General features: G+C 39.0%; 114 protein-coding genes, 2 pseudogenes and 4 riboswitches (1 of these 120 cut by a window edge). Of the genes and pseudogenes, 83 read left to right on the top strand and 33 right to left on the bottom strand.

Features of this window, described 5'->3' with window-relative positions:
* From hisF to rlmN, 7 genes are all read left to right on the top strand, one after another.
* A protein-coding gene (gene hisF, locus MKZ26_RS07705; protein WP_340765528.1) for an imidazole glycerol phosphate synthase subunit HisF crosses the window boundary here: on the top strand, window positions 1-546 show its 3' portion. It extends 216 nt beyond the left edge of the window; 546 of the gene's 762 nt are visible here — the last part of the coding sequence; its start codon lies off the left edge, out of view; it ends in the stop codon at window positions 544-546.
* Window positions 547-548: 2 nt separating this feature from the next.
* Window positions 549-1,190, top strand: a complete 642-nt coding sequence (gene hisIE, locus MKZ26_RS07700) for a bifunctional phosphoribosyl-AMP cyclohydrolase/phosphoribosyl-ATP diphosphatase HisIE (RefSeq protein WP_067207090.1) — start codon at window positions 549-551, stop codon at window positions 1,188-1,190.
* Window positions 1,183-2,244: a histidinol-phosphate transaminase gene (gene hisC / locus MKZ26_RS07695; protein WP_340765527.1), complete on the top strand. Its 1,062-nt coding sequence runs from the start codon at window positions 1,183-1,185 to the stop codon at window positions 2,242-2,244. The genes hisIE and hisC overlap by 8 nt, the downstream gene beginning before the upstream one ends.
* A gap of 85 nt (window positions 2,245-2,329) precedes the next feature.
* On the top strand, window positions 2,330-2,509 hold the full coding sequence (locus MKZ26_RS07690; RefSeq protein ID WP_067207096.1) for a hypothetical protein: 180 nt from the start codon (window positions 2,330-2,332) through the stop codon (window positions 2,507-2,509).
* A gap of 634 nt (window positions 2,510-3,143) precedes the next feature.
* Complete coding sequence (locus MKZ26_RS07685) at window positions 3,144-4,316, top strand: ATP-grasp domain-containing protein (protein WP_340765525.1); 1,173 nt, start codon at window positions 3,144-3,146, stop codon at window positions 4,314-4,316.
* Between the two features lie 18 nt (window positions 4,317-4,334).
* Entirely contained in the window at window positions 4,335-6,017 is a 1,683-nt protein-coding gene (locus MKZ26_RS07680; protein ID WP_340765523.1) for a methyl-accepting chemotaxis protein, read from the top strand.
* A gap of 168 nt (window positions 6,018-6,185) precedes the next feature.
* Window positions 6,186-7,250: a 23S rRNA (adenine(2503)-C(2))-methyltransferase RlmN gene (gene rlmN, locus MKZ26_RS07675; RefSeq protein WP_067207103.1), complete on the top strand. Its 1,065-nt coding sequence runs from the start codon at window positions 6,186-6,188 to the stop codon at window positions 7,248-7,250.
* Between the two features lie 83 nt (window positions 7,251-7,333).
* Here the strand turns inward: rlmN and MKZ26_RS07670 are convergent, their stop codons facing one another.
* The 3 genes from MKZ26_RS07670 to MKZ26_RS07660 all read right to left on the bottom strand — a co-directional run bounded on the left by MKZ26_RS07670 (window position 7,334) and on the right by MKZ26_RS07660 (window position 9,146).
* Window positions 7,334-7,702 (bottom strand): hypothetical protein, encoded by a 369-nt coding sequence (locus MKZ26_RS07670; RefSeq protein WP_340765521.1) that lies wholly within the window; start codon window positions 7,700-7,702, stop codon window positions 7,334-7,336.
* Between the two features lie 746 nt (window positions 7,703-8,448).
* Complete coding sequence (locus tag MKZ26_RS07665) at window positions 8,449-8,769, bottom strand: general stress protein (RefSeq protein WP_340765519.1); 321 nt, start codon at window positions 8,767-8,769, stop codon at window positions 8,449-8,451.
* An 80-nt stretch (window positions 8,770-8,849) separates the two neighbouring features.
* On the bottom strand, window positions 8,850-9,146 hold the full coding sequence (locus MKZ26_RS07660; protein WP_156475981.1) for a hypothetical protein: 297 nt from the start codon (window positions 9,144-9,146) through the stop codon (window positions 8,850-8,852).
* Window positions 9,147-9,284: 138 nt separating this feature from the next.
* Here MKZ26_RS07660 and MKZ26_RS07655 point away from each other — a divergent pair, with 138 nt between their 5' ends.
* From MKZ26_RS07655 to MKZ26_RS07630, 6 genes are all read left to right on the top strand, one after another.
* Window positions 9,285-9,830, top strand: coding sequence for a YusW family protein (locus tag MKZ26_RS07655; RefSeq protein ID WP_340765516.1), 546 nt, complete (start codon window positions 9,285-9,287; stop codon window positions 9,828-9,830).
* A gap of 214 nt (window positions 9,831-10,044) precedes the next feature.
* Window positions 10,045-10,458 carry a BlaI/MecI/CopY family transcriptional regulator gene (locus MKZ26_RS07650; protein ID WP_187047157.1) on the top strand — a complete coding sequence of 138 codons (414 nt, stop codon included), beginning with the start codon at window positions 10,045-10,047 and terminating at the stop codon, window positions 10,456-10,458.
* A gap of 3 nt (window positions 10,459-10,461) precedes the next feature.
* Entirely contained in the window at window positions 10,462-11,310 is an 849-nt protein-coding gene (locus tag MKZ26_RS07645) for a M56 family metallopeptidase (protein ID WP_340765515.1), read from the top strand.
* Window positions 11,311-11,352: 42 nt separating this feature from the next.
* The gene (locus MKZ26_RS07640) at window positions 11,353-12,012 is read left to right on the top strand and encodes a DsbA family protein (RefSeq protein WP_445683407.1); all 660 of its coding nucleotides are present in this window, start codon (window positions 11,353-11,355) and stop codon (window positions 12,010-12,012) included.
* Window positions 12,002-12,406, top strand: coding sequence for a disulfide oxidoreductase (locus tag MKZ26_RS07635; RefSeq protein WP_257722504.1), 405 nt, complete (start codon window positions 12,002-12,004; stop codon window positions 12,404-12,406). The genes MKZ26_RS07640 and MKZ26_RS07635 overlap by 11 nt, the downstream gene beginning before the upstream one ends.
* Before the next feature lie 400 nt (window positions 12,407-12,806).
* On the top strand, window positions 12,807-13,448 hold the full coding sequence (locus tag MKZ26_RS07630) for a DedA family protein (protein ID WP_067207129.1): 642 nt from the start codon (window positions 12,807-12,809) through the stop codon (window positions 13,446-13,448).
* Window positions 13,449-13,580: 132 nt separating this feature from the next.
* Here the strand turns inward: MKZ26_RS07630 and MKZ26_RS07625 are convergent, their stop codons facing one another.
* From MKZ26_RS07625 to MKZ26_RS07615, 3 genes are read right to left on the bottom strand one after another with little or no spacing between them, the layout of a single operon-like run.
* Complete coding sequence (locus MKZ26_RS07625; RefSeq protein WP_255428619.1) at window positions 13,581-14,150, bottom strand: SCO family protein; 570 nt, start codon at window positions 14,148-14,150, stop codon at window positions 13,581-13,583.
* A 1-nt stretch (window position 14,151) separates the two neighbouring features.
* Window positions 14,152-15,567 carry a sensor histidine kinase gene (locus MKZ26_RS07620; RefSeq protein ID WP_340765507.1) on the bottom strand — a complete coding sequence of 472 codons (1,416 nt, stop codon included), beginning with the start codon at window positions 15,565-15,567 and terminating at the stop codon, window positions 14,152-14,154.
* Window positions 15,568-15,570: 3 nt separating this feature from the next.
* Entirely contained in the window at window positions 15,571-16,245 is a 675-nt protein-coding gene (locus MKZ26_RS07615) for a response regulator transcription factor (protein WP_340765505.1), read from the bottom strand.
* 165 nt (window positions 16,246-16,410) lie between these two features.
* On the opposite strand from MKZ26_RS07615, the gene MKZ26_RS07610 reads away from it, so the two are divergent.
* Window positions 16,411-17,163 (top strand): FixH family protein, encoded by a 753-nt coding sequence (locus tag MKZ26_RS07610; RefSeq protein WP_340765504.1) that lies wholly within the window; start codon window positions 16,411-16,413, stop codon window positions 17,161-17,163.
* Window positions 17,164-17,221: 58 nt separating this feature from the next.
* On the opposite strand, the gene rpoN is transcribed toward MKZ26_RS07610, so the two are convergent.
* Entirely contained in the window at window positions 17,222-18,526 is a 1,305-nt protein-coding gene (gene rpoN, locus MKZ26_RS07605) for an RNA polymerase factor sigma-54 (protein ID WP_340765502.1), read from the bottom strand.
* A 229-nt stretch (window positions 18,527-18,755) separates the two neighbouring features.
* Complete coding sequence (locus MKZ26_RS07600) at window positions 18,756-19,340, bottom strand: manganese efflux pump MntP (protein ID WP_340765500.1); 585 nt, start codon at window positions 19,338-19,340, stop codon at window positions 18,756-18,758.
* A gap of 230 nt (window positions 19,341-19,570) precedes the next feature.
* On the opposite strand from MKZ26_RS07600, the gene MKZ26_RS07595 reads away from it, so the two are divergent.
* The 7 genes from MKZ26_RS07595 to MKZ26_RS07565 all read left to right on the top strand — a co-directional run bounded on the left by MKZ26_RS07595 (window position 19,571) and on the right by MKZ26_RS07565 (window position 26,410).
* Complete coding sequence (locus MKZ26_RS07595) at window positions 19,571-20,209, top strand: class I SAM-dependent methyltransferase (protein WP_340765498.1); 639 nt, start codon at window positions 19,571-19,573, stop codon at window positions 20,207-20,209.
* A gap of 12 nt (window positions 20,210-20,221) precedes the next feature.
* Window positions 20,222-20,692 (top strand): S-ribosylhomocysteine lyase, encoded by a 471-nt coding sequence (locus tag MKZ26_RS07590; RefSeq protein ID WP_340765496.1) that lies wholly within the window; start codon window positions 20,222-20,224, stop codon window positions 20,690-20,692.
* Window positions 20,692-21,624, top strand: a complete 933-nt coding sequence (locus MKZ26_RS07585; RefSeq protein WP_340765492.1) for a PLP-dependent cysteine synthase family protein — start codon at window positions 20,692-20,694, stop codon at window positions 21,622-21,624. Before MKZ26_RS07590 ends, MKZ26_RS07585 begins: the two co-directional genes overlap by 1 nt.
* Window positions 21,625-21,627: 3 nt before the next feature.
* Window positions 21,628-22,761 carry a bifunctional cystathionine gamma-lyase/homocysteine desulfhydrase gene (locus MKZ26_RS07580; protein WP_340765490.1) on the top strand — a complete coding sequence of 378 codons (1,134 nt, stop codon included), beginning with the start codon at window positions 21,628-21,630 and terminating at the stop codon, window positions 22,759-22,761.
* Between the two features lie 158 nt (window positions 22,762-22,919).
* Entirely contained in the window at window positions 22,920-24,659 is a 1,740-nt protein-coding gene (locus tag MKZ26_RS07575) for a methyl-accepting chemotaxis protein (RefSeq protein WP_340765488.1), read from the top strand.
* Window positions 24,660-24,727: 68 nt separating this feature from the next.
* Window positions 24,728-25,171, top strand: a complete 444-nt coding sequence (locus tag MKZ26_RS07570; RefSeq protein WP_187047171.1) for an OsmC family protein — start codon at window positions 24,728-24,730, stop codon at window positions 25,169-25,171.
* A 138-nt stretch (window positions 25,172-25,309) separates the two neighbouring features.
* Window positions 25,310-26,410, top strand: coding sequence for a DUF2087 domain-containing protein (locus MKZ26_RS07565; protein WP_340765486.1), 1,101 nt, complete (start codon window positions 25,310-25,312; stop codon window positions 26,408-26,410).
* A 548-nt stretch (window positions 26,411-26,958) separates the two neighbouring features.
* Here MKZ26_RS07565 and MKZ26_RS07560 read toward each other — a convergent pair.
* Window positions 26,959-27,516 carry a GbsR/MarR family transcriptional regulator gene (locus tag MKZ26_RS07560; RefSeq protein WP_340765484.1) on the bottom strand — a complete coding sequence of 186 codons (558 nt, stop codon included), beginning with the start codon at window positions 27,514-27,516 and terminating at the stop codon, window positions 26,959-26,961.
* Between the two features lie 218 nt (window positions 27,517-27,734).
* On the opposite strand from MKZ26_RS07560, the gene MKZ26_RS07555 reads away from it, so the two are divergent.
* The 14 genes and pseudogenes from MKZ26_RS07555 (at window position 27,735) to lepB (ending at window position 39,609) form a co-directional block, all read left to right on the top strand.
* Window positions 27,735-28,997 carry a quaternary amine ABC transporter ATP-binding protein gene (locus MKZ26_RS07555; RefSeq protein ID WP_340765483.1) on the top strand — a complete coding sequence of 421 codons (1,263 nt, stop codon included), beginning with the start codon at window positions 27,735-27,737 and terminating at the stop codon, window positions 28,995-28,997.
* Window positions 28,990-29,841, top strand: coding sequence for an ABC transporter permease (locus MKZ26_RS07550; protein WP_067207181.1), 852 nt, complete (start codon window positions 28,990-28,992; stop codon window positions 29,839-29,841). Before MKZ26_RS07555 ends, MKZ26_RS07550 begins: the two co-directional genes overlap by 8 nt.
* A complete protein-coding gene (locus tag MKZ26_RS07545) occupies window positions 29,838-30,737 on the top strand; it encodes a glycine betaine ABC transporter substrate-binding protein (protein ID WP_067207184.1) in 900 nt (299 codons plus the stop codon). The genes MKZ26_RS07550 and MKZ26_RS07545 overlap by 4 nt, the downstream gene beginning before the upstream one ends.
* 216 nt (window positions 30,738-30,953) lie before the next feature.
* Window positions 30,954-31,101, top strand: a riboswitch (FMN riboswitch).
* Window positions 31,086-32,242 (top strand): annotated as a pseudogene (gene ribD / locus MKZ26_RS22335) (bifunctional diaminohydroxyphosphoribosylaminopyrimidine deaminase/5-amino-6-(5-phosphoribosylamino)uracil reductase RibD). (Overlaps the previous riboswitch by 16 nt.)
* 6 nt (window positions 32,243-32,248) lie before the next feature.
* Window positions 32,249-32,899 (top strand): riboflavin synthase, encoded by a 651-nt coding sequence (gene ribE, locus MKZ26_RS07530; RefSeq protein ID WP_340765477.1) that lies wholly within the window; start codon window positions 32,249-32,251, stop codon window positions 32,897-32,899.
* 13 nt (window positions 32,900-32,912) lie between these two features.
* Window positions 32,913-34,106 (top strand): bifunctional 3,4-dihydroxy-2-butanone-4-phosphate synthase/GTP cyclohydrolase II, encoded by a 1,194-nt coding sequence (locus MKZ26_RS07525; protein ID WP_340765475.1) that lies wholly within the window; start codon window positions 32,913-32,915, stop codon window positions 34,104-34,106.
* A gap of 12 nt (window positions 34,107-34,118) precedes the next feature.
* Window positions 34,119-34,583 (top strand): 6,7-dimethyl-8-ribityllumazine synthase, encoded by a 465-nt coding sequence (gene ribH, locus MKZ26_RS07520; protein ID WP_340765473.1) that lies wholly within the window; start codon window positions 34,119-34,121, stop codon window positions 34,581-34,583.
* Between the two features lie 248 nt (window positions 34,584-34,831).
* Entirely contained in the window at window positions 34,832-35,671 is an 840-nt protein-coding gene (locus MKZ26_RS07515; protein ID WP_067207197.1) for an amino acid ABC transporter substrate-binding protein, read from the top strand.
* Entirely contained in the window at window positions 35,658-36,359 is a 702-nt protein-coding gene (locus MKZ26_RS07510; RefSeq protein WP_067207199.1) for an amino acid ABC transporter permease, read from the top strand. The genes MKZ26_RS07515 and MKZ26_RS07510 overlap by 14 nt, the downstream gene beginning before the upstream one ends.
* Before the next feature lie 35 nt (window positions 36,360-36,394).
* Entirely contained in the window at window positions 36,395-37,129 is a 735-nt protein-coding gene (locus tag MKZ26_RS07505; RefSeq protein WP_340765468.1) for an amino acid ABC transporter ATP-binding protein, read from the top strand.
* 127 nt (window positions 37,130-37,256) lie between these two features.
* Complete coding sequence (locus MKZ26_RS07500) at window positions 37,257-37,604, top strand: ASCH domain-containing protein (protein ID WP_187047177.1); 348 nt, start codon at window positions 37,257-37,259, stop codon at window positions 37,602-37,604.
* Between the two features lie 8 nt (window positions 37,605-37,612).
* Window positions 37,613-38,056 (top strand): hypothetical protein, encoded by a 444-nt coding sequence (locus tag MKZ26_RS07495; RefSeq protein WP_067207205.1) that lies wholly within the window; start codon window positions 37,613-37,615, stop codon window positions 38,054-38,056.
* A 258-nt stretch (window positions 38,057-38,314) separates the two neighbouring features.
* Window positions 38,315-38,824 (top strand): RNA polymerase sigma factor, encoded by a 510-nt coding sequence (locus MKZ26_RS07490; protein ID WP_340765465.1) that lies wholly within the window; start codon window positions 38,315-38,317, stop codon window positions 38,822-38,824.
* Window positions 38,821-39,609 carry a signal peptidase I gene (gene lepB, locus MKZ26_RS07485; protein WP_340765463.1) on the top strand — a complete coding sequence of 263 codons (789 nt, stop codon included), beginning with the start codon at window positions 38,821-38,823 and terminating at the stop codon, window positions 39,607-39,609. The genes MKZ26_RS07490 and lepB overlap by 4 nt, the downstream gene beginning before the upstream one ends.
* A 120-nt stretch (window positions 39,610-39,729) precedes the next feature.
* Here lepB and MKZ26_RS07480 read toward each other — a convergent pair whose 3' ends face one another.
* Window positions 39,730-40,719 carry a YpdA family putative bacillithiol disulfide reductase gene (locus MKZ26_RS07480; protein ID WP_067207211.1) on the bottom strand — a complete coding sequence of 330 codons (990 nt, stop codon included), beginning with the start codon at window positions 40,717-40,719 and terminating at the stop codon, window positions 39,730-39,732.
* A 538-nt stretch (window positions 40,720-41,257) separates the two neighbouring features.
* On the opposite strand from MKZ26_RS07480, the gene MKZ26_RS07475 reads away from it, so the two are divergent.
* The 5 genes from MKZ26_RS07475 to MKZ26_RS07455 all read left to right on the top strand — a co-directional run bounded on the left by MKZ26_RS07475 (window position 41,258) and on the right by MKZ26_RS07455 (window position 47,298).
* A complete protein-coding gene (locus MKZ26_RS07475; RefSeq protein ID WP_340765460.1) occupies window positions 41,258-41,947 on the top strand; it encodes a M15 family metallopeptidase in 690 nt (229 codons plus the stop codon).
* A gap of 145 nt (window positions 41,948-42,092) precedes the next feature.
* Window positions 42,093-42,563, top strand: coding sequence for a GNAT family N-acetyltransferase (locus tag MKZ26_RS07470; protein WP_340765458.1), 471 nt, complete (start codon window positions 42,093-42,095; stop codon window positions 42,561-42,563).
* Between the two features lie 509 nt (window positions 42,564-43,072).
* A riboswitch (cyclic di-GMP riboswitch) is annotated at window positions 43,073-43,158 on the top strand.
* A 110-nt stretch (window positions 43,159-43,268) separates the two neighbouring features.
* Window positions 43,269-45,008, top strand: a complete 1,740-nt coding sequence (locus MKZ26_RS07465) for a methyl-accepting chemotaxis protein (RefSeq protein ID WP_340765456.1) — start codon at window positions 43,269-43,271, stop codon at window positions 45,006-45,008.
* Window positions 45,008-45,760, top strand: coding sequence for an SDR family NAD(P)-dependent oxidoreductase (locus MKZ26_RS07460; RefSeq protein ID WP_340765454.1), 753 nt, complete (start codon window positions 45,008-45,010; stop codon window positions 45,758-45,760). Before MKZ26_RS07465 ends, MKZ26_RS07460 begins: the two co-directional genes overlap by 1 nt.
* 26 nt (window positions 45,761-45,786) lie before the next feature.
* The gene (locus MKZ26_RS07455; RefSeq protein ID WP_340765452.1) at window positions 45,787-47,298 is read left to right on the top strand and encodes a sodium:solute symporter family protein; all 1,512 of its coding nucleotides are present in this window, start codon (window positions 45,787-45,789) and stop codon (window positions 47,296-47,298) included.
* A gap of 130 nt (window positions 47,299-47,428) precedes the next feature.
* Here the strand turns inward: MKZ26_RS07455 and MKZ26_RS07450 are convergent, their stop codons facing one another.
* Window positions 47,429-48,007 carry a uracil-DNA glycosylase gene (locus tag MKZ26_RS07450; protein WP_445683406.1) on the bottom strand — a complete coding sequence of 193 codons (579 nt, stop codon included), beginning with the start codon at window positions 48,005-48,007 and terminating at the stop codon, window positions 47,429-47,431.
* 266 nt (window positions 48,008-48,273) lie between these two features.
* Between MKZ26_RS07450 and MKZ26_RS07445 the strand changes: the two genes are divergently transcribed.
* Entirely contained in the window at window positions 48,274-49,125 is an 852-nt protein-coding gene (locus MKZ26_RS07445) for a GNAT family N-acetyltransferase (protein WP_340765447.1), read from the top strand.
* A 769-nt stretch (window positions 49,126-49,894) separates the two neighbouring features.
* Here the strand turns inward: MKZ26_RS07445 and MKZ26_RS07440 are convergent.
* On the bottom strand, window positions 49,895-51,064 hold the full coding sequence (locus tag MKZ26_RS07440; RefSeq protein ID WP_340765446.1) for a pyridoxal phosphate-dependent aminotransferase: 1,170 nt from the start codon (window positions 51,062-51,064) through the stop codon (window positions 49,895-49,897).
* Between the two features lie 573 nt (window positions 51,065-51,637).
* A riboswitch (SAM riboswitch) is annotated at window positions 51,638-51,748 on the top strand.
* 105 nt (window positions 51,749-51,853) lie between these two features.
* On the opposite strand from MKZ26_RS07440, the gene MKZ26_RS07435 reads away from it, so the two are divergent.
* From MKZ26_RS07435 to MKZ26_RS07425, 3 genes are read left to right on the top strand one after another with little or no spacing between them, the layout of a single operon-like run.
* The gene (locus tag MKZ26_RS07435) at window positions 51,854-52,867 is read left to right on the top strand and encodes a methionine ABC transporter ATP-binding protein (protein ID WP_340765444.1); all 1,014 of its coding nucleotides are present in this window, start codon (window positions 51,854-51,856) and stop codon (window positions 52,865-52,867) included.
* Complete coding sequence (locus MKZ26_RS07430; RefSeq protein ID WP_067207239.1) at window positions 52,857-53,528, top strand: methionine ABC transporter permease; 672 nt, start codon at window positions 52,857-52,859, stop codon at window positions 53,526-53,528. Before MKZ26_RS07435 ends, MKZ26_RS07430 begins: the two co-directional genes overlap by 11 nt.
* 17 nt (window positions 53,529-53,545) lie before the next feature.
* The gene (locus MKZ26_RS07425; protein ID WP_340765442.1) at window positions 53,546-54,358 is read left to right on the top strand and encodes a MetQ/NlpA family ABC transporter substrate-binding protein; all 813 of its coding nucleotides are present in this window, start codon (window positions 53,546-53,548) and stop codon (window positions 54,356-54,358) included.
* Between the two features lie 167 nt (window positions 54,359-54,525).
* Here MKZ26_RS07425 and pepF read toward each other — a convergent pair whose 3' ends face one another.
* Window positions 54,526-56,358 carry an oligoendopeptidase F gene (gene pepF, locus MKZ26_RS07420; protein ID WP_340765439.1) on the bottom strand — a complete coding sequence of 611 codons (1,833 nt, stop codon included), beginning with the start codon at window positions 56,356-56,358 and terminating at the stop codon, window positions 54,526-54,528.
* 110 nt (window positions 56,359-56,468) lie between these two features.
* Complete coding sequence (locus MKZ26_RS07415; RefSeq protein ID WP_340765437.1) at window positions 56,469-56,774, bottom strand: hypothetical protein; 306 nt, start codon at window positions 56,772-56,774, stop codon at window positions 56,469-56,471.
* Between the two features lie 221 nt (window positions 56,775-56,995).
* On the opposite strand from MKZ26_RS07415, the gene MKZ26_RS07410 reads away from it, so the two are divergent.
* Window positions 56,996-57,379: a DUF4181 domain-containing protein gene (locus tag MKZ26_RS07410; protein WP_340765435.1), complete on the top strand. Its 384-nt coding sequence runs from the start codon at window positions 56,996-56,998 to the stop codon at window positions 57,377-57,379.
* 115 nt (window positions 57,380-57,494) lie between these two features.
* Here MKZ26_RS07410 and MKZ26_RS07405 read toward each other — a convergent pair whose 3' ends face one another.
* On the bottom strand, window positions 57,495-57,938 hold the full coding sequence (locus tag MKZ26_RS07405) for a hypothetical protein (RefSeq protein WP_067207247.1): 444 nt from the start codon (window positions 57,936-57,938) through the stop codon (window positions 57,495-57,497).
* Window positions 57,939-58,062: 124 nt separating this feature from the next.
* On the opposite strand from MKZ26_RS07405, the gene MKZ26_RS07400 reads away from it, so the two are divergent.
* Together MKZ26_RS07400 and MKZ26_RS07395 are read left to right on the top strand one after the other, a co-directional pair.
* Window positions 58,063-58,794, top strand: coding sequence for an AAA family ATPase (locus MKZ26_RS07400; RefSeq protein WP_340765433.1), 732 nt, complete (start codon window positions 58,063-58,065; stop codon window positions 58,792-58,794).
* A 54-nt stretch (window positions 58,795-58,848) separates the two neighbouring features.
* Window positions 58,849-59,331 (top strand): PaaI family thioesterase, encoded by a 483-nt coding sequence (locus tag MKZ26_RS07395; RefSeq protein WP_340765431.1) that lies wholly within the window; start codon window positions 58,849-58,851, stop codon window positions 59,329-59,331.
* Window positions 59,332-59,665: 334 nt separating this feature from the next.
* Here MKZ26_RS07395 and MKZ26_RS07390 read toward each other — a convergent pair whose 3' ends face one another.
* Entirely contained in the window at window positions 59,666-60,943 is a 1,278-nt protein-coding gene (locus MKZ26_RS07390; protein WP_340765429.1) for an erythromycin esterase family protein, read from the bottom strand.
* Window positions 60,944-61,097: 154 nt separating this feature from the next.
* Here MKZ26_RS07390 and MKZ26_RS07385 point away from each other — a divergent pair, with 154 nt between their 5' ends.
* The 11 genes from MKZ26_RS07385 to MKZ26_RS07335 all read left to right on the top strand — a co-directional run bounded on the left by MKZ26_RS07385 (window position 61,098) and on the right by MKZ26_RS07335 (window position 69,687).
* On the top strand, window positions 61,098-61,331 hold the full coding sequence (locus MKZ26_RS07385; RefSeq protein ID WP_186669805.1) for a hypothetical protein: 234 nt from the start codon (window positions 61,098-61,100) through the stop codon (window positions 61,329-61,331).
* 14 nt (window positions 61,332-61,345) lie between these two features.
* Window positions 61,346-61,741, top strand: coding sequence for a DnaJ family domain-containing protein (locus MKZ26_RS07380; protein WP_340765427.1), 396 nt, complete (start codon window positions 61,346-61,348; stop codon window positions 61,739-61,741).
* A gap of 24 nt (window positions 61,742-61,765) precedes the next feature.
* Window positions 61,766-63,007, top strand: coding sequence for a beta-N-acetylhexosaminidase (gene nagZ / locus MKZ26_RS07375; RefSeq protein WP_340765426.1), 1,242 nt, complete (start codon window positions 61,766-61,768; stop codon window positions 63,005-63,007).
* A gap of 64 nt (window positions 63,008-63,071) precedes the next feature.
* Complete coding sequence (locus MKZ26_RS07370; RefSeq protein ID WP_067207281.1) at window positions 63,072-63,377, top strand: DUF4870 domain-containing protein; 306 nt, start codon at window positions 63,072-63,074, stop codon at window positions 63,375-63,377.
* Window positions 63,378-64,218: 841 nt separating this feature from the next.
* Window positions 64,219-64,827, top strand: coding sequence for a hydrolase (locus MKZ26_RS07365; protein ID WP_340765424.1), 609 nt, complete (start codon window positions 64,219-64,221; stop codon window positions 64,825-64,827).
* Window positions 64,828-65,294: 467 nt separating this feature from the next.
* Window positions 65,295-65,507: a hypothetical protein gene (locus tag MKZ26_RS07360; protein WP_340765422.1), complete on the top strand. Its 213-nt coding sequence runs from the start codon at window positions 65,295-65,297 to the stop codon at window positions 65,505-65,507.
* Window positions 65,508-65,794: 287 nt separating this feature from the next.
* The gene (locus MKZ26_RS07355) at window positions 65,795-66,997 is read left to right on the top strand and encodes an IS110 family transposase (RefSeq protein ID WP_340765420.1); all 1,203 of its coding nucleotides are present in this window, start codon (window positions 65,795-65,797) and stop codon (window positions 66,995-66,997) included.
* Window positions 66,998-67,564: 567 nt separating this feature from the next.
* Window positions 67,565-67,831, top strand: coding sequence for a hypothetical protein (locus MKZ26_RS07350; protein WP_340765418.1), 267 nt, complete (start codon window positions 67,565-67,567; stop codon window positions 67,829-67,831).
* Between the two features lie 122 nt (window positions 67,832-67,953).
* A complete protein-coding gene (locus tag MKZ26_RS07345) occupies window positions 67,954-68,151 on the top strand; it encodes a DUF6199 family natural product biosynthesis protein (RefSeq protein ID WP_340765417.1) in 198 nt (65 codons plus the stop codon).
* 539 nt (window positions 68,152-68,690) lie between these two features.
* Entirely contained in the window at window positions 68,691-69,110 is a 420-nt protein-coding gene (locus MKZ26_RS07340; protein ID WP_340765415.1) for a hypothetical protein, read from the top strand.
* Between the two features lie 139 nt (window positions 69,111-69,249).
* Window positions 69,250-69,687 carry a VOC family protein gene (locus MKZ26_RS07335; RefSeq protein WP_340765413.1) on the top strand — a complete coding sequence of 146 codons (438 nt, stop codon included), beginning with the start codon at window positions 69,250-69,252 and terminating at the stop codon, window positions 69,685-69,687.
* Window positions 69,688-70,120: 433 nt separating this feature from the next.
* Here the strand turns inward: MKZ26_RS07335 and MKZ26_RS07330 are convergent, their stop codons facing one another.
* The 3 genes from MKZ26_RS07330 to MKZ26_RS07320 all read right to left on the bottom strand — a co-directional run bounded on the left by MKZ26_RS07330 (window position 70,121) and on the right by MKZ26_RS07320 (window position 72,385).
* The gene (locus MKZ26_RS07330) at window positions 70,121-70,399 is read right to left on the bottom strand and encodes a hypothetical protein (RefSeq protein ID WP_340765412.1); all 279 of its coding nucleotides are present in this window, start codon (window positions 70,397-70,399) and stop codon (window positions 70,121-70,123) included.
* Between the two features lie 559 nt (window positions 70,400-70,958).
* Complete coding sequence (locus MKZ26_RS07325) at window positions 70,959-71,246, bottom strand: hypothetical protein (RefSeq protein WP_340765410.1); 288 nt, start codon at window positions 71,244-71,246, stop codon at window positions 70,959-70,961.
* A 767-nt stretch (window positions 71,247-72,013) separates the two neighbouring features.
* Complete coding sequence (locus MKZ26_RS07320) at window positions 72,014-72,385, bottom strand: winged helix-turn-helix transcriptional regulator (RefSeq protein ID WP_067207314.1); 372 nt, start codon at window positions 72,383-72,385, stop codon at window positions 72,014-72,016.
* Between the two features lie 216 nt (window positions 72,386-72,601).
* Between MKZ26_RS07320 and MKZ26_RS07315 the strand changes: the two genes are divergently transcribed.
* From MKZ26_RS07315 to MKZ26_RS07295, 5 genes are all read left to right on the top strand, one after another.
* Entirely contained in the window at window positions 72,602-73,777 is a 1,176-nt protein-coding gene (locus MKZ26_RS07315) for an MFS transporter (protein WP_418064803.1), read from the top strand.
* A gap of 65 nt (window positions 73,778-73,842) precedes the next feature.
* Window positions 73,843-74,682, top strand: a complete 840-nt coding sequence (locus MKZ26_RS07310; RefSeq protein WP_445683405.1) for an aldo/keto reductase — start codon at window positions 73,843-73,845, stop codon at window positions 74,680-74,682.
* Between the two features lie 109 nt (window positions 74,683-74,791).
* On the top strand, window positions 74,792-75,367 hold the full coding sequence (locus MKZ26_RS07305) for a TetR/AcrR family transcriptional regulator (RefSeq protein ID WP_338653005.1): 576 nt from the start codon (window positions 74,792-74,794) through the stop codon (window positions 75,365-75,367).
* Window positions 75,368-75,399: 32 nt separating this feature from the next.
* Window positions 75,400-76,638 carry a beta-ketoacyl-ACP synthase II gene (gene fabF / locus MKZ26_RS07300; RefSeq protein WP_067207319.1) on the top strand — a complete coding sequence of 413 codons (1,239 nt, stop codon included), beginning with the start codon at window positions 75,400-75,402 and terminating at the stop codon, window positions 76,636-76,638.
* Between the two features lie 682 nt (window positions 76,639-77,320).
* Window positions 77,321-77,686, top strand: coding sequence for a glyoxalase superfamily protein (locus MKZ26_RS07295; protein WP_340765407.1), 366 nt, complete (start codon window positions 77,321-77,323; stop codon window positions 77,684-77,686).
* Window positions 77,687-77,726: 40 nt separating this feature from the next.
* Here the strand turns inward: MKZ26_RS07295 and MKZ26_RS07290 are convergent, their stop codons facing one another.
* Complete coding sequence (locus MKZ26_RS07290; RefSeq protein WP_340765405.1) at window positions 77,727-79,580, bottom strand: LTA synthase family protein; 1,854 nt, start codon at window positions 79,578-79,580, stop codon at window positions 77,727-77,729.
* A gap of 443 nt (window positions 79,581-80,023) precedes the next feature.
* On the opposite strand from MKZ26_RS07290, the pseudogene MKZ26_RS07285 reads away from it, so the two are divergent.
* Window positions 80,024-80,413, top strand: a pseudogene (locus MKZ26_RS07285) (stage II sporulation protein P).
* Between the two features lie 418 nt (window positions 80,414-80,831).
* Here the strand turns inward: MKZ26_RS07285 and MKZ26_RS07280 are convergent.
* The gene (locus tag MKZ26_RS07280; protein WP_340765403.1) at window positions 80,832-81,260 is read right to left on the bottom strand and encodes a MarR family winged helix-turn-helix transcriptional regulator; all 429 of its coding nucleotides are present in this window, start codon (window positions 81,258-81,260) and stop codon (window positions 80,832-80,834) included.
* Between the two features lie 120 nt (window positions 81,261-81,380).
* Here MKZ26_RS07280 and MKZ26_RS07275 point away from each other — a divergent pair, with 120 nt between their 5' ends.
* Complete coding sequence (locus MKZ26_RS07275; protein WP_067207329.1) at window positions 81,381-81,968, top strand: NAD(P)H-dependent oxidoreductase; 588 nt, start codon at window positions 81,381-81,383, stop codon at window positions 81,966-81,968.
* Window positions 81,969-82,088: 120 nt separating this feature from the next.
* Here MKZ26_RS07275 and MKZ26_RS07270 read toward each other — a convergent pair whose 3' ends face one another.
* A complete protein-coding gene (locus tag MKZ26_RS07270) occupies window positions 82,089-83,684 on the bottom strand; it encodes a catalase (RefSeq protein WP_340765401.1) in 1,596 nt (531 codons plus the stop codon).
* A 211-nt stretch (window positions 83,685-83,895) separates the two neighbouring features.
* Here MKZ26_RS07270 and MKZ26_RS07265 point away from each other — a divergent pair, with 211 nt between their 5' ends.
* The gene (locus MKZ26_RS07265) at window positions 83,896-84,483 is read left to right on the top strand and encodes a YitT family protein (protein ID WP_067207335.1); all 588 of its coding nucleotides are present in this window, start codon (window positions 83,896-83,898) and stop codon (window positions 84,481-84,483) included.
* Between the two features lie 224 nt (window positions 84,484-84,707).
* On the opposite strand, the gene MKZ26_RS07260 is transcribed toward MKZ26_RS07265, so the two are convergent.
* From MKZ26_RS07260 to MKZ26_RS07240, 5 genes are all read right to left on the bottom strand, one after another.
* The gene (locus tag MKZ26_RS07260) at window positions 84,708-85,082 is read right to left on the bottom strand and encodes a hypothetical protein (protein ID WP_067207337.1); all 375 of its coding nucleotides are present in this window, start codon (window positions 85,080-85,082) and stop codon (window positions 84,708-84,710) included.
* A gap of 196 nt (window positions 85,083-85,278) precedes the next feature.
* Window positions 85,279-86,193: a ketopantoate reductase family protein gene (locus MKZ26_RS07255; protein WP_340765399.1), complete on the bottom strand. Its 915-nt coding sequence runs from the start codon at window positions 86,191-86,193 to the stop codon at window positions 85,279-85,281.
* A 132-nt stretch (window positions 86,194-86,325) separates the two neighbouring features.
* Entirely contained in the window at window positions 86,326-87,243 is a 918-nt protein-coding gene (locus MKZ26_RS07250; protein ID WP_340765397.1) for a DsbA family protein, read from the bottom strand.
* Between the two features lie 17 nt (window positions 87,244-87,260).
* Entirely contained in the window at window positions 87,261-87,593 is a 333-nt protein-coding gene (locus tag MKZ26_RS07245) for a winged helix-turn-helix transcriptional regulator (RefSeq protein ID WP_340765395.1), read from the bottom strand.
* Window positions 87,594-87,711: 118 nt separating this feature from the next.
* On the bottom strand, window positions 87,712-88,281 hold the full coding sequence (locus MKZ26_RS07240; protein WP_067207350.1) for a nitroreductase family protein: 570 nt from the start codon (window positions 88,279-88,281) through the stop codon (window positions 87,712-87,714).
* 164 nt (window positions 88,282-88,445) lie between these two features.
* Between MKZ26_RS07240 and MKZ26_RS07235 the strand changes: the two genes are divergently transcribed.
* From MKZ26_RS07235 to MKZ26_RS07210, 6 genes are all read left to right on the top strand, one after another.
* Window positions 88,446-89,666 (top strand): MFS transporter, encoded by a 1,221-nt coding sequence (locus tag MKZ26_RS07235; RefSeq protein ID WP_067207351.1) that lies wholly within the window; start codon window positions 88,446-88,448, stop codon window positions 89,664-89,666.
* 9 nt (window positions 89,667-89,675) lie between these two features.
* Complete coding sequence (locus MKZ26_RS07230) at window positions 89,676-90,146, top strand: DinB family protein (protein ID WP_340765393.1); 471 nt, start codon at window positions 89,676-89,678, stop codon at window positions 90,144-90,146.
* A gap of 97 nt (window positions 90,147-90,243) precedes the next feature.
* Window positions 90,244-91,419: an MFS transporter gene (locus MKZ26_RS07225; RefSeq protein ID WP_340765391.1), complete on the top strand. Its 1,176-nt coding sequence runs from the start codon at window positions 90,244-90,246 to the stop codon at window positions 91,417-91,419.
* A 118-nt stretch (window positions 91,420-91,537) separates the two neighbouring features.
* Window positions 91,538-91,948: a MarR family winged helix-turn-helix transcriptional regulator gene (locus tag MKZ26_RS07220; protein ID WP_340765389.1), complete on the top strand. Its 411-nt coding sequence runs from the start codon at window positions 91,538-91,540 to the stop codon at window positions 91,946-91,948.
* A complete protein-coding gene (locus MKZ26_RS07215; RefSeq protein WP_340767615.1) occupies window positions 91,941-93,125 on the top strand; it encodes an MFS transporter in 1,185 nt (394 codons plus the stop codon). Before MKZ26_RS07220 ends, MKZ26_RS07215 begins: the two co-directional genes overlap by 8 nt.
* 150 nt (window positions 93,126-93,275) lie before the next feature.
* Complete coding sequence (locus tag MKZ26_RS07210; RefSeq protein WP_340765386.1) at window positions 93,276-94,877, top strand: BCCT family transporter; 1,602 nt, start codon at window positions 93,276-93,278, stop codon at window positions 94,875-94,877.
* A 73-nt stretch (window positions 94,878-94,950) separates the two neighbouring features.
* Here MKZ26_RS07210 and MKZ26_RS07205 read toward each other — a convergent pair whose 3' ends face one another.
* Both MKZ26_RS07205 and MKZ26_RS07200 read right to left on the bottom strand, forming a co-directional pair.
* The gene (locus MKZ26_RS07205) at window positions 94,951-95,376 is read right to left on the bottom strand and encodes a protein-tyrosine phosphatase family protein (RefSeq protein WP_340765385.1); all 426 of its coding nucleotides are present in this window, start codon (window positions 95,374-95,376) and stop codon (window positions 94,951-94,953) included.
* A 36-nt stretch (window positions 95,377-95,412) separates the two neighbouring features.
* Window positions 95,413-96,120 (bottom strand): metallophosphoesterase family protein, encoded by a 708-nt coding sequence (locus MKZ26_RS07200; RefSeq protein ID WP_340765383.1) that lies wholly within the window; start codon window positions 96,118-96,120, stop codon window positions 95,413-95,415.
* A gap of 952 nt (window positions 96,121-97,072) precedes the next feature.
* On the opposite strand from MKZ26_RS07200, the gene MKZ26_RS07195 reads away from it, so the two are divergent.
* Window positions 97,073-97,636: a hypothetical protein gene (locus tag MKZ26_RS07195; protein WP_340765380.1), complete on the top strand. Its 564-nt coding sequence runs from the start codon at window positions 97,073-97,075 to the stop codon at window positions 97,634-97,636.
* Between the two features lie 224 nt (window positions 97,637-97,860).
* Here the strand turns inward: MKZ26_RS07195 and MKZ26_RS07190 are convergent, their stop codons facing one another.
* The gene (locus MKZ26_RS07190) at window positions 97,861-98,472 is read right to left on the bottom strand and encodes a DUF3298 and DUF4163 domain-containing protein (RefSeq protein ID WP_340765378.1); all 612 of its coding nucleotides are present in this window, start codon (window positions 98,470-98,472) and stop codon (window positions 97,861-97,863) included.
* Between the two features lie 312 nt (window positions 98,473-98,784).
* Here MKZ26_RS07190 and MKZ26_RS07185 point away from each other — a divergent pair, with 312 nt between their 5' ends.
* On the top strand, window positions 98,785-99,216 hold the full coding sequence (locus MKZ26_RS07185; RefSeq protein WP_231885788.1) for a YkvA family protein: 432 nt from the start codon (window positions 98,785-98,787) through the stop codon (window positions 99,214-99,216).
* 63 nt (window positions 99,217-99,279) lie between these two features.
* Here MKZ26_RS07185 and MKZ26_RS07180 read toward each other — a convergent pair whose 3' ends face one another.
* The gene (locus MKZ26_RS07180) at window positions 99,280-100,140 is read right to left on the bottom strand and encodes an SAM hydrolase/SAM-dependent halogenase family protein (protein WP_067207381.1); all 861 of its coding nucleotides are present in this window, start codon (window positions 100,138-100,140) and stop codon (window positions 99,280-99,282) included.
* Window positions 100,141-100,549: 409 nt separating this feature from the next.
* Here MKZ26_RS07180 and MKZ26_RS07175 point away from each other — a divergent pair, with 409 nt between their 5' ends.
* The 9 genes from MKZ26_RS07175 to MKZ26_RS07135 all read left to right on the top strand — a co-directional run bounded on the left by MKZ26_RS07175 (window position 100,550) and on the right by MKZ26_RS07135 (window position 113,290).
* Window positions 100,550-100,924 (top strand): nucleotide excision repair endonuclease, encoded by a 375-nt coding sequence (locus MKZ26_RS07175; protein WP_067207386.1) that lies wholly within the window; start codon window positions 100,550-100,552, stop codon window positions 100,922-100,924.
* Between the two features lie 109 nt (window positions 100,925-101,033).
* Window positions 101,034-102,296 carry a hypothetical protein gene (locus MKZ26_RS07170; RefSeq protein WP_340765375.1) on the top strand — a complete coding sequence of 421 codons (1,263 nt, stop codon included), beginning with the start codon at window positions 101,034-101,036 and terminating at the stop codon, window positions 102,294-102,296.
* 851 nt (window positions 102,297-103,147) lie between these two features.
* Window positions 103,148-103,346, top strand: a riboswitch (cobalamin riboswitch).
* Window positions 103,347-103,586: 240 nt separating this feature from the next.
* Window positions 103,587-104,717 carry a citrate synthase gene (gene mmgD / locus MKZ26_RS07165; RefSeq protein ID WP_340765373.1) on the top strand — a complete coding sequence of 377 codons (1,131 nt, stop codon included), beginning with the start codon at window positions 103,587-103,589 and terminating at the stop codon, window positions 104,715-104,717.
* Window positions 104,718-104,799: 82 nt separating this feature from the next.
* Complete coding sequence (locus tag MKZ26_RS07160) at window positions 104,800-106,236, top strand: bifunctional 2-methylcitrate dehydratase/aconitate hydratase (RefSeq protein WP_340765372.1); 1,437 nt, start codon at window positions 104,800-104,802, stop codon at window positions 106,234-106,236.
* Window positions 106,237-106,254: 18 nt separating this feature from the next.
* On the top strand, window positions 106,255-107,163 hold the full coding sequence (gene prpB, locus MKZ26_RS07155; RefSeq protein WP_340765370.1) for a methylisocitrate lyase: 909 nt from the start codon (window positions 106,255-106,257) through the stop codon (window positions 107,161-107,163).
* Window positions 107,164-107,265: 102 nt separating this feature from the next.
* A complete protein-coding gene (locus tag MKZ26_RS07150) occupies window positions 107,266-109,038 on the top strand; it encodes a sigma 54-interacting transcriptional regulator (protein WP_340765368.1) in 1,773 nt (590 codons plus the stop codon).
* 144 nt (window positions 109,039-109,182) lie between these two features.
* Entirely contained in the window at window positions 109,183-110,910 is a 1,728-nt protein-coding gene (locus tag MKZ26_RS07145; protein WP_445683404.1) for an acyl-CoA dehydrogenase family protein, read from the top strand.
* A 16-nt stretch (window positions 110,911-110,926) separates the two neighbouring features.
* Window positions 110,927-111,829, top strand: coding sequence for an NAD(P)-dependent oxidoreductase (locus MKZ26_RS07140; protein ID WP_187047260.1), 903 nt, complete (start codon window positions 110,927-110,929; stop codon window positions 111,827-111,829).
* Window positions 111,830-113,290 (top strand): CoA-acylating methylmalonate-semialdehyde dehydrogenase, encoded by a 1,461-nt coding sequence (locus tag MKZ26_RS07135; protein ID WP_340765364.1) that lies wholly within the window; start codon window positions 111,830-111,832, stop codon window positions 113,288-113,290.
* Between the two features lie 54 nt (window positions 113,291-113,344).
* On the opposite strand, the gene MKZ26_RS07130 is transcribed toward MKZ26_RS07135, so the two are convergent.
* Both MKZ26_RS07130 and MKZ26_RS07125 read right to left on the bottom strand, forming a co-directional pair.
* On the bottom strand, window positions 113,345-114,379 hold the full coding sequence (locus tag MKZ26_RS07130; RefSeq protein WP_340765362.1) for an enoyl-CoA hydratase/isomerase family protein: 1,035 nt from the start codon (window positions 114,377-114,379) through the stop codon (window positions 113,345-113,347).
* A 15-nt stretch (window positions 114,380-114,394) separates the two neighbouring features.
* Window positions 114,395-115,180: an enoyl-CoA hydratase-related protein gene (locus MKZ26_RS07125; RefSeq protein WP_340765360.1), complete on the bottom strand. Its 786-nt coding sequence runs from the start codon at window positions 115,178-115,180 to the stop codon at window positions 114,395-114,397.
* Between the last annotated feature and the right edge of the window lie 163 nt (window positions 115,181-115,343).

The following is a 115,343-nucleotide window of genomic DNA, read 5'->3' as shown; positions in this document are numbered from 1 at the left end:
GTACCCGTACCATTTATTGTTGGCGGGGGTATACGGACTGTCGAAGATATTCAGAAGGTGTTTGATGCTGGCGGGGACAAAGTATCCATCAACAGTGCAGCACTCAGCAATCCATCTTTAATTGAAGAAGCGTCGAAGAAATTCGGTTCTGAACGCATTATCCTGTCGATGGATGTCAATGAAGTGGGCCCTTCTAAGTGGTCTGTATTCTCTAATGGAGGCATGAAAGATACTGGTATGGATGCTATCGAGTGGGCGATTCAAGGCGAAAAACTGGGTGCCGGTGAACTTGTTGTTAATAGTATCGGGGAAGACGGCGTGAAAGACGGCTATAACCTCGAATTGACGAGGGCGATTGCGGAAGCGGTCAACATTCCTGTTATTGCGAGCGGCGGAGCAGGGAAACCTGAACACTTCCATACTGTCTTAACTGAAGGGAAAGCTGACGCTGCGCTTGCTGCATCCGTATTCCATTTCGAAGACATTAATATCGGCGAATTAAAAACATATCTAGCTGAAAAAAATAAACCTGTTGGGAATGACTAACCATGACAATAGAAATTGACACATTATCATTTGACGAAAATGGATTGATACCAGCAATTGTTCAAGATGACCGGACAGGGAATGTACTGATGCTTGCTTATATGAATAAAGAATCGTTGCAGAAGACGATTGATACGAAAGAGACTTGGTTTTTCAGCAGATCAAGAAAAGAGCTGTGGAATAAAGGAGCAACATCCGGCAATCGGCAAATTGTGAAGAACTTGTCACTGGACTGCGACGGTGATTCAATTTTGGTACAAGTTACACCACTGGGTCCAGCGTGTCATACGGGAGAAGTAACTTGTTTCCACAAGCAAGTTTTCGATGAGGTAGTACAGACTCGCTCAATCGTTCATGAGATCACGGATGAAATAAAAAATCGACGTGCCAACCCTGTAGAAGGATCATACACAACGTATCTGTTCCGCGAGGGTTTGGATAAAATTCTGAAAAAAGTTGGAGAAGAAACAACTGAAGTTGTCATCGGTGCAAAAAACCGTGATAAAGCTGAAGTAACGAGCGAACTTGCAGATTTGACGTATCACACACTTGTATTGATGGAAGAGTTAGGTGTTAGTGTTGAGGATGTCAAAAACGAATTGCGGAAAAGACGACCTAAAAGTGAAGTGCTGCGAGATGAGTAAATTTTGGAGCTCTATGGTGAAACGGACCGACCCGTATGTTCCGGGGGAGCAGATTGAACAAAAGGACATCGTGAAACTGAATACCAATGAAAATCCGTATCCTCCAAGTCCGAAAGTGATAGCTGCAATCCAGCAAGAGATGGGGCGCAACCTTCAGTTGTATCCATCTCCTACAGCGACTGAGCTACGAGAAACGATCGGACTGCATTATGGACTTACTGCTGAAGAGGTATTTGTCGGCAATGGTTCGGATGAAGTTCTGGCATTCTCCTTCATGGCGTTTTTTGAGCCTGGCAAACCAATCCGGTTTCCTGATGTAACATATAGCTTTTATCCGGTCTATGCAAAGTTATTCGATATTCCTTATGAGGAAGTTCCGTTGAATAAAGATTTTACATTGCCTGTGGATAACTATTTTCAGTCTGAAGGCGGCGTCATTTTGCCAAATCCAAATGCGCCGACTAGCATTTATGCTGAACTTGAGCACATTGAAGAGATTGTCAAAAATAACCCTGACCAAGTCGTCATCATAGACGAGGCGTATATCGATTTTGCATCGAAATCAGCGACTGAACTCATTCGGAAATACGACAATGTCCTTGTCGTTCAGACGACATCTAAATCACGTTCACTAGCCGGTTTACGCGTTGGCTTTGCGATGGGAGCTCCTTCATTAATTGCTGCATTGATTCGCATTAAAGACTCATTCAATTCTTATACGCTGGACCGTCTTGCGCTAGTGGGAGCAAAAGCTGCATTTGAGGATGAAGACTATTTTGAGGAGACGACTCAGAAAATCATTGCAACACGGGAAAAGATGAACGAGACGTTGCAACAGCTCAATTTCAACGTGCTACCTTCACAAGCAAATTTTGTTTTCACCTCACATCAGACTGTTCCAGCAGAGTTTCTCTACAATGAATTAAAAAAAGAAGGCGTGTTAGTTAGGTATTTTAACAAGCCTGGAATCGACAACTATTTGCGTATTACAGTTGGTACAGATGAACAGATGGAGCGATTAGTTGAGAAGTTGACTGACATTTTGAATTTGTAATGTACTGTTAGATTCTAAGATGAAATGACTTAATGAAAAGTGCATCGAAACTGATATACTTGTGTAAACAGGGGAGGTTATCGACATGGGATCTAAATATATTGATCTTGCACTTATATTATTCATGAGTTATTTCGCAATTACTCGATTTGCGGATGGTCAAATTGGCTTTGGAATCTTTTTCACGGTACTTAGCTTATTGAATATTTTAACGCTTGTCATGAAAATAAATAAGGACAAAGCCGCAAAGAATGCAGTGCGATGAAGTTTAAATAAGTAAAACTAGGCATCTTCCAGGAAATATGGAGGATGCCTAGTTTTATTATGGCAAAGAAAAATGAATGACCACTTACTATTTGAATTCAGTGGGTTTTAGAGTGAGGTAATAGATTTGAAGGTGAGGGGAATTACGGAAAGAGAAAATATGATTAAAATAATAGCAATGAAGTAATTTAAATATAATAAATAAGCCATTTATAATTGTAATAAGAATTATAAATGGCTTATTTATGCATTAGAATCTGTTGCATATAATATTTAGTTTAAAAGTCCTATGGTGCATTTTTGGAAATATAATGTCTTAAATTAAATAATAAATTTTGAGATAGGCAGAATGAAAAGCCGTTAGAATACAGTTGTGAGTTAATCCGGATTAACTATCAACCGATTCTAACTATACAAAATATTGATACTTTAATACAATACATAGCATTCTTAAAACTTACTCTGTATGATAATGGGAGTTATTAACCGTTATTTTTCCTTAGGTAACTATAGGTCATAGGGATTAATATGTTTTTAATCTCAATACTATAGTCTCTTGGAAGACAATAATATAGGGACAAACAAAAGTTCTAATATGAAAATATAGTAGAACAAAACAAAAAAAGGAGAATAAAATGATTATACTTGATAAGCCTTATGTATCAACATTACTTTCATCAACTTTACAGCGATTAGGTACTCCGGTTTTAAAAATAGGAGATGTGCAGATTCCGGAGGAAGAAAAACTTGATTTACTTGAAGAGACATTGTTCTTTGAACAACTTGAGAAGTCTTCTGCTCCTCTTTTATTTAATTCAGAAAATGGTTTGGCTATGTTAATGAATTACTTACCTGAGAGTAAATTTGCCGAATGGACATCACTATTCAAAAACAAGGCGGAATTTAGGAGGAGAATGACAAAGATTTATCCTTCATTTTATTTCCGTGAAGTATCTATTCAAGATTTATATGAAATACCTTTAGAATCAATTCCATTCCCTATTATTATTAAGCCTGTTATCGGCTACTCGAGTGTTGGGGTTTATAGAATAGATTGTATTGAAGATTGGCATCACACAGTAGAAAAATTGAAAGTCGATATAAACGATTCAGCATCCGCGTATCCTACTGATGTGATTGATAGCCAAACTGTCATATTAGAAGAGCTAATTCAAGGAGACGAGTATGCAATTGATGCTTATTTTACTAAAGAGGGAAAACCTGTCATCTTAAATTTATTTAAGCGGATGTTTGCTAACGATAAAGACATGAGTGATCGTATATATTACACAAGCAAAAGTGTATTAAGTGAAACACTTGCTCCAATTTCGGACTTTTTGGAAAAATTAGGGGATATTGATGCGCTGGCTTCCTTCCCGCTACATTTTGAAGTTCGAATAACTAAAGAAGGACAAGTTGTGCCAATTGAAGTAAATCCATTCCGCTTTGCTGGTATAGGTACGACAGAACTGGGCGTACATGCTTATGGTGTAGACGTTTATGATTATTATTTCAATCAGCTAAAACCAAATTGGGAAGAAAAAATAGAGGCTATGGATAATGCGATTTATAGTTTTCTTTGTGCAGAATTTGACCCGTCGATTTCGCTTGAATTAATTCGAGCGGTAGACCATGAAAGTTTTAAGCAACAATTTAATGAAATACTAGACTATAGGTATATGGATTACAAAGAGTACCCTATTTTTTCTGTTGTATTTTTCAAACATCACACATTTGACGAAAATAAGCGATTGCTTACACTTGAATTGAGCAATTTTATATCGCTCTATGAACCGCAACTCGTATAAATCTTAGGAGGAATTAGTTTGTTTAAACAAAAAGGATCTATTAGAACTAAAATAATGCTTGGAACGATTATTCCAATTGCAGTATTATCTTTATTATTTAGTTTAGGTTTTTATTTTCAATCTATGTCAATTGTCAATCAGAATGTCATTCCCCAGTTTGAGAGAGTACTCAACACGAATTTACTAGACTTGAAAAAAGATATCGATGCCGAGATGCTTAATAAAGCAAAGACAAATAAACAGGACTATGAAAGATTACTCGCTATAATCAATGAATCGCGTGAGATAGGCGATTTAGAAAGTGTTTATATCATGAGTAAAGTTGATGGTGAGGATATGATCCTTGCGTTGTCCGATACGGCAGATTATCTTACGCCTTATCCGTTTAAATCCGAACAAAACGATGCGCTAAACATGGAACATCCATTGTTCAGTGAGATTTATGAGGATGAGTACGGTGTACATAAATCAATCTATTTACATATTGAAGGGACAGATTCTATTATAGGAATCGATCAGGATGCGAAATTTATCCCTGATTTAACCCGGAAAATACTTGTCATCAGTATTGCACTTACGCTAGGGGCATTGGTGGTAGGGGCTGGAATATCTTATGTTTTATCAACAAGAATTACGAAACCACTTCAACAATTAGTGAAGTATACAGAAGTTGTAGCCCAAGGTGATTTGACAAAAGAAGTTAGTGTGAATAGTCAAGATGAAATTGGTCATCTTGCCCACAGTTTCCGAAACATGCAGCAAGAATTGAGAAATACGATTGAACATGTCAATGTAGCGACGGACAACGTTATCACTTCCTCGGATGACTTGACCTATAGCGCAGAGCAAATGACAGAAGTAGTCAATCATACGACTGTTACGACCCAAGAAGTATCTTCGACGAGCGATACGTTAGCAAGTAGTGCATCACAAAACTTGGTGGCGCTTGAACAAATCACAATTGGTCTGCAAGAAATAGCAGATTCTTCTATGAAAGTAACGGAAGAATCGATGGATGCATCCCAAGAAGCTAAGCAAGGTAATCATCTTATTTTAGACTCGATTCAAGGGATTGATACGATAACGAGCTCAGTTAAAGTTTCTATGGATATCACACAGTTGATGAATACGAGATCCAATGAAGTTGGTCAAATTATAGAAATTATTACGGCTATTTCTGATCAAATAAACTTACTTGCACTGAATGCCGCTATAGAAGCAGCACGTGCAGGCGATGCTGGGAAAGGATTTAGTGTAGTCGCAGATGAAGTGAGGAAACTTGCTGAGCAATCCGCATCTTCAGCAAACCAAATTAGTACGCTCGTGAAAGAAATTCAAAATGACTCTCAAAATTCTGTGAAGGCCATGACGAAGGTTTTCGAAGATGTGGAACGTGAAACTGGAATCGTACGCGAAACAGGTAAATCGTTTACTAGCATTTTGAATCGTATTACTCAAATTACAGAAAAAAATCAATCAGTATCTGCAACGATACAAGAAATCTCTGCGGGTTCTGAGGAAATACTAGCATCTACAATCGAAACAGTTCAATCATTAGAAGAGACATCTTCCCATACGCAAAACATTGCTGCATCTATGGAAGAGCAATTGGCTTCTATGGAAGAAATGGTTGGAACGACAACGACCCTTAATGAAATGGCAATAAACTTAAAAGATCATGTTAAGAAATTTAAAATTTAAAACTCCAAAAAGATTAAGGACAGTCTTTATTTGCGGAGGAGATAATAATAGAGGGTCTTTTGCGATTATGGGCTGGAAATTCACATTTATAAACTAAATTAGTTGTTCCCATTTCTAATTTCATGTAGTATAATATGTGAATTGCATTTTTTGAAATGAGGATAACTAATGAAGAATTCGATATATGGACTCACAATTGAACAACTTACAGAATGGTTAGTGGATCAAGGGCAGAAAAAATTCCGTGCTGCACAAATTTGGGACTGGTTATATAAAAAGCGTGTAACAAACTTTGCAGACATGAAAAATATTAATCAAGAATGTATCGACTTGCTGGATGCGAACTATGTCCTCCGAACGCTAGAACAGACTGTGAAACAGGAATCAGAAGATGGCACAATCAAATTCCTATTTAAAATGCAAGATGGTAACTTGATTGAAACTGTTTTAATGAAATTTCCTTACGGCCAATCGGTTTGTGTAACGACACAAGTCGGCTGTAATATCGGTTGCAGTTTTTGTGCGAGTGGATTATTGAAAAAAAGCCGTGATTTAACAGCAGGAGAAATTGTGGAACAAATCATGGAAGTGCAGCATCACCTTGACGCGAAAGCTGAAGATGAGCGCGTAAGTCATATTGTTGTTATGGGAATTGGCGAACCATTTGACAACTATTCGCATTTGATGAATTTCCTTCGTGTCGTCAATGATCAAAAAGGACTTTCCATCGGTGCTCGTCACATTACCGTTTCAACAAGTGGTAATCCACAACGAATTAAGGATTTTGCAGAAGAAAATATCCAAATTAACCTAGCAGTATCTCTGCATGCACCTAATAATGAGTTGCGTACACGCGTTATGAAAATTAACAAAGCGTTCCCGCTTGAGAAATTGATGGATTCAATCGATTATTATTTGGAAACGACAAACCGCAGAATCACGTTTGAATATATTATGTTGCATGATGTAAATGATCATGTTCTGGAAGCACAGCAGCTTGCAAAACTACTCGAAAACAAACGTCACCTATCATATGTTAACTTGATTCCCTACAATCCGGTTGACGAACATGACCAGTATCGCCGTAGTACACCAGAAGACATTAAAGCATTTTATGAAACACTCAAAAGAAAAGGCATCAATTGCGGCGTCCGTCTTGAACATGGTACAGACATCGACGCAGCATGCGGTCAGTTACGAAGTAAGCAAATTAAGAAAGATAAAGCCGTCTAATCCATTTAAAAAGAGTGTGCAATTCCTAGGGGAACTAGGAGTTGCACACTCTTTTTATCATCTAGACTTCGGTGCTCTTGTTCTTAGCCCTTTTTCTTCATTAAAATCACGATGAACTGGACAATAAATGCCAGTCCCAATCCAAAGGAAGAAATGATGAACAAGGACAAGATTCCGAGTACATCACCTATCCCTTTCGGATTCATTAACAAGCTGCGGAAAAACTCTGCAAAACCGAGAGCCACACCAATCAAGAAAATCCTGAAAGCAATTTTCAAATTGTAAAACAGCAGTAAAAATGAAAAAACACCGATGATTAGCCCGAAAAGACCAAATGTTAAGTAGTTTGTAAAGACAAGCGTTTGACCCAAAACAGTTCGAACACCTACTATGAGAAGAACGAAACTTGTAAGTCCAGTGAAAAAACCAATCTTCCATAACTTGTTAATCATAAACCGCACCCACTTCCATTGTCCATCATATCGAATAATGGTGTGATTATGCCAATGAAAGCATTAAAAAAGTGAAATCGTAAGCGGTTTGCTTGCCAACCGATCATAACCGACGCGGAAGCGATCATATCCCCGTCTAACCGATCATAACTGACGCGGAAGCAATCATAACTCTTGCTAACCGATCATAACGGACACGGAGGCAATCATATCTCCGTCCAACCGATCATAACCGACGCGGAAGCAATCATATCTCCGACCAACCAATCATAACCGACGCGGAAGCGATCATATCCCCGACGAACCGATCATAACTGACGCGGAAGCAATCATATCTCCGTCTACCCGATCATAACTGACGTGGAAGCAATCATAACTCTTGCTAACCGATCATAACGGACACGGAAGCAATCATATCTTCGGCTAACCGATCATAACCCCGGCCAACCGATCATAACCCCGACGAACCGATCATAACCGACGCGGAAGCGATCATAACCCCGATGAACCGATCATAACCGACGCGGAAGCGATCATAACCCCGATGAACCGATCATAACGGACGCGGAAGCGATCATATCCCCGTCCAACCGATCATAACCGCCCTGGAAGCAATCATATCTCCCGCCAACCAATCATACCCGACATTCAACCGACCATATATGCAACGAACTAAATAATCTCCTAAGCAATCAAAAAAAATCCCATTCCTCTGATATGAGGAATGGGATTCATAAACTTATAAGTTATTTCTTCGCAATTAGGATAAGTTTCCCTTGGTCAAGTTCTGCCTCTGCATCGGCAGCTTCTGCCGTGGATAGTCCTGCAGCTTCCATCTTGCTACGGAGTTCATCTCCGCGAGAAGAGAACATGTTTTTCATACTATCCAAGAAACCTTGTTCTTTCATACCTACGCTTTCTGTATCTAGCGCTTCCGTTATGTGACTGGCTCTCTTTTTGTCATGTGCAAAAATATAAATCTCATCATGTGTATATCCTTGTGTTACCAATTTCTCGATTTCTTCCTTTGCCTGAACGGCGTTTTCAACAGTTTTTTTAACAGTCATTTAAATTACCTCCATTTTTTGTTCTCCTTTTTTATATTCCCCAAAAAGGTAAGGACTAAACAAAAAAATGAAAGTGCGGATCACCTGGGTAAACTTTGATAGGTCCGGATGAAATAAGTTGGGTCTGTATCGACTTCATAAGTGAAGACACCTTGGGTTGTATGTAAATAGAAAAATCCTGCTCCGCTGGAAAATGGCTTATAGGACATATCATGCACGTGTTCTAATCTGAATGTATTTCGTGAAGTTGAAATCGAGTCAGTATATAAATGGATACTATGCACGGTACGCTTTGTTTTTTGGTCATACCAACCCATAACTCGTTCGACTGAAATATACGTAAGTGTAGCAACAGTTTGCTTGATCGATTCATTCATTGAAATTCCTCCGTTATCACAATTTATATTCATCATTATCCCCATCCTAACAGGTATTTATCGATATCCAAAATAGGTAGTTTTTTCATGTGTAAAAGTCCCTCGATGGGGAATGGACTGTATAAGGAGGTAGATACGATGAAGAAAATTTCTATTTTCATCTTGACCATGGCATTATCCTTTGTGCTTGTTGCTTGCGGGAACGCTGAAAAAAATAATGATAAGGTAGTGGACGAACCTATTACGGAAGAGAATAGTAATGGAGACACAAATGGTGCGACTTCGACGGAGGGAACTAGTAGCCCTGAAACTGAACAAAATACAGATACTGTCAATCAAGATGATATGCAAAAAAAGATGGATGAACTTGGCTATGCTGATTTCGAACTAAAGCTTGACTATGCGAATCATCAGGAATATGAGGCAGAGCTTGAAAAAAATAGTGACAATTCAATCGATGCAGAAATTGAGGATTCACTTAATAATATCAAGAAAAAGGGGACAGAGGCATTCAATGAACTGTATCCATTGGTGAAACAGTTAACAATTACTCAACAGACAGGGAAGGAAGCTGCCATTAAAGAAGTGATGAAGGTATTCGATTTACCGACAGATTATACGGAATTCGAGCTAGAAATTCGATTTAAAGACGGTACAAAAATTGAATTTGAAGATGATAAATAAAACAATAAACAGCTTCAAAGAATAGGTTGTGAAAATCTCCTCGGTTTAAATGCCGAGGAGATTTTTGTCTGAATTGTTAAAGACAACCTGACCTAAATAAGGAGAATATAGGGCAATAAATGTTACAGATTTGTTAATTGTCTGTTTTTCAAAAGAGAATTCTTGACTGGATAAAAAACTAGCACTACAATGAGTAATGTGGAGATGAGTAGTCATGAAAATCAGGAAATTTAAGTTGAATGAAAGTGGGCTAAACCGCTTTTTTGGGCCTCTTGAGGCAAAGATTATGGACGTTTTATGGAATGATGTCGAAATGACTATTAAAGATGTTCAGCAAGTACTTGAACGTGAAAAATCAACGAATTTCAATACAGTAATGACTGTTATGAATCGATTAGTAGACAAGGAGATTCTTTGCAAGAGACTGGAAGGACGGTCGTTTTTGTATAAACCGCTTCTATCAAGGGAAGAATTTTTGACTACACAGTCGAAAGAAATGACAAATGAGCTGATGGATGAATTTGGAAGTGTTGTTGTAAGTCACATGCTGGATGCACTTGAAGATGTAGATGATGCTCTCGTGGCCAAGCTCGAACAGAAAATAAAAGAACTGAAAAAGGGCATGTAACGTATGTACAAACGTCAATCATTAAGTATGCTTATTGTGTCACTCATAATTTCAGGGACGATTTATCTTCAAATGGGTTTGTATCTGATGTCGATCATAGCAGGCTGGGATATTGGTCATAACCTTGTTGTCGTCTGTCACAGTTGGATGAAAAATATTGGCTTGTCTTCTCTTGAGTATGTCCTCGATGCATTTGTCATTTATACGTTGTTATTTTCGATATGGAAAATAGGATCACAATTTTATCATGCTTCACGGATGAAAAAACGATTTAAGCAGTATGAAGAAAATACGCTCACAACCGAAATGAATCAAACTTATAGCGATGGAAAAGATGGATTTATTGTGATCTCGCATCCTTCACCGATTGCAATCACAATGGGATTTGTTCGTCCTAAAATCGTATTATCGACGGGATTGATAAGCCTATTAAATGACGATGAATTAAATGCAGTCATTTCTCATGAGATGTATCATCAAAAAAATCGTGACCCCCTTACCATCTTTTTGATGTCACTTTGTTCGTCCACGATGGGCTATATTCCGATTCTAAAATGGTTTAATCAGAAATATAGCATCATTAAGGAATTGTCAGCGGATGAATATGCAATTGAAAAACAACAGACGTCTGTTAACTTAGGGAGTGCGCTTTTAAAGATGCTTAAAGTGTGCAAACATGAAAAAATGCCTTTTGTCTATGCGTCATTTGCTGATACATCTGTCAATTATCGGATTGACTATATCTTGAATCCGTTAAAAGGAATCCAAATAAAGCTACCTGTGAAGGTTATGCTTCTGTCAGTAACGATTTTTTGCTTTATTTGTGCACTATTTATTTACGCTCTTGCGTAAATTTTTATTTCATTACACTACGTCATGTAGTTCAAATTAGGAGTGTTTGCCTTGTCTAAAAAGATTTTTTGGATTGTTGGTTTAGTAGTTATTTGTATCGTAGGAGTTATTGTTTTAACGGATGCCAATCAAAAGTCAACCGTTATAGATGTAGAAGGGCAACCGTTCTTGGGTGAAGAGTCAGCACCAGTTGACATTATTGAGTTTGGTGATTATAAATGTCCAAGTTGTAAAGATTTCAATGATAGACTTTTTCCGGTTATTTATAAGGAGTTAGTTGAAACGGGGAAAGCCAAGTTTTACTTTATGAATTACTCCTTTATAAACATCGATTCAAATCGATCCGCTCAATTTGCAGAAACGGTTTATCAAGAATTAGGGAATGATAAGTTTTGGACTTTCCATGAATTATTATTTAGTAAGCAACCAGAAGATTTAACCTACGAAAAAAAGGACTTATATACGGAGTCATTTTTGGAAAAGGTTTTAGCGGAAGTGGCAACTGAAGAAGAAACGAATAAAGTAATGCAGTCATTTGGTGAAAGCAAGGGGAAAGAAGCTTGGGAGAAAGATATGAAAACGGCCAATAACCTAGGTGTATCCTCCACACCAACAATCTTTATAAGTGGAAAACAATTTACGGGTAGTACGTTAGATGATTTCACAAAAATGGTGGAAGAGGCGGCTGCTAGTGGTAAGTAAACCGCTCCTCCTTGCCTGGTTAGCATCGATTACAGCGATGATAGGAAGTTTGTTTTTTAGCGAGCGTATGGGCTTTGTACCATGCACTTTCTGCTGGTATCAGCGAATAGTTATGTACCCACTAGTTCTGTTCCTTGGCATGGCATTTTATCGAAATGACCGCGATATATATAAGTACGTACTTCCGATGTCAGTCATAGGCATGCTTCTATCTGGTTATCATTATGCGTTGCAGAAACTGCCTTCATTGCAAGAATTCAGTACGTGTACGAGCGGGGTTCCATGCTCGGGACAATATATTAATTGGTTTGGTTTTGTAACGATTCCTTTTTTGGCGCTCATTGCTTTTACTTTTATTACGGCGATGATGTTGATGCTTTGGAGACGTAAATAATAGTATGAGTAATGCCTCCCTGAAATCATTGGGAGGCATTCTTCAAATATAGGAAAGTATAAGTTTGTTTGACTTAGAATGGTGTCTATACTCTATACTCTATCCACAAGCCGCTCGGGGGCCAATAGAATGTGGGTCTCATGTAGCTGTTGCCGCAGGACGCGGCGTACTTAGGCTTGATTTCCTTGAAAGCAATCCGGCTTTGCGACAGGACGTCGCGATCTTAGAATGTCTTCCCCTTAATCGACTTATGCCTGCTATCCTTTTTGGCGCCTTGCGCTTTTATTAGGTGTATTGCTATTTTATTCTGTTACGTGACAACTATCAAAGAAACAAGTATGATGAATAAGGTTGTTTCTGTCAATGAATCTGACAAATATTATTGAAAGTGAGTCTATGTATGACTATAATTCAAAACATAATCAGCTTCATATTACATATTGATGAGCATTTGGTTGAAATTATTCAAAATTTCGGCTCGCTGTCATATGTACTATTATTCTTAATCGTGTTTGTTGAAACAGGATTAGTTATTTTCCCATTCTTACCAGGTGATTCTTTGCTATTTGCAAGTGGGGCTCTTGCTGCAATGGGGGCATTTAACATTGTACTTCTCCTTATTGTGTTCTTTACTGCAGCTGTCATTGGGGATACTGTAAATTATCAAATCGGTAAAAAAGTTGGGACAGCGATCAAGCCTAATAGCTTAATTGGTAGAGTCATTGATCAAGAAAAAATGGATAAAGCAGAGAAATTTTTTAATAAACACGGTGGTAAAACGATAGTGATTGCCCGCTTTATGCCGTTCATTCGTACATTTATACCTTTTGTTGCAGGGGCTAGTCGTATGAATTATCGCTACTTTTTCATTTATAATGTAGTGGGCGCAATTCTATGGGTAGGAATTTGTACGATTGCAGGTTATTTCTTCGGGAATATTCCTATCATTAAAGATAACTTCTCCACTGTTATTTTATTAATTATCTTTGTGTCTGTTCTGCCAGTTGTTATCAGTTTTATGAAGAGTCGTTTGAAGAAATAATGAATGTATTGCTAACAAGGAAACACCTCCTAAGCGGATAAGCCTAGGAGGTGTTTTTGTCTATTATCTTTCACGTCTGTTGATTAACCATTTAAGTTATTTACAGGTTTTTTGGTTAATCAACATATGTGATTATCTTTGAATCTTTTTGATATCCTTCATCATTTCCTTGACATAGGATGCATCTACATAATTATATTCATTCACAATACTGCCTTGCTGATCAATCAAATAAAAGTTAGTTCCGTGAATGACTTGATTGGATGAGGAAGGTTTTTGGACAATTGTTTGAAATTGATCCCTTGCGAAAGCTTCAATTTCTTCCTGTGTATATCCCGTTAATATATGCCAATTCTTTTCATCGTCCGTAAATTGGTGGATGTACTCTTTTAACACATCTGGTGAATCAATTGTTGGATCGACAGTGAATGATACGAATTCGACTTGAACGCCTTCATCCTCGAACTTTTTTTGCAAATCCGCCATCTCTAGTGTCATCGGGGGACAAACGGTCTTACATTTTGTGAAGACGAAATCAGCAATCCAGACTTTCCCCGTTAGTTCATCTGTACCGAAAGGCTGTCCATTTTGGTCTGTATAAGAAAATGGAACTATTTCCTTTCCACTATGAGGTACAGAACTGCAAGCGGAAAGCAATACTGCAATGACAAGGGGAATAAACAGATAGCATATGTTTTTCAAATTACACCTCTTCTTTTTCATCAATAGATAAGCCTGGCAATCGAATCGTTACGGTTGTTCCTGTCGTGGCGTCGCTAGTCATCTCGAAAGATCCGTTGTGTAATCGGATGATTTCTTTGACAATAGGGAGCCCTAAGCCTGTTCCACCGGTTGTCCGATTCCGGGCTTTATCTGTCCTGAAAAAACGATCGCCAATTCGCTTTAGATCTTCATCGTCAATAAGAATTCCATCATTTGTCACTCGGAATTGAAGGAAAGCATCTTTTTTCGTTAATTCAATTGCCAGGGTTCCGTTTGTGGCGGAATACTTCACGGCATTGTCTATGGTATTGTAAAAAATTTGTTGAATTCTTTTTGGATCAGCTGTTAGAATAAGTTCTTCTTCTATAGTCAATTCGAGACATAATTCTTTTTCTGCAATATGAATCGTGAACAAACCAACTGTATCTACTAATAATTGTGCGATGGCAATAGGCTGAATGTCAATTGTATACAAATCTTCTTGGAGATGATTTAATTCCACAAGATCAGTGATCAATTTGGTCAGTCGATCTGTTTCTTTTTCAATCGTTGTCAAATAGCTTTGTGCTTCTTCGGGCGATGAATATATTTTGTCTTTAAGAACATGCGTGTAACCGCTAATATAGGTGAGCGGTGTACGAAGTTCATGCACGATATTTGACGTGAATTCCTTTTTACGTTCTTCCTGTTGTTCAAGTGAAAGGCTCATCAAATTGAACGCCTTCGTTAATTGGCCGACTTCATCGTCCCTTTCGCTTTGAATCCGGTTTGAATAGTTCCCTTTAGATACTTCAAACGAAAGTCGCTGAAGATCTTGCAACGGTTTGAATAAAGAATGCCAAGTCCGATTGACAACTAAAAAGAGTATGAAGAAAAATAAGCAACCAACGATCAAAAGTATTGGAATGCTTCCCCGGAATACATCTTGAACTGCCGCAAGTGGAACATAAATATAGATGAAACCGATAAGTCCGTTTTCACCTTTGATTGGAAAAATGGCGCCTAGAATTTCATGGTTAAGTTCTTTTACGAATCCCTCTTTTAATACATAGGCTCCTTTTTCCAACTCAGCCATGTCATTTGCATCGACAAGTGTTTCATAATTGACCTCGTAAGGGAAATAGGAAGTGAGATCCTTTAAGTTATCAACTACGATAATTTCATATTCTGACACGATGTTATACCATTGGATTTTATCGATGATTTCATCACTTAATTCCCCGTAATGGTAATGAGAAGCCGTCCTTTTCCCTTGATAGACAATGGATTCTTCAATACTTGTCAAATACAATTCAGAATAGAGATAATGGATGAAGAAAAAGGAAAAAAGAATTGTAAACCCGATACTGGAAATCAGGACTAGACCTATTTTTTTGCTTAATGTAAGTGTCTTCAATCTTCACACCTCGAATTTGTAGCCGATACCCCAAACTGTTTCAATTAGATCACCGTTATTACCCATTTTAAGTCTTAACGTTTTGATATGTGTATCGACTGTACGCTCGCTACTTTGATGTTCTTCACCCCAGACGATGTGCAGCAGTTGTTCCCTTGAATAGACGCGACCCTTATTTTTAGCAAGCACATGAAGCATACCGAACTCCTTTAATGTTAATAATAAGGGTTTTCCATTCAATGACACAGTATGTGCTCCATTATCGATTACGAGTGGCCCGACAGTTAATGTATCGGCCACTGGTATATTTTGATAAGATCGTCTCAGAACGGATTCAATCCTTGCAAGAAGCTCTCCCGGTAAAAATGGTTTGACAATATAATCGTCGCCGCCAAGCTTTAAACCTTGTATTTTATCCCACTCATCTCCTTTTGCTGATAGAAAGATGAGTGGGATTGTCGATGTCCGCTTTATTTCTTTGGCGAATGTAAAGCCATCCATGAAGGGCATCATTACATCTACTAGTAGCAACTGTGGATTTGTTTGGTCTATCAAAGACAGTGCATGGATCCCGTCTGTTGCCTCGACGACAGTGTAACCCTCTTTTTCGAGGAACATTCGAATCAGATTCCTCATTTGTGGTTCATCGTCTATAATCATAATGGTGGATGAATTCAAGATAAAACCTCATTTCAATTATAGGTTGCTCATTGTACTCATTTTCTCTAATAAATGTGAAAATCATGTGAAGCGCGGTAGTTCACACTTAGTTCTAACTTATCTATTATAATCATAACGAACATAAGGAACTACGTTAAGTAAAACGACTATGGGGGAATCTTGATGAAAAGGAAATTTGGTTTGTTAGTGGGGCTATTCATGCTGGCCGCTATGGCAGCATGCGGTAAAGAAGAAGCGGTAAAAGTGGACGAAACAGGAGTACCTCTACCGCTGGATGTGAAGCTAACAGTGACAGAACAAGTTGATGTGAATGGTATTATAAAAATGAAAGCAGTTGTTACACAGGGCGATGACAAAGTAGATGACGCTGATGAAGTTGAATTTGAAGTATGGGAAGAAGGAAAAAAAGACGACAGTTTCAAGGTTGAATCGACGAATGACAAAGACGGTTTGTACACAGCAGAAACTTCTTTTGAGCATGACGGTCTTTTCCACGTTCAAGTGCATGTAACAGCGAGAGGTTTGCACACAATGCCGAAAAAAGAAGTGACAGTAGGTAATGGTGGAAATTATGAAGAAGCCATTGAAGGCGAAGTTGAACACGAACATGGGCATGCAGAAGGATTTTCGATGCACTTCATGAAACCTGAAAATATGAAGTCCGGCGAATCTACTGAATTTGTCGTTCACCTGCAATTAGATGGAAAACCATTTGAAAAAGCACAAGTACGCTACGAAATCTGGAATGAAGAAAATCCGGACAAACACGACTGGGTCGACGTTGAAGAATTAGTTGCCGGTGAATATACAGCTTCATATAAATTTGAACAAGTAGGTCCGCATAAAATTCAAATCCACGTAAAAGATGATAAAGAATTACATGAACATGAAGAACATGCGATAGAAGTTAACTAAAATGAGCACGGAGAGCGCCTGACAAATAAGTCAAGTACTCTCCGTGCTTTTTTGTGAATCATACTTGAATATCTTTACGTTTGCTGGAGGAAGGTATATTTAACTCCTCTCTATACTTACTAATTGTTCGCCTAGAGATTGTGATGCCCTTTTCGCGATTAAAGAATTCTGCTATTTTTTGGTCAGAATAGGGTTTGAATTTATTTTCCTGAGCTATAAAATTCTCCAAAAGTGTTTTCACTTTCGTTTGAGAAATGCTAGTGCCGTCCGCAGTTTCTAACTTCGAAGTGAACAGAATTCGGAGGTCGAAAGAACCGAACGCGGTCTGAATGACTTTGTTGGTAGTCGCTCTGCTGACAGTTGATTCGTGCATTTCAATTTCATCAGCTACTTCTTTTAGTGTTAATGGTCTCAATGAAGAGAGCCCATTTATAAAAAAACTTTCCTGTCTATCCAACAGGACTTGCACAATTTTAATAATCGTATTTCGGCGCTGTTCAATACTACTAAGAAGCCATTCTACATTTTTATATTGAGTATGGATATATTTTGATACATCATTTTTCGTTTGAAGATGTTGCGTGTACTCTTTATTGACATGAATAGCTGGTAAATAGCCATCATTCAAATGGAAAACTAATTTATCATCTTTGGATTCGACAATAATGTCAGGAGTTAAATATTCAGTTGGAAAATTGGAAATAAATGTGCCTGGCCTTGGGTTAAGCGTTGCTATGAAATCGTAAAGCTCTTTTACTTCCCTCATTTCGATGTTCATTTGTAAGGCGATTTCATTCCATTTATGGTCAGCAAGCAAGTTTAAATGATGTTCTACTAAAAAGGCAGCTGACTTTTGTTCAGGATAGGTATATGTAATTTGCAAGAGCAGGCATTCCTTTAAGTCTCTAGCCCCAATTCCTACTGGACCCACTTCTTGAAGTAAAAGAATACCTTTATCAATATCAAATTCATCAAATTCTAGATAGAAATCTGGATCCTTACCAAGAACACGTAAATAGCCATTGTCATCCAGATTATAAATGAGATACTTTAACAAATTTTGGATGTGTTCGTCTGGATAAATGAATTTTGCGTCATCAAATAGTGTGTCCCGCATGTTTCTTTCAGTACACTGGAATAGATCCTCCGGCATCTCGGAAGAACCAAAAGTAGATGTCCGCTGATTCACTCTCTCTTCATATGTATTTTTTTCTTTCAGTTCGATAATCGGATTTTCAAGCTCTTGTTGCCTTATAAATTGTTCAAGTTCATACGTCGAGTATTGAAGTATTTCAATTGCTTGTCTTAACTCGAATGTCATTAACAGATTCTGTTCCTGTCGTTGTTGGAGTACGAGCACCATAAAACCCCTCCTTTTGAAGCTGATAAGTAATGTAAGCGTTTTCAAGTAGTGGTCTTAAGTGTACCATATGTTTCTGAAAACTTCGATAAGAAAAGAAGGTTCTGTTGAATGAGAAGGTAGGTAAAACTGGTGCCATTATAGTGATAGATACTGATTTGACTATCTCATTTGCGAATAGGGTTGTAGATATGATTTTTACATGTATTTGTGCGAAATTGAGTAAGCACTATTAGAAAAACATTTCATAAATACCGATTATGATGAGCAAAAGTCCGGCGATTTTAGAGGAGTACTTGCCGAATAGTGTATTGCCAATTGTATTACCGATTTTAATACCTAGAGAAATTGAAATCAGTGAAAATAGTCCAATTGAGATTGAAGTGAAAAGCGGAGGGAAGCCTGTAATACCTGCTCCAAAACCAATTGTTAAGCAGTTTAAGGAAAGTAGAAATCCCAAAAAAGTTGATTCTTTTAAAGTGATTTTCATTGGTTGTTCTAAACCTAGAAATACGGGGCTATTGTCTTCTGTTTGAATGGATTTATTTTTAATGAAAAATGGCAATGGCGCGATAAACCATATACCAAGGACGGTAATTAAGAAGCCACCAGTGAAGTTAGCCATTGATTGTGAAAAGTAATTGGATAAAAAACTACCCGCTGATATGGAGAAGAATGCAAATACAATAGAAATAAGAGAAATAATGAAATTGTATAGGAAAGGAATTCTTTTTAATTTTAAGCCGTATGAAACACTTATTGCTAAATTATCAATGTTTGCAGCAATACCGATTAATAATATAGATATCCATTGCATACTTATTTCCCCCTGCAACTGTTTGTTTATCATCTATCTATATGAGCAGATGGGAAGTAGCGTGCGGGCACGGTTTACGAAATGATGAGGGAGCAATTGAAGCGGGCGATTAAGACTTCGTTTTGTTTTTTTAGTGGCATTTCTAGATGGGGTGTGGTATAAATATTGATATTACGCCTATACCATAGTAAACGACTTGGAATAATATACTTGAAAAAAGGAGTTTTATTATGGGACGCGAATTCATCGATATTTTTGATGAGTGGATTCACTTGTATGACGCATCAGTTGCTGGGGAGGATCCTGAATACCGTGATGTATTTGAAGGCTATGACGAGATTCTAAATGCTGTCACAAGCAAAGTTATTGGAACTATTCTTGAATTCGGTACAGGGACGGGAAATCTGACAGCAAAATTAATAGATGCCGGTCATCAAGTGATTGGCATTGAACCGAACACTGCGATGCGGCGATTAACGGCGGAGCGATTTCCTTCAATTGAGGTCAAAGACGGGGATTTAATTGATTTTGAAACTGATGGTATACCAATTGATTCAATCGCAAGTTCATATGTATTTCATCATTTAACAGATGAAGAAAAAGGAATTGCGCTGAAGAAATATGCACAGTTGTTACCGATAAATGGGAAAGTTGTCTTTGCCGATACCATTTTTATAACGGAAGATGCAAAGCAGGCTCAGATAGATAAGGAGCGGGCAAGAAATTTTCATAATGTTGCAGACGATTTAGAACGTGAATACTACACAGTACTGCCCGTATTGTTGAAACTATTTCTAGAAGCCGGATTCGAAGTGACGTTTAAACAATTGAACGATTTTGTCTGGCTAATGGACGCGACTAAAAAATAAGGGGAGACTACGATGAAAAAGTTGAATGTTGAAAGTTTTAACTTAGATCATACGAAAGTTGCGGCACCGTACGTGCGTTTAGCAGGGACGAAACAGGGAAGTCATGGTGATGAAGTGTATAAGTACGATTTACGTTTCACACAACCTAACAAACAGTTTATGAAAATGGACGCACTACATTCCATCGAGCATTTAATGGCGGAGAATATTCGTAATCATTCTGATAAAGTTGTGGATCTTAGTCCGATGGGTTGCCAAACCGGCTTTTATCTATCTGTTATCAATCATGATGATTACGAAGATATTCTAGTCATTTTAGAAAATACTTTGCGAGATGTACTCGTAGCGACGGAAGTGCCAGCGTGTAACGAAGTGCAATGTGGGTGGGCCGCAAACCATAGTTTGGAAGGTGCCAAAGAGTTAGCGGGAAATATGCTTGCGAAAAAAGATGAATGGCGCAATGTGTACGAAGAGGAAGTGTAATGAAAGTTTACGGTAGTGTACAAGAATTAGTTGGAAACACGCCGGTTGTTGAGATTAGTCGTATTCATATTCCAAATAATTGTCGGATATTCGCGAAGCTAGAGTATCTAAATCCAGGAGGAAGCGTAAAGGATCGACTCGGATTAACACTCATTGAGGATGCAGAGCAATCGGGAAGCTTGTTGCCAGGTGGAACAATTATTGAAGCGACGGCGGGAAATACGGGTATCGGCTTGGCTCTTGCAGCGATTGGGAAAGGCTATCATGTGATATTTGTCGTTCCAGAAAAGTTTAGTTTAGAAAAACAAACACTTATGCGTGCACTTGGTGCTGGAATCATTAATACACCAACCGAACTAGGCATGAGAGGTGCGATTGAGAAAGCGAGAGAGCTTGTTTTACAAACACCCGGTGCTTTTACACCATCACAGTTTTCAAATCCCGCAAATCCGGCGACGTATATGAAAACACTTGGACCCGAATTATGGCGTGATTTAGATGGGGAAATCGACGTTTTTGTTGCGGGAGCGGGGTCTGGTGGTACATTTATGGGGACCTCGCAGTTTTTGAAAGAACGCAACCCGGGTGTGAAAACAGTTGTCGTAGAACCTGAAGGCTCTATACTCAACGGTGGAGCAGCAGGATCTCATGTAACAGAAGGAATTGGAATGGAGTTTTTACCAGACTACATGGACCCAACGTATTTTGATGCCATTCATACAGTTAGCGATGAGGACGCGTTCATGCAATTGCGTTCATTGGCGAAAAATGAGGGGTTGCTCGTTGGAAGTTCTTCTGGCGCTGCATTCTATGGTTCTTTACGTGAAGCTGAAATTGCGAAAACGGGAAGCCATATTGTTACCATTTTTCCTGATTCAAGTGACCGTTATTTAAGTCAGAACATCTATGATCTATTTAAAGGGAGAGAATAATTCATGCGTGCAAAAACGAAATTAATCCACGGCGGTATTGTTGGAGATGCAATGACAGGTGCTGTTTCCACACCCATATATCAAGTAAGTACGTACAAGCAACAGTCAGTAGGTCAATTTAACGGGTATGAATATTCACGTACAGGTAACCCAACTCGTCATGCGCTAGAAGTATTAATTAGCGATTTAGAAGGCGGAAAAGCGGGCTTTGCTTTTGGCTCCGGAATGGCAGCGATTAGTTCGGTTATGATGTTATTTAGTAAAGGTGACCATATTGTTCTAACAGACGATGTATATGGTGGAACATACCGTGTCATTACGAAAGTATTAAATCGCTTTGGCATCTCGGCAACATTCGTTGATTCTAGTGATATCACGAAAGTAGATGAAGCAATTAAAGAAAATACAAAAGCGGTTTTCTTGGAATCCCCAACGAATCCACTGTTAAAAATAACGGATATTGAAGCTGTTACTAAGCTTGCCAAAGAAAAGGGATTGCTCACAATTGTCGACAATACGTTTATGACCCCATATTTTCAACAACCAATCGCTCAAGGCGCAGATATTGTATTGCATAGTGCGACGAAATATATCGGAGGTCATAGTGACGTCGTAGCAGGGCTTGTCGTGGTAGCAACAGAGAAACTTGCAGAGGATTTACATTTCATTCAAAACTCGGTGGGCGCTATTCTTGGGCCACAAGATTCATGGTTATTGATTCGCGGTATAAAAACGCTCGGACTTCGTATGGAAGAGCATAATGTGAATGCGCAGAAAATCGCGGAGTTTTTAGATGGACACGCGGCAGTGGGGAAAGTGTATTATCCGGGACTTAAAACACATCCGGGCCGAGAATTGATGACAAGGCAAGCGACCGGCTTCGGTGGTATGATTTCGTTCGATGTTGGAAGCGAAAAGAAAGCTGATGAGTTGCTTGCAAAATTGCGCTACTTTACGCTTGCGGAAAGTTTAGGAGCAGTTGAAAGCTTGATTTCTATACCTGCACGCATGACACATGCGTCAATTCCGCGTGAACGCAGATTGCAATTGGGGATTACAGATGGTCTTGTACGCATTTCGGTAGGAATTGAAGATGTGGAAGATTTACTTGAAGACTTGGCAAAAGCGTTAGCATAACAGTACGAAAAGCTATTCACATTCATCGTGAATAGCTTTTTTTCGTTCATATAAAAAAGACATTCAAAATTCTATACAGAAAATTTACACACTCTTTACAGGAAATTTACACGTATATGAGAAAATTGAGTATAAATTCCTGTGAGGTGGTTATTAAATTGAGTCGATTGGCACAAGAAGTCGTTAAGAAGATAAGATTTGGAAAAGTAAACTGGACGAATGTATCTTCTAGAGTTACCAACATCACATTTAAAACTCGATTACTTTTCGCAATTCTAACAATCCTGCTAATATCCACGGTTACAATAGGATTCACAGCGTATGAAAAAATGACGAAAAGCACTATTGAACTCGTCTCTTCCCATTTGGAGCGAGAGGCGACAATTGTCAATGATCTAGCGAAAACATTGATGTTGATACATATCGGGAATAAGGGAAATTTTATGTCTGCTCTTGAAGAGGTTGTTAAGAGGCAGCATGTATCCTTAACTCAAGATGGTTATAATGCAACGATGTTTTACTCAAAAGATGATCAACTGATTCCCTTTGCGGTTAGTAAAAATACGAATCTGAGTTTGTCCAATCAAATTGTGGAGAAAATCAAACAAGACGGTAAAGGTATTTTACATGAAACAATCCAAGGAAATCCGCATACTATCAGCTATTATCGTGTTCAAGAGTTAGGCGGGGAATTTGTTATTGTCGTTCCGGATAGTGATTATTTGGCGGATACGAAAGAAATGGGAACCCAAATTTTGATATCGATCCTAATTGCGTTAATCATCGCATTGTTACTGATTGCGCCGACGATTCACCGAATGACGAAACCGATAATTGTATTGCAACAAAAAATGCGCATGGTCAGGGAAGGGGATTTAGGAGTCGATTTGGCGATTCAATCTTCTACACCTGAATTCCAATCGCTCATTAAAAGCTTCAAGATGATGATTGAAAGTATGTCCTATATGCTCGTGGAAATAAAAAACACTAGTATACAACTAGCACAGACTGGAAGTCATTTAAACGTCAGCTCAACTGCGCTGCTGACAAAAAATGATTATTTGAATGCTCAGGTTTCAGAGTTGGAGACGATTGCTGCAGAGACGGTTTCTGTATCAGCAACACAGCAGCAAGCCTTCCAGCAGATGAAAGTTCAAATGGCTACGTTGTTTAATGAAATGGAAGATGTTTTTCATGAGTCAACGATTACAAAACAAGTCGTGAAAACAGGAGAGACTTCGACAATCGAGGCAGCAAAAATGATGAGAATCTTCTTCCGAAGTATGGAAAGTGTCATTCAAACGATTGATGACTTACATGAAAAGTTCATGTCCGTTTCTAGTGTAGTTAGCACCATTGATAGCATTACTGACCAAACGCGTATGCTTGCATTAAATGCGAAAATCGAAGCAACTAGAGCTGGAAAAGCAGGAGCAGGATTCTTAGTGGTAGCAAATGAGGTCCAACGATTAGCGGAGCAATCGGCTAACGCTACAGGAGAAATTAAAGGTACTATTTTACAAATGGAACAATCCGTTGATAGGACTACTTTGAATATAGAAGAGATGCAAGTAGATGCAACAAATTTTGAAAGTATTACACAAGAAAATAGTGGGAATTTCAAGGCCGCTGCAGATCAAATCAAGGTATTGGATCGAAGGTTATTGGTTATGAAAGATCACTTGAACTCGTTGGAAAGCGGACTACCGTTATTGGAGGCATCTACGAAACAAGTAGAAAATGTTTCCGAAAAAAATAAAAGTAATGCAGCTCAAATGATGCGCGCATTTCAGGAACAATTTGAAGCGATGCAAGCTGTTGAAAAAACGGGGTCAGAGTTATCTTCTCTTTCCAATAAACTGTTGGTTAACGCCAATCAATTCACTACTTCAATTTGATTTACTGAATCGACGGATAGTAACCTGTATAATGAAAGAAACAAAATAGTCAAAGGGGGACTTTTCTTATGGCACAACATCACTTCCATTTAAAAGCTGACTGGCCAGGTTTACGGAATGATATAGGAACAATCGATGCGGGAAATTTAAAGACGGAGATTTCAATTCCACCCGAAATGGACGGGCCGGGAATTGGTACAAATCCGGATGAAATGCTGCTAGGTGCAGCGGCGACATGTTATATTATTACACTTGCGGCTATGATGGAGCGAAGTAAATTGGAGAAAGTCGCCTTGACGATGGAGTCAGTTGGTGTTGTCGATGTAACGAACGGTGTCATTACATATAAAAAGATTATTCATAAACCAGAAATCGTATTGAAAAAGGACGCAACTGAAAAGGATGAAGCACTGGCACACAAGCTTGCGGAAAAAGCTGAAACGTCCTGTATGATTAGTCGTGCTATCAAAGGAAATGTAGAAATTGAGTTAGATACAACTGTAATAAAATAGAATGTTAAGATGTTCAAAAACCGTGCTCTATGGAGTGCGGTTTTTTTTATGCGAAAAAATTAGATTGTATTAAACGTAGATAAAGTGTATATTTGTTTATATAAAAAACAGTGTGAAGAGAAAGGTGTTTATGTTTAAATGGATATGTCACTAGATTACCCGGTAGAAGTTATGGAAAAGGGATACATCGAAGAGAATCGTTATTATCGCTGTTTATTATGTGGTGAAGAAGTTGAAAAAGGGATCATTTATCCTGTAGGAGATGTACATTTCACAGATTGGCGTTATATGGAACACCATATTGAAAGGACGCATGGCAGTGTTTTTGAACGATTACTCTCAGGTGGTAAGGAACAGACGGGGCTGTCCGACCAACAATCGAAATTGCTTTCTTTGATTTACGCAGGAAAGACAGATAAAGAAATTCAACAGGAACTGAAAATCGGAAGCATGTCGACGATTCGTAATCATCGTTTTTCATTACGTAAAAAAGAAAAACAAGCAAAAACCCTGCTGGCTCTCATGAATTTAGTGAAACGGCAACAAGAAATCGTAACAGATGAAACGAATATCGATAAGCCGAATGAGAAATCATTTGAACCTTCAACAGAATTAGCGCGCTATTTCTCTGAGGAGGATGGGCGTTTGAAAACACTACGTATGAAAGAGCAAGAAAAAAATCGCCTGTTAGCAGAAATTGCGTTGCTCTTCAAACCGAATAAAGTGTATTCAGAAGGTGAAGTCAATGCAGTTTTGGTGACGATCTTCGAAGATTATATGCTGTTACGGCGGGAGATGGTCGACCGTGATGTGTTAACGCGTAATGCTGAAGGAAGTGCATATCGCCTTGTGCAGGGTCAAGAAAAAGGAGATGTCGATGAAATGGATTTTAAAAAAGAAATGAAATTGAAGGCGAAAGAAGATAAACCGAGTTATGGAATATTTCAAATCAAGAATGTAAAGAACGGGAAGCTTTTTGTAAATTCGACACCGAATTTCAAAACATTGAACGGATTAAAATTCATGTTAACTACCGGTGGGCATAAAAATAAAGAACTACAAACCGATTGGGATGAACATGGAAAAGACAATTTTGAAATTGAAATACTTGAAACGATAGATGAAAAGGATTGGCAGGGGATTAGTAAAAGTAAAATCCTTGAGAAGCAGTTGGATAAGTGGGTAGAAGAGTTACAGCCATATGGGGAAAAAGGATACAATCGTATTAAAAAAATGTGATAGTTAGTTAAGAAGACACGTCTGTTGATTAACCATTTATTTGCATAAAACACTGGTGAGTAAGGCTTGGAAAATCTATTTTCACTGGACCATTTCGAGCACTCTAGTACCCTGTACAATTTGTTCCTCGCTTACTTTTAGCAGAGATTATGCATCTATCCATGTGATGTCTTATAGAAAGTGACACTTCTTTAAAATAAATAAGAAAAAACCATATAGAAATCATCAGCCGCCAAAATTACATCTTTGGCGGCTTTTATCCAGGTAGACACTCCTCTATTCTTTTGTCCCAAAAAGCTTTAGCACTTCGTGTACTAATGTATTTGGAGGGCGACGGATGAAGGACCACCATACGATTACCGAAAAAATATGTAGGGATACGACAAAGTCGCATCCCTACATATTCAGATATCCCGGTAATCTTATAGAAGCATTCAATCCAAAGCAATCTAAAGTAAATCATACACGTAGCGCGCCCATAGTGTGATCAAATTATTTACTGGCCGTCTTTTTCATGTCTACCAAGGCGCCTTCCGCTTTTCTTATGTTCACTTATTTGGCGTATCCTGTTCAGGCTTTTTAATTGGCACGAGATTAAAAATATCATGATCTTCAAAAGCATCAACAAGACGATCGAGCCAATCGTAATAATCTCGTAGGTATAGTAATTTTTCAATATCTATAGTTACTTCTTCTCTCAATTCATCATCTAGCGCGGGATCGTTTACTAGTCCTTCCAGTTCAGCCAAAGACCTTCTTATTGCGGCTGAATGCAAGGAAACAGATCTTCTCCACTTTATTGAAAATAGGTCAATAAAGCTTTGATACCAATCATCCTTCACTTGATAAAGGTCTTTTCGGACCCCTCTTTTCCAAGCACGTTCCACTAACTTCAAATCGGATAGTGCTCTGACAGATGTGCTCATGCTCGTTTTACTCATCCCGAGTTCTTCTGTCATGTCATCCAATGTTAACGGCTCATTATGAAAAAACATCGTGCCATACTGTCTTCCAGCAGAAGGTGTAAGACCATAAAGATGTATATTTTGTGCGATGGATTCAATAATCCGCTCACGAGCTTTTTCAAGTTTTTCATTACCGTTCATACAACGTCTTCCCTCCACTATAACCGGCATTTATTAACCGATCCAGCTCATTTCTTATAGCGTATTATATCCTATCTTAAAAAGCAATTCGTAGCAATAAAAGTTCGTACAGTTTTTTCTGTACAAACCATTTAAATTGAGAAAACGGTTGTAATGCAAAAAAAAGACAGCTATACTAGAAGACATTCGTCAGTTTTGAAAATATAAGGAGTGTATGTATGAGTGAACAGATTGCCAGTAAGAAAATCCAAGTGATAAACACCACAAAGATTTTCGGTAAAAATGCGAAGCGGGCTTCCCAGCTTCTAAATGAAGGAAAAACAAAAGGTGAGATTTTGAAAGCCACCGGCGCAACAGTCGGGGTGAAAAATGCATCATTCGATGTGTACGAAGGTGAAATATTTGTCATTATGGGATTGTCAGGTAGCGGAAAATCAACGCTTGTTAGATTACTGAACAGGCTGATTGACCCAACAATGGGCAATATCCTGCTAGACGGTGAGGACATCGTTGGGATGAATAAAGAACAACTTCGTAATGTAAGGCGTAAGAAAATTGGAATGGTATTTCAAAACTTCGCACTCTTTCCCCACAAGACGATTCTTGAAAACGCGGAATATGGCTTAGAAATCCAAGGAGTAGCGAAGGCAGAACGTCAAGTCAAAGCGAAAGAATCCTTAGGACTAGTCGGACTTGCAGGATATGAAGATCAATTCCCTAGCCAGCTGAGCGGAGGCATGCAACAGCGTGTTGGTTTAGCGAGAGCGCTAGCTAATGGACCAGATATTTTGCTGATGGACGAAGCATTCAGTGCGCTTGATCCGTTAATCCGCAAAGATATGCAAGACGAATTATTGCAACTTCATAATGATATGGGGAAAACAATTATTTTCATTACGCATGACTTAGATGAGGCACTTCGTATAGGCGACCGCATTGCATTGATGAAAGACGGGGAAATTGTTCAAGTGGGTACGCCCGAAGAGATATTGATGAGTCCGTCGAATGAATATGTAGAACGCTTTGTTGAAGATGTGGATCTTTCTAAAGTATTGACAGCGGGACATATTATGAAAAAAGCTGAGACGGTTCAAATCGACCGTGGAGCGAGAGTAGCTCTTCGAATGATGAAACAACTTGGGATATCTTCAATTTACGTTGTCGATAAAGCAAAGCGTCTTTTAGGTGCGGTCACGGCCCAAGATGCGAGTTTGGCTATTGAAACAGGGAAGACACTTGAAGAAATAATGATTACCGACCTTCCGATGATTCTTCTGGATACAGTGCTAATCGATCTGTTCGATATCGTATCGACAGCGGTTATTCCGGTTGCAGTCGTTGATGAAAATAACAAGCTACAGGGAATTATTATTCGTGGTGCATTGATTGGTGCATTATCAGGTGATAATCAGTTTATCAATAATAACGGAACTTTCGATTCCGATGAACAAACGGATACGGAGGCGAAGATAAATGGATAAATATTTACCTCGTTTGCCATTTGCGGAGTGGATTGACAATGGAGTCGATTGGCTCGTACTAACTTTCGGTACAGTGTTTGACGGAATTTCAGATTTTCTCAAAGGAATAGTTGAAGGATCAGTGGAATTGCTCGATATCGTGCCATCTATTTTACTTGCCGTGTTATTTGCCTTGCTTGCGTGGTTCGTATCTACTCGCCGCATTGCCATATTTACATTGTTCGGCTTGCTGTTCATCGATTACTTGGGCTATTGGTACCCGATGCTGCAAATGCTGGCACTCGTACTCACCTCTGTATTCTTCGCACTGATAATCGGAATTCCAGTCGGTATTTGGGGATCACAACAAGCGACAGCAAGAAAAATCATCAATCCCTTATTGGATTTGATGCAAACCATGCCGGCATTCGTTTATTTATTGCCAGCTATATTCTTCTTTAACATCGGGGTCGTCCCAGGTGTTGTGGCATCTGTTATCTTCTCAATGCCGCCAACAATTCGTTTGACAATGCTTGGAATAGAACAAGTTCCGAAAGATTTAATCGAAGCGACGGAAGCATTTGGTTCTACAACTTGGCAGAGATTGAGCAAAGTACAAATTCCGCTTGCAAAACCGACAATTATGGCGGGTGTCAATCAAAGTATTATGCTTTCGCTATCGATGGTCGTTATTGCATCGATGGTTGGTGCGCCAGGGCTTGGTGAAGAAGTTTACCGAGCTGTTACACAACTTAAAACGGGTGTTGGTTTTGAAACCGGATTGTCCATCGTTATCGTAGCAATCATTTTAGATCGCATCACGCAACACGCAGGAAAGAAAAAACAAGGGGGAACTAAACTATGAAATTAACAAAAAAAGTATTAGGACTTGGAGCGGTTGCTCTGCTTGCAGTAGGACTTGCTGCATGTGGCAGTGACAAGAATGAAGCAGACGGAGACTCCACGAAAACAGTTGGTGAATCAGTAGACTATAAGATTACAGGTATCGATCCAGGTGCAGGTATCATGGAAGCGACTGAAAAAGTACTTACAGAATATGACCTTACAGATTGGGATCTTACAACAGGTTCAAGTGCGGCAATGACAGCTTCACTGAAAAAAGCTTATGACAAAGAGCAACCGATTATCGTTACAGGTTGGACACCGCATTGGAAATTTGCGAAATACGATTTGAAATATCTTGAAGATCCAAAAGGTGTGTACGGTGGGGAAGAGCAGATCCGTACAATCGGAAGAATCGGATTAGCAGAAGATCTGCCAGAAGCTCACCAAATCTTATCGAAGTTCAACTGGACTGAAGAGGATATGGGAGAAATAATGGTAGCTATTCAAGAAGGTGAAAAAGAAGACGCGGCAGCACAAAAATGGGTTGAAGCAAATGAAGAAAAAGTGGCTGTATGGACAGAAGGCGTTGAAAAAGTGGACGGCGACAAGATCAAACTTGCTTACGTTGCATGGGACAGTGAAATCGCTAGTCATAACGTCATGAAAATTGTTTTAGAAGATATGGGTTATAAAGTGACATTAACACAAGTTGAAGCAGGTCCATTATGGACTGCAGTTGCTGACGGTAGTGCAGATGCATCGCTTGCAGCTTGGATGCCGTTAACTCATAAAACATATGCTGATAAATTCGAAGGTAAATTCGAAGAGCTTGGCGTCAATATGGAAGGTGTCAAAGTCGGTCTTGTGGTACCGAAGTATATGGACATCGATTCAATTGAAGACTTGAAGAAATAAATAATAGAATCTCAGTGTTATTTAAGCGCGAGCAATAGGATAATGAACCCGGAAGAACGCTGTAATATGCAGCGGTTTCCCCGGGTTTATTATATGTTGCAAATGCAATGGTATTCTTATTTCATCATACATAGAAGACTCAGTTCTGTTCAATCAGACTGAGTCTTTTTTGATTTTATGGCAGCAGTATGATAACTTTAAGTCGGCACGTATAAACAAACTCTTCGGGGCAAGGTGAAATTCCTTACCGGCGGTGATCGAGCATAGCTCGTCAGTCCGTGACCCGTCCTTCCTTGCTTGGAAGGCGGTGGAGCTGGTGAAATTCCGGCACCGACAGTTATAGTCTGGATGGGAGAAGTTGTTTGGATATACGTGCTGTGCTTGCAGGCTCTGCCCTTTCAAAAAACGAAAGGGGGAATGCCAATGGACCCTCAACATTATATGAGACTTGCTCTTGAACTGGCGCGTAGTGCACAAGGACAAACCTCGCCCAATCCACTTGTTGGTGCTGTTTGTGTGAAAGACGGCCGGATTTTAGGGACGGGTGCGCACTTGAAAGCTGGGACACCTCATGCTGAAGTGCATGCGCTGGCAATGGCAGGTGCGAATTCTATTGGTGCGGATCTATACGTGGCACTGGAACCGTGTGCCCATACTGGGAAAACACCTCCGTGTACAGATCTCATTATTTCATCTGGAATTCAACGTGTTTTTGTTGCGTCTATCGATCCGAATCCCTCCGTCAATGGAGCGGGAATCGGGCTTCTTAAAGTTGCTGGGATTGAAGTCATTACCGGCATTTTACAGGAAGAGGCAGAGCAGTTAAACCAAGCATTTTTTCATTTCATCAGATACGGGAAACCATACGTTACCTTGAAAGCCACCGCAACTCTTAACGGTAGACTTTCAACGCAGAACGGGGACAGCAAATGGATTACTTCGGCTGCATCACGAACCGATGTCCATCACCTCCGCCATACCCATGATGCTATTTTGGTAGACGTACAAACCGTACTTCACGATAACCCTTTCCTCACCACCCGTTTGCCCCATGGTGGAAAGAACCCAATTCGAATTAATTTAGACCGGCATCTCAGGACGCCAAATCAGCGAATGTTGTTACAGACGGCGCTATAGAAACAGTTATTTTTACTCTCGATTCAACACATTCTGAAACTACTTTTTTTGAACATCCTTTAGTTTCAATTAAAAGGATTTCAGAAAACGTATCTTTTTTGAATGAAGTTTTAAAACGTTTTGCTGATAAAGAAATCATGACAATGTTCGTTGAAGACGGTAGCAAAGTTCATTTCAGTTTCATCAATAAAGGTCTCACAGATGAACTGTATTTGTATATGGCTCCGAAATTAATCGACAACGGTTCTTCATTGTTCATGAATGATACTTGGAACCTAATGGCAGAAAGCGAATCCCTGCGTTTTTTAGATGTGCGACAAATAGGAGACGATTTCAGCTTTCATGCCAGGTTTCTGAAGGAGGATTGACAGTAGTTGTTTACTGGGATTATTGAAGAAGTAGGAACAGTTTCAGCGGTTAGGCCAGCAGCGAATTCATTGCAACTATCAATCCGTTGTAGCAAAGTGCTTAGCGATGTTAAAAAAGGCGATAGTCTGGCCGTGAATGGTGTCTGTTTGACGGTATCAGATTTCTCGAGCAATCAATTTACAGCTGATGTCATGCCTGAAACTGTTAAAGCGACAACGCTTCAAGCATTGCGTACGGGAAGTCCAGTTAACTTAGAACGTGCGATGGCGGCGAATGGTCGTTTCGGCGGACATATAGTCAGTGGACATGTCGATGGCACTGGCGAAATTGTTTCGGTTAGACAAAAAGAAAATGCCATCTATATGGAAATCAGTATCGCAACTAAATTATTGAAGTATTTTATCCCAAAAGGTTCAGTAACTGTGGATGGAACTTCACTTACTGTATTTGGTGTGACGAGTATTGGTTTTATCATCTCATTAATTCCAGTCACGCAAGGTGACTCAATCATCGGCCGAAAACGGGCTGGGGATCGAGTGAACGTAGAATGCGATATGCTCGCGAAATATATAGAACGGCTAATAACTACAGACAAAGAGAATCCAACTGGCGGTTTAACAATGGATACCCTTATCGCCAGTGGATTCCTCAGTTAAGGGGGCAAAGCAGATGTACTCTACCGTAGAAAAAGCAATTGAAGAACTAAAAAAAGGAAAAGCAATTATTGTCGTTGACGACGAAGACCGGGAGAACGAAGGTGACTTTGTTGCACTTGGTGAATTCGCTACACCCGAAATGATTAACTTTATGGCGACGGAAGGCCGTGGATTGATTTGCGTGCCGATAGACGAAGAGAAATCGCGACAGCTTGAACTCGGACTTATGACGGAAAATAATAGTGATGTGCACGGAACTGCATTTACGATTAGCATTGATCATGCGGATTGTCATACTGGAATCTCTGCATTTGAACGGTCGGAAACAGTATTAAGGATGCTAGGGACTGAAGCAGGTCCAACAGACTTTAGAAGACCAGGACATATATTTCCGCTAATAGCGAAGTCTGGCGGCGTCCTAAAGCGCTCTGGTCATACAGAAGCAGCTGTAGACCTCGCGAAGCTCGCGGGAGCAGAACCTGTCGGCGTCATATGTGAAATTATGAACGTCGATGGGACAATGGCGAGAGGTCCACAGTTGAAAGAGATAGCTGAACGATTTGATCTTGTTATCTTAACCATTCAGGAACTAATTGCTTATCGTCGCATCAATGAAAAACTTGTTGAGCGCATTGTAGATATTAGTCTGCCAACAGATTTTGGAGATTTTAAAGCAGTCGCTTTCGTTGAAAAAGAAACAGGGAATGAACATATTGCTTTGGTAAAAGGTGATATCGAAGATGCTGAAAATGTACTCGTCCGCGTTCATTCGGAATGTTTGACAGGCGATGTCTTTGGCTCATATCGATGTGATTGTGGTCCGCAACTTCAAGCTGCACTTGCACAGATTGAAAAAGCCGGAAGAGGCGTCTTACTCTATATGCGTCAGGAAGGTCGTGGAATAGGTCTCGTCAATAAAATGAAGGCCTACAAGCTGCAGGAAGAAGGATACGATACTGTTGAAGCCAATGAGAAATTAGGATTTCCAGATGACCTTCGAGATTATGGCATCGGTGCACAAATACTGCGGGATCTCGGTTTAACGTCGATTCATCTTCTGACGAACAACCCGCGTAAAATTGCTGGAATAGCAGGACACGGGTTAGAAATAACAGAGCGCATTCAAATCGAAATGCCTGTTAAAGTGGAGAACAAAATTTATATGGAAACAAAGAAAAATAAAATGGGACACTTATTGCATAATTGAGGGGGAATAATGATGAGAACAATTTATGAAGGACATTTAGTTGGAACAGGGCTTAAAGTTGGAATCGTGGTAGCAAGGTTCAATGAATTCATTACAGGAAAATTACTAAGCGGAGCGGAAGATGCATTGCTTCGTCACGGAGTAGCCGACAGTGATATCGCGGTTGCTTGGGTGCCAGGTGCCTATGAAATTCCGCTAATAGCGAAGAGGATGGCGGCTTCCGGTAAGTTCGATGCAGTTATCACACTTGGTACAGTTATCCGCGGAGCAACACCGCATTTCGACTATGTATGTAATGAAGTGGCTAAAGGGGTCGCGGCCATCAATCTGCAGGAAGGCATCCCGGTTATTTTCGGTGTCTTGACAACAGACACGATTGAACAGGCAATTGAACGTGCGGGAACGAAAGCCGGCAATAAAGGATGGGATGCAGGGAATGCAGCGATTGAGATGGCGAATTTGTTGAAACAGATATAATCGTTGATAAATAGAAGGCACAGTTTTCGGTTATCCGGAAACTGTGCCTTTTTTAATATTTCAACACCCGCGTACATGTTAGTTAAGGAAATGTAGTAATAGAGTGAATAATGAGGTTAGTTTTGGGGATTCCGAGGTATAAAGAATAAAGGAAAGGTTTTTTGAGGAAACTATTTTTTGACGAAGTGCATACAATGTTGTATGATGCTAATAACCAAGTAAGTTAATATGAATTAAGGAGAATGGGTATGAAGAAATTTAGTTTACGCGTAATTCTACTATTTACAGCAATCATTTTACTTGCTGCATGCGGAAACGCTAATAAAGGAAATACAAGTGGTAGTGAAGAGTCTAAAGGAAACAGTGATTCAGGAAAGAAAACGGAAGATTTACTTGTGAAAATACAGGATGAAGGCAAGTTAACAATCGGGACAGAAGGAACATATCCACCATTTACATTCCATGATGATAAAGGGGAACTTACAGGTTTTGACGTTGAAATCGCAAGAGAAATAGCGAAACGACTCGGGGTAGAGCCTGTATTTCTAGAAACGCAATGGGATGCGATTTTCGCAGGGCTTGACTCTAAACGGTTCGATATGATTGCAAACCAAGTAGGGATTCGTGAGGACCGTATTGAGAAATATGACTTTTCGGAACCGTACATTTCATCATCTGCAGTCCTCATTACAAATACTAGTAATAAAGATGTGACAAGCTTTGAAGATATTAAAGGGTTAAAGTCTGCGCAGTCATTAACGAGTAACTATGCAGACACTGCAAGATCTTACGAGGCTGAAATTGTGGGTGTTGAAGGATTTAACCAAGCTATTGAGCTCATCAATTCCAAACGTGTAGATGTAACGATAAATGATAATTTATCTTTCTTAGACTTTATGAAGCATAAACCAGATGCACCTGTCCAAATTGTGGCGACAGCAGATGACGTTTCACAAAGTGGTTTAATGTTTAGAAAAGGTAATGAAACACTTGTTAACGAAGTAAATAAAGCACTAAATGCAATGATTGAAGACGGAACATACTTAAAAATCTCCGAGAAATGGTTTGGTGAAGATGTCCTTAACTAATATTTTAGCTAACCCAGAGAAAGTACAAAGACTTCTAGATATTGCCCTAACATCCCTTTGGCCATTGCTGGAGGGAGCTCTTTACTATACGCTTCCTTTAACGTTTCTTTCTTTTTTCTTTGGAATTATTCTTGCAGTATTAACTGCGTTAGGAAGAATATCAACAAGCAAGCCGCTACAAATTATCGCAAGAATTTATGTATCTGCAATTCGTGGAACGCCTTTACTCGTACAACTATTTATTTTGTTTTTCGGATTGCCAACGGTCGGAATAGTTATAGATCCATTTCCAGCCGCCGTCTTCGGATTTTCATTGAATGTAGGGGCGTATGCTTCAGAAGTAATTCGCGCAGCAATACAGTCGATACCGAAGGGACAGTGGGAGGCAGCACATACGATTGGCATGAACTATACTCAAACGCTTAGGCGAATCATTCTACCGCAAGCAACGAGAGTATCTATCCCGCCTTTATCGAATACATTTATTAGTCTTGTGAAAGATACATCGCTGGCATCGCTTATTTTAGTGACAGAAATGTTTAGAAGGGCTCAAGAAATCGCTTCTGCAAACTATGAGTTTTTATTACTTTATACTGAAGCGGCGATTATCTATTGGCTCATTTGTTTTATCCTTTCCTTAATTCAAGACAGAATTGAACATCGGCTGGATCGATATGTGGCTAAGTGATAAGTTGAAAAAACAACTGTTAGAAGGTGCAAACTATGATTTCAATAAAAGGCTTGTATAAAAAGTTCGGGGACCTTGAAGTGTTAAAGGGAATCGATTTGGATGTGAATAAAGGAGAAGTCGTAGTTGTCATAGGTCCATCAGGCTCTGGTAAAACGACACTACTTAGATGTTTGAATATACTGGAAGTCCCGACAGCTGGGACTATAACTCTTGATGGCCACGAAGCAGACTTTTCTAAACGTGTGGCAAAAAAAGAAATTGACTATTTTAGAAGTGAAACAGGTATGGTGTTTCAGAATTATAATTTGTTTCCTCATAAGACTGCTCTTGAAAATGTGATGGAAGGGCCAGTCATCGTAAAAAAAGAAGCTAAAGATGTAGCACGGAAAAAAGCTGAGAACTTGTTAAATAAGGTTGGATTAGGTGATAAGTTCGACTTCTATCCTTTTCAACTATCAGGGGGGCAGCAGCAGCGGGTAGGGATTGCAAGGGCGTTGGCATTGGAACCAAAAGTAATGCTGTTTGATGAACCTACATCTGCGCTAGATCCTGAATTAGTCGGTGAAGTGCTGCAGGTCATGAAAGATCTTGCCAATGAAGGAATGACCATGGTTGTCGTTACACACGAAATGCGTTTTGCACAAGACGCAGCCGACGAAGTTATTTTTATAGATAATGGAAAAGTAGTTGAGCGAAATAAACCGAGCGAACTATTTACAAATCCAAAAGAAGAACGAACCCGACAGTTTTTGAACTTAATTTCATAACTAAAATATACGAAAAGATAGCCGATACGCTTGGTTATCTTTTTTGTCTCAGATCGAGAACCTCGCTAAAATTGTTAACAATAGTTATGATAGAGGAGATGTTATTTTATGAAATGAGGCGATTTACATGAGTGAACAATCAAATGTAGTACTACCTAAAAAAACGTGTACGATTGAAAAGCTAGTTACGATACCCAAAGATGTTAAAAAAGTGCTGAATGGCGAAAAGACAGCTACTCGCCGTAATGGTGTTTATGCAGATCTTGGTGAAATTATGGTACTCGACGGTAAAGAGTTTAAAGTAGATACAATTTATTCACAGACGCTCGGCGAAATGACGGACGAACATGCACAACAAGAAGGTTACACAACGATGGAAGAATACAAACAATCTATTCTCGCGATGCATGATAAAATGCCATGGTTACCGACGATGAGTGTTTGGGTGCATGAATATAGCCCAGTAGAGAAATGATGTTCTGAATGAATTCAGGAATCTATGGCGCGATTGTCTTTTTGCATGTTATCAGTGCTGTCCTTGCCATAGGTCCATTATTTCTATTGATGCCGATTATTAAGCGAGTGCGTGGCGTTGAAACGGACATTGAGCAAGTCTACTTGTCTATTATCAATGTCATCATTCGCTTGGTCATGCATGCAGGACATGTTCTCGTCTACACGGGTGTCCTTCTATTGGTATTTGGACCTTGGCCATGGTATACGTCATGGGTAATCATGACGCTTGCTGTTTTGCTACTATCTGGAGTTTTCCTAGCAAGAGGATTCACGGTTGTGCTACGAAGATTTAAGAATCCAGATGCTGATAAAAATAAGATACTTGATCGTTTAAATGGTACTTCATGGCTCTATATCGGCCTTATGCTAATCATGCTCTGGCTCATGGTTCAAAAACCGATGCTTTGGTAGATAACCCGCGATACATAGGAAAAGACGTGCATCTAACTGGTGCATGTCTTTTTTGATATTTAATTCTACAAGCATTTTGCCATAGATTATGGCAATCGATGAAACTGTCATGGCAAGTACGCGAACTGTCATAGCGATCGTCAAAACTGTTGGGATGAGTCAACCTATAACCACTTGTAGGTAAAGCAGGCACATTATTTCATATTTTCGACTCCTTTTTGAAAGTAGTTCGTCTAGTAATGGGGAGGGGGCGGGGCAGTGGAGCAAAGTCTAGAACAGCTTTATGTAGAATATAGTGATCGCATTTATCGATATATCTTTTTACAAGTCCGTCAGAAGGAGTTGGCGGAAGATCTGACCCAAGAAACTTTTTATAGAGCGTTCAAAAATATTCATTCGTTTAATAAACAAGCTAGTATGTTGACATGGCTATTGAAGATAGCTAGAAATGCTACGTATGATCATTTCAGGCGGAAAAGGATCATTCGATTTTTCAGTCTTGATAAAGATCTGAATGTGGATACAAGCAATCTTTCGCCGGAAGATGAATTACTGAAAAAGGATATGACTGTAAGGTTGTACAATGCGCTAGCTAGTTTGAAGCCAACCTATCGTGACGTCCTTATTTTACGGAAAATCAACGAAAGCTCGATCAAAGAAACAGCATATATCTTAGGGTGGACTGAGACAAAGGTGAAATCAACAATGGTGCGGGCATTTGCTGCGCTGAAAAAAGAAATGTACAGAATGGAGGGGGAGAACGGATGAATGACTTCGATGAATTTGATGGTGAGTTTAACGAGTTGAAGGATGTTGATAGATTCGAAACTGATCGAATGATTAGCTTGGAGAAAGTCATTGCTAAAAGTGGGAAAAAGAAATTTAACATGCTCCCACTAATTTTTTCTAGCTTTGCCATCTTTGCTGTTGGACTATTTTTAATGATGACGATTAAAGAGTATACATCTGAAGTTGAAAGTCAGAAAACAATCATTGATGATCAATCCGTCCCCGAAATTCCAATTGTCGAAGTAGATTCAAATATGATCACTGTAGAATACGGAATAGATAATATGGACAAAGGAAATCACGATTATGAAACAATAGGTACTGGAAAAAGAATTGTAGTAGAGCCGGGAGTCTCAGGCTTTCAACGCGGGGACGTTATTTATTTTACAACACCGAAGTATTCAAATGGAAATCCAAATTTAAATTTAGCAGGAAATTATATATCAAGAGTTGTGGGCTTACCAGGAGAGAGAATTGAAATTAGAGAAGGTCAGCTATATATTGATGAAATGAAACTAGAGTCTTTTTATTCATTTCCAACCGTAAGAGGAATGAATAAGGAAAAGTATTTTGAAACAGTCGATTCTCAAAATTCCTCTATGACTGAAGAGGATTTTGAAGAAAGCATGGATGCCATTTTAGTACCAGAAGGCACAGTATTTGTGCTGGGGGACCAGTGGTGGAGAAGTACAGACAGCCGTCACTTCGGACCTTTATCATTAAGCCAAGTGGAAGGGAAAGTAATAGGATATGGAATTGAATAATAAAATAATATGCCTGATAGCCTATTATTTAGGGGATCATAAATAGTTTAAATTTAAATCGTCTGTAATTGAAAAAAGCTCATCAAGTCACATTCATTGTGATTTGGTGAGCTTTTAACATCATAAGTTACTTTGAACATAGGACAGACGTTGTGCAATTTCATTTGCAATTTTCATGCCATGAAAGCGTCCGTCTTCAATGTAAACACGATTTGTAATGCCACCCGTTACAACGCCAGAAAGAAAAACGTTCTTGACATTTGATTCATATGTCTCTTGATTAAATGAAGGAACTAATGAAGAGAGGTCAGTTTGAATTCCAATGCTTTGAAGCAGTGAAATATTGGGTTGATAACCGATGAGGGAAAATACATAGTCATTTTGAAGTGTAACTGTTCCGTCAGAAGAGTTTATGCGAATAGTTGATTCATCGATAGCAGCAATACTGGAATTGGGATGAAAATCAATTTTTCCTTTTTTAAGAAGGTTACGCATATCTAATAACAACGATGGTTTAATGCCTTCTAAGACTGTTTCTCCGCGATGCACAAGTGTAACATGCGCTCCGTTACGATAAAGATCAATAGCCGCTTCAATTGCTGAATTTTTACCACCAACAACTGTAACATGTTGTCCATAATAGAGGTGACCTTCTTTATAGTAATGTGATACCTTCGCTAAATTATCTCCGTCTACACCTAGTTGTCTTGGCGTATCGAAAATTCCTGTTGCAATAACAATCATCTTCGCTTCGTAAGGAATGGTGTTGCCATTACGATCTTCTGTGTGGACAGTAAAGGATGCTGCATTCTTTGAAATAGAATTAACCTTTTGATAGCACTTAATATTAATTTCTTGTCTCTCAGTTACAAGACGATAATATTTTAATAGTTCAGTTCGATTTGGACGTACATCTTGAGATAGGAATGGAATGTTGCCGATTTCTAAGCGATCAGAAGTACTATAGAAAGTCATGTGTAATGGACAGTTGACAATGGAATTGACAATCGCCTCTTTTTCAATAATCACATAAGAAAGTCCTTTTTCTTGTAGGGCAAGACCCGTTGATAAGCCACACGGGCCACCGCCAATAATAACAACATCATACATACAATAAATATCCTCCTTAAACTTTTACATAAACAATGGTTAAAAGCATTAATTTTTTTAGGAATGTTGCATGCGTAAATAATGCAACAATGCAGTATAAGCCTTACCCGTTAGTATGCTCAGACGAGTGGGAAGAAATACTGGGAAAATATAAACTAAGAATAAAATTCATTTTATACTTCGCTTGAAGGGGCCAATTCTCAAGTAGCTAAAGAAATTGTTCAAGAATTACTCTATCGTGGATTTCTTTAGATCAACGCGATTCCTATGTATGTGTTCAAGTATTGCTTGTACAAATTTTATATAATGTAGCATCTGTTACAAAGTGTTGTTGGAATGTCCATTTATAATTGTGTGCGTGTAAGAATAAGGGGAGGGACTTAATTTTCTGAAAACTATTAGAAACCATTGGGTAAATAATGTATAGTAAGCAGTATCCGTGATCGTAAGTGAAATCTGAAATCTATTTGCTTAACTATTGGAGTGACAAATCTTTGGTTGTTGTAGGTAACCCAAACGAAGGGAAAGAGGATATTTTATGAAAGACTCTAGAAAAGTTTTAATGAGTGATCCATTAGTATTCACAATTCTTGCACTGCCTTCCAGAGAGCCATTTATTGACCTTATTGGCTTCGATTCAGATATCGTTGTGGACCAATCTCTTTCAAACAGGAGTCAATACTTTTCATTCGTCCGACTTTCAATAGCGAAGAAACTATTCTTAGCTAAAAAGTATCTTCCGAAAGATATTCATTTTTTTATTAAAGAGGGGTATAGATCTTTAGATATTCAAGAGATAGCTTTTAAGCGTTCTTTGCAACGGGTAAAAGAAAAATTTCCAAATCAAGATTTATCATATTTAATTGCCGAGGCATCTAAATATGTAGCACCTCCTCATGTAGCTCCACATCCAACAGGTGGTGCAGTGGATTTAAGCCTAATTGATTCGAATGGTTTCGAATTGGATCTTGGTACGCCATTTGATGCTATACCACACGAGACTGACAACGCGACTTTTTTTGATGCAACAAATATCTCTGTAGAAGCCATTCAGAATCGTAAAATCTTGGCACACGCTCTTCGGTCCGTTGGCTTTGTTAATTATTTTACGGAATGGTGGCATTGGTCATACGGCGACAAATACTGGGCTGTAATGAATAACGTAGATCAAGCACTTTATAATCACGTTACGGATTCAGAGTTGTTGGATTTAGTGCAAGAGGTATAACTGGAACGAAAGAAAAGTTAGAAACCCGTATTATACGGATATTTGCATGCATGTATGTATAAAATTATTGAAATGTTCGTCGAGATAGTTATTTTATAGTGATAACTAGGTGGTTAATACAACAAATTGAAAGAAGGTAAAATGAATGGACCTAATTATCAAGAGAACCAAAGAAGTTGAAGCACGGCGACTTTTAGAAATACAAACAGAAGCTTTTTCAGAGGATTTAATAAGATATGAAGACCACGACACCAACCCAGTCAATGAACCTATTGAAAAATTACTTCGGAAAATTGAAATCTTCATACATTACACTATTTGGCTTGACGATGAGATTATTGGTGGTGCTGATATTCGTGATTTAAAAGAAAACAAGTACCGACTAAATAGAGTTTTTTTATCTTGCGAATATCAAAATAAAGGTCTTGGAAGCAAGATAATGAAACTAATTGAAAGCGAGTTTCCTACTGCTATTGAATGGAGTTTAGATACACCACATTTAAACACAAGAAATCATCATTTTTACGAGAAATTAGGATTCAAAAAAGTAAGACAGCATCAAATTACTAGCAAGCTTTTTTTAATTGACTATGTGAAAAAGATAGGAAGTAATTAATACTTTTACTTAACTCCCATGAAAATTAAACGCCAAATTTCACAAAATCAGCAACTCTAAAAGGAACTTAGCTCTTTTTAAAAAGTAAGAGTGTAGCTTCTAGTAGAAAAAAGGGCAAATAGATTTGATGAAACAGAATAAACAAATAGATAGGTCGAGCAAGCTATTCGCATTTTTATATAGCGTTTTCATAGCAGCACCTTTCTATAGCATATCAGGCATTTCTTCTTACCTGGAAGTATAAAAGTTGAAGTTGCCAGAAATGAGAATACTTTTGATATTGAAATTTCCAGCAATGCTATCCTTGAAAAGAATTTGATGTAACAATTTAAAACAGTGGAAAATAAATATGGTCGGGGGAGTAAAGGCACTATTTTTCTTTTTTTACCAATGACTATATACTAGTTTGGGTGTTTTGAAAGCAGGACATTAAGCGGTGTCATTATACTACTCTATGAATCTTTTGGTACTTCATATTGCCATCTATTAGACTATGTGGTATATTTTTTGATGGTTATAGGCAAACCTATTGAAAAGTAGGGACGCAAAGCTACAGGTCTAAAGTAATTATTACTATGACGGCTGAGCTGCTCAAGAAACGCTAGATAATAGTCTAGTTTTTTTATTTGCCTATTTCATTGTGAAATGGGCCTTTTTTCATGTGTAAAGAAAGATACAAAAATTGAAGAGGAGGAAATAATTATTATGCGTTTTTTTAAAAACATATCATTAAAGTATAAGCTTTTACTTACAGTTTCTATTATTGTTTTAGCACTTTTTACTGTTCTAACGACACAAAGTATTTCTCAATTGAACGGCCAGTTAGAAAATGACCTAGAACAAGAGTTAAAAAGTGTTGGCTTATTGACAGCCATGAACCTAGATTCCGAAGATATAGATGGTCTATTGAAAGTTCAAGGGGAAGACGATCCTGAATTTTTGAAAATGCAAAGTACCTTGGATGGCATAAGGGAAGAACAGGGAATCATGTTTTGGAGTTATATATGGGAGATGGAGGATAATGGCGTCACTCCTATCGGCTATACGGAAAATTTGAATGAAGCGTATGAAGCGGGGGAATTGTTTACTGATCTTGCTCCTGTTCATGTAGATACTGCTAAGCTTGCGATTAAAAATGATCAATCAGAGGTAACAAGCATCTTTGAGGACTCATTCGGATCATGGCGAACAGTTTTCAGCCCTCTTAAGGATGAAAGCGGAAATACAATTGCAGTGTTAGGAATTGATTATTCTGCGGATTATATTGATACCATCATTAAAAAAAGTGTTACAAAACAGATTATTATTGCAGTAATCGGAATTTCAATCTTATTAGTATTGCTGTATTTTACAATTGATCGGCTTCTATTACCACTTAAAAAAGTGGTCATTGTTGCAGACCAAGTGGCAAATGGAGAATTGAACGATGTTGATCTCCAGATTACAAATGATGAAGTTGGACAACTTTCACAATCGATAAAAACAATGGTTTCAAATTTGCAACATGTCATATTAAACATTAGAAATACATCTGATCACGTTGCATCATCAGCCAATCAGCTAACTATGAATGCGACAGAATCGTATATTAGTTCAACAAACGTTTCGAAAGAAATGAAGAATATCGCTCAAAACGCTGAAACTTCTTTGGTGATGACTGAAGAAACAGCAGCTGCAATGGAAGAAACAGCAGGTGGCATACAACAAATCGCTGATTCAGCCAATACTGCTTCTGAATCGTCTCTGACAGCCTCAATTGCTGCTGAACAAGGAAATAAGGTTGTCCAACAGGTGATTGATCAAATGCAATTAATTAATACATCTGTAGAACAAATAGAGGAAACTATTAATGGTTTACATGCTAATTCTAATAAGATTAGTGACATTGTGAACATTATTACTGCTATAGCAGAGCAAACAAATTTGTTAGCACTAAACGCTGCTATTGAAGCAGCCAGAGCTGGAGAGCATGGTAAAGGATTTGCTGTCGTTGCAGATGAAGTAAGGCGTTTAGCTGAACAATCATCTCAGTCGGCTAAAGAGATTTTCCAACTAATTCATATGATTCAAACGGATTCTAATGCCTCTGTAACCGTGATGGAAAAAGGAAAAGAAGACGTAAGAGTGGGAATGGATTATACGAATGAAGTAGGCGAGATATTTAAACGGATTGTACAATCTGCAGATGAAGTCGCAGATCAAATCCGGGAAATTTCTGCTGCATCTCAAGAAATTTCTGCATCCTCTGAAGAAGTAGTCGCATCCGTTAATAATATTAAGAAAACATCTCAACAATCTACCGAGTTTTCATTGAATGTCTCACAAGCTACACAAGAACAATTGGTGTCGATGCAAGAAGTGAAAGAAGCATCTGCTTCATTAGGCCAAACTGCGGAGAAGCTGCAATCCCTAATTACAAACTTTAAATTGGAGAGTGAAGATTAATGGATTTAAAGCTTACCGGTAAAAATGTTCTCATTACAGGCTCTAGTATGGGGATAGGCAAGGCAATTGCTTTAGCTTTTGCTGAACAGGGAGCAAATATTTTAATAAACTATATTGGCAGCGATCAAGAGGCGGAAACAGTTCGTCTACAAGCGGAGGACCATGGCGTGAATGCACTAAAATATTGTGCGGATGTATCTGACTCTAAACAAGTGCAGGATATGTTTCAGTATATGGACAACCAGCTAGGAGCAATTGATATTCTTGTCAACAATGCCGGGTTTGCACAGAATGCTCCTATTACAGATTTAACAGATGAGCAGTGGGACAAAATGATAAAGGTTCATCTTTACGGAAACTTTTATAATTGCCGAGAAGCGGCGAAAAGAATGAAGGAAAAAAATAAAGGTAAAATTATTAACATCTCTTCAGATATAGGAAGTCTAGGGTGTGAAGAATTTACCCATTACTCAGCGGCAAAAGGCGGTATTAATGCTTTTACAAAAGCTTTGGCAAGAGAGTTGGCACCGAATATATTGGTCAACGCTGTGGCGCCTAGTGGAACACATACTGGCATCCTCGAAGCGTTCGGTGAAAACTATATCGCGGAAGAGTCAGCGAAATATCCACTAAAGCGCTTGGCGCAACCTGAGGAAATCGCAAAAACTGTGTTGTTTTTAGCATCAGAAAATGCGGATTTTTATACAGGTCAAATACTAACTCCAAACGGTGGAGTAGTTATGAACGGATAAAAGATAGATGAGGAGCACTTGAATTGATGAATATCGTCGTATTTTGTGTATATTTAGTATTTATTTATTACATTGGCTATAAAGGATATAAGCGCGTCAAAACTGCTGAAGATTTAATTGTGGCGGGCTGGAGTATGCCGTTATCTGTTGTAACTGGGAGTTTAATTGCCGCGTTATTAGCAGCTCCATTCTTTTTTGCTGCTGTCGGCTCAGGTTATACAAGTGGAGGCTTTGAAGGTTCTGCAACAATGGGCGGCCTAGGTACATGTATGATTTTAGGGGCATTAATCTGGACTAAGCCCCTAAGAAGATTAAGAGGATGGACACTAGCGGACTACTACGGATTGAGATATGGTAGTAAAAGATTAGGAGCATACACGGGAATCGTGATGGCGGTAGCATTTGGTATTTTCAATGCCGCAGCTCTCACTGTTGGGGGTACTTATATTATCCAACAACTTTTCCAAATCGATTTCCTTCCAGCTGCACTATTATTTGTTTCGTTAACGGCACTCTACTCCGTTATTGGAGGCTTATGGGCTGTCGCTTACACCGAAATTGTTCAAGGGGGACTAGCGGTAGCGGGAATCCTCGGGATAACCATATTTGTTTTATTCTATTATCCCGATGTTACATTTAACCCTGATTGGTGGAATGTAAATGAATTATTTAGTAGAGGTGGAGTTGAATTCTGGACACTCTATTTAGTTTTAGCTCTTGGTGATATTCCAGCAGTGGACTTAGGTCAGCGTGTTGCAGCGGCAAAAAGTCCGCGTGTCGCACAGCTGAGTATGATTATTGCAGGTTCAGTAATCATTGCTATTAGTTGGATACCTGGAATGTTAGGGGAAGCTTTTAAATCTATTTATCCGAACAGTTCCAATCCCGAAACATTGATGCTTGTTTTTGCACAAGGATATTTCCCTCCTATTTTATCTGCTATCTTTTTAACAGCGATGGCGGCGATGGGTATGTCAACTGTTGCGGCATGTTATGTAGCAACCTCAGGAATTGTTACTAAAAATATTTATTTAGATTTTATTAATAAGAATCCTGATCCGAAAAAACTATTGTTTTTTTCCAGAATGGTGATTCTTGCAAGTGCATTGTTAGGTTTAATCCTGGCGCTAAGTGCTCAAAAAGTTATTGATTTAGCCTATTTAGCATGGGATGTTGTATTTGTTACATTGTTCTGGCCAATCGTTTTAGGCCCATTTTGGAAGCGGGTAAGTACTCCGGCTGTATGGGCAAGTATATCTGTTGGACTCGTATATTATATTATTACGTCACTTACTCACGTTCCTGGGCCGAAAATTCAATCGGATGGGTTTTTGGGCTTGTTGGGCGAATTGTGGCTAACGCCTGTTTTCTCAGGTGTGATTTTTTCTGGAGTGACAATTATCGTAATAAGTCTATTAATCCCACCTACCCAACACGTTCTTGACATGCATGAAATTGAAAAAAATAAAGAACTTGATCACGTTGGAAGTAAAGAAGAACTAGAAATATTGAATACTTCAAAACAACCAAATATTTGAGTTGGTAACAGGACATGCTTAATTGCGTGTCCTGTTTTTTTGAATTCTATCTACCATATCTGATTAATTTATCAAACATTAATATCTTGTCTAATAGTAATATTTGGATTAAAAAAACTTCATATCGTAGCTAGAGGTTCAAAGAATGAAAGCGATCCGCAACGAAAGCCAAGTCCTCCAAAAATAAGTTGCGTAAGTTTGGACGTCGTCTAACTGCAAGTGGATGGTAGGCGACCGCTGTCTGGAATCCACGTACATCGTGCCAACTACCCCGCATTGACTTCACTTCGGCTTCAGGATTTTGAAAAAAAGACTGAACGGCTACATTTCCTAAACAAAGAATGAGAGCAGGCTTTTTTTCTGTAAGCTGCTGTTCTAAATGCCTCATACAAATTTGACGTGCTAATTCTTTGTCATATGCTCGAACGGGCTTTCTCTTTAATATAAAAGTGACGTACAGCTCATCTATTTTCAAGCCGGCTTCATTTGCAACTTCTTGTAGCGTTTGCCGCGTTCCGCAAACAAATGACTCGCCTTCACGATCTTCACGTGCTCCGGGATTGTCAAGAATAATCATAATCGGGGCCGCTGGATTACCTTCACCCCATACCATCCGTGTCCCTTGTTCATAAAGGCCGCATTCCTGGCAATTTACAAGGTGATTTGGGGTTGGCTCCTCCAATAACATTTTTGGACAGAAATCAGGCATTATTTTCAGCTCACTTTGACGTTTATTTACAAAAAAAGAGGAAGCGCCTGAAACAGAAGAACGCAGCCTTAGTACGCCACTACCTGTGGAAATAGCTAGGCCCTTTTGCAGATTATCCCCAGAGAAGCTTTATAATTTCCAGTGCACTAAGGAAAGCTTTCCACTAACCAATGGATTTCAATCAGATTCACAGCATATAGGTTAAATGTGGTAAAATTATTATAATATTTCGATGTTTATTATTTTTATGTGAATGGGGTGTGGGGATGGAGTTTAGACATTATCAAGATGTGCAAAAATTTGCATTGAAAGCTGAACCTGTTTTAGGTAAAAGGGAAGATGTATACAGTCTTTTTTTCGGTGTATTGCAGGCAATTAAAGCAGGTCGATATGAGAAGCCGTTTATGGCGACGATTGAAGAGGAGGGGCAGGTGCTAGCCTTATTTCAAATGACCTATCCACATCCGTTAAACCTAATTTTTGCGGATGAAAGCCGGTTGGAAGAATGTATGGATTTGTTAATAAGAAACCTATTGGAACTTAAAATTGAAATTAGTTCCATCATAGGTTTAAAACCGTGGGCATTCCTCTTCAGTAAGAAATGGGAAGTGAAAACAAGTGTGTATCCTCAATTGATGATGGACCAGGGATTGTATCGATTAGATAATATAGATGAAACACTTGAACACAGTCCAGGCTCTTGGCGTTTGGCAAATACGGATGATTGTTTACTCATCGAGATGTGGTTCAACTTGTTTGAGGAAGATGCAGGACTTCCGCTAACAGCAGTGGAAGATGTGAAAAAGCGAGTTGCATCATTTGTAGCCGAACAGGAAGTATTTTTGTGGGAGGATAATGGCAAAGTAGTTTCCATGATGAAAAAAGCCCGACCGACAAATCATGGTGTAACTGTCTCCCTTGTATTTACACCAAAGGAAGAGAGAAAGAAAGGCTACGCGCGGACGATGGTAGCAGCTGGAACAAAGGAACTTCTAAAAAAATATGATTTTTGTGTGCTTTATACTGATTTGATGAATCCGACAGCAAATAAAATCTACCAAGAGATTGGCTACAAGAGAATTGCAGATTCTATACAGATTGGATTTAGCTTGAAATGAAAAAGATGTGATCTTTATAGGAAATCTGAATCACATAGTTGATCGAAATATATATGAAAATATCTGATATGGGAAAAATTAATTCCGAAACTAGACATGTTGAATTAAAGAATCCTATTGAATCTGACGTGGCGCTCAAAATAAGAGAGTTTTAATTCGGGGTGTGGATTGTAGAACGCTTGGGGCATTGGGGATGCCTTTGCTGCGCCTGCACTAAGCTGTTCATTATCGAGAGAAATGTGATTTTGAGATGTATATGCCGAGATTATAATGCGATTACTTTTTGATACTAATTATATTCAAGAAAGACACACGTTAGGTTGCAGATTTCATCGTAGATAATGAAAAGCTCTTTCTCACATAGACAATCTAGCGTAGGCGTGTCTTCGTGGTAGCCGGAGCGATAAGTGTGAAAGGGGTCTTCTTTCTGGCTTGTCGCGGGAGGCATCCACAAAGCGTCGAAGCGGTATTAGTGGAATCCTAAATCATTTCAAGTACAAGGGCTTTTTCAGTTGCCTCCCAAAAGCCCTTGTAAAGCGCATACACCGTATTCATTTGTTCAACATATATAGAAGATAAATATGACACAAACAATCACAATAAACTAGCTGGAAAGTACAAAGAAGGCATGGCTGGATCCATCATGTGATAAGTCCAAATGATATTCGCTCTTTTCAATGTTTCTAATGAACTAATAATATTTCATATCAAAAAAGCCAAGAATAGAAAACTCCTGGCTTTTTTGATATGAAATCCAAATCTAATTATTTTATCGTGAAAAAATATCGAGTTTTTCAATTCGTGCTACTGCTTCTTTTAAACGGTCTTCACTTTCCAATAAGCCAACACGTATATATCCTTCACCATACTTTCCGAAAGCATGGCCCGGTGCTACGGCAATGTCTGCTTTGTCTAATAGTAACTTGGTGAATGATTCGCTTGTATATCCTTCTGGTACAGGTAACCAAGCGAAGAAAGATGCAGCGGGCGCGATGACATCCCAACCGATTCGTTTACATTCGGAAATTAAGACATTCCGGCGGCTTTCGTAAAGTGAAACGAGCTCATCCACACAATCCTGGCTTCCCGATAATGCCTCTGTTGCTGCGCGCTGAATTGCTGGGAATATATCTATGAATAAATGATCCTGCAATAAGCTGATTGCTTCGATAATATCGGCATTACCGATGGCAAAACCGACCCGCCATCCCGCCATATTATACGTTTTTGACAATGTGTACATTTCAATTCCAACTTCTTTTGCACCTTCTGCTTGCAAGAAACTGACAGGTTTAGCACCGTCAAAACCGATTCCACCATAGGCAAAGTCATGCAAAATTGCAATATCATTGGCTTTTGCCAAAGCAATCGTTTCTTCAAAAAATGGAAGTGTGGCGGTTGCGCTTGTTGGGTTATTTGGATAGTTCAAATACATTAATTTTGCTTGCTTCTTTTGTTCATCGGAGAGAGCAGAGTAATCAGGTAAAAAATCGTTTTCTGCAAGTAATGGCATTAAATTGTATTTAATATTGGCTAAGCTTACACTCGATAAATAATCGGGATATCCCGGATCCGGCAATAAAAGTAATTCATCTTCGTTCATAATCGCGAGGGGTAACTCGACCAATCCCGGTTTTGTTCCAAATAGAATCGCTACTTCTGTTTTAGGATCAATATGAACATCGTATTCTCGTTTATAAAAGTCAGCAACAGCCTGTTTTAATTCGGCAGTCCCTCTGAATGGGGAGTATCCATGTGTTGTTGGATCTTCAACTGCTTCTTGGAGTGCTTTTATAATATGTGGAGGTGTCGGTTGATCGGGATTTCCACGCCCCAAGTTAATAACGTCGCGTCCTTCAGAAAGTGCTTCTTGTACGTTTCGAACAAGTGATGCGAAAAAGTGCGGTGGTAGGTTCTTGAGTCGATTTGATAGTGCCATGTAATAACCTCTCTTCTATGTAATCCAATCTTTAGTGTAAAAGAGTAAGATAGTATAAGTTTTTCACTTGGAGCAGTATCTAGACTCCAGCGCCTTACCCCTCGAGTCGCTTCGGTCCTTAAGTTAAAGGCAAAGAGCGCCTTTCTCTTGAGGCCCTCCAGCGCTTGTCGGGTCTACCAAGGCGCTTGCGCTTTTCTTGTTGTCTAGCTCCAGGCGCCAGCCGCTCTGAGGCCCAAAGGATGTGGGTCACCTAGCCATTGCCGCAGGACGCGGCGTACTTAGGCTAGGTTCCTTGAAAGCAATCCAGCTATGTGGCCAAAGAGCGCCACGTCGTGCCTGCAAGGAAGCAGGTATGCAGTCGTTGCGACAGGACGTCGCGCTCTTAGACTGCCTTCCCCTGGATCGACTTATGCCTGTCACGTCTAGACGGCGCCTTCCGCTTTTCTTATTGTCAGTATACATGGAATGAAATGAAAATGATAATAAATTGTTATATATCAGAACATATTATGTTGACAATCTTATTGAGACATACTAATATGAAACTTATCAATCAAAATAATTACATAATGGTACTTATCAAGAGAGACTGAGGGATAGGCCCGATGACGTCCAGCAACCCCTTGCGTAATGTAAGGAAGGTGCTAACTCCTACAGAGTGAATTTCATTCTGAAAGATGAGCTGAAACCTTTTTATTTTCGGTGCTTCTTTCATATATGAGAGAAGCATTTTTATATGGTCAGACATCTGAGATTTCGTACTTCTATTTATAGAAAGAGGAGAATTGCATGATTCAAATTCAAAACGTATCAAAAGTATACAAAACAAAAGAGAGAATCGTGACTGGTGTTGATAATGTCTCACTCGACATTAACACAGGAGAAATTTTCGGAATCGTAGGTTACTCAGGTGCAGGGAAGAGTTCTCTTATCCGTTGTCTAAATTTGTTGGAAAAACCAACGAGCGGAACGATCTTAGTAGATGGATTAAATTTGATGAAGTTACGGGGGAATAATCTCCGTCAGGCACGTCTGAAAATAGGAATGATTTTTCAACACTTTTATTTAATCAGCCAAAAGACAGTATATGAAAATATAGCATTTGCTTTACGGGCAGCCAAAACGCCTGCCGATAAAATTAACGCTCGGGTAACGGACTTACTAGAAATGGTTGGCCTCTCTGATAAACGGGATGTTTATCCTGCGCAGCTGAGTGGTGGCCAGAAGCAGCGGGTAGGTATTGCCCGAGCACTAGCGAATAATCCTTCAGTGTTACTGTGTGATGAAGCAACATCTGCATTAGATCCAAATACGACGCTATCTATTTTAAGGCTGTTGAAGAAAATAAATAAAGAATTGAAGATTACAATCGTTCTAATAACACATGAGATGAATGTCGTGAAAGAAATTTGTGATCGCATGGCAATTATGCAAGATGGAAAAGTGATTGAAGAAGGACAAGTATATGATATATTTTCAAATCCACAAGAAGAATTGACAAAGGAATTTATCAGTAGTGTTGTGTCATTTGATGTACCGGAAATGATTTTGAGCAAGTGTACGGGCAAACTGGTCAAGGTCATGTTTAAAGGTGATGTTGCAGGCGATGGAATTATCTCAGATACTGTGCAGAAATTTACTATACAAGGTAATTTCCTACACGGCTCCATTGAATATATTCAAGAAAGGCCACTCGGTACTTTCCTGATGGAACTAAAAGGCGAGGATGACGAAATAGAAAAGGCAATTGCCTATATGTCATCACGAGCTGCTCAAGTGGAGGTAATTGACAATGGGAATTGATTTACAACACGTTATAGAGTTAATGCCTGATATTACAAAAGCATTTGGTGAAACACTTTATATGATAAGTATTTCTCTCGTTATTGCACTTGTTATTGGGCTTCCGCTAGGGATTTTGCTGTTCACTACCGATAAAGGATTATTTTTAGAAAATCGGGCATTGAACTCAGTTATTGGCTTTATCGTCAATATGGTCCGTTCTGTGCCGTTTATTATTTTACTCGTCGCGTTAATCCCTTTAACGATTTTAATAGTAGGTACTCCGATTGGCCCTGGGGCTGCTAGTGTTTCATTATCTGCGGCAGCAATTCCTTTTTTCGCAAGAATTGTGGAGACTTCACTAAGGGAGATTGATAAAGGTGTTATCGAAGCTGCAATCGCTGTTGGTGCAACTCCGTGGATGATTATCAAAGATGTACTATTGCCTGAAGCAAAAACAAGTATTATTCAAGGCGTGACACTTACTGTAATTAGTTTAGTCGCCTATTCAGCAATGGCTGGTGTTGTTGGTGGTGGCGGAATCGGGGATTTAGCAATTCGATTCGGCTACTATCGTTACGACAATACAATAATGGTAGTGACCGTGGTGATATTAATACTATTTGTACAAGTAATTCAATTTGCAGGAGATCGGATTTCAAAAGTAATTGATAAACGATGATGGGGAGAGAGAAAATTATGAAAAAGTTTCTATTAGTTGTATTAGTACTTATAGTTGGAACCGCACTAGCTGCTTGTGGTGGCAAAGAAAAAGCTTCGGATGACAAATCTGTGAAAATTGGTGCAACCGCTGGACCATATAGTGATATGTTGAAAAAGGCGATTATTCCTGGACTTGAAGAAAAGGGATATAAAGTTGAACTAATTGAGTTTAGTGATTATATCCAGCCGAACAATGCACTGGCAAGTGGCGATATTGATGCAAACCTGTTCCAAAACACGACTTATTTAGAAAATGTCGTTAAAGAAACGGAAGCTGAATTATCACCACTTATTATCGTACCAACAGCTCCAATGGGCATTTATTCGAATAAATTCAAGACAATTGAAGCTATTGAAGATGGAGCAAAAGTTACCATTCCAAACGATCCAGTTAATGGAGCCCGCGCCCTTTTAGTGTTACAGGATGAAGGTCTAATTGAATTAGATCCAAATGCAGAAGTGCTAAAAGTATCTGAAAAAGATGTAACAGTGAATAAGAAGAACTTGGTGTTTCAGCCAATCGAAGCGGGTCAGCTTCCACGTTCAGTTGACGGTACTGATTTAGCGGCAGTTCCTGGAAACTTTGCGTTGGCTGCAAGTATGAATTTATTAGATGCACTAGCACTTGAGGACATGCTTGATATATACAGAAACGTAGTTGCTGTAAAAACAGAAAACATTGATAAGCAATTTGCTAAAGATATTATTGAAATAGTAGAATCAGCAGAATTTGAAAAAGTAATTGATTCAGATTTTGAAGGCTTTGGTAAACCAGCGTGGATGAAGTAAAATCTAATTAGCAACGTCAAAAAGCTGACGAGACCATTACGGTTTCGTCAGCTTTTTTGTTCTTTCTGCCTAGGAAATTATAAAATCTTGTACAGTGGATAACCTGCGAAAGCTGATATTTCACGTCTAGACTCCAGCGCCTCTGAACAGGCGCTTGCGCTTTTGTTTTATTGTGAAACGTTAGCCGTTTCGTTTGCCTCAATTTCTTCCGTCAACACAACTAGCTGATCAATCAAATCGCCGATATAAGCAATTGTGTCACGCAATGGTTTTTCAGTTGTAATATCGACACCTGCCATTTTTGACAGTTCAGCAGGGGATTTTGTGCCGCCAGCTTTCAATACTTCGAGCCATTCATCGACAGCAGGCTGACCTTCTTCAAGGACACGTTTAGATACCTGTGTGGAGATAGTGAGTCCAGCACTGTATGTGTATGGATACAAGCCCATGTAGTAGTGTGGCTGACGCATCCATGTAAGTTCCGCGCCTTCATTAATCTCCACATCATCTCCCCAGAACTCTTCAAGCACGCCGCGTTTCAAGTTGTTCAATACACCGGCGTTGACACTTCCGCCTGCGTCAATGCGTTCATAGACTTTTCGTTGGTAGGCAGCTTCTAGTAAGTGCGTTACAAAGTTATGGTAGTACGTACGTGCAACGATTGATGAAATGACCCAACGCTTGAATTTCGGATCATTTGAGTTTTCTAATAGGTGGTTAGCCACGAGCATTTCATTCATCGTCGAAGGTGCTTCGATGAAATATAGTGATGGGCGTGCATTGAATACGTTTTGCTCTCGATTTGCATTGTAGAAATGACCCGCATGCCCTAATTCATGAGCTAAGACGAATACATCATTCATACTACCTGTCCATGAAATAAGGATATATGGATGGTTGCCATAAGGGCTGGAACAGAATGCTCCTGTTGATTTACCTTTGTTTTGAGCGAAATCAATCCAACGTTCTTTGTATGAACGATCCACCATCTCCATGTAATCAGTACCCATTATAGCAAGGGCATCATCAATATATTTCTTCGATTCATCTACGGTGATTTTTGGTTCGTACGTTGGATCAAGCGAGATTTTCAAGTCGGCAAACGTCATTTTATCAAGTCCATGGACTTTTTGCAGAAGTTTCGCGTACTTTCGCATATGCGGTGCAAGTTCTTTTGTGATTAAATCAATTTGACGGTCATACATGGACTTATCGACTTCTTGAGTGAACAGTAAGTAATCGAAAATCGAATTATATCCTCTTAGGTCAGCTGTTGTTTTTTCCGTTTGTAAATGCATGTCATATGTTTTTGCAGTTGTATGTTGATAGTCTTTTAACTTAGCTGAGAATGCTTCGAATGCAGCACGGCGTTTGGCGGTATCCGTTTCGCCCTCCCAGTCACCTTCGAAGGACACATAGCTTAACGGATAACTTTTCCCGGCGACTTCGAAATCATCAAATGCCATATCCACCATTTTTGTCGTGTTATACAAGCCATATGGCCCGGCGAATGTGGAAGAGAAGGCAGCTAAAGTTTTCTCAACTTCAGGATGCAATTGGTACTCTTTTTTGCGAATCAATTTCTCCAAGTAATTTTTAAAATCACCTGACTGTTTCATTGCATCTTCCAAAACATCAATGGGTAATTCAGAAAGTTGACTGTTGACGAATGATAGTTTGCTGTTTATTTTCGCGGCAGTGGAACCAAACTTGCTTGAGCGCATTTGCGCTTCGTCATCCGTTTGGTCTGTACTTGATGACAAACTCGTATACGTGCCAACAGGAACCACTTTTTCATAAACAGCCGCAAAGCCTTCCAATGCCTCTATTACAGATTTAGCATCTTTAATGTTGCCATTGAATTTTTCGGCAAATGCATCGACTTCTTTTACCAAGTCAATTATCGCAGCATCATATTCCTCTTCTGTTTTGAAGAGGTCTTGCAGATTCCATGTTTCTTCTGTCTTTACTTCTGAACGCAGCGGCATACTCTTTACCAATCTAATCTCTCCCTTTTATTACGGATGTCGAACTAAATAATAGTATATAGTAGAATAGGGTAAAAGTAAAAAAACAAATCCCTTTTTTGACAACTTTCAGATAGTATGTGTTATTTTTGCTTTTTTGAAAGACGTTCGATTTCATCTGTTAGGATAAAAGCAAGATCATCATTGCCGAAAAGTTGTAGGACATCCAGCATTGTTTCGTCATCAATGTCGATTTCTTCTTCAAATTTAGCTTCCTCAACTATTTTCTTCATCGTCTCATTTTCTTGTTGGTCTGGGTATGCACGGCTATATAACTCATGCGGGTTCACTTCATTATTAGCACACCATTGTACAAACAACCGAATCATTAGCTGCTCATCTTGTTGATATTTTTGAATGACTTGTTCATCGATGCTTTTAAATTCCATGTTAGTTAGCTCCTTTAAAATACTCTTCCCATAAGTATATACGAAATGTGAAACTTCTAAGGGATATAGACGTAAGTATAAATATGGAACAACAAATTAGTTAAGAGTATCAGTCTATATATGTTGAAATAATGAAACTAATTGATTTCGCTATGGAGTTAGGTGCCTTCGTATCTTTTGTTCACTATATAGTTCATTTCAAGATTGGGGTGCAAGGAAAAGTGAAAGAACTAATTATCATTGGTATTGTGTTAATTATCGCAGTGTGGCTGGGAGAGCGATTTCTGAAAAGAAAGCTGCATATAACAAAGAAGACAAATACTATGGATGATCGCGCAAAAAGTCTTCAATTTTTCGCGTTGGCAATCCTGATGATTGGTTTTGTTATTGGTTCTATCATGGGCTCCGTGACTCTAGCTACAAAGTATGAAAATTTTAACTTTGTTTATTTTTTAGGACCTTATCTGATTTTAGTATCTATGGTAAGAGGATTTATGGATTGGAAATTCAATCAACCTTCAAAACAATGGATTCTACAAATCTATACCATATTTCTTTTGTTCATATTAATTATAGCTATTTTTTTGATTGATCCACTTAAATAAACGCATAAGAAAAGGGCTTGAGTCTAAACAATGCTCAAGGTGAAAACTTATATTTTATTGTCTTTTTAAAAAGGACAAGAATAGAATGACTATCTTGCCCCCTGTATTGGATAGGTTAAATTTTATTGCTGATGAGAAAATGAACAATCCAATCCACATCTAGTGGACCGTCAACTACTTCGTAATAGAGTGAAGAGTTTTGGATGATTAGATCTTCATTTACAATAATGCTAAAGTTGTCTCCGTTACTATCTGTTAAATTAATAATGAACTGATTGATATCATCAACCTTATTAATTTTTTCAGGTTTTAATTTTCGGACATGATAATCTTGAAGGAATTCAAGTAAGCTTTCAATTTCAGATTCATCGCTGATATTCCAAATTTTGGGGGAGGAACCTGAAAGGGATGGTTCCGAAAAGGTCATTACACTAAACTGAGATTCCGTGGTGCCAAGAACCTTCGTAACCTCTTTCTTGTCGTAGCCTAGGAAAAGTTGAGTCATTGCATATGTGCCTATAATCATAATGCCAATCGATAATAGTGCTCTTATTTTCATGTTCTATTCCTCCTGTAATTCATTTCTTTAGTATACGCGGATGAAGATGTACGGGATCATGCTTGTACATTAATAACCTATGCAGAATCACACGGGGAAATTTGTAGAAAGGGGTTATAATCACATGTTTTTGAAAAAAATAACGCTTCTTCATAAAGAGTCGCTTTCAAAGGAGGAGTATCCATTTTCTATACCCTCAATTCAGTCGCTCACGGAGTTGGATTTAACGAATAGTGTTACATTTTTTGTTGGGGAAAATGGTTCAGGGAAATCGACATTACTTGAGGGAGTTGCGGATTTATGCGGGTTTAATTCGGCGGGTGGTGGTAGAAACAATACATATGCAGTAGATGCGTCTGAAAGTGCATTGAGTGATTATCTTCGCTTGTCATGGATGCCGAAAGTGACGAACGGATTCTTTTTACGGGCTGAATCTTTTTATCATTTTGCTTCACACGTTGATGAAATGGCAAAAGAACCCTATGGGACCTATCATGCTTACGGAGGAAAATCACTACATCATCAGTCTCATGGTGAATCATTTCTGTCACTATTTCTAAATCGATTCAATGGAAAGGCGATTTACTTACTCGATGAGCCGGAAGCCGCATTATCACCGCAAAGGCAGCTGTCGTTTCTGCGTATTATGCATGATCTTGTCCGGGAAGAAAATTGCCAGTTCATCATTGCAACGCATTCGCCCATAATTTTAGGCTATCCTGATGCGACGATCTTGAGTTTTGATGATGGAGAAATAACGGAAACCGAATATGAAATGACAGAGCACTATCAGATCACAAAATACTTCTTGGATCATCGTGAAAAGTTTCTGAAAGATATTTTAGAGGATGAATAGATTGTCGAAATGTTATAATGATGACGTAGGAATGTGGAATGGGGGAAAAGGGATATGACTAACGAAGTAGTACATGCAATTCAAGATGACTATCCGGAAGATTTCGCTTGGTGTTTTGGTTGTGGGCGCTTAAATGAAGATGGTTACCATTTCCGAACGGGGTGGCAAGGGGAAGAAACTGTAACCTATTATGAACCGTCACCGAAGCATATTGCGATTCCAGGATTTGTTTATGGCGGTCTAATCGCATCATTTGTCGATTGTCATGGGACTGGTTCGGCCGCACTTGCATTGCACCGAAAAAACGGGCATGAGCCAGGCAGTGGAGAAGAACCTCCACGTTTCGTCACAGCGTCATTAAACGTGAATTATATGAAACCAACTAAACAAGGTACTTTGTTAAAAGCGGTTGGAAAAGTGGAAGAAATTCATCCGAAGAAGTTTAAGGTATCTGTTGAAGTATTTGCAGATGACACAGTTGTTGCAACAGGAGAAGTCGTTGCTGTTGTCATGCCAGCAACGTTTGCGAATAAGTAATGAAGTAAATAAATGTGAAAAGCTGATTGCTATGTGCAGTCAGCTTTTTTAATGAATTATAAAATAATAGATGATATGCAACCGAACTCGTTGTTGCACGAAAAATGGGACGTGAAAATGTATATCGTTTGGAGAACCACTGCGGAAATTGCAAACACCGCTTACTTTCTACGAACAGTTTTGGAACAATAAAATAGCTATATTTAAAGATATTGTTGAAAACAATCAAGGAGAAAACTAATTAAATTGGGTCCAGCAACTACACTATTAAAATGGAAATAAAAATCGTGATTAATTCATCAACCACGATTTTTATTCTTCCGCTATCATAATGTCATATATCAGTAACCGTTACCCCTAGATTCAGCGGTTTCAGTGCTTTTGTTTGATCAATAAATATAAAAGCATCATATCGATTTCCGATTTGAGTTGGTACATAGTTACCAAATTTCTCGTATTCAGGGTTGTAGACGACCCCAATTGCTCTATGGCCAATCCAGCTGGTGAAATAGTGTCGGTTATCTTCATTGAAAACGAATAGTTTATTGAAAGCGCCAGACTTGTGTACTAAATCTTCCCATGAATGTTGACGAGCGGGAGGGACTTCTATTATCTCGAAAGGTACTCCCCATTGTTCAGCTGCGATGACGGTGCCCCGATGCGTTCCGAATCCTACTGCATAGACATCTTCTTTCATAAATTGTTCTCGCAGTAATTGACCGACGTTGAGCATTCCGTCCTCCTGCATTGTTGTTGCACGGGCGTCTCCAATATGCGTATTATGTTCCCAAACGATGATCTTTGCATTTTCTCCATAATGATTCATTACTTCATTAATCGCTTCAACCATATGTTCATCACGAATATTCCAGGAAAGTGCGTTGTCTTGGAGCATGGCACGGTAATATTTTTCGGCGTTTTTAGTTACGAGTGCATTCACTTTTAAATTTAAAGTGGTTTCCTGATCGTCTTTGTAGTGTTTATTGTGCGAGCGAATGGATGATAATAAATCACTTACTTCGTCAATGCAGACTTGTGAAAAGTGAGCTGTGGAAATTGCATAATGGTCTGGCATACCGTTGAAAGGTTCGAAGCAGGAAAACGCTTTTTTAGCTAGTTCAAGATCGGCACCCGCGGGATTGGATTCTGTTAAGTAACGGATAATTTCCTCCATCGATTCCCAGAGGCTATACATATCGATTCCGTAAAATCCGGTTTTTTGATCGGGAATCCTCTTGTCATTATGCATTTTCAACCAGTCGGTAAACTCCGCAACCTCTTCATTAGCCCACATCCACGTCGGCCATCTGCCGAAAGCTTTCAAAACTTCGTGTGCATCATCTTTACTTTCGCTATATCCTTTTATATAGCGATTAACATGCTGAGCGGACGGCCAATCACCTTCGACCGCGATGGCTGAAAACCCTTTCTGTTCAATTAGCATTTTGGACAGCTTAGCCCGGACTGTGTAGAATTCTGATGTCCCATGGCTTGCTTCTCCTAATAAGACGATTTTTGCATCACCTATGGCTTCGATTATTGTTGAAAGATCCGCATCAGATTGAAACGGGAGTGCATAATTTTTAACGGCTTCCTCAAGTGTGAACTTCAATTGGATAACCCCATTTCCTGCAATGTATTATGGAAGTATACCCAACTATTCGCATCGTAGCCTATGAAAGTTAAACAAAATGAATTGAAATTGTATGACAGACAATTGCAATAATGTACAATTGAATTAATTACATGACTAAGGGGCGATTGAAATGCTAGAGGGAGTTATTATTGTTGGGCTTGTGATGAGTGTGCCAATCATTGCTATTATTACGGATCATCAAAGAAGAATCGTGAAAATTAAAGGGGAATTCATGAGGGATGAGATTGAACTAGAAAAACTAAAACAGCAAAACTTTATCATGGAAACTGAAAAGATGAAAATCGAATTGGAACAAATGAAACTGGATTATACATCTGGAAAAAATGAAATTATAAAAATATAAAGGAGGGGGAGTGAATGGGTATGAGCAACGATAAATTAAACCCACCATACAACGATCTAATCGGGGATATTTTAAAAGAATATACCAAAAAAGGCGGCATGGATAATTTAGCGGGCCATGGGAAACCGTTATCACAAGAGTACTTTTCGGGTGATACGTTCCAGCATTTTCAGCGAATCGCTAAAGATGCCGGATATAAACCACATTGGTTAAATCTACAGCATGAAATTCGCGATGAATTAATCGCAATTACAGCTATTCAACGTGCAGATGCTGCAACAGAGTTGGAATTACGGATAGAAAAAGCAAACGAGAAAATAGCTGAATACAATAAATCTTGCCCACCCCCTATGCAGAAGGGATCAGTGTCGCTTAGTAATATTGAAGCTGCGATTGATCGGTGGAAATGAAGCAATAAGAAAAGGGGAGTGACAGTGAATCGTAATTATAAGTTCATTTTTCTCGTCGCTTGTTGTACTTTATTAATGTCGGGATGTTCTCAATTTACACAAAAAAATAAGGACATAGAAACAGATGTAACAAACTCACCGACTACTGAACCTCCCAAAAAGGAGGAGATTGTTTTATCAAAGGTAGAAGAAACGATTGACCAAATGACATTGGAAGAAAAGGTCGGGCAATTACTAGTGATTGGCGTGGAAGGGACCTCGTTTTCTAGTGAGATGGATAACCTCATCCGTAATTATCATGTTGGTGGGGTTATTATTATGGGAAGAAATGTAGCGACAACAAATGAAATACTACAGCTGATTAATGGAATAAAAAAAGCAAATGAACTTAATAAAACCCCACTATTCCTTTCTGTCGATGAAGAAGGAGGACGTGTTTCCAGACTGCCCGTCGGCATCCCTAAACTGCCCACGAGTGCGCAAATTGGTAAACTCAATGATGAATCGGTGAGTTACCGCGCAGGCACCTATTTAGCTGGAGTGCTTAACGAATTCGGTTATAACATGAATTTTGCTCCTGTATTGGATGTTAATAGTAACCCAAGAAATCCAGTTATCGGGAATCGCTCATTCGGATCGGATCCCTATCAAGTCGCTAAGCTAGGCATATCGACGATGCATGGAATGATGGACAATGGCATTATTCCTGTCGTTAAACATTTTCCGGGACACGGCGATACGGTTGTTGATTCACATAAGGCGTTGCCAAAAGTGGAAACAACTTTGGAAGCACTTCGTAACGTAGAGCTAGTTCCATTTCAAAAGGCAATTGAAGAAGGTGCCGATGCTGTAATGGTCGCTCATATTTTATTTCCAGCACTTGACCCTGATTATCCATCCTCAATGTCTAAAGCTATTATCACGGGATTACTTCGCAACGAAATGAAATTTGAAGGTGTCATCATAACGGATGATCTGACGATGGGGGCGATTGCGAATGACTATATAATCCCAGAAGCGGCAGTTCAGTCCTTCATCGCGGGAAGTGATCTGCTACTTGTAGTTTGCGATTATGAAGTTCAACTAAATACTTTCAATGCGTTCATTAAGGCTATTGAAACAGGGGAAATCACAGAAGAGCGGCTTAATGAGAGTATAAAGCGGATTTTAACGCTAAAAGAAAAATATAGTGTGTCAGATGAAGTGCATGAAAAAGTGGATATGGATAAAATCAATGAATTGTACGACAAGCTTCAGCTGAAATAAATGAATTTTCTATCCCGATTATTCGTATAATAAAATACTTGAAAAAGATTGGGAGGATTATTATATGGAGAATAAAGGATTAAAAGTGTTAATTCATGCCAGTGCTTTCTTTATGCCATTTTTGGTACCGTTCATCATTTATCTAGTTATTGATGATTTAGAGGTCAAAAGGATGGCGATACAAGCAATCTTATTCCAACTGGTCATGGGAGCACTGATTGTTGTTTCTACGATACTTATTATTGTAATTATCGGGATTCCATTGCTAATTGGATTTGGGTTAATGTGGTTGATTGTGCCGATCATAGCAATTGTAAAAGCACTGAATGACGAAAAGTACAATTATCCGATTGTAGGTAGATGGATTTAATAATGTTATCAATAAACAAATCATTAAGTGTCGTATGAAAAAATCCATACTAAATGTCCTCTAAAGTAGAATCTGCTTTAGCGGCATCGTAACATAAATCTATGTTACGATGCCGCTGTGGATTGAAAATAAAGCCGCGATGTTTTAAAAAAAGATGCGACGTTTTACCCCTTTAGATGTTTATCTAAAGGGGTGTTTCATTGAAAAGGACTTACTTATTGAAGTAGTTGAGTGTAAACTGAATTTATAGAAAAAATTGGAATGATATTTTGGTGTGGAAATTGTAATGGTATATTTTTTGTAGTGATGCAAGACTACGTGTTTGGCAAGCTAGAACGGGATTGCTTGACCAGGTGCTAGATGTAATCAAGTATGGCAATTCCTCAGTAACGGGATTTACTTATGATGACTTGTAAATGAAGGTATTTAAACTCCAATGAAAATTAAAAAACGCTGAGTCTTCAAAATGATTATAGTGAGTTGAAAGTTAATCAGTAACCATCTCCATTCTTCCTAGAATAAAGGCAGGCTGGTGCAATAACCAAAGTAGGATTAATCTCCCATAAGTGCTACCCGTATTGGGTGCGACAGTCTGTGATGCACCGTGGTCGTTGGAGTCAGACTAACGGATAGGCTCTATGGCACCATAGTTCATCGACCTTCTTCGCCAGCCGTAGTATCCAATACCCGTTCTGCATACATTTTCATCCTCTGTGGTGTAGCGCTGATTTTGCGCTACATGTGTGGCTAACGGGGCAGGTTAGTTGAGCAAGGAATTCTCCAGAATTTATAGAAGATATATATTAAAGTAAAAAAATCATACTTAAAGGGTGAGTGAGTGTTGGGTTCAAGAATAATGCACTTGGTAATTGCTAATAGAATTGCAGAGAGTCTATTGATAGAAGATAGAACTTCATTTTTACTTGGAGGCATTGCAGCAGATGCTGTTTCCACTAAAGACTTATCACATTTCTTTAAAGGTGAAGTACAAGATTATTCAAGAAGCGTTGATTATAAAGGGTTTTTGCATAAATATAGTTCACAAGTAGAAAATCTTTATATTTTAGGATATTTTACACATTTAATTGCTGATGATATTTGGCTAAAAGGTTTTTATCTTCCTTGGTTGAAAAACAGGATGGAAGAAAATAAAAAAATACTTAATTTATATCATAATGATTTCCGATTACTAAATGGGAAATTATTAGAGTACTATGGTTTTACCGATGAATTAAGAAAAACGCTTAATAAATTTCCTCTAATCTTAGATTTGGAAGAGGTTAAGTCTGAAGAGGTTAAAAAATTCATTCCTTATATTTTAGGCGATATGGAATATGATAAGGAAGTTATAAATGAAAAACTTGATGTTTTTACGTTTAATCAGATAGTTGGTTATATAGAGACATCAGTTGATATGGGTTTATTAAATATAAAACCTTTACTTACTTAATATCTTTTTATATATATTTTCCAACAAATAAGATGTTGCACTCCCATGAAAATTAAAAAACGCTCAAAAACTATAAAAGAGCATAACAAAAAAGACTCAGAAATGGTTTTTTTTAAAAAAGGCTGAGCCTTCAAAATGATTATATTAAGTTGAAAGTTAATCAAGAACCAACTCCATTCTTCCTAGAATAAAGGCAGGCTGGTGCAGTAACCAGAGTAGGATTAATCTCCCATAAGTGCTACCCGTATTGGGTGCGACAGTCTGTGATGCACCGTGGTCGTTGGAGTCAGACTAACGGATGGGCTCTATGGCATCATAGTTCATCGACCTTCTTCGCCAGCCGTAGTATCCAATACCCGTTCTGTACACATTTTCATCCTCTGTGGTGTAGCGCTGATTTTGCGCTACATGTATGGCTAACGGGGCAGTTTAGTTGAAGAAGGAATTCTATTCAAGGAGGAGTTTTAATGAAAAAGAAAAACTATGTTATTGCATTTATTGCAGGGGTAGCAGTGACTCTTTTTATATTACCTTTACTTTATGCGTTAGGTGTTCCATCCTTTGATGTTGTGCTAAATTCTATATTTGGTAAAGATAGTATACTGGGTATTATCTTTTCATTAGTTCTTATTATAATAATTTTGTTTTTGCTTGTTAAATATGTAAATATAAAAGGATAACGTCACGTTTTAGCATTAGTAGATTTCAAACTAACGGGTGCTTCGTATTATAAGGTTAACCAGTTTTTACTGGTTGACCTTTTTTTAATTGGATTTAATATATCAGTAGCCAGGGTAGGACGTACGGGTGCGTGGGGCATTGATCCCGTCAAGTAAACTGTCCACCCCCTACTTGTAGAAACATGTTTGAGGCTGGTTGGGACGTAGATCTCGTATAACAAGCGAAGCTATGACACTACAAGAAGGATTAGGGGTACTGGCAAGTAGAAATTAGAGGAGGAATAAAAATGAATCCAGTAGTTGGCCTGGATGTGGCAAAAGGAGAAAGCCAAGTTCAGGCATTCTTAGATAAATCAAAACCGTTTGGAAAGAGCTTTTCTGTGAAGCATACCAGAGAGGAATTACATCGCTTTATTGGATTTTTAAAAGAGATAGAAAAGATGACAGGACAAATGCCTATGGTCATTCTAGAATCCACTGGTCATTATCATACCCCCGTTGTTCAATTCATGGAGGAACATGATGTTCTATATATCTTGCTTAACCCTATAATTTCTTATCAGACAAAGAAGTCCAGTTTAAGAAAGGTGAAAATGGACGCAATCGATGCGTATCAGTTGTGTGTGCTTTATTACAAAGAAGATTTTGAACCCCATAAAAACAGAGGGCTTCAGCTTTTAGACCTTCGAAATCTTTCAAGACAACAGGAGATCGTTACGAATATGTATGTAGAAGCAAAACTTCAGTTTCATACTATTTTAGATCAAGTATTTCCTGAATATCGGAAGGTTTTTGGTGATCTATATTCAAAGGTTTCTTTATTGATGTTAGAGGAATTTCCGACTTCAGAAGCCGTCTTATCAGCTGGGGAAAGTAAAATAGCCGTGCGTGTTGCAGAGTTCTGCCCTAGTCGTTCTGTCCAATGGGCAAGAGAAAAGGTAAAAAAAATAATGGATGCCGCAATGCGAAATCCATTTCAAAAAGTCGTGTATCAAAGTCACTTAATCAATCTTCAAATGTATATTGAGATGCTTTTTCAGTACCAAGGACACCTTTTAATTTTAGAGAATCGTATTGTGACCTTGGCAAATGAGCTAGAAGACTACAAGATTGTCCAATCGATTCCTGGAATAGGAGAAAAAATCGCTGCAACGATTATCTCCGAAATTGGTGAAATCGATCGGTTTAGTCATCCGAAAAAACTGGTTGCCTTTGCAGGAGTAGATCCCAGAGTTTACTCATCAGGAAAGTTTACAGCAACAACCAACCGTATTACTAAAAGAGGTTCAAGCAGACTGCGTCACGCCTTGTATCTAGCAGTATTATGTGGAATAAGAAGTTCAAGGAACAAAAAGCTTAAAGAATTCTATGATAAGAAAAAGTCAGAAGGAAAGCCTGCCAAAGTAGCGATCGTAGCCTGTATTAATAAATTACTTCATTGGATTTATGCATTATTAAACAGAAAAGAATCTTTCCTTGATATAGCTTAATTAACAGTTTTAATAATGAGAGAGAAAATCTTCCAAAAGGTTTTTGGAGGGCTGTTTGGCATGCTCAAAATAGTATAACATAGGGTTAATAATTATTTTAGAGAAAAATATTGACATCCTATTAGCTGGTTTAGTTGAAGAAAAGGCTGCCTTTACAGGGCCGTTTTTTTATTGAGTAATAAAGGTAACTACTTCCGTAAACTGGCGTTATGTCAACCTAGTGTGCATGACCTATACAAGCCCGTTCATCGATTGATTCGATGTTATGCTGATTAATCTCGAAAAACTGGATAATTACTGTAATATTAGATTGAAAAGGAAGTGAAATAATATATGAGCAAAAAAAACGGCTCGGAATATTCGTTATTGCAATGTTGATAACTATGTTTGTTATTACCCCTTTATTTGGCAATCCATTATTACCCTTATTTGATCTATTAAAATAGATCAAATACGCTTCCTGCCTTTCATGACAGCTTTTCTTATTGAACTAAAGGCGCAGGTTAGTTGAACAAGGGGTATCTAAATCGCATGGAGAAATAGATAGAATAGAAGGGGGATGAAAACATGGAAAAAAAGCTTAGTAAATTTTCCATTGTATTAATTTTTGTTGGAATTTTTGTTGCATATATGGCATTCCCACCAATTAATATTGATATTTTGGGTTGGTGGGGAATATTCATTGGCTTTGGTATCTATCTAACAGGCATAGTACTTGGTATCTGTGCTTTCTTTAAGAAAGAAAAAGGGTTTATGAAGTATATCTCGTTACTTTCCATTTCATTAGGTGCTTTATTTATTGCATTTCTTTATGCAATCGTCGGTCAAATTTAACGAAATTAATTTGTTGACCTTATTCAACTAAAGGGGCAGGTTAATTCAATAATTATTGACACTTTTAAACGGTGAAATCGTATTACTTAATAGGGAAACAGATAAATAGGGGGAACTCTAAAATGGTTTTACAAGGTATTTTTCTAATAATTGCTGGTGTTACAATGATTGTGAAACCGTCAATTCTATGGTTAATTGCTGAGAGTTGGAAATCAAACGATAGTACGGAACCATCAGATTTTTACAATTGGTCCACACGTTTTGGAGGTATTCTGGTGACTATCGCAGGCATTGGAGGGATTATTGCTTCTCTTCTTTAAAAAATGTTTATTGAACTCCCATGAAAATTAAAAAACGCTCAAAATCTATAAAACTGCATAACAAAAAAAGCTCAGAAAAAGTTTTTTTAAAAAAAGACTGAGCCTTGAGAAGGATATTATTGAATGGACAGGTAAATCAAGAACCAACTCCATTCTTCATAAAATAAAGGCAGGCTGGTGCAATAACCAGAGTAGGATTAATCTCCCCTCTGAGTGCTACTCGTAAAGAGTGCGACAGTCTGTGATGCACCGTGGTCGTTGGAGTCAGACAAACGGATGGGCTCAATGGCACCATAGTCGATCGACCTTCCTCTCCCAGCCGTAATATCCTATGGCTAACGGGGCAGGTTGGTGTAACAAGGGTTTTGAAACCTTCCTGAAAAATTAATGTCTAATTCAAAAGAGGAGTATTTTGGAATTTGTTTAATTAGTGTGCTATGTATGCTATGTGTTTTAGTATGTTGTTGTATTTCATATGAAAGCAATACAGAACAAAATAGTGTTTCTGTAAATAGTAACCAAATGTATGGAGGCGAACTATGAATAATAGTCAATCATTTATTAGGATTAAGAAAATTTTATTATTGGTTGGATGTCTTGTATTATTGTTGATACTTGGTGCTTGTACAGAGAAAGAAAGTGTAAATAAAAAGGAATTTGAAAAACATTATTTCGAAAGTGAAAGTGATAATTGGCATATTAAGTTGGAAGTCGAAGCTGAAAATACCAGAAGATATATAGTTTCTTATATTGGCGAGGGAAGTAAACCACCTGTTTTCAAGTATGAAATAAATAACTCTTCCGGTAGCCCGGATATTGGGGAAGGCGAACTAGATAAAGAAAATGAATTTGAGATTAATGTACTATGTAGCGGAGCGTGTGATAGCCTTTCACAAAAAATCCCTATAATAATTCAATGGGAAGGAAAAAAAGAAAAAGTAGTAATTCGTAATAAATAATAGAATCTTGTGAATAATTATACTTAAACTCCCATGAAAATAAAAAAACGTTTTCTGTTTTTAGCGAATTAGAATTACAAACAAACTTATCAAGAATACAAGATATTGCAAAATAACAGGAACAAAGGAGGTATGAGATTTGAAAATCAATAGAATAGATCATGTGGGTGTAATCGTAAATGATCTATCTGCCGCTAAAGATTTTTTTCTCGATTTTGGCCTTGAGGTGCAAGGGGAGTGGGAAATGGAAGGAGAGTTGATAAATCAGGTATTTGGGCTTAATGACGTTAAAGTAGCATGTGTAGGATTAGGGACGCCAGACGGTCAAGTATGGATAGAGCTAATCAAATTTTATAATCCGTCAGATGAAAGAGAAATTCAGCAAACTTTTGCAAATACCCCGGGTATCCGGCATATTGCCTTTGCTGTTGAAGATATTGAAGCTGTTGTTGCCAAGTTGAAAAAGAAAGGAACGAAAATCTTTAGTGAGATACTACACTATGAAGAAAGTTATAAGTTATGCTACTGCCGTGGGCCAGAGGGAATTATTTTAGAGTTAGCGGAGAAAATTAAATGAATTATGGGTAATTACTAGTTATGGGGCCAATAATTGATGGATTTTGACATCCTGCCAGTGAAATATGTAATCACGTCGATAAAGTTGTTCCGCAAGCGGGCACGATTGTTGAGTATTGCGGACAGATTGAGCCAGCTGTGCGGAGTTTTGAGCCACTGTTTGCGGACAATAGAGCCAGTGAATGCGGGTGAGAGAGCCATTTGTGTTGCTTTAAAAAGAGGTTTGATCATAAGCAACTCCCAAACCCACATTTTACAATAAGTAATAAGAAGCCATTTTAACAAAAGATTGATCAAAATGGGTTCTTATCCAGCAGATTTAAGTTTGTTTTTTTGAAAAAAAAGATTAATTATTTCGGAAAGCGAATTTTCAACTAAAGCACCTCGTTAGTTTAACAACCATTTATTATGAATTGATATATTCTCCACTTCATTCATATCACTTTTTTAATTATCCAAACTAAATATTTTGCAGCAAAGTATGATAAAGGAATACCTAAAATCAAGACAAGATAGCTCATAAAATGACTATCAAAAAAGTATCTATCTGACAAGTAAGCAGCTAGTTTAAAGTATTGAAGAAAAAGTAATATTACTAATGCTACAAATCCTGCTTCTCTCATCATTAATTTATTTTCATTAACCTTTCTCTCGACCTTCCAATTTTCTTCCATAACAAAAACCACCCCTTTTCCATTTGATTCTTCTTGCACTAACCTGCCCCGTTAGCCATACATGTAGCGCAAAGTCAGCGCTACACCACAGAGGATGAAAATGTGTACAGAACGGGTATTGGATACTACGGCTGGCGAAGAAGGTCGATGAACTATGGTGCCATAGAGCCCATCCGTTAGTCTGACTCCAACGACCACGGTGCATCACAGACTGTCGCACCCAATACGGGTAGCACTTATGGGAGATTAATCCTACTCTGGTTACTGCACCAGCCTTGCCTATATTTTCTGAAGGATGGAGCTGATTCTTGATTTACCTTTCAATTCAACAGTATCCTTCTCATGGCTCAGTCTTTTTTTAAAAAAGCTTTTTCTGAGTTTTTTTGTTATGCTGTTTTATAGATTTTGAGCGTTTTTTAATTTTCATGGGAGTTCAACAAGAAACAGCGATTCGATCGCTGAACGAGTTTGTATATGCCATACACAGCAGGTTTACATAACGCCAATTCACGGAAGTAGTTAACTCCATTCCCCAATCGGCTGCCATGTAAAGGCAGCCGATTGGGAAAATGGTTATATTATCGTCTCACCCAAGAATTCACGACCACCGAGAAAATACCTGGATTTCATAGTGTTTAAAATCATCTTTAGACAATTTAGCTTTTAAATACTTCTCAACTTCAGGTATATCATTTTTATCATATACATCTATCGATATAACCGGATCAGTATCACCAATTTGATAACTTTGTACTTCATACTTATCCCACAATGAGTTCATAACCTGCTCTGTACTATATGGCTTTTGTTGCGTGTACCAAAATACCACAGACATTACAATAACACTCGTTAAAATTAGTGCTCCGAATTTTCTTTTAACACCCATTTTTTCACCTCCATCATTTGTTTATCACAATCTGGTCCGTTATTTCAAGAAGGAAAAGAGCTGACCTAGGTAGCCCATAACTTTCCACTAAAGAATCTCTCTATAACAAAATATACCATTTCTCCACTTAACTAACCTGCCTCGTTAGTTTAAGTGAATTCATTCACAAATTACATATATCTTTTCAATTATTTCTATAAATTCAGTTTACACTGAACTACTTAATTAAGTAAGTCTTTTACAAGGAAATACCCCTTAGATAAAAATCCAAAGGTGTAAAGCTTCGCAACTTTTTTATAAACGTGGTGACTTTATTTTAATGCACAATAGTGTCATGCTTGATTGCATGCAACTTTTATTATACAAGAGGTTGTTCTTATTCAACTAACAGGTAATTTAGTGTACCAATAGTAATATATTTCTTATTCAGCTAACGGGGCGGTGGCAGCGGTTGGTTTATTTAACAAATTATTTGAAATGCAGTAAAGAACTTTACTCTTTCATAATGATGGTTCGGCTTGTATAAGGTGAAGTAAGCAAAAGCACCTCTCACAAACAATTGTGAGAGGTGTTTTTTTCTGCATAAAGAGGTAGACACCAGTGTTTCTTTAAAATCCGCTTTGATTTCCCCTGTTAAGGGACCTACGCTCAATTTATCCCGCATTAACGGGCAGTAAGACCCCCACATCATGTCTTCAAGGATACGAGAAGAATAAGGGGGGATGAGGAAAACTCCCTCTGATTGAGGATTTACTTTATATGGATTATCACTTTAGTTTATCGTTTAAAATGCCCTCTTCTAGGACGGAAAACTTATCTCCATATACTTTCATAATATGTACGTTCCCCCAAGCACATAGCGAATCTAATATACTCTCCAAGCTTAAACCGTATTCACTCAATTCATATTCTACTTTCGGTGGAACCTGGTTGTAAGCAATCCGGTTAATAACGCCATCTGCTTCTAGCTCACGTAATTGTTGCGTGAGCATTTTTTGTGTGATGTCTGGCATAAGACGTTTCAATTCACTTGTACGTTTTTTACCATGTGTCAGATGGCATAGAATGACACATTTCCATTTTCCACCGATCACTTCTAATGTCGCTTCAACGGATATATTATACTTCTTTTTTGTCATGCTCATCCTCCTTACTAATGGGTACTTTAAAGTACCTATATAACTTTTTGGTGCCTATAGTACTTAAAAGTGCGTACTTTTCTTTTTAATCCCTTTGACTCATACTAACATTTGCAGGTGAATTGCACGAGATATTCTTTATGATCTTAGTAAATTCAATCATACAACAAAGGAAAAGAAAGGATGAAAAAAGTGACTTTAGATAAAAAGAGAAGTATGTTTGCACTACTTGCATTAGCTGTTAGTGCATTTGCAATCGGAACAACAGAATTTATTAGTGTTGGGCTTTTGCCTCTGATTTCCCAAGACTTAGATATATCGGTGACGACGGCAGGACTAACTGTTTCCCTGTACGCCTTAGGTGTAATGATAGGTGCTCCAATTTTAACATCGCTCACTTCAAGAATGCCACGGAAAACATTGTTATTATGGATTATGATAGTCTTTATCATAGGAAACGGGATTGCGGCGGGTGCAACAAGTGTTACCGTTTTGCTTATGGCCCGTGTCATTTCAGCGTTTGCACATGGTGTGTTTATGTCAATTGGATCGACAATCGCTGCTGATTTAGTTCCTGAGAATCGCAGAGCAAGTGCGATTTCAATCATGTTTACAGGACTTACGGTTGCTACTATTACAGGAGTTCCATTTGGGACCTTTATTGGACAACAGTTTGGTTGGCGCTTTGCCTTTGTGGCAATCGTAGTGATAGGGATTATAGGATTTATTGCGAATAGTATTCTTGTTCCATCCGATTTACGTCAAAGTACTCCAACAACGATTCGAGATCAAGTTAAGCTCATAACAAATAGTCGGATATTGTTAGTATTGACCATTACAGCACTGGGATACGGAGGAACATTTGTTGTATTCACGTACTTATCTCCGTTGCTTCAGACGATAACAGGATTTAAACAAGGAACCATCGTGATCATCTTACTTGTTTACGGAATTGCGATTGCAATTGGTAATATGATTGGTGGGAAGCTGTCAAATAAAAACCCGATTGGTTCCCTGTTCTATATGTTTATTGCGCAAGCGATTGTGCTTTTCATATTAACATTTACGGCACCATTTAAGGTCGTGGGTTTAGTAACAATACTTTTCATGGGATTGTTTGCATTCATGAACGTTTCGGGCCTTCAAGTGTATGTCGTCATGTTAGCTGAACGTTTTGTCCCAAGTGCAGTAGATGTTGCTTCCGCTATGAACATAGCTGCATTTAATGCGGGGATTGCGATGGGGGCCTACGTAGGTGGAGTGGTTACTGATTCGATTGGGCTCATTCATACGGCTTGGATTGGGGGAGCAATGGTACTGATTGCAGCCATACTAACAGGCGTCAGTCGGGCGCTAGAAAGAAAAGATCAGCAAAGGATTAATCTATCTTAAAGGGGGTGATTGGAAACGTATAATCTGCAACACAACTTTAATTAAAAAATAGGAGGACATAAATAATGAAAAACTTACAATCGACAACAATGTTGCATAACGGTGTGAAAATGCCTTGGCTAGGTCTTGGTGTATTTAAAGTGGAAGAGGGTCAAGAATTAATAAATGCGGTGAAAACTGCGATTACACATGGCTATCGCAGTGTCGATACAGCTGCGATTTACGGGAATGAAGTTGGCGTAGGACAAGGTATTCGTGAGGCAGTTAAAGAAACAGGTATTGCGAGAGAAGATTTATTTATCACATCAAAAGTTTGGAATTCAGAGTTGGGCTATGCATCAACAATTGCAGCTTATGAAGAGAGCTTAACGAAACTAGGTTTAGACTATTTAGATCTATACCTTATTCATTGGCCAGTGGCAGGAAAATATAAAGAGGCATGGAGAGCGCTAGAAACACTTTATAAAGAAGGACGGGTTAAAGCAATTGGCGTAAGTAATTTCCAAATTCATCATCTTGAGGATTTGATGAAGGATGCGGAAATTAAACCAATGGTGAACCAAGTGGAGTACCATCCACGTTTGACGCAGAAAGAATTGAGTGATTTTTGCCGAAAACAGGATATTCAATTGGAAGCATGGTCTCCACTCATGGCAGGACAATTACTCGACAACACAGATCTTCAGGAAATCGCCGATAAATATGGTAAATCAATTGCCCAAGTTATTTTACGCTGGGATCTACAAAATGGCGTTATTACAATTCCGAAATCCACGAAAGAACATCGTATTGCTGAAAATTCAACAGTTTTTGATTTTGAATTAATAGCGGATGATATGAAACGGATTGATAGTTTGAATCAGAATCACCGAGTGGGTCCAGATCCGGATAACTTTGATTTTTAAATAAACTAAACCCCTATCTTAACCTAGATAGGGGCTTTTCATTTTGTAATATATGGTGTAAGAACTAGAGTCAATTGACACTTACCTATTAGTAAGTTAGTATTTGGTTATGGAAAATAGAAAATCACAAATCATTGAGCTAGCACTTAGAAATATTCGAGAAAAGGGCTATTTGTCTTTTAGTTATGACGACTTGGCTAAGGAACTTGGTGTAACGAAAGCTAGCATTCATTATCACTTCATGAAGAAAGAGGATTTAGGTCTAGCCGTTTGTATAAAGTTAAAAGAAGGTCTGGAAAAATCTTATTTGAACATTGATCAAGCTCAAATAAACAGTGAAGATAAACCATGGGAGTTTATTTCAAGAAGAGCTAATCAGATTGGTAACAATGAAGTTTGCCCGATATCATCTTTACAAGCAGACTATAACTTTTTACCGATCGCTATGCAAGAGAGTGTACAACAATTGAGTCAAATGGAGATAGACTATTTAAAAAAGCTTCTTGATGTTTTAAAGGAAGAAGGAAAACTAACACATGATACAGGGGCATTAGCCGCTCTTCTAATATCGAGTATTAAAGGTGCGCTACAATATAGACGTGTAGTAGGAGAATATTTGTATTCAATAGTAATTGATCAATTAAAACTGCTTGTAAATGGAAATGATGGAGTTAGGAATATGTGAATACATGACGATTTTATGGGAGGTATTAGTATATGGAACGTCGAGTTGTTGTAACGGGATATGGAGTCGTATCGCCACTAGGAAATGATGTAGATACGTTTTGGAATCATATTAAAGAAGGTAAATCTGGGATTGGAAAAATTGAGGACGATGAATTCAAAGAAATTAACACACAGATTGCTGGGCGTATCAAGGACTTTCCAGCGGAAGAATACTTTGATAAAAAAGAATTGGGGAAATATGATTTGTTTGCGCAGTACGCTTATGCAGCGGCAAAACAAGCGTTAGACCAATCAGCACTCAATTCGGACATCGTTAATAAGGAGCGAATAGGCGTTTACGTTGGATCTGGAATTGGTGGAATTGACACTGTACTCGAAAATCATAAACATTTACTAGAAAGAGGCGTAAGAAAGGTCTCTCCATTTATGGCACCAATGATGATTAGTAATATGGCGGCAGGTATTATAGCAATTAAATATGGTTTTAAAGGTCCCAGCTTTTCGCCAGTTTCTGCCTGTGCAACAGGTAACCACGCTATAGGTGAAGCATACTTGAATATTTTACATGGTTATTCCGATGCTATCGTAGCGGGGGGAGCAGAAGCTTCAATAAATCCATTATCTTTTGCTGGTTTCTCAAGAATGAGAGCCATGTCTACTTTAAATGATTCACCTGAAAAGGCGAGCCGCCCTTTCGATCGTGAGCGTGATGGCTTTGTTATGTCGGAAGGCGCAGGAATTTTAGTACTTGAAGAGTATGAACATGCTAAAAAACGGGGAGCAACCATCCTGGGCGAAATCGTGGGTTACGGTTCAACAACAGACGCCTATCATATTACATCCCCGGATTTTGATGGAGCAGCAAGAGCGATGAAATTAGCTTTAGGAATGGCACGACTTAATCCGACTGATATTGATTACATTAATGCGCATGGAACGAGCACACCAGAGGGCGATAAATCAGAAACGAAAGCTATTAAAGCTACTTTTGGTTCCCATGCCTATCAGTTAAAGGTAAGCTCAACCAAATCGATGACAGGACATCTATTTGGTGCGGCAGGTGGGGTTGAAGCAATCATAACGCTTAAAAGTATACTGGAAGATATTGCACCACCTACTATCAATTACGAAAATCCAGATGAAGAATGCGACTTGAATTATGTTCCAAATGAAGCTGTGAAAATGGAGATAAACTATGCGATTTCAAATGGCTTTGGTTTTGGCGGGCATAATGCAGTACTTGCTTTTAAGAAATTTATCCCGCATTAACGGGCAGTAAGACTCCGACATCGAGTCTTTAAGGACACGAGAAGAATAAGTGGGGGATGAGAACCCCCCTCTGATTGAAGATTAACTTTATAAAGTAACTAAATACATGTGGAGCTCCGTCCGATTACCAGACGGAGCTTCATTTATATAGAAGCAGTCTATATATGTTGAATTAAAGAATCCTATTGAATCTGACGTTGCGCTCAAAATAAGAGAGTATTAATTCGGGGTGTGGATTGTAGAACGCTTGGCGCTTTGGGGATGCCTTTGCCACGCCTGCGCTAGGTTATTCATAAACGAGAGAAATGTGATTTTGAGATGTATATGGTGAGATTGTAAGGTGATTACTAGTTAATACTACTTATAGTCAAGAAATACTTACTCCAACTTGCAGATTTCATAACAGATAACGAAATGCGCTTTCTCAAATAGACCATCCAGCGAAGGCGCGACTTCGTGGTAGCCGGAGCGATAAGACTGAAAGTGGTCTCCTTTCTGGCTTATCGCGGGAGGCATCCACAAAGCGTCGAAGCGGTATTAGTGGGAATCCTAAACCATTCCAAGTCCTAATGCTTTTGCAGTGGCCTCCCAAAAGCCCTTGTAAAGCGCATACGCCGTATTCATTTGTTCAACATATATAGTGAAATTAAATGACTTTATGGATTAGCGAGGAGTGCATTGTATGAATGGTAAACGTGTCACACCGATTCTCCGTATATTCGATGAGAAGAAAGCAAAAGAATTTTATGTTGACTATTTAGGATTTATATTAGATTGGGAGCATCGATTCGAGGATAATTTGCCGTTGTATATGCAGGTTTCAAACGGAAATTGTATCATTCATTTATCAGAGCATCACGGGGATTGTAGTCCGGGGGCTGCCATTCGGATAGAGATTGAAGATATCGAAAGCTTCCATGCAGTGCTTCGCTCGAAAGAATATAACTTCGCACGTCCAGGTCTTGAAACGACTCCATGGCAAACGAAGGAACTGACAGTTATTGATCCATTTAACAATCGCATTGTTTTCTTTGAGGATGGAGAATGAAAAAACGGGTTATCTTTCGTTAAAGATAACCCGTTTTCTATTATTTTCGATTGCTATACGATTTTAAGATTTGATCGGATTGTTGCATGATTTGTAAGGCGTTGTCGATGGATTGCTGTGTTTTATTTGTCCGAGATTTCTCTTTCATGGTTTCCAAATTGTAGAGGATAGCAGGTAATTTAGCGCTTGGTGCGACATACAATGTGTCATCGTTTATGAAGGAGCTGCCTGGCAGGTGGTAACGCATGCCAAGTAAATTGTTTTCGTAATGAAATAAATCGTGACCTATCATCTGTGCATCATGTTCTATTCCGAGTAAATTTAATAATGTAGGCATCAGATCAATTTGTCCGCCTAAGTGGCTAATCGTTTCCCCGGAAAAAAGTCCGCCTCCTGAAAAAATGACCGGCACGATAAAACGATCTTGTAAGTTGTAAGGATGGTCGAGTAGATCCAAAAGAATAGCCTCATCGTCTTTCGTGACAGGAGCCCCGTGAACACCCGAATGATCCCCGTAGACTAGAATCAACGAATTATCATATAAGCCCGCCTCTTTTAATGTATCAATGAATACTCCGATTTGCTCATCTGTATAACGGACTGATTGAAGATAATTGCCGACATATGTGCTGTCATAACTATCCGGTAATACTAGATATTGAAGATCTTCAGGCATTTCAAACGGTGTATGGCTTGTCAGTGTAATGATGTTTGAATATATTTTTTCATGTTTCTTAAATTGCGTGGGCAGTTGTTTAGCAGCAAAATCGAACAGTACTTCATCCGCTGGTCCAAATCCTATTTCTTGTTCTGCTGGAATTTCTTTGTTGGTATAAACGTAGTCAAAACCGAGTGCTGGATATAGTTTTTCACGATTCCAATAGGTAATGTCATCGGCATGATAAGTGGCTGTACCATAGCCATTTCTTTGCAAAGTTCTAGGTAAGGAAGGGACTGGCTCTCCATTAATAACATTAACAGTCGGATCCATACCTTCTGGGTAAATGGACGTGTGCATAAGCCATTCTGCGTCAGAAGTGTTGCCCGCCCCGATTTGTTGGTATACGTTATCGAAATATGTACTATCTTTCAATAAGGCATTTAAATAAGGTGTAATTTCTTGTCCGTTCACTTTTCTATTGATGACAAAGCCTTGTAATGACTCGACTTGAATGACGAATACATGACGATCCTTAGCAATACCGTAGGAATTATGCTCATTTGCGGGAACGTAGTCATTCCCTTTGAGTTTCTCCACGTCTTGTTCTGATAAATTAACATCAGAAGCTAGCGCGATACCGAAGCTCCGCGTGAAAACTTGCACCGCTTGCGATTGTAAATAGCCATTCTCTTTTGCAAAATAAGAAACGTCAATAAGTGGTTGCCTAAAAGCTAGTAGTGTTGTAATAAGACCAATACTTCCAAATAGAATCGCTAATTGTCTAGTTACTTTAGCTGAAGATTTTATTTTTTTTGCATTATAGTAATATGCAATTGGAAGGATAAGTAGTAGGTCCAGGAAAAAGAGGAAATCATAGGGCTTGCTTAGAAGACCGACTGTTCCTCCTACAGAATTCGATTGATAAAGTTGCTGTAAGTCATAATAGGATGGAATTGTTGAAAAGTAACGCGTGTAGTAAATAATGGCGATAAATAATACAGACAATATCGTATTGAATACGAAGATGCCGGTCCACATCCGTTTCTTTACGAAGAGAACGATGAGTGAAAGTAAGAATGCCCATAGTGGAAATTCAATGAGTGCAATATGGAAGACAGATTTGTTATGAAAAACGACGACACGAAATGCGATCACTTTTAAGAAAAGTAAGGTCAAAATCAGGGTGGTTGGATGTAGTAGAATAGGCTTAACTTTTTTGATGACCGTATTCATATTGAGCACCTCCAAATAGAACTTTCTATTAATATAGTGTAACAAAGATGTTTTTTGATGTGAAATAAAAAGAAGGAAATAGATGGAACTACTTTGTAATTAAAGAAGTAAATGAAACTAGACTTGAAAAGGGGATGCCGAAGCCCTAAGTTTAGACAGTGCTAAAGTGGATTTGACGGTTTTCATTTCATTAAATATAGTGAAACCCTTCATCGAAATTGTTTGATAAATTTACTTTAAACGCTGGAATGTATTTCTATCATGTATCTTAATCTCTATTAACAGATCATTTTTAGCTATCTAACATAGAAATACACTCTACTCGGTAAAGGAGAAAATCAACACTAGTAGTTGGAGGAACTTTTCAAAAAAACATGTAACCTTTTCGGTAGCTTAAACGAATAATGGTTGTATGACAAAATGAGGGGGGATATATTTGCTTGATGCAGAAAACTTGGAAGACAGAATCATTGAGAGTTGTAAAGATGGTATTTGATATTCACAGGGATTCCATAGCAAGAAAAGGTAGCACCTTCATCGCTAATGGAAAAGAATATGCAAAGGTGGCGTTAATAGTGTCTCGAACAAGCAAGAATTACGATGAAAAATGAGATTTCGCAGAACTACTACACGCTAAAATTGAGCAAAAATACCCTAGAATTTCGAGAGGGGTAATAGTTAAGAATGGTAAGGCACAAAGTACTTACAATCAGGATCTCATTGGTGAGTCAGTATTAATGAATATAGGCGGGATAGACAATACATTGGAAGAAGAATATAGAGCAGCGGATATTTTAGCGACAATCATTAAAGAAATAATTGAAACGAATTAATCTGTTACTTAAACACGGATGATCTATGATATATATCGGAATCTGCCAAGTTTTAATATGAAAAATTCATCTTGTATACCACGTCTGTTGAATTTCTTTCGTCCCAAAAAGCTTTAGTACTTCGTGTACTTGTGCCTTTGGAGGGCGACGGATGAACGACCACCATGCGCATCCTATAGATCAAGATATCTCGGTACTGGTATAGGAGTCATTCAATCCAAAGCGATCTAAAAGCAACCGTACTCGGGACGCCTAGTGTTTGATCAAGTTGTTTTTTGGTTTATTTTGGTTATCAACACGTGTGCTTGTATACTATTAAAAAACGATCCCCCAATTTTATGCCAGGTGAATCGTTTTGTTTTATCCATTATTTGTTCTCCCATTACCTCTGAGAGGATTAAACCGTAGTTCATGTCTATTAATAAAATAGTTTTTTTTGAAGAATATCTAATGCTTGGTTAATAGCATCTAAATCTTTATTCGAAGCATTTTGTATTCGATCTAGGAAACGAAATTCTACACATGCAAAAGACTCGTTCATCATGGTTTCCCCATCTTCTGAGAGGCGAATATATTGTTTTCGTCGATCTTCGGTATCACTTGATTTTTCGATTAGATTTTTTTCGCTTAATTTTTTCAGTTCACGGCTCGTGTTTGGCATAGATATATGCTGACAATCACTGATTTCACTAGGAGTAACAGGTTGACTAACGGCTATATACTCAAGAATATTATATTGAACTGGTGTGACGGAATCTGATTTGGTATTTTTGGTTAATTCGTGTGTCACGCGATGAACAGAAGTTGTAAATGATACACATTTATAAAAAAGAGCTTTTTTGTCCATAATTCTCACCTCTTACTCACAAGATATCAAAAACATTGTCCTAATACAATTATCATTTGACAACAAAAAGAAGAGAGTGCTATTATTTACTTATCATATGATAAGTAAAAGGGGTGCGTTATGAAAACGCTAGTTATATACACATATCCTAATCACAAAAGTTTAAATTATGCATTTTTGCAAAAAATTATCAAAGGAAGTAATGAAAATCCGAACATAAAGGAGTTACAGGTATTAGATTTATATGAAGAAAAATTTGATCCACTCCTAGTGTTTAGTGAACATAAACGAAGACGTGATATGTATCGTGATCCTCGCATTGAAAAATATAGAACACAAATTACTTGGGCTGATAAGATTGTCTTTGTCTACCCAATCTGGTGGGGAAGACCTCCAGCAATGCTTATGGGATACATTGATCAATTATTTTCTGCGAATTTTGCTTACAGGGATAAGAAGGGACTACTACCAGAAGGACTTTTGAAAGGAAAGTCAGTTGTATGTGTATCGACTATGAAGGGCCCTACAAAATATCCACTTCTCTGGTTGAATAATGCACATAAAATATTGATGAAAAAAGCGCTGTTTAGTTTTGTAGGAATCAAAAGAGTGAAGTTTTTTGAATTTGGTAATATGGAAAGTTTAAAAGGAAAACAAACAAAAAAATTAGAGAAAATTTATCTTTATTTTAAAAGAGTAGATCGGTAAGAAAAGTATTTCGATACTTTTAAAATGTAGGTACACGATAAGCAAAGCTTACTAATTCAAGTTCAGTAGAATAAAACAGCTCACTCAGATGGAATTTACTCCATTGAGTGAGCTGTTTTATTAATATGGATCGGCGTCATGACCTTTCTCCACTGCTTCATCAGGGGCTTTATCGCCATCTCTATTTCCTAGGGGCTTCTGACTCGATCCTTTTGTTGAAGCTTGAGCCAAGCCTTCTCGTAAACGACGCCCGTATTCTTCATCTGCCTCATCTGCAAGAGCTATCATTTTAACTTGAATACGTGGGTCACAATTTGAGAGGTCTGACACTAAGTTTGAAATCAAATCTGCTCGTTCCCATTCTTCAAAATTGCGATACGTGTCTCCGGCTTGTTTTGTATTGCTTTGTCGGTCAATGGACTCCCGCACAAGTTTACCTTCAATATAAGGAGTGTATTCTATTCCGTCTTGTTCAGCCTCTTTTAATCCACCTAAGATCGATGGCTCGTAGTTTATATGAGGATTCTGACCCGGAGCTCTGTCAAGTTTATATTGCATCTGGCCGCCACTCTGATTCGTTGCTACCCGTTTTTTTGGAGAATTGATGGGTAGCTGTAAATAGTTGGCGCCAACGCGATGACGCTGCGTATCGGAATAGGAGAAAGTCCGTCCTTGAAGCATTTTATCATCAGAAAAATCAAGACCATCGACAAGCACACCTGTACCGAATGCTACTTGTTCAACTTCAGTGAAGTAATCTTCAGGGTTTTTGTTTAAGGTCATCTTTCCAACAGGTAACCATGGGAACAGATCTTCAGGCCATAATTTCGTATCATCGAGCGGGTCGAAATCGAGTTCTGGATGTTCGTCGTCACTCATGATTTGGACAAGCAACTCCCATTCAGGATAATCACCTTCTTTGATCGCGTCATGTAAATCTTGTGTCGCATGATTAAAACTTGTCCCTTGGATTTCACTTGCTTGTTGTTGGGTTAGGTTTTTAATACCTTGTTTCGGTTCCCAATGATACTTGACAAGTACTGCAACGCCTTCTTGGTTCACCCATTTATACGTATTGACACCGGAGCCTTGCATCATGCGGTAATTGGCAGGGATGCCCCAGGGCGAATAAACAAATGTCACCATATGGAACGATTCGGGAGAGCTGGCGCAAAAGTCGAAAAAGCGTTCGCCGTCTTGAATATTCGTAATCGGATCTGGTTTAAAAGCATGAATCATATCGGGGAACTTGATCGCATCACGGATAAAGAATATTTTTAAATTATTTCCAACGAGGTCCCAGTTACCGTCCTCTGTATAAAATTTCACAGCAAATCCACGAGGGTCACGAAGTGTTTCAGGCGAGTGACCGCCGTGAATAACGGATGAAAAGCGGACGAATACGGGCGTCTGTTTGCCTTTTACCTGGAAAAGTTTTGCGCGTGTATACTTGGAAACGGGTTCGTCACCAGCTGTTCCATAGGCTTCGAAATAGCCATGCGCGCCTGCACCACGTGCATGGACGACACGTTCGGGAATACGTTCTCTGTCGAAGTGGCTGATTTTTTCTAGAAAATCATAGTTTTCTAAAACAGCAGGACCTCGATTGCCGACTGTTCTTAGATTCTGGTTGTTTGTAACAGGATGTCCCTGTCTATTCGTCAATGTATCTTCTTGTTCTTCATTCAATTTGTTATTGAATAGATCGTCTGACAATTGATAACCTCCTCTTTAATATGATGAAACGTGTGCATAGTAAATCGTAGGACAATACGTTTTGAACAGGGATCTCATCCACACTCTGCTCAATTAAGAAGGATTTAATTCCTGTTTACGTTTTTTACTATAACGAAATGTCGTAACTGAGTGAAGAAATGCTTGAGACAGGCATATACATCTATAAAGTATTTGAAATAGGTGGGGTCCTGTGTACATTTTACAAAAGGCGCTAACGCTATTTATCGGAAGTTTATTAGTCGCGATCGGTGTAAATTTATTTCTTGTTCCATTTGGGTTGTTGGATGGTGGTGCGATTGGTATCAGTCTAATTATCCATTATGCGATGGGTGTCAAAGTGGGGCTTACATTTCTTATCGTAAGTATCCCGATCTTTATGCTTGCTTGGAAGTATTACCGTTCTTTTTTTTACAACGGAATCCATGGCATGTTGCTTTCATCCCTAATCATGGATTTATTATATCCATTGAATATGATCGGAAGGGAATTGGTAACTAGTCCTCTAATAAGTGCAATATGTGGAGGGATATTTATCGGTGTTGGGGTGGGTATCATGCTTCGCCTTGATATTAGTATTGGGGGAACCGATTTACTAGCACAAATGATTGCAAGGAAACTGTCCATTAATCCAGGTGTTATGATCTTTTGCATTGATATATTGATTGTCACAATGGGAAGCTTATTAATACCTTCTGTTCATCTAGTCTTGTCGTTTACGACAGTGATTATGGTTGGTATTACAACAAGTCTGATTGTATTAAAATCCGCAAATGCATAGAAAAGGGCAATGAAAATCCGTATTCTTCATTGTGATTAAAGAGAAGACAGAAACAAGACCAAGTGTACATTTCACTCGGTCTTGTTTCTGTCAGCATCCCTTTAGAAAGTCTTCGGTTTTGTGTAAATTGTTCTCAGTAGTAGGACTGGGGTTTCAATCTTAAGCACGTGTTGTAATAAGAATCCATTTCAAACTCCGTATCACTTTTTATTAATATACTTCTGTTACGTTTCTTCTTTAACTCCGATATTATTGAACGCATTGTGAACATCAATTGAATTTGTCACAATGACCGCTAATACGATGGCAGTCTTACTTAAGTTTATTATTAAAGTGATTTTCTCGGCAGTACTGTCGTAGATTTCCACCATATACGGTACAAATTCAGGAGTGAACAAATTAGGATTAAATACAATAGATAAAAGGAGAGCAATCCATAGAAGATTAACAAAGAAATTTCCGGCCGCGAGCTTGGTAGTCCATTGTGAATCACTGGATTTATAAACTGATAGCGACAATTCAAACGTAACTAAAACTAATAGGAGAGGAAAATAATAAAGTAAAGTATCTCCATTCAAAGCAAACATGAAAGTATTCAATCCCTTCCGCCCTTGTATGTGTATATTAAAGTGTTGCCAAATTGTCGATGGAAAATAAGTCCGGCGGATATGTTTTTCAAAGCAATCCAGAAATAATCGATATGTATGTGAATGATTTGACCACAGTTTAGAGTTGAATAACGAAAGGGGACATACAAAACAAGACCGGGTGTCCATCCACCCGGTCTTGTTTCTGTCATTTTTCTTTTTCGTAAATCTTTAACTTCGTATAAATCGTTTCCAGTATCGGGGTTGGGACGTCATGTGTATTCGCGTGTTGCAATAATAAACCATGCAGATGATCGGATTCTAGCGGAAGGGATTTTTCTATATCTCGCTGCATCGAGGATTTCATAAGGTATGGCATATCACTAATTTTGGTATACAGTTCTTGCGTGATAGTATCATGTATTGGTGCATTGATTTTCTTCATAATTGCGCCGAGTTCTTCCAACAGTGAAACAACAGTATTACGCCCGGTTTCCAACTCCATAATTGGTCCTATTGGTGACTCCATCAGTGATGTAATACCGGATAGTGCAGTGATGAACAAATATTTATGCCACATTTCCTGATTGATTTGCTCACTTAGCACACATGAAGCGTTGGCCCCTTCAAAAGCAGCTTTCAGTTTTTCCATACGAGGTGTGATCTCCCCAGATCTTTCGCCGTAAATAAGCTGATGGATCGGACTTTTTTGTAATATGGTTCCATGTTCGTCAAGTGTCGTTTCGATGAAGCAAAGACCACCGATGACGGCATCTTCTCCGAAAGCTTTGATTAGTTGTTCGAGATGCCCGACGCCATTCAAGAGGGGGAGAATAATCGTGTCCTCTTTTACAAATGGACGTATATCATTGATTGCTTGGGTAAGGTGATAGGACTTTGTAGAAATGAGGATCAAATCGAATTTATCCCCAATATCCTTTGATGTAATCATTCGCGGGGCGAGCTTAGCATCCCCGTTGACACTTTCAATTTTTAAGCCAGACTTTTCAAGCATTTCTTTGCGCTTTGCTCGTACAAGGAAAGTAACGTTCTCTCCTTTTTCCAAGAGCCTACCTCCAAAATATCCACCAATCGCTCCTGCTCCGACGATTAATATGTTCATATCATAATCCTCCTTATATCTGTATGATAAATTCTATTCTACAGTAGTCTGGGTTATTAGAATCATTGAATTACGAGTAATGAAAAACGATGGCATGCTGGACAGGATATGTCTAGCTTGCCATCGTATACATTAACCGATGATCGAAATATATTTTTCGCCAAGAACTTCTTTCGTTTTATAATCGGTATTGACCAATTGATCACTTACGAATGCTTCAACATCTTGTTCTTTAATTGCATAAAATTCTTCGATTTCACGTGAGAATAACAGTTTTTCTTGTTGGATAAGTGACTGCAAACTTGGTTGTTGTTTTGGTTGCAAAATCTCCCCGGGCAGCATTTGTTGAAGCGCCTCCGTGTATTGTTCAAGTGCTCGTGCACCGACAATTTTGACGCCTTTTTTCTCTTCATTCAACATGACGATAGTTGGGAATCCACGGACGCCTAATTGACGAACGAGTTGAAAGTCTTCTTGCAATGAAGTTTCAGCTTCCGGCAGTTTCGATTGTTTGACGATTTCTACTCCACTAAGGCCGACTTTATTGACAAGATCGATTAATATATCATCTTGCGCAATGTTTTGATTGAAAGCGAAGAGGGCTTCGCGTGCGCGGCGTAAAAATGTATTGGCGATTTCAGGACTTTGCTTATGAATCATTTTAAATACACGAGAAGGAATGAAGGAAGATTCGATCGGATTATCGTGCCAAAGAGTCCCGTCAATCGGCATACGAGAATGCTCACCGACTTCTCTCCAATGCTCAGCGACATCGGCAGGACCATTGATGCCATTTGCGGTGTCCGCAAAGCCGTTCCAGTTTTCCAATAATCCACCCATCAACGTATGCATGTTGACGTATTGGCCATATTGCGCCTCAAATTTTCGGAGAACGGGTTCCAGTGCCCAACAGTGGGAGCAAATTGGATCCGTTACGTAATATAAGTCGACCTTCTTTTTAGGTGTTGAGAGATCGATGAATTGCATTTCTGTTTCTCCACCAGGTCCGCATACGCCAGTTTCTAAATCGCAAATCATATTGTTTTTCATTCTAATTCCTCATTTCTTTATTTTGTAATTGTCAGTTCCAAATCGATATTTTCTTGTGCCCACTTATGGACAGGTTGGAGGGAAATTGCTAACTGCTGTCCTTTGTCGGATAGATGATATGAAATGGTGACGGGGGTGCCTTCCGTTACTACTTTCACAACCAAGCCATAATTGGCGAGTTCAGTTAGCTTTAATGATAAGGACCGTGGAGTAATATCATTCAAATCACGTTTCATATCAGAAAAGTGTGCCGTAAAGTTTGGGCAATTCGATAGGTAATGGACGATGAGACCATTCCACCGCCTGCCTAATATTTCAAAGCACGATTCCAAATAAGGACAAACCTTCATAAGTATCACCTCTTCTTTCGATAACTTTATTATATGCAGGTATACTAAGTATATCAAGTATAAAGATTATACTAACTAAAACACGCTCATCAAAGTAATTTTGATGAGCGTGTTTTAGTTAATTAATCCAAGTTGTGAACTCTTTAAAATCGGTCCTTTTAAACGGTTTCGGTTCAATTTCAGGATATCCTAGGTAGATAAATGCAACAATCTCACCTTTAGTAGATAGTCCGAAAAAATCACTTACTTTTGGATGGTAACAAATTGCACCTGTTCGCCAGATTGCACCAAGACCGAGTGCATGTGCGGTTAATAGCATATTTTGGACACTGGTACTGACAGTGGCATACTCTTCTTTCAAAATAACATTTTCTTTTTCACTTGGCTCCACTCCGACCGCGATGATGACAGGTGCACGCAGTGGATTCCGTTCACTTCGTTCGATTTTTACGATACTACTTTCCGAAAGAGGATCTTCCTGTTGAGAAATTGTTATCTCACGAAGCACTTTACCTAATTTCATTCTGCCATCGCCCTGAAGTACATAGAAACGCCAAGGTTCGGTTTTATGATGATTCGGCGCATAAGTTCCCGCCTCAATAATTTGTTCAATAAGATTTGCTGGTACAGCTTGATCACTGACTAGCGGAATAGTTCTCCGTGTCTTAATCGCGTCGTGTATATTCAAATAGGTCGCCTCTTTCTATCCATACTAAATAGCTACTTAATAAGTATATCGACATGAGTAGATAAAATCATTGATTTCGCTATATTAAATATTCAAGTGTTCGGAAAATGCGATATACTTGGTCTATTAAGTTATTACTGTCAGGGAAAGAGTGTGAGAATCAAATGACCACAGTAAAAGAATCATCTGCATTAGGAAATCCTGTTTATCCAATTATGTTTGCAATTGGTGCTTGCCATTTGTTAAACGATACGCTTCAAGCTGTGATTCCAGCAATGTTTCCTGTTCTTGTAAAAGAGAGGGGGTTTAGCTTTACCCAACTTGGATTCATTTTTTTTGCTTTGAATATGGTGGCATCAGTCTTACAACCGGTCATCGGGTATATAAGTGACCGGAAGCCAAAACCTTATGCGCTTCCATTCGGAATGATGTTTTCGCTTATTGGAATAGGGGGGCTCGCTTTTGCTCCAACTTACTGGTTATTAATCGTTTCCGTCATGTTACTTGGATTTGGTTCCGCCGTTTTTCACCCTGAAGGATCACGAGTCTCTTTTATGGCTGCAGGATCGAAGCGTGGACTTTCCCAATCCATCTACCAAGTGGGTGGAAACTCGGGACAGGCACTTGCACCGTTGATTGGTGCATTCATATTAGTTCCGTATGGTCAAAAATCGGCAGCGTTATTTTTGCTTGTTGCAGCACTTGGTATTTTTATATTGATGAAAATATCTGCCTGGTATAAAAAGCAGTTGGAACAGGAGAAGTTAAACAATCGTAAGAAAGTTCTTCTCTCATCTATTGGTAACTTAACGAAAAAGAAAATAGGGATAGCACTTGGTTTACTTCTTGTCATCATCTTCGCCCGTTCATTTTACGTTACGAATATTACAAGCTTTTTCATATTTCATTTGATGGATAAATATGAGGTATCAGATAAAGAAGGATTACTCTATATATTCCTGTTTTTGGCACTAGGGGCAGTCGGCACATTTTTTGGCGGACCGATGGCAGACAAGCTTGGAAGAAAAAATGTCATTGTACTTTCGCTCGCAGTGCCGATACCGTTATGCTTAATACTTCCATATGTTCCATTATGGGCTGTGGCAGTGTTACTGATGTTAATTGGTTTTTTCATTATGCTGAGCTTTTCGGTGACAGTTGTTTATGCACAAGAGCTAGTACCAAGCAAAATTGGAACGATGGCAGGGCTGACTGTTGGACTGGCATTTGGTATGGGGGCAATCGGTTCGGTTATCATCGGAATAATGATGGATAGCATTGGTATTCATCCTACGATGATCATTGTTTCATTCCTCCCTATTATTGGACTTGTAGGGTTAGCGCTACCGCGCGATCAAAAATTAACAGCAGAAACTGCGGATTAAGGGGACAAAATGAACAATTATTGTAGATATGCGTTGCATCAAATAAGGGTTGCGATTGATTCCCTTGTTGAACTAGTAGATTGCTTAGAAGAGCACGATTTACAGCAAAGACCAACGGCTGCAAAACATTCCGTTGGTGAGTTATTAGAGCATATTGCCACAATATGTAGAGCGGATTTTTATATTGCTGATGGTGCAAACCAAGAAGAAATGGCTACATTTTATTCAACAGTTTCATTGACTTCAAAAGTGGAAATTAAAGAGGCATTATTGAGTAATTATACTTTTTTACAAGAGAGATTTATGGAGTTTAATGAAGAAGAGTTGCACATGGAAATAACTTCTTATTGGGGGGTGACCTATTCCCGGTATGAGTGGCTAGTAGAAACAACAGCCCACCTATACCATCATAGAGGGCAATTGCATTCAATACTTGTTCATTGTTGTGGTTTGGACTTAAATGCTCAGCTATTCGAATAATTGTATGGTGAAAATAAATAGTTTTTTGAGTTGGCTTTTACATTCAATCCATATTATAATATGGAGTCGGCTTAAATTTGAAAGTAGGTTGTAAAAATTGTCCAAAGAGCAAAGAAAGAAAATGCTAATATTAATGATTAATATGTTTATTGCAGTAGGAAGTTTCGGAATTATAATACCTATATTACCGGCCTATCTTTTGTCAATTGGCCAAGGTGGGACGGCAGCGGGCTTGATGATTGCCATATTTGCGGGAGCACAGCTTGTAATGTCACCAATTGCAGGGAAATGGACGGATCGTTATGGACGTAGAATAATGATTATTTCAGGACTTAGCGGTTTGGCCCTGTCCATGTTCGTTTTTTACTTTTCAGATTCGATAGGTGTGTTATATCTATCCCGTGTCATTGGCGGCGTTGGAGCAGCGTTATTAATCCCAGCGATTTTTGCTTACGTGGCAGATATCACAACAATGGATCAGCGTGCCAAAGGTAACAGTTTCATTTCTGCTTCAATGTCACTTGGGATTGTTATTGGGCCTGGAATCGGAGGATTCTTAGCTGATTTTGGTTTGAAAATGCCATTGCTTATATCTGCGATAGTAGGACTCGCAGCCGTTGCTTTTTCAGCATTCATGTTGGAAGAAAGCATGGATACGAAAATCGAAGTGTCTAATGAAAAACCTGAGCCAATGGTAAAAGAAATTGCACAGTCATTTAATAAACCGTACTTTATCCCTTTAGTTATCACGCTTGTCATGAGCTTTGGGTTAATGGCGTATGAATCAGTTCTCGGCCTATTTGTAGATAATGTGTTCGGAGCCACACCGAAAGATATTGCTGTATTAGTAACGTCAACAGGTATCATTAGTGTAATCATTCAACTATTTGCTGTTGATTGGATTGTTCGCAAATTTGGTGAAGCAGCCGTATTGAACATATTCCTTGCTCTTGCGGCACTTGGATTTTTGCTTTCCATCTTTGTACCAAGTTATATTATGTTTTTCGGTGTTACGATGATTATTTTCCTCTCGACTTCTATACTGAGGCCTGTACTGACGACACTCATATCTAAGTTGGCGGGAAATGAGCAAGGATTTGCGATGGGAATGAACAATGCATATATGAGCATTGGAAACGTCCTTGGACCACTTCTTGCTGGGCTTCTGTTTGACGTGCATATTTTGTATCCATTTATTTTGGGACTAATCGTTCTAGTCATTACAATATTTGTCTCTATGAAATGGAAAGGTCCACGAAACATCTCAATGTGATAAAACAGGCAATCCCCATAGGAGGGATTGCCTGTTTTATTGAGTTCTGTTTCTTTACAAGTTTCGAATTCCGAAGTATAATATAATAGTTACCTAAGTAAATAAAGGAGTTGAAGATATGAATCCATTATTCCATGAAGTATTTCAAAAGACACGATTATTAAGTAAAGAATTAAATCTAGTGCTTAAAGAATATGATCTGTTCGCATCACAATGGACAGTGCTTTACTGTGTTCATCAACATGAGGAAATGATATTAACAAATATATGGAAGTATTTGAATGTGGAAGCTCCAACGATAACACGAACTGTGAGTCGATTGGAGGAATTAGGATGGCTGAAGACATACGTAGGGAAGGACCGTAGGGAAAAGGTAGTCCGCCTTTCGGAAGAAGCAGTAGCCAAGTTTCCTATGATTGAGGCCTCGATTATTCAATTTGAAAATGAATTTTTAAAAGGTTTGTCATATGAAGAACAGGTAATACTAAGAGGATTATTGAAAAAGCTCGACAATGAAAGAAGTGAGTAATTTGGAGAAAAAAGAACCTATTTGGACAAAACCATTCGTCAGTTTGTTTTTTACTAATATATCTGTATTTATCGTATTTTATGGCCTTGTAACTACTCTGCCGCTTTATGCAATCGGGGTGTTGAACCGAACAGATGAAGAGGCGGGATTACTGATGACAGTATTTTTACTTTCCGCAATTGTTGTCAGACCGTTTACAGGGAAAATTTTAGATATTGCAGGAAAACGAAAAATGTTATGGATTGGTCTTGCCCTCTATTTGATATGTACAGTCCTATATTATTTTATCCAACCGTTTGCGGGACTTTTAGTGTTGCGTTTTGTACAGGGGATCTGGTTTAGTATTATTACGACGGCGACACTTTCAATTGCGGCAGATATTGTGCCGCTCACGCGAAGAGGAGCAGGCCTGGGCTATTTTTCGATGTCGACAAATTTAGCTGTTGTTCTCGGTCCATTAATTGCGCTGGCTGTCATTCAATCCTATTCATTCGATGTATTGTTTGTCGTGCTGAGTATATTAATGATTGTCGGCGTGTTAACATCTCTATCTGCACCAGCCGGCGTTATTCCAGTGAAAAATGATGTGAAAAGCAAATTGTCATTTGGCGACCTGTTTGAAAAACGGGCAGTGCCAGTGGCATTCCTTGGAAGTTTGATAGCATTGTCTTATGCGAGTGTATTATCGTACCTATCCATTTATGCACAGGAAAAAGGACTCCTAGCATTGGCGAGTTCCTTCTTCCTCGTGTTTGCGGCAGTTATGCTATTAACTCGCCCGTTTACTGGTAGGCTCTTCGATGAAAAGGGGCCCCAATATGTAATAATACCCGGTTTTGTATTTTTTGCCATCGGTCTTGTCCTTTTGGCAAACATGGATTCTGCAATATCCTTTTTAATTGCGGGAGCATTTGTTGGATTTGGTTATGGTGCACTTGTTCCGAGTTTCCAGACACTTGCAGTACAATCAACAAAACATGAGAGAAGTGGATATGCGACCGCTACATTCTTCACGTTTTTTGATTCGGGCCTTGCGATAGGGTCGTTTGTACTTGGGCTAATTGCTCTCCATTTCGGATATGAATCCGTTTACTTGGTGTCGGGTGCTCTTGCGTTTGCCGTCCTCATCCTTTATATGGTTATCCATCGGAAAAAGAAACATGAATCCTTAACATAGGGATTCATGTTTTTTTGTTTGCTGCAAATCGTGATAAACAAGGGAAGGGCACTTATTACTTTTTATAAAATTTAAGTGTTCATTTGCGATTTAATTGGAAGTAGTTTAGGGTATATAGTTATTAACTAATTTAATAGGGGTCGGTTTTCTTTGGATAGGAAGTTTTGGAGAAATCCGGTATTCTCAATTTCAGCAACAGTTATCTTTTTTCTTGTAGTTGCGGGGGCGGTATTACCGGAAAAGTTTGGAAATGTAGCAGATAAATTATACGACTTTACAACAGTGAATTTTGGCTGGTTCTACTTGCTGGTTGTTTTCATCATAGTGATATTTTTAGCTGGTCTGGCGATCAGTAAGTATGGAGCAATCAGGATTGGCGGCGATGAAGAACGGCCGGATTATCCGTTTTTCACATGGATTGGGATGTTATTTTCGGCTGGTTTCGGAGTAGGGCTCGTTTTTTGGGGTGTAGCGGAACCGATGAGCCACTATTTCACTTCACCGATTGGAGGCATAGAACCGCATTCAGAACAAGCAGCACGGGTTGCAATGGGTTACTCATTTTTCCACTGGGGTATTTCTCAATGGGCTATCTTCGGTATTGTTGGCTTGGTTATCGGGTTTTTACAATTTCGAAAGAAAAAAGATGGTCTCATTTCCACAGCTTTGGAGCCGTTGCTAGGATCGAATAAAAAGTTGAAGATAGGTATTGATTCTTTTGCAGTCATTGCTACAGTCATGGGGATTGCCACTTCGCTTGGGCTCGGTATTTTGCAGATGGCTGGTGGTCTGGAATCTGTATTTAACATTAAAAGTACATTCAGCATACAGTTAATTATTATAATTATCGTTTTTATTTGCTACATGCTGTCGGCAGCTTCAGGGTTGAATAAAGGAATCCGTTATTTAGGGAACTTTAACTTAGGAATGGCAATAGCGATGCTTGTGTTCTTTTTCATCGTGGGTCCAAAGGTATTCATCCTTGAAACCTTTACACTGGCAATCGGTGATTACATAACGAATTTCATCCAATACAGTTTGCGTTTACAGCCTTATCAAGGTGGGACATGGGTCCGGGATTGGACGATATTCTATTGGGCGTGGACAATCGCATGGTCACCTTTTGTTGGGGCGTTCGTTGCACGTGTATCCAAAGGTAGAACGATTCGAGAATTCATCATCGGGGTAATGGTCATTCCGCCGGTGTTTGCATGCATGTGGATTGCAACATTGGGCGGGACAGCACTTTATAGTGATTTGAACAACGGTACAAAGATAGCGGAAGCTGTTAACGCTGATGTCACTTCTGCAATTTTCGAGACGTTTAGACATATGCCATTCACTGGACTCATGTCCGCTTTGGCAATCTTATTGATTTTTACATTCTTGGTGACATCTGCGGATTCGGCAACGTACATCCTGGCGAGTATGACAACGAAGGGGAGTATGATGCCACCTTTGATTGTGAAAATGGTTTGGGGAATCCTAATGTCAGCGATAGCGGCAGTGCTGTTATATGCCGGCGGTTTGGATGCATTGCAATCTGCTTCACTTATTGCTGCATTGCCGTTCACGGTTCTTCTCCTTTTACTTGTAATCGGAATGGGCAAATTGTTGAAGAAAGAACCAATTACGGTCAGACCGGCCGACATAAGAAGTTTTGAGAGGATTGAACGTGCAGTGAAGAAGAAAGCTGAGAAGGAAAAATCAATTATGCCTTCATCCAAAAGAAGGAATCAGCAGAAGAAGTGAATTAAAATAACACAAAAATGCCTGCCCTATCACATTTTAGGATCAGGCATTTTTTGTGATTTTTATCATATAATTACTTCTCGTAAATTCTTTTGAGTGCATCTTTAAATTGGGGCTTAATATTAATAGCCGGTTTGATTTCTTTCGCTTTCTGTTCGGCTTCATCCACGGAATCCGCTAGCCCCAATTCCAATAATGTAGCAGTGGCAATGGTTCCTGCTCTACCCCGACCGGTATTACAGTGAAAATACACATTTTTTCCAGCCTTATATGCATCAGTTATTTCTTTTACAGCAGCCTGAATGGACACGTCTTGTTGCTCGGCATCGTCAACAATAGGCTGATGTACACTTTTATTACTTGAAAGTGGAACTTTTACTTCTGCACGTAAATCAAAGATAATATCAATTTTTTCATGCGCAAGAAGATCATCAATTGCATCTACGCCACCTATGAAAATTCGATTTGAGATTAGTTCTTCATACTTTTTGATTGTCATGGAGGATCTCCTTAGTATGTATTTGTAATCAGTATATCATTTAACGTAATGAACTTTTCGTTTCGGTAATTCTAAGCAATTTAATTGCCCGCCGTAGACAGCTCCACCATCGATACCAATAATCCGGTTATCTCCGAAGTAAATAGTATGATTTTCCGCATCCTCATGAAAAATTTTAGTTGGCGTATGACCGAAGACGACTGTCCTGTCTCCATCATAACCTGTGTGGAACTCTTCGCGGATCCACATCAATATATAGGGATCTGTTTCAGCAATTGATTGTGTAGGGTGAACGCCTGCATGGACGAAAACATAATCATCGCGTTCGATAATGTGATCCAGGTTTTGAATGAATTCAAGGTGTTTGTCCAATATTTTGGAATTCAATACAGGTTTAACAAATACCTCTGCATCTGGCATCATAAACTCACTTTCGTTGAGACCGTAACTTTCTAAGGTTTTGCTACCGCCACATCGATTGATCCAATGTTTCCAAGCTCGTTCCTCGTTTGTAGTCAAGGCTTTGATCATCAAGTCTTCATGATTTCCTTTTAGGACAAGGGCTCCTTCTGATTTCAGCTCGATAACCTTATCAAGTACCTTTCTCGAGTTTGGCCCACGGTCTACATAATCACCTAACAGAATGAGTTGATCGTGATTAGAATCGTACTCCACATCGGATAATAAACGTTCAAACATTTCTAATTCTCCATGAATATCACTCATTACAAGTGTGCGTTTCATTCTTCTTCATCCTTTCGGAAATGCTTTATATTACTCAAACCTATCAAGTTTGTTGATTAACCATATTATTACATATGGAACAAGAGTCTACAGTCGACTTGTACATTTTTGGCTCTTTTTGGCCGAAATAATAGCCACACCTTTACCACGGGTCAATTATATCTTGAAATTATTTGGAAACTATCGTCCATTCCACCGCTTTAGTTACAGTATGACGCTATATAGAAAGTGTAACTGGCTTACATCAGAAAAGGAAATGCTATAAAGAAGGGGCAGACAAAATTGCTCCTTTATGGAGAGGAAAGTGGTTATTCACTCCTTCCCAATTGGTTTAGAGCTTAGTGTAACTGTCACTTTTAGGAGCGACGGGCGGTGTCGACTACCCTACGCAACAAGAATTGCCTATAGCGGTGCAGTAGTCGGTCGAACCAAAGCGATTTAAAAGCATCTGTACATAAGGCATCTGGGGTTTAATCATAAAATTAATTAGTCATTATTGGATAACTTGGGTTACTCAACGCATGTGCATACTTAAATTGATAATACGGTAATGTAAATGCGACATTATTGATAATAAAGATTCTTGTGTTCTAATTTTATTTTAAAGTAAATGTTTTTATGTATTTAGTGATTTTGGCTGAATGGTTTGATGAAGAACTTTATTTCCGGGGAAATATTTTGTAGTTGCTATAAATAGTAATAATAATCATATATATCATTAGTTCTAGAGTTTATTCATCCGAGAACAATGAGTAAATACTTATTTCTCGGTTAATGAAGGGGAACAAAAAATGATTTTCTATTTGATTTGATTAAAAAGTAAAACTATATAACTAATATATGAGAGAGGTATCGGTGGTTAAATGTATTGGAGTTGGTTTTTGACCTGATTAGATAAGTTGTAACTTTGCCACCAGCAAAACGGACTAATAAGAATACGAGGAGGGTTTTTATGAAAAAGAAATTTGGTTTGTTTCCGTTACTATGTTTAGTCCTACTACTTACACTTTTTTTGAAACCTGTACCTGTGGCTGCTTGCTCATGTGTAATGAAGCCTTCAGTAGATAAAGGATATGCACGTTCGCAAGCAGTTTTCAGCGGAGAAGTTATCGGAATAAAGGACAATAACGGGCTGTTAGGCAGGCGTGGGAAAACGGTCCTATTTAATGTGAAAGAAACATGGAAGGGAATTAATGAAACGGAAGTTGCTATTGCGACAGGGAGTAGTGATGGAGATTGCGGCATAGCATTTGTCGTTGGCGAAGAATATTTGGTATATGCTAGGCTATCTGATATGTACGGGGATGAATCGCTTACGAGTATAATTTGCGATCCAACGACAGAGCTTGGAAATGCTGCTGAAGATATTGCTATTTTAGGCCAAGGCCAAGTTCCAACACAAGATGTTAAATCTGTTGATAATGGGAAATCAACCGTCTTAATTGGTGGTGGAGTTGTTTTTATAGCTGGATTGCTTGCGATTTTTGGGTGGTACCGGGTTAAGAGAAATAAATAAGAAATAAAACCAATTGCCGAAACAGAATCAAAGTTTCGGCAATTGGCTTTATTTTTGGTTTTCTTATGGATTTATCCCGCATTAACGGGCAGTAAGACCCCCACTTCAAGTATTCAAGGACACAAGAAGAATAAGTGGGGGATCAACTGCCCGTAAAAGCCCGAATGGTTAAACTAACAATCAGTGGGGGGAAGAACCCCCCGTCTGATTGAAGATTAACTTTATTAAGTGAATGCCATCATCCGGTCAAGTGGACCATCGGGTTTTATTATATCGGCTAGATCTAGAATTGGAATCGGGAAGTAGGGGAAGCCCCAATAGTATGGCGTGATTTCATAAAGCTGGAAATAAATAACGAGAGAAGTGTCAGCGATATAGAAATCCTGGTCACTACGGATTCCTTTGAATGGTTCAAGCAACTCAATATTCCAGTCTTTGATCCGCTGATTTATGATATCCGACAGTTTTTTCTCGTAGTTGCTACCCTTTTTGAATAAATCCTTCAAATCGTATTGTTTACCGGTTTTTGTATCAAAGGTCAGTGATTTAACGATAGTCATCCCATGTGCACCGCCTGTAAACGAATAGACGATGAGATTCAGACTAAGGATACCGCGTTGATTGTTCTTTAACTCGTAGTTGGCAAGTAATTCCACGAGGTCTTTCTCGTAAAAACTTTGTTCGACTAGTATTTTGTTCAGAGTGGTTATGATGGCATGGTTAATAGTACTTTGCGCATTGGGATTTGGTAATTGGGTAACAACAGGGTAATATACTTTAACATCCTTTGAGGCGTGAGGCAGTCTTTTTGTTGCAATTGATACTGGTAAATCCACTGGATACGTCCTTTCCTTCTCAATAGAGTAGTACATCATATGTTCAATTGAGTTAGGAAAGTCGAAATAATGGCTTGTAAGAATAAAACAATACCTTTTTTAATTCGGAAGTTGTACCATACATATATTGAAATAATGAAGTTTATTGAATCCGCTGTGGCGATAGAAGGTCCCTTGAAAGTCGCCTTCGCTGTTTATTCATATATCCAACTTATATAGAAACTACGGGTGGGATCCTGGAGCTATAGAATGACACATAGCGTCGTTCCGTGTAGAATTAATGTAACGAGCAGCGATTGAGGAGGTTTCAATATGATGAAAAAACAAAAAGAGTACGAAAATAAATTGAAGAACTTTGATCCGGAGTCCAGTATGCCGGAAACAGAAAACCATTATTCAGACGAAAAGTTTTGGGGAAAAATGATGAAATACGGGAAACTGGCGGGGAAGACAACAGTCTATTATAGCTTGCTTCTTTTCTACGTTGCAAAAAGTCCTGAGGTTCCCAAATCGACAAAGATGATTATTGTCGGTGCACTCAGCTATCTGATTTTCCCGATCGATCTCATTCCAGATTTCATACCAGTAGTCGGACTGGTTGATGATGCCGGGGTCATAGCCGCAGCCGTATTTAAAGTGATTTCTTATATTGATGAAGATATAAAAAATAAAGCAAAAGTGAAAATGAATACACTACTTGGTTTTAAATTCAATGATGAAGAAATAGACAAACGATTATTATAATGGAAAGAGCTAACAAGGAAATGAAAAATTCCGAGTTAGCTCTTTTTGTTTGAATTTCTGCTGTTATTCATACACAATTCTTGGGGCCTTACGAATAATAATCTCCCAGTTTGTTCCGGTACCAATACGATAGGCATCTGCAAAAGATCCTTGATTGATAGCAATGCCGATATTGTCGAGGGAGTTCACATAAACGAGTGGCTCACCAATATGCAAGTCTGCAAATGATCGGCCGAACGTCATGATGTTGTTGTAGATTGTACGGCCATCTGTCGTAATCGATACTTCTATTGAATCGCCATACTGTTCTACGATTTCCTTGAATTGTTCTCGGCTTATATTGGTCCAGAGATTGCCGAAGGGACGGTCGATAATATCTACTATTCCTGTAATTGTTTCATCCACAATGGTGGACAATTTCAATGGTAGTGCAATAATAGTTGATGGATTAACTGATGCACCAATTTCTTCAAATTGGATAATTCCAGCAGCTAGCCGCGCACCCGTGTAAGCGAATATATCGCGTCCGTGGAAGGTATGCGATTCACCTGAATTTGGAAGCCGGTTTTTTGATTCATCGATTTCCCGGATCTCCGTTATTTTGATGAATTGCAACACATGCGTTAATGTCCCGTTATCCGGCGTAATAATATAGTGATTATCCGCAGTCTTCGCAACGATCGCACGACGGTTCGATCCAACTCCTGGGTCGACAATTGATACGAAGACCGTTTCACTTGGCCAATAACCGATCGATTGTAATAACCGATAGGAAGCTTCCCAAATATTGTATTGAGGAATTTGATGTGTGATTTCAAAAATTGGGATTCCGCGTTGAACGGAGTTTGCTACGCCATGCATCGCACTCACTGCACCATCACTTTTGCCGAAATCGGATTGAAAAACTAATAAACCTGTTGTCATTACAAATCCACTCCTCATCCCTATAGTTTATGAAAGTGAGAAACAAAAAAATCCCGCTCAAATCAATCGTTAACCGATTGAAAAGGACGGAATTCATCACTTTACTTTTCTCTTCAATGCTCGTATGTATTATTGAATAATTTACACGATTATGAATCAAAAGTCAACAATGCTGCATGATAAGGTTCTATAAAAATGCCTGTCACTACTACGAATCAATAGTGTAGTGTGACTAGTATCTTCCTGTTATTTCCGAAATGTTGTCCGATTTTAAAGAAAATGAACAATCAGAGCAATTAGTAAGGGAAATATAGTTGTTTTGAATTGATTTGAATGACACCATTCTTCGCTTTTTGGGCTGTTTTATGTTAGAATTTAAGTTCATAACAGAAGAGGACGTGACGTTTAATTGATCACAATTACTATACCAAATCCGGATGTAACAATTGTACAACGTAAACAAGAAATGGGTGCCGATGTTGCGCCGATAAAACCAATTTATGGATTTATTGATTTACATGAAATTCCACGTGATAAAGGCGGCATCATTTTGTTTTATAATAACAAAGATGAATTGCTGTTTGCTGGGAAAGCACGTAAACTGCGCCAACGTGTTAAAAAGCATTTTGAAGACACGGTCTCTCCAATCAAAAATCATCGTAACGAAGTGCATGAAATTGCGATTATCGTTGTCGAAGACCCGATGGAACGCGAAATTTATGAAACGTATATCATTAATACACAACGTGCGAAATATAATCTTGATAAAGTATTTTTTGAGTGAACAACAGAGCTGACTGCCATGTGCAATCAGCTTTTATTTTTGACCATTTATGTTGAACAACACGAATGAAGTTCTTTATTTCAATAATACATAGGAAAAGGGTGGGAACATGGACAAGAGACTACAAAAGATTGTCGATGAAGCGCAAGAAAAGTTTGGTTTAGATGCTTACCGAATGGCAAGACATTCGATTTATAAAGAACGAGATACTATGGGGGATGCTTACTATACGTTTACTATGGAGTGGTTTCCTAAAGAGTTAAACGAGCCAATCGAAGAAGGTTATAATCCCGAGGGAACAGCGATTGTTGAATATGCAATTCAAAAGCAACACTTTAGTAATGTGTCATTCGTACAAGGTGAATCATTTTCTACAAAAACGCACTTTCCGGATAAAGCCGCTGCTGAAGTCGCTGCATGGCTTGAAAAGGAAACTGGATTGGTGTACGAACAGGATTTCAAACTAACGCAAGCGAATGCAAATGGGTTTCAATTTACATCAGACATCGATGGTATCTATTTTTCTCCGAGCTGTATAATTGAAGTTGAATTTGATGATGTTGGCAAGCTGACTTCTTATCATTCATACGGAACGATGCCTTCGCGAAATCTCGTTGAGCAGTCAAAATTCACGTTAACACTTGAAGAAATTGAACCAATCGTCAAAAAACAGCTTCAACTTATAAAGTTTCCATCTGAAACTGAAAAACGTTTTGTTCCCGTCTATGCAATGGAAGAAGTGTACGTAACGGTTGACGGGGCCCGAATCATCCCATTTATGGAACATGAGCGTTCAGAAGTTAAAATTGATGAAGTAATCGAATGGAATAAACCGTTAGAACAAAATATTGATCGTGAAGAAATCACAATTGTTTCCGAAGCAAACGTAGAAGAAGCATTCGGTAACGTCGACGCAGGTAAAAAACTGACGTTGTCGGCTGATCAAATTGAACGTAGTAAAAAAGTTGTTCGGGATGTACTACGAGCTGAATATCCTGATGAATCAGGGAAGTGGAAGCTGTCCCAACTTCGTTGTCAAGAGAATTTTATCGAAGCGCATTGTGAAATAAATGAAGAAAACCCAATGATTTTTAATCGAAAAGTAGTTGTTTTCATGAATCCGGAAACGATGAAGGTGCTGAATTATCTTGATAATGGCTCGATGTTTGAGATTTTTGAAGCCTTTCTGCCTGCCGCAAACGCGGTCGTAACACCTGAAGAAGCATTTGAGAAAATGATACCCTATATTACGCTTGATCCGACTTATGTATATGACGAGTTCGCAGGTAAGTATATTCTTTGCGGCTTGTTGGATGCGGCGGAATGTGTTGATGCGGTGACAGGGGAAATTGTCGATTTAGGAGATATATAGGTTCAGTTAATTAATTATATATGTTGAACAAATGAATACGGCGTATGCGCTTTACAAGGGCTTTTGGGAGGTCACTGAAAAAGCATTAGCACTTGGAATGGTTTAGGATTCCCACTAATACCGCTTTGACGCTTTGTGGATGCCTCCCGCGATAAGCCAGAAAGAAGACCTCTTTCAGTCTTATCGCTCCGGCTACCACGAAGACGCGCCTTCGCTAGATGGTCTATGTGAGAAAGAGCTTTTCATTATCTGTGATGCAATTTGTAAGTTGGAGCACGTCTTTCTTGACTATAAGTAGTATCAACTAGTAATCACCTTATAATCTCAGCATATACATCTCGAAATTACATTTCTCTCGATAATGAACACCCTAGTGCACGCGCGGCAAAGGGGTCGCCAAAGCGCCAAGCGCTCTACAATCCACACCCCGAATTAAGAGAAAACTGAAAAAGTTCTTTTTTATAATAAGAACTAGTTGATTGTAGTGAAGAGCGGCGACTCCGCCGTGCCCGCGGAAAGCGTCCGCTCGGAACGGAAATCAACGGGATTGAAGGGAATTGTACTTTTTCAGTGCCCTGGCTTATGGCGGGAGGCATCCCCTAGCGCCGTAGCGATTCAATGGAATTCTTTAATTCAACATATATAGTGTGTAAATGGGGATTGGATACACGTTTCCCATTTATGTAATAGTAATGATAAGTGACGATAAATGAAAAGAGTATCCAATTATTGTTTACGCATTCTTGAAGTCGGTATACTTAATGCCTCTCTGCAACAATAGAAATTAGATATGAATAAAGAATTGGAATATTTAAAAGTTTGTGTTATAGTCAAGGGGATATTTCGATAATTGAATATGTGTAAAAATAGGTGCGGATTAATACTGATGTATTGGTCTGCTTAAAAGGGAAGTTCGGTGAGAATCCGACGCTGTCCCGCAACTGTAAATGGGAGCGATTTCGTTTAAACCACTGCTTTTTATAAAAAAGTGGGAAGGTACGAATAGCAATGATCATTAGCCAGGAGACCTGCCTCTTTTTATAACACATGTTGACCTACGAGGATAGGGGGTGTTAAGGACGCGCGGATGAGCTATGCCTATTTTTAACAGGCAGCTTTCTTTTAGTTGGGATTCTGGCGCTCTTTAACAACTTCTCTTATGAAGTTGTTTTTTTTATGGTCAGAAATAAGGGGAAGCGCTGCGAACAGCTACAAATAGGATAATTTTTGGTGAAGTGAAAGCGTTTACAAATCTCAGAGTCATAACCATTCAGATTGGGGGAAAATAGTATGACGAATACACTTACATTTTTACCAGGACTTGAAGGCGTGATTGCCACTGAAACATCCATTTCGCTGCTCGATACGGAATTGGGTCAGATTATTATCAAAGGATACGATTTAATCGAGCTTTCAAAAACCAAAGGGTATCTTGATATTGTCCACTTGCTAATGGAAAATACCTTGCCGTCTGATACTGAAAAAGCAGGTGTGGCAGATAAATTGAAAAAAGAGCATGGTGTGCCAGAAGGTGTCACAAAGGTTTTGCAAGCATTGCCTAAAGAGACACATCCAATGGACGCATTGCGAACTGGGATATCTGTTTTAGCGGGCTATGATAAGGAAATTGATCAGCACACTCTAGCTATCAATAAAAAAAGAGCTTACGAGTTACTTGGCAAAATTCCGGAAATAATTGCGAACAGCTTTCACATATTACAGGAAGAGGAACAAATCCTCCCGTTGAAAGAATTGTCATACAGTGCTAATTTCCTTTATATGATCACAGGGAGGAAACCGACAGAGTTGGAAGAATCTATTTTTGACCAGTCGCTACTACTTTATAGCGAGCACGAAATGCCAAATTCCACCTTCACCGCAAGGGTAATTGCCTCGACGTTTTCGGATTTATATGGTGCATTGACTGGAGCGGTTGCTTCTTTAAAGGGCTATTTACATGGAGGAGCGAATGAAGCAGTCATGAATATGCTTTTAGAGGCCGGTTCTGTTGACGCATTTGAATTGTTATTAGAAAAGCGTTTACGTGATAAAGAGAAAATTATGGGGTTTGGTCATCGAGTCTATATGAAAAAGATGGATCCAAGGGCCTTGGTAATGAAGGATGCGTTAAAGGAGTTATGTGCGCTAAAGGGTGACGATCTCCTTTACCAAATGTGTGAGGCGGGAGAAACCATAATGGAAAGAGAGAAAGGACTTTATCCAAATCTAGATTATTACGCGGCACCGGTATATTGGATGCTGGGCATTCCAATCCCATTATACACACCAATCTTTTTTGGCTCGAGAACAGTAGGATTGTGTGCGCATGTTATTGAACAACATGAAAATAATCGTTTATACCGTCCAAGGGTTCATTATATAGGCGAACGACACAGCAATCATTCAACTGGGGAGTTGTAACTGGCCGTTCACCACAACAGCGATACACTAGGCATCACTTAGTACTATTCTAAACAAATTGAAAGCGGAAAGGAAGAGTTAGATGTTGAAATTGAAAGAACAAATGACAATGGATACACTGATAGAGGAAATTACGGACTATGTTTTAAATAAAGAAATTACAAGCGAGGAAGCATATAAGACAGCACATAATGTGTTAATAGATACAATCGGGTGTGGAATATTGGCATTAAGCTATCCGGAGTGTACGAAATTACTAGGACCTGTAGTACCGGGTACTATTGTTCCAAATGGCAGTCGTGTACCTGGTACATCGTATGTACTGGACCCGGTCCAAGGCGCATTTAATATTGGCTGCATGATACGATGGCTCGATTATAATGACACATGGTTAGCTGCTGAGTGGGGTCATCCGTCCGATAATTTAGGTGGCATTTTAGCTACAGCGGATTATCTAAGCCGTTTACGTCTCTCGGAAGGAAAAAAACCACTTGTTGTACGTGATGTATTGGAAATGATGATTAAAGCACATGAAATCCAAGGCGTACTGGCATTAGATAATAGTTTGAACCGTGTTGGACTTGACCATGTTCATTTCGTCAAAATTGCTACAACTGCGGTCGTCACCAAAATGCTTGGCGGGGGACGTACAGAAATAAATAATGCGTTGACAAATGCCTGGATTGATGGCGCAAGCCTTAGAACGTATCGTCATGCACCTAATACCGGTTCACGAAAATCGTGGGCAGCAGGAGATGCAACGAGTAGGGGTGTACGACTGGGGATGATGGCAATGACAGGCGAAATGGGTTACCCGACAGCGCTATCCGCTCCGGAGTGGGGATTCCAAGATGTTTTATACAATCAAAAGGAATTAACACTGGCACGTCCTTTAGATTCTTATGTGATGGAGAATATACTGTTTAAAGTATCGTATCCAGCCGAGTTCCATGCGCAAACAGCGGCGGAATGTGCCATTATCCTGCATCAGGAGATAAAGGAGCGACTTGATGATATTGAAAAAATTACAATCACGACACATGAATCTGCTATTCGGATTATCGATAAAGTAGGTCCGCTTAACAACCCCGCTGACCGTGACCATTGCATCCAATACATTACGGCACTTGGTTTACTATATGGCGATGTTGTTGCAGATCATTATGAAGATGACGTGGCAAATGACTCACGAATCGATCAATTAAGAAATAAAATGATTGTCGTAGAGGACGAGCAGTATAGTAAAGATTATCTCGATCCGAGCAAGCGCTCGATCGCCAATGCTGTTCAAGTTACATTTAAAGACGGTTCCACAACAGAGAAAGTTGTAAGTGAGTATCCGCTTGGTCATCGCTTTAGAAGAGAGGAAGCTATTCCTCAAATACGCGAGAAATTTTCGGCTACATTGATGACTCATTACCCTGAAAAGAAGCGAACAGAAATAGAAGTGGCGTGCGAAAGCCAAAGTAAGTTAGAACAGATGAACGTCAAAGAATTTGTCGACTTATTTTTGCTTTAAGAGAGGAGGGAAATGACAATGGCATGGATTGTTGATCAACAATCATCACAAGAGACATTAGCTAAGAAATTCCATTCAATCATGCATGCATCAGGAATCGTTCAAATCCCTGGTGCGCATGATGCGATGGCAGGGCTTATTGCACGAGATGCCGGATTTTCTGCACTCTATTTATCGGGGGCCGCCTATACGGCTAGTCGTGGTTTACCAGACTTAGGGATTGTGACGTCAACTGAAGTTGCGGAGCGAGCAAGGGATATAGTGCGTGCTACCGATTTACCGCTGCTTGTTGATATCGATACAGGTTTTGGTGGTGTATTGAATGTAGCAAGGACAGCCCGTGAAATGGTAGAAGCGAATGTTGCAGCAGTACAATTAGAGGACCAACAGTTACCTAAGAAATGTGGCCATTTGAATGGCAAGAACTTGGTTTCTACTGAAGAAATGGTGCAGAAAATAGTAGTGTTGAAACAGGTTGCACCGACACTTCTTATTGTTGCGAGAACAGATGCGCGCGCAGTGGAAGGTTTAGAGCAAGCGATTGATAGAGCGAAGGCATATGTGGAAGCGGGTGCGGATGCTATTTTCCCGGAAGCTCTTCAATCAGAAGAGGAATTCAGACTGTTTGCCAAAGAGATTTCGGTTCCTTTGCTTGCAAATATGACTGAGTTTGGAAAAACACCCTATTATAGCGCCGATGAATTTGCTGAAATGGGTTTCCATATGGTGATTTACCCAGTCACATCATTAAGAGTTGCTGCCAAAGCCTATGAACGTGTTTTTGAGAAAATCATCAATGAGGGCTCACAAGAACAAGCACTTTCTGATATGCAAACGAGAAGTGAATTATACGTTACTATTTCTTATGATGAATTTGAAGCATTGGACGAGTCAATAGCGAAGACCGTATTAACAAAAGAGCAGTAATACTGAATAGCGGCGATGATTCGTTCTTTAAGGCATGGAGGTAAGGCCTGCTGGAGAATGGATCATCGCCTTTTCACATTATCAAAAGGTGGATGATGAGAAATGGTAAAAGAAGATTATTATAAGGTTAAAGAATGGATGAGCGAATATCCGCAAGTGTTGACAAAGGACCATGAAATCGGAGAAACATTACGTTTGCTCTCCGAAGGACATTGTTCGGAACTGCCAGTTGTGGATCATGAACGACTAATCGGAGTCGTCACAATAGGGGATTGTCTTGCTACTATTAAGAGTGGGATAGGTTGGAATGAACCGATTAACTCTATTATTAGTGCAGTCTTCCAATCGGTGAATGAAGATTTCCCAGTGAAGCAATTGGATGGATGTCCAACCTATGTCGTATGTGAGAAGACAGGCATGCTCCAAGGAGTAATCACACAAATAGAACTGCTGAAGATTAATCAAGCCCTTTTTCAACGACTTGAAAAATCAAAGGAGACAATCGAGTGGTATACACTATGTTTTGATACGGCTTATGAAGGATTGACGATTGTAGATGAAGCGGGTGTGATTCAATTGTTCAATGAAAACTATAGCCGCTATGTTGGCGTGACTAAGGAGGAGGCTATTGGCCTTCCAGTAGAAAATGTTATTGAGAATACAAGGATACCAATTGTCCTTAGAACGGGTATCCCTGAGCGTAATCAAATCCATTGGCTGCAGGGGCAAAAAATGGTTGTTCACCGAATGCCGATTTGGAAAAATGGTCGTATTGTTGGGGCCGTCGGTATGCTTATTTATGAAGGCGTTTCTGAAGTCCAGCAAATTATCACTCAAATAGATTTGTTAGAGCAACGAAAAGGGAGTGAAACGTCGATTGAGGTGGGCAAAGTTGCTGCACAGAAACGGTTCACTTTTGAAGATATTCTCGGAGAGAGTCCCGCGATATCTAATACAAAGAAGCTTGCAAGAAAGGCAGCACAGTCTAAGGCTCCCGTTTTGATCACTGGGGAAAGTGGTGTTGGAAAAGAGCAATTTGCAAGGGCGATACATGATACGGGTAAGATGAGCAGTGGACGTTTTATCAGTGTTAATTGTGCAGCGATTCCCGAGAACTTAATCGAATCAGAGCTATTTGGCTATATGGAAGGTGCGTTTACAGGTGCGAAAAAAGGAGGGAAACCAGGGAAATTTGAGCTTGCTCACATGGGGACAATTTTCTTGGATGAAATTGGTGACATGCCCCTTGCGACACAGGTGAAAATTCTTAGGGTGATTCAGGAAAAAGAGGTGGAACGGATTGGTGGAACTGAACCGATCCAGGTCCAGTTCCGGATTATTACAGCTACAAATAAAAACCTTGAAAAAATGGTGAGGGAAGGCGAGTTTAGAGAAGATTTATATTATCGGCTTCACGTGATCCCCTTGAATATTCCTCCACTTAGGGAGCGGAAAAGTGATATCCCACTGATTATTTCTGCACAGCTACCCACTCTTTGTCAAATGTACGATAGTGAGGGGAAAACGATTGATAAGGAAGTCATGCAACTATTCTTTCGATATCATTGGCCAGGGAATGTACGCGAGTTAATTAATGTATTGGAAAGATTATTTGCTTTGACAAGCGAATCCCATATTAAAATGAGTGATTTGCCAAACGAATTTTTTCGAATAGAAAAGAAACAAGAATATATGACTATTTCCTCGTCGTTAAGCGATAGAAATGAAGTAAGACAACTTGTGCATGAGGAAGAAGAGAAGAATATCATTGAAAAAGTATTAAGAGAAGTAAGCGGGAACAAGTCGGAAGCGGCTAAACGTCTCGGCATTACAAGAGCAACTCTTTATAATAAACTATCTCGTTATCAGTTATAACTGCAAACTGCTAACTAGAAGCGTCAACTTGTCTAGTCACTTAGACAGTTGGCGCTTTCCATTGCTTAGAAACATCTGTGTTCCGTCCGATATTTTATTGGCATGCAACTTGCAATATATAACATTGAATGGAGGGAATGAGAAATGGAGCAGATACAACACTTAATCTCAGATACTAATTTAACAAATAGTAGTATGACTTATTCCTATTTTACACCCGAAGATTTTACAGACGACTATGAAATGATTGCTAAAACAACCAAACAATTTCTGAAACTGGACGTGAAGCCTCAACTTGAAAAAGGTTTGTCGATAGAAAATCAAGATGTTCGCGTACTTTTTGAAAAAGCTGGGGATATCGGTCTTCTTGGTATTGAAGTCCCGGAAGCCTATGGTGGTTTTGAGTTAGGGAAAATGGTTGCAGGTCTCGTTGCAGAGATAATGGGTGCGGCCGGTTCATTTAGCGTTTCGTTTAATATTCATGTTGGTGTTGGTACATTGCCATATGTCTATTTTGGTACAGAAGCCCAAAAGGAAAAGTACTTACCGAAATTGACAAGTGGGGAATGGATTGGTGCTTACGCCTTGACAGAGTCGAATGCAGGGTCGGATGCTTTGAATTCGAAAACAACTGCCGTCTTGAACAAAGAAGGGACGGATTGGATATTGAATGGCGAAAAGCAATGGATAACGAATGCCCATCTCGCTGATTGTTACGTAGTGTTTGGAAAAATAGCCGAAGGTATGACTGCATTTATCGTAGAGCGAACATTTGAAGGTGTGTCAGTTGGACCCGAGGAAAAAAAGATGGGGATTAACGGTTCTTCTACTGCTACTCTTATTTTGGAAGACGTCAAAATACCTGTTGGAAACGTCCTGGGGGAAATTGGGAAAGGGCATCATATTGCTTTGAATATTTTAAATATGGCTCGTTTGAAACTTGCATTTGCCAATATCGGAACGGCAAAGCATGCATTACATCTATCAGTAGCTTATGCGAAAGAGCGAAAGCAATTCAGCAAAGCATTGATTGGCTTCACGATGATCCAAGAAAAGGTAGCCAATATGGCAGTACGAATCTTCGGTGCAGAAAGTGCGGCATACCGAACAGCGGGGGAAATGGATGAAGCGCTTCAATCTGTTGATTCGGTAGAGGAGTTAGTAAGAATTGTCGCTGACTTCATGATTGATTGTGCAATAAATAAAGTGAATAGTTCAGAAGCCCTTGATTATATTGTTGACGAGGCAGTGCAAATTCACGGGGGATATGGTTATATGCAGGAATATGAAGTAGAAAATTTATATCGCGATGCCCGAATCAATCGAATTTTCGAAGGGACAAATGAAATTAATCGTCTTGCAATTGCTAAAGGTGTACTGAAAAAAATCGAAAAGGGGCAACTATGGTCTGCAAAAAACGAAGTGGACAATCGGACGCATGCTTTGACGCGGCATTACGGCTACTTAGTAAAGGCGAAACAACTTATCGGAATTGTCGTGAAAGCGCTTGCTGGACCTTTAGGGAAATCAATTGAAGAGGAACAAGAGTATTTAGGATTACTAGCCAGTATGAATGAAAGGCTATTCATCATGGAATCTGCTTTGCTAAGGACTGAGAAGGCGCTAATTAAAAATGGGGAATCCGAGGAAAAAAGGAAGATGCTCATGTCCGATGTCATTTGTGAAGAGGGGTATCGAAGTATTCAAACAGCAGCTATTTCGTTTGTATCAAGTGCTCTACCCGATGAGGAAAGTCGTGGGCTTATGCTGATGGAAATTCAAGCAATCTCAGCTCCGCTTTACAGTAATATGTTTATCAAGAAGAGAGAAATTGTTCAAGGAATAATAGAAAGCGCTCGATATAACGTCTAAAATATGGGGGGACTCGATGATGAAAATTGGCATGATCGGCTTAGGGAATATGGGAATGCCCATGGCGAAAAACTTACTGGAATCCGGATTCACTGTTTATGGAAATGACCGAAGTGAATTAGCTGAAACTGTATTTCAGCAAGCGGGCGGAATAATTGGTCTTTCTGCAATACAAATGGCAGGACGTTGCGCTATTATTTTGACGAGTTTACCATCAACAGCCGCGGTGGAATCAGTTTATTTAGGAGAAGCAGGGTTGATTCACCAAAGCGATGAAAATATTCTTTTGATTGATACGAGCACTGTTTCGCCGGAAGTGAATCGCCGCATAAGCGAGGAAGCACAAGCGAAAGGAGTTGCTTATTTAGCCGCACCAGTCAGTGGGGGTGTGATAGGTGCGGAAAATCGGACATTGACATTTATGGTTGGTGGCCGAGCGGTGGACTATGAGCGTTCATTACCAATTATTTCAGTACTAGGCGAAAATTTGTTTCATGTGAATGAGCGAATTGACAGTGGTACAATTGCAAAATTGATAAATAATCTGCTCATCGGTTTCTATACCGCAGGGGTGAGTGAAGCGTTGGCATTAGCAAATGAAAATAACATGGACATGAACAAGCTTTTTGATATGTTAAATGTTAGCTATGGACAGAGTCGAATATATGAACGGAACTTTAAATCATTTATCGAAAATGAGGAGTATGAACCGGGATTTGCGCTGAAGTTATTACGAAAAGATATGGGATTCGCATTGCAATTGGCAGAGAGTAATCAGTTGCATCTCCCAATCAGCCAAGCCCTTTTTGCAGTTTATGAAGAAGCGGAACATGCGGGATTAGCGGAAGAGGATATGTCAGCTTTGTATAAAAGAATTGGACATCAAAAAATAGCATTTACAATAGGGGGATTGAAATAAATGACTACAACAACTATAAAGCAAATGAAAAATTGGATTAACGGTGAATGGGTGGACTCATCTGGTACTGAAACGGAAACAGTTTCGAATCCAGCAACAGGTGAAACAATTGCTTATGTACCATTATCTACAAAGAAAGACGTCGATGCTGCAGTGGAAGTGGCAAAACAAGCTTTTCTATCGTGGGCCGATATACCAGTTCCGAACCGTGCGCGTCTTCTGTTTACTTACTTGCAAAAGTTGGAGGAGCATAAAGAGGAGTTAGCACAGATTATTACGATGGAAAGCGGAAAAACATTGACAGATGCAAGAGGGGAAGTGCAAAGAGGGATAGAGGTAGTGGAACTTGCTACGTCAGCGCCTAGCATGATGATGGGAGAGGCTCTACCAAATATGGCTACCGGTATTGACGGATCTGTCTGGCGCTACCCGATTGGAGTTGTCGCAGGGATCACTCCATTTAATTTCCCGATGATGGTGCCCCTCTGGATGTTTCCACTGGCGATTGCTTGCGGGAATACATTTGTGCTTAAAGCATCTGAAAGAACGCCCGTTTTAGCGGGACATCTTGTTGAATTATTTCACGAATCCGGTTTCCCTAAAGGTGTCCTAAGTTTGGTGCATGGGGGAAAAGAAGTGGTGAACGGTTTACTGGAACACCCAGATGTCAAAGCAATTTCTTTCGTTGGATCAGAACCGGTTGCAAAACATGTGTATGAAACGGGTACGAAATACGGTAAACGTGTTCAGGCGCTTGCTGGTGCAAAGAACCATGCGGTTGTCATGGCGGACTGTCATCTCGAAAAAACAGTTCAAGGAGTTATTGGTGCAGCGTTCGGCAGTAGCGGTGAGCGTTGTATGGCTTGTTCGGTCGTTGCAGTTGTTGATGAAGTTGCAGATGATTTTATGGAGCTACTTGTTGCAAAAACGCGTGAATTATCAGTAGGAGATGGGCGTTATGAAGAGAATTTTGTCGGTCCTCTTATTCGCAAATCGCATAAAGAACGCGTGCTTAGTTATATAGAGAGTGGTATAGCTGAAGGGGCTTCGCTGATTGTCGATGGCCGAGAAATAGATAGTCAACTGGCAGAAGGAAATTATCTCGGAGCGACTATTTTTGATAACGTGAACAATGAAATGAAAATCTGGCAGGAAGAACTCTTTGCTCCAGTGTTAAGCATTGTGCGTGTGAAGGATTTAGAAGAGGGAATTGCGCTGACAAATCAATCGAAGTTTGCCAATGGAGCGGTCATTTATACGGGAAGTGGTAAAAGCGCTCAAACGTTTCGTGAAAAAATTGATGCGGGTATGATTGGAGTAAATGTGAATGTACCTGCACCAATGGCATTCTTCTCTTTTGCCGGTAACAAATCTTCATTCTATGGAGATCTCGGCACAAATGGGAAAGACGGGGTACAGTTTTATACGCGTAAAAAAGTTGTAACGGAGCGTTGGTTCTAAGAAAAGAATTGAAAAAAGCCGAATTCCTTTTTGGGGGGATTCGGCTTTCTCTAATTAGTCGGCTATGAAAAAGCCATTGACCATTTCATTCGAAACAGATGAAATGTGTGGGTACTTGTAGCAGGGTGCTAAATCTTTATCAATCAAGACAGAGCGAACTCCTTCGAAAAAGTCTTCGTGTTTCATGAAGTTCATTGCAAGAATAAGATCTGTGGCAAGGCATTCTTCTAATGTTTTTTGTTCGCCGTCAATTAACTGCTTTAGTGTCACTTTTAATGATACAGGTGATTTCGTACGCATTGTTTCTATGGTTTCTTTCGCGAATGAAGTATCATTTTTCCCTAAGGCATCGAAGAGGGATTCTATCGTCGTCTGAGAGAAATGGTCGTCTATGTCTTTTTGCAAAGATACTAATTTGCCATCATCCGGTGCGGTTGATGTGTATTTTGCAAGCAATGTGTTAATGGTTGTCTGCTCCCATTTCATTCTCTCCAATTCATCGATGAAAAGCAGGAGTTTTTCGTAAGACATAAAATGATCTGCTCCATTTATATACAGTACATCTGCAGCTTTTAATTGTGTAGCCGTCAATGCTAAATATCTCCCGATGAATCCCGGAGCCTTATTTAAAAAATAGGCGGCACCTACATCTGGGAAAAAACCAATTGTCATTTCTGGCATTGCCCAAATGGTACGCTCGGTAACGATTTTAATAGAAGCACCATAAGTTAAACCTACGCCGCCTCCCATGACAATACCATCTAAACAAGCAATGATTGGTTTAGGGAATTGGGCAATGGATAAATCTGTTTGATATTCTTCTGTGAAAAAGTCGTTTGCTTTTTGGAGACCATTTTCACTATTTTTCGCTTCATATAATGTTTTTATATCTCCGCCGGCACATAAGCCTTTTGTTCCTGCACCTCTGATTATGACAGCTTTGACACGTTCATTTGTCTTCCAATCTGTTAATTTTTCCCTGATTGCTTGTACCATCGCGAAGGACAGTGAGTTTAAAGCTTTCGGCCGATTGAGTAAAATTGTAGCAACTCCATTGTCGCTTATTGAAAAAAGGACTTCTTCTGTCATTGTTCACAACCCCTTTTACGTATGTTTAAATAGCGGTTTTCTTTTTTCAATAAATGCGTGTACACCTTCCTTGGCATCGTCTGTTAAAAACAGTTCAGCAAAATTGTTACGTTCCCGTTCTAGCCCATTTACTAAGGATTCATTTGCTCCCTGTATGATACATTCTACAGCTCGCGTGATGCTGGTCATACTCTTACCGTCTACAAATGCTTTGGCAATCGTTTTAGCAGTTGGCAAAAGATCTTCTGGGGAAACGACTAATTGGATAAGTCCAGCTTCCTTTGCCTCGTCACCGTTAAGTTGTTTACTTGTTAAAATTAGTTCCAATGCAATGGCTGTACTGGTTATCCTGCTCAATCTTTGCGTTCCGCCGAACGTAGGGATAAGCCCAAGTTGAAGCTCGGGTAATCCCAGTTTGGCTGCAGATACGGCAATCCGGTAATGGCAGCTCATAGCCAATTCCAATCCTCCACCAAGACAAGCACCATTAATGGCTGCGATAACGGGTTTTTTCATCGATTCTATTTCGTGGCAAATTGCTTGTCCCGCTGTGGCCATTGCCAATCCTTTCTGGTCGTCACCCAGTGCGTCAATGAATTCTTTAATATCAGCACCGGCAACAAAGAAGCGACCTGCACCAGTTAAAATAATCGCTTTCAACTTATCATCATTGGCAAGACTTTTAAAAACCTCTCTTAGTTCGGCAATGCATGCTGTTGACATTGTATTGGCTGGTGCATGGTCTATTTCCACGATTGCAATGTCATCTTCAATCAGTAGATTTGTGAAATTTCTCGACATGAATTCTCCACTCCTTTATTAACTATATATGTTGACATAAAGAATCCTCTCAACAACGCTCGGCACCCTTATGAGGCGCCTTCGCTGGTGATTATATAGAATCATTAGTTCAATATATATATTAGTTATGCAATTATCATGCCAGTCTAAAGAGTGTGTAGTA

Source organism: Sporosarcina sp. FSL K6-6792, assembly GCF_038004885.1.
Classification (GTDB): Bacteria; Bacillota; Bacilli; order Bacillales_A; family Planococcaceae; genus Sporosarcina; species Sporosarcina psychrophila.
This window is presented reverse-complemented; position numbering and strand designations above follow the sequence as displayed.

Bases quoted from the DNA above. Each gene is read 5' to 3' on its own strand.
- hisIE (WP_067207090.1), top strand. From the start codon at position 549: ATGACAATAGAAATTGACACATTATCATTTGACGAAAATGGATTGATA.
- hisC (WP_340765527.1), top strand. From the start codon at position 1,183: ATGAGTAAATTTTGGAGCTCTATGGTGAAACGGACCGACCCGTATGTT.
- MKZ26_RS07690 (WP_067207096.1), top strand. From the start codon at position 2,330: ATGGGATCTAAATATATTGATCTTGCACTTATATTATTCATGAGTTAT.
- MKZ26_RS07685 (WP_340765525.1), top strand. From the start codon at position 3,144: ATGATTATACTTGATAAGCCTTATGTATCAACATTACTTTCATCAACT.
- rlmN (WP_067207103.1), top strand. From the start codon at position 6,186: ATGAAGAATTCGATATATGGACTCACAATTGAACAACTTACAGAATGG.
- MKZ26_RS07670 (WP_340765521.1), bottom strand. From the start codon at position 7,702: ATGATTAACAAGTTATGGAAGATTGGTTTTTTCACTGGACTTACAAGT.
- MKZ26_RS07665 (WP_340765519.1), bottom strand. From the start codon at position 8,769: ATGACTGTTAAAAAAACTGTTGAAAACGCCGTTCAGGCAAAGGAAGAA.
- MKZ26_RS07660 (WP_156475981.1), bottom strand. From the start codon at position 9,146: ATGAATGAATCGATCAAGCAAACTGTTGCTACACTTACGTATATTTCA.
- MKZ26_RS07655 (WP_340765516.1), top strand. From the start codon at position 9,285: ATGAAGAAAATTTCTATTTTCATCTTGACCATGGCATTATCCTTTGTG.
- MKZ26_RS07650 (WP_187047157.1), top strand. From the start codon at position 10,045: ATGAAAATCAGGAAATTTAAGTTGAATGAAAGTGGGCTAAACCGCTTT.
- MKZ26_RS07645 (WP_340765515.1), top strand. From the start codon at position 10,462: ATGTACAAACGTCAATCATTAAGTATGCTTATTGTGTCACTCATAATT.
- MKZ26_RS07630 (WP_067207129.1), top strand. From the start codon at position 12,807: ATGACTATAATTCAAAACATAATCAGCTTCATATTACATATTGATGAG.
- MKZ26_RS07610 (WP_340765504.1), top strand. From the start codon at position 16,411: ATGAAAAGGAAATTTGGTTTGTTAGTGGGGCTATTCATGCTGGCCGCT.
- rpoN (WP_340765502.1), bottom strand. From the start codon at position 18,526: ATGGTGCTCGTACTCCAACAACGACAGGAACAGAATCTGTTAATGACA.
- MKZ26_RS07600 (WP_340765500.1), bottom strand. From the start codon at position 19,340: ATGCAATGGATATCTATATTATTAATCGGTATTGCTGCAAACATTGAT.
- MKZ26_RS07595 (WP_340765498.1), top strand. From the start codon at position 19,571: ATGGGACGCGAATTCATCGATATTTTTGATGAGTGGATTCACTTGTAT.
- MKZ26_RS07590 (WP_340765496.1), top strand. From the start codon at position 20,222: ATGAAAAAGTTGAATGTTGAAAGTTTTAACTTAGATCATACGAAAGTT.
- MKZ26_RS07585 (WP_340765492.1), top strand. From the start codon at position 20,692: ATGAAAGTTTACGGTAGTGTACAAGAATTAGTTGGAAACACGCCGGTT.
- MKZ26_RS07580 (WP_340765490.1), top strand. From the start codon at position 21,628: ATGCGTGCAAAAACGAAATTAATCCACGGCGGTATTGTTGGAGATGCA.
- MKZ26_RS07570 (WP_187047171.1), top strand. From the start codon at position 24,728: ATGGCACAACATCACTTCCATTTAAAAGCTGACTGGCCAGGTTTACGG.
- MKZ26_RS07565 (WP_340765486.1), top strand. From the start codon at position 25,310: ATGGATATGTCACTAGATTACCCGGTAGAAGTTATGGAAAAGGGATAC.
- MKZ26_RS07560 (WP_340765484.1), bottom strand. From the start codon at position 27,516: ATGAACGGTAATGAAAAACTTGAAAAAGCTCGTGAGCGGATTATTGAA.
- MKZ26_RS07555 (WP_340765483.1), top strand. From the start codon at position 27,735: ATGAGTGAACAGATTGCCAGTAAGAAAATCCAAGTGATAAACACCACA.
- MKZ26_RS07550 (WP_067207181.1), top strand. From the start codon at position 28,990: ATGGATAAATATTTACCTCGTTTGCCATTTGCGGAGTGGATTGACAAT.
- MKZ26_RS07545 (WP_067207184.1), top strand. From the start codon at position 29,838: ATGAAATTAACAAAAAAAGTATTAGGACTTGGAGCGGTTGCTCTGCTT.
- MKZ26_RS07525 (WP_340765475.1), top strand. From the start codon at position 32,913: ATGTACTCTACCGTAGAAAAAGCAATTGAAGAACTAAAAAAAGGAAAA.
- ribH (WP_340765473.1), top strand. From the start codon at position 34,119: ATGAGAACAATTTATGAAGGACATTTAGTTGGAACAGGGCTTAAAGTT.
- MKZ26_RS07515 (WP_067207197.1), top strand. From the start codon at position 34,832: ATGAAGAAATTTAGTTTACGCGTAATTCTACTATTTACAGCAATCATT.
- MKZ26_RS07510 (WP_067207199.1), top strand. From the start codon at position 35,658: ATGTCCTTAACTAATATTTTAGCTAACCCAGAGAAAGTACAAAGACTT.
- MKZ26_RS07505 (WP_340765468.1), top strand. From the start codon at position 36,395: ATGATTTCAATAAAAGGCTTGTATAAAAAGTTCGGGGACCTTGAAGTG.
- MKZ26_RS07500 (WP_187047177.1), top strand. From the start codon at position 37,257: ATGAGTGAACAATCAAATGTAGTACTACCTAAAAAAACGTGTACGATT.
- MKZ26_RS07495 (WP_067207205.1), top strand. From the start codon at position 37,613: ATGAATTCAGGAATCTATGGCGCGATTGTCTTTTTGCATGTTATCAGT.
- lepB (WP_340765463.1), top strand. From the start codon at position 38,821: ATGAATGACTTCGATGAATTTGATGGTGAGTTTAACGAGTTGAAGGAT.
- MKZ26_RS07480 (WP_067207211.1), bottom strand. From the start codon at position 40,719: ATGTATGATGTTGTTATTATTGGCGGTGGCCCGTGTGGCTTATCAACG.
- MKZ26_RS07475 (WP_340765460.1), top strand. From the start codon at position 41,258: ATGAAAGACTCTAGAAAAGTTTTAATGAGTGATCCATTAGTATTCACA.
- MKZ26_RS07470 (WP_340765458.1), top strand. From the start codon at position 42,093: ATGGACCTAATTATCAAGAGAACCAAAGAAGTTGAAGCACGGCGACTT.
- MKZ26_RS07465 (WP_340765456.1), top strand. From the start codon at position 43,269: ATGCGTTTTTTTAAAAACATATCATTAAAGTATAAGCTTTTACTTACA.
- MKZ26_RS07460 (WP_340765454.1), top strand. From the start codon at position 45,008: ATGGATTTAAAGCTTACCGGTAAAAATGTTCTCATTACAGGCTCTAGT.
- MKZ26_RS07455 (WP_340765452.1), top strand. From the start codon at position 45,787: ATGAATATCGTCGTATTTTGTGTATATTTAGTATTTATTTATTACATT.
- MKZ26_RS07450 (WP_445683406.1), bottom strand. From the start codon at position 48,007: ATGCCTGATTTCTGTCCAAAAATGTTATTGGAGGAGCCAACCCCAAAT.
- MKZ26_RS07445 (WP_340765447.1), top strand. From the start codon at position 48,274: ATGGAGTTTAGACATTATCAAGATGTGCAAAAATTTGCATTGAAAGCT.
- MKZ26_RS07440 (WP_340765446.1), bottom strand. From the start codon at position 51,064: ATGGCACTATCAAATCGACTCAAGAACCTACCACCGCACTTTTTCGCA.
- MKZ26_RS07435 (WP_340765444.1), top strand. From the start codon at position 51,854: ATGATTCAAATTCAAAACGTATCAAAAGTATACAAAACAAAAGAGAGA.
- MKZ26_RS07430 (WP_067207239.1), top strand. From the start codon at position 52,857: ATGGGAATTGATTTACAACACGTTATAGAGTTAATGCCTGATATTACA.
- MKZ26_RS07425 (WP_340765442.1), top strand. From the start codon at position 53,546: ATGAAAAAGTTTCTATTAGTTGTATTAGTACTTATAGTTGGAACCGCA.
- MKZ26_RS07415 (WP_340765437.1), bottom strand. From the start codon at position 56,774: ATGGAATTTAAAAGCATCGATGAACAAGTCATTCAAAAATATCAACAA.
- MKZ26_RS07405 (WP_067207247.1), bottom strand. From the start codon at position 57,938: ATGAAAATAAGAGCACTATTATCGATTGGCATTATGATTATAGGCACA.
- MKZ26_RS07400 (WP_340765433.1), top strand. From the start codon at position 58,063: ATGTTTTTGAAAAAAATAACGCTTCTTCATAAAGAGTCGCTTTCAAAG.
- MKZ26_RS07395 (WP_340765431.1), top strand. From the start codon at position 58,849: ATGACTAACGAAGTAGTACATGCAATTCAAGATGACTATCCGGAAGAT.
- MKZ26_RS07385 (WP_186669805.1), top strand. From the start codon at position 61,098: ATGCTAGAGGGAGTTATTATTGTTGGGCTTGTGATGAGTGTGCCAATC.
- MKZ26_RS07380 (WP_340765427.1), top strand. From the start codon at position 61,346: ATGGGTATGAGCAACGATAAATTAAACCCACCATACAACGATCTAATC.
- MKZ26_RS07370 (WP_067207281.1), top strand. From the start codon at position 63,072: ATGGAGAATAAAGGATTAAAAGTGTTAATTCATGCCAGTGCTTTCTTT.
- MKZ26_RS07360 (WP_340765422.1), top strand. From the start codon at position 65,295: ATGAAAAAGAAAAACTATGTTATTGCATTTATTGCAGGGGTAGCAGTG.
- MKZ26_RS07355 (WP_340765420.1), top strand. From the start codon at position 65,795: ATGAATCCAGTAGTTGGCCTGGATGTGGCAAAAGGAGAAAGCCAAGTT.
- MKZ26_RS07350 (WP_340765418.1), top strand. From the start codon at position 67,565: ATGGAAAAAAAGCTTAGTAAATTTTCCATTGTATTAATTTTTGTTGGA.
- MKZ26_RS07345 (WP_340765417.1), top strand. From the start codon at position 67,954: ATGGTTTTACAAGGTATTTTTCTAATAATTGCTGGTGTTACAATGATT.
- MKZ26_RS07340 (WP_340765415.1), top strand. From the start codon at position 68,691: ATGAATAATAGTCAATCATTTATTAGGATTAAGAAAATTTTATTATTG.
- MKZ26_RS07325 (WP_340765410.1), bottom strand. From the start codon at position 71,246: ATGGGTGTTAAAAGAAAATTCGGAGCACTAATTTTAACGAGTGTTATT.
- MKZ26_RS07320 (WP_067207314.1), bottom strand. From the start codon at position 72,385: ATGACAAAAAAGAAGTATAATATATCCGTTGAAGCGACATTAGAAGTG.
- MKZ26_RS07315 (WP_418064803.1), top strand. From the start codon at position 72,602: ATGTTTGCACTACTTGCATTAGCTGTTAGTGCATTTGCAATCGGAACA.
- MKZ26_RS07310 (WP_445683405.1), top strand. From the start codon at position 73,843: ATGAAAAACTTACAATCGACAACAATGTTGCATAACGGTGTGAAAATG.
- MKZ26_RS07305 (WP_338653005.1), top strand. From the start codon at position 74,792: ATGGAAAATAGAAAATCACAAATCATTGAGCTAGCACTTAGAAATATT.
- fabF (WP_067207319.1), top strand. From the start codon at position 75,400: ATGGAACGTCGAGTTGTTGTAACGGGATATGGAGTCGTATCGCCACTA.
- MKZ26_RS07295 (WP_340765407.1), top strand. From the start codon at position 77,321: ATGAATGGTAAACGTGTCACACCGATTCTCCGTATATTCGATGAGAAG.
- MKZ26_RS07290 (WP_340765405.1), bottom strand. From the start codon at position 79,580: ATGAATACGGTCATCAAAAAAGTTAAGCCTATTCTACTACATCCAACC.
- MKZ26_RS07280 (WP_340765403.1), bottom strand. From the start codon at position 81,260: ATGGACAAAAAAGCTCTTTTTTATAAATGTGTATCATTTACAACTTCT.
- MKZ26_RS07275 (WP_067207329.1), top strand. From the start codon at position 81,381: ATGAAAACGCTAGTTATATACACATATCCTAATCACAAAAGTTTAAAT.
- MKZ26_RS07255 (WP_340765399.1), bottom strand. From the start codon at position 86,193: ATGAACATATTAATCGTCGGAGCAGGAGCGATTGGTGGATATTTTGGA.
- MKZ26_RS07250 (WP_340765397.1), bottom strand. From the start codon at position 87,243: ATGAAAAACAATATGATTTGCGATTTAGAAACTGGCGTATGCGGACCT.
- MKZ26_RS07245 (WP_340765395.1), bottom strand. From the start codon at position 87,593: ATGAAGGTTTGTCCTTATTTGGAATCGTGCTTTGAAATATTAGGCAGG.
- MKZ26_RS07235 (WP_067207351.1), top strand. From the start codon at position 88,446: ATGACCACAGTAAAAGAATCATCTGCATTAGGAAATCCTGTTTATCCA.
- MKZ26_RS07230 (WP_340765393.1), top strand. From the start codon at position 89,676: ATGAACAATTATTGTAGATATGCGTTGCATCAAATAAGGGTTGCGATT.
- MKZ26_RS07220 (WP_340765389.1), top strand. From the start codon at position 91,538: ATGAATCCATTATTCCATGAAGTATTTCAAAAGACACGATTATTAAGT.
- MKZ26_RS07205 (WP_340765385.1), bottom strand. From the start codon at position 95,376: ATGACAATCAAAAAGTATGAAGAACTAATCTCAAATCGAATTTTCATA.
- MKZ26_RS07200 (WP_340765383.1), bottom strand. From the start codon at position 96,120: ATGAAACGCACACTTGTAATGAGTGATATTCATGGAGAATTAGAAATG.
- MKZ26_RS07195 (WP_340765380.1), top strand. From the start codon at position 97,073: ATGAAAAAGAAATTTGGTTTGTTTCCGTTACTATGTTTAGTCCTACTA.
- MKZ26_RS07185 (WP_231885788.1), top strand. From the start codon at position 98,785: ATGATGAAAAAACAAAAAGAGTACGAAAATAAATTGAAGAACTTTGAT.
- MKZ26_RS07180 (WP_067207381.1), bottom strand. From the start codon at position 100,140: ATGACAACAGGTTTATTAGTTTTTCAATCCGATTTCGGCAAAAGTGAT.
- MKZ26_RS07170 (WP_340765375.1), top strand. From the start codon at position 101,034: ATGGACAAGAGACTACAAAAGATTGTCGATGAAGCGCAAGAAAAGTTT.
- mmgD (WP_340765373.1), top strand. From the start codon at position 103,587: ATGACGAATACACTTACATTTTTACCAGGACTTGAAGGCGTGATTGCC.
- MKZ26_RS07160 (WP_340765372.1), top strand. From the start codon at position 104,800: ATGTTGAAATTGAAAGAACAAATGACAATGGATACACTGATAGAGGAA.
- prpB (WP_340765370.1), top strand. From the start codon at position 106,255: ATGGCATGGATTGTTGATCAACAATCATCACAAGAGACATTAGCTAAG.
- MKZ26_RS07150 (WP_340765368.1), top strand. From the start codon at position 107,266: ATGGTAAAAGAAGATTATTATAAGGTTAAAGAATGGATGAGCGAATAT.
- MKZ26_RS07145 (WP_445683404.1), top strand. From the start codon at position 109,183: ATGGAGCAGATACAACACTTAATCTCAGATACTAATTTAACAAATAGT.
- MKZ26_RS07140 (WP_187047260.1), top strand. From the start codon at position 110,927: ATGATGAAAATTGGCATGATCGGCTTAGGGAATATGGGAATGCCCATG.
- MKZ26_RS07135 (WP_340765364.1), top strand. From the start codon at position 111,830: ATGACTACAACAACTATAAAGCAAATGAAAAATTGGATTAACGGTGAA.
- MKZ26_RS07130 (WP_340765362.1), bottom strand. From the start codon at position 114,379: ATGACAGAAGAAGTCCTTTTTTCAATAAGCGACAATGGAGTTGCTACA.
- MKZ26_RS07125 (WP_340765360.1), bottom strand. From the start codon at position 115,180: ATGTCGAGAAATTTCACAAATCTACTGATTGAAGATGACATTGCAATC.